General features: G+C 60.1%; 100 protein-coding genes, 1 tRNA gene and 3 pseudogenes (2 of these 104 only partly in view). 42 read left to right on the forward strand and 62 right to left on the reverse strand.

What is annotated here, in order from left to right; translation table 11 throughout:
• The 3 genes from CVS48_RS08035 to CVS48_RS08045 form a co-directional block, all read left to right on the forward strand.
• A protein-coding gene (locus tag CVS48_RS08035) for a GGDEF domain-containing protein (protein WP_242001342.1) crosses the window boundary here: on the forward strand, positions 1-837 show its 3' portion. 363 nt of this gene lie to the left of the window's left edge; the window shows 837 of its 1,200 coding nt (coding positions 364-1,200); its start codon lies off the left edge, out of view; the stop codon is at positions 835-837.
• A gap of 113 nt (positions 838-950) precedes the next feature.
• The gene (locus tag CVS48_RS08040; RefSeq protein ID WP_100853984.1) at positions 951-1,670 is read left to right on the forward strand and encodes a FadR/GntR family transcriptional regulator; all 720 of its coding nucleotides are present in this window, start codon (positions 951-953) and stop codon (positions 1,668-1,670) included.
• Positions 1,667-3,079 carry an FAD-binding oxidoreductase gene (locus CVS48_RS08045; protein ID WP_100853985.1) on the forward strand — a complete coding sequence of 471 codons (1,413 nt, stop codon included), beginning with the start codon at positions 1,667-1,669 and terminating at the stop codon, positions 3,077-3,079. Before CVS48_RS08040 ends, CVS48_RS08045 begins: the two co-directional genes overlap by 4 nt.
• 234 nt (positions 3,080-3,313) lie before the next feature.
• Here CVS48_RS08045 and thiC read toward each other — a convergent pair whose 3' ends face one another.
• Positions 3,314-5,227, reverse strand: coding sequence for a phosphomethylpyrimidine synthase ThiC (thiC, locus tag CVS48_RS08050; RefSeq protein ID WP_100853986.1), 1,914 nt, complete (start codon positions 5,225-5,227; stop codon positions 3,314-3,316).
• A gap of 403 nt (positions 5,228-5,630) precedes the next feature.
• Here thiC and CVS48_RS08055 point away from each other — a divergent pair, with 403 nt between their 5' ends.
• A complete protein-coding gene (locus CVS48_RS08055; RefSeq protein ID WP_100853987.1) occupies positions 5,631-6,200 on the forward strand; it encodes a SecDF P1 head subdomain-containing protein in 570 nt (189 codons plus the stop codon).
• 98 nt (positions 6,201-6,298) lie between these two features.
• Here CVS48_RS08055 and CVS48_RS08060 read toward each other — a convergent pair whose 3' ends face one another.
• Positions 6,299-6,727: a helix-turn-helix domain-containing protein gene (locus tag CVS48_RS08060; RefSeq protein WP_100853988.1), complete on the reverse strand. Its 429-nt coding sequence runs from the start codon at positions 6,725-6,727 to the stop codon at positions 6,299-6,301.
• A gap of 41 nt (positions 6,728-6,768) precedes the next feature.
• On the opposite strand from CVS48_RS08060, the gene CVS48_RS08065 reads away from it, so the two are divergent.
• Complete coding sequence (locus tag CVS48_RS08065) at positions 6,769-7,506, forward strand: response regulator transcription factor (RefSeq protein ID WP_242001402.1); 738 nt, start codon at positions 6,769-6,771, stop codon at positions 7,504-7,506.
• Here the strand turns inward: CVS48_RS08065 and proB are convergent.
• From proB to CVS48_RS08090, 5 genes are all read right to left on the reverse strand, one after another.
• Complete coding sequence (gene proB / locus CVS48_RS08070; RefSeq protein WP_100853990.1) at positions 7,503-8,639, reverse strand: glutamate 5-kinase; 1,137 nt, start codon at positions 8,637-8,639, stop codon at positions 7,503-7,505. The genes CVS48_RS08065 and proB overlap by 4 nt on opposite strands.
• Before the next feature lie 55 nt (positions 8,640-8,694).
• On the reverse strand, positions 8,695-9,831 hold the full coding sequence (gene obgE / locus CVS48_RS08075; protein ID WP_100853991.1) for a GTPase ObgE: 1,137 nt from the start codon (positions 9,829-9,831) through the stop codon (positions 8,695-8,697).
• A gap of 188 nt (positions 9,832-10,019) precedes the next feature.
• The gene (gene rpmA, locus CVS48_RS08080; protein WP_050445798.1) at positions 10,020-10,280 is read right to left on the reverse strand and encodes a 50S ribosomal protein L27; all 261 of its coding nucleotides are present in this window, start codon (positions 10,278-10,280) and stop codon (positions 10,020-10,022) included.
• 34 nt (positions 10,281-10,314) lie between these two features.
• A complete protein-coding gene (gene rplU / locus CVS48_RS08085) occupies positions 10,315-10,626 on the reverse strand; it encodes a 50S ribosomal protein L21 (RefSeq protein ID WP_006216228.1) in 312 nt (103 codons plus the stop codon).
• A 280-nt stretch (positions 10,627-10,906) separates the two neighbouring features.
• A complete protein-coding gene (locus tag CVS48_RS08090) occupies positions 10,907-11,665 on the reverse strand; it encodes an IclR family transcriptional regulator (protein ID WP_100857558.1) in 759 nt (252 codons plus the stop codon).
• 134 nt (positions 11,666-11,799) lie between these two features.
• On the opposite strand from CVS48_RS08090, the gene CVS48_RS08095 reads away from it, so the two are divergent.
• From CVS48_RS08095 to CVS48_RS08180, 18 genes are all read left to right on the forward strand, one after another.
• Positions 11,800-12,960: a fumarylacetoacetate hydrolase family protein gene (locus CVS48_RS08095; protein ID WP_100853992.1), complete on the forward strand. Its 1,161-nt coding sequence runs from the start codon at positions 11,800-11,802 to the stop codon at positions 12,958-12,960.
• A 155-nt stretch (positions 12,961-13,115) separates the two neighbouring features.
• Entirely contained in the window at positions 13,116-14,081 is a 966-nt protein-coding gene (gene ispB / locus CVS48_RS08100) for an octaprenyl diphosphate synthase (RefSeq protein WP_100853993.1), read from the forward strand.
• Between the two features lie 237 nt (positions 14,082-14,318).
• Positions 14,319-14,395: transfer RNA gene (locus CVS48_RS08105), tRNA-Pro, on the forward strand.
• Positions 14,396-14,842: 447 nt separating this feature from the next.
• Entirely contained in the window at positions 14,843-15,694 is an 852-nt protein-coding gene (locus CVS48_RS08110; RefSeq protein ID WP_100853994.1) for a ParA family protein, read from the forward strand.
• A 3-nt stretch (positions 15,695-15,697) separates the two neighbouring features.
• Positions 15,698-16,096: a hypothetical protein gene (locus CVS48_RS08115; RefSeq protein WP_100853995.1), complete on the forward strand. Its 399-nt coding sequence runs from the start codon at positions 15,698-15,700 to the stop codon at positions 16,094-16,096.
• Complete coding sequence (locus CVS48_RS08120) at positions 16,093-16,317, forward strand: toxin-antitoxin system protein (protein ID WP_100853996.1); 225 nt, start codon at positions 16,093-16,095, stop codon at positions 16,315-16,317. Before CVS48_RS08115 ends, CVS48_RS08120 begins: the two co-directional genes overlap by 4 nt.
• Positions 16,317-17,960, forward strand: a complete 1,644-nt coding sequence (locus CVS48_RS08125; protein WP_100853997.1) for a hypothetical protein — start codon at positions 16,317-16,319, stop codon at positions 17,958-17,960. The genes CVS48_RS08120 and CVS48_RS08125 overlap by 1 nt, the downstream gene beginning before the upstream one ends.
• Positions 17,957-18,487, forward strand: a complete 531-nt coding sequence (locus CVS48_RS08130) for a hypothetical protein (RefSeq protein ID WP_088588749.1) — start codon at positions 17,957-17,959, stop codon at positions 18,485-18,487. The genes CVS48_RS08125 and CVS48_RS08130 overlap by 4 nt, the downstream gene beginning before the upstream one ends.
• 397 nt (positions 18,488-18,884) lie before the next feature.
• A complete protein-coding gene (locus CVS48_RS08135) occupies positions 18,885-19,343 on the forward strand; it encodes a hypothetical protein (RefSeq protein ID WP_100853998.1) in 459 nt (152 codons plus the stop codon).
• 7 nt (positions 19,344-19,350) lie between these two features.
• On the forward strand, positions 19,351-20,808 hold the full coding sequence (locus CVS48_RS08140; protein WP_100853999.1) for a hypothetical protein: 1,458 nt from the start codon (positions 19,351-19,353) through the stop codon (positions 20,806-20,808).
• Positions 20,809-20,938: 130 nt separating this feature from the next.
• Entirely contained in the window at positions 20,939-21,991 is a 1,053-nt protein-coding gene (locus CVS48_RS08145; RefSeq protein ID WP_100854000.1) for a PFL_4669 family integrating conjugative element protein, read from the forward strand.
• Between the two features lie 12 nt (positions 21,992-22,003).
• Positions 22,004-22,579 (forward strand): hypothetical protein, encoded by a 576-nt coding sequence (locus CVS48_RS29165; protein WP_126376224.1) that lies wholly within the window; start codon positions 22,004-22,006, stop codon positions 22,577-22,579.
• A gap of 371 nt (positions 22,580-22,950) precedes the next feature.
• A complete protein-coding gene (locus tag CVS48_RS08155) occupies positions 22,951-23,358 on the forward strand; it encodes a single-stranded DNA-binding protein (protein ID WP_223264746.1) in 408 nt (135 codons plus the stop codon).
• A 523-nt stretch (positions 23,359-23,881) separates the two neighbouring features.
• The gene (locus CVS48_RS29170) at positions 23,882-24,076 is read left to right on the forward strand and encodes a hypothetical protein (protein ID WP_126376222.1); all 195 of its coding nucleotides are present in this window, start codon (positions 23,882-23,884) and stop codon (positions 24,074-24,076) included.
• Positions 24,054-26,597: a DNA topoisomerase gene (locus CVS48_RS08165; protein WP_100854004.1), complete on the forward strand. Its 2,544-nt coding sequence runs from the start codon at positions 24,054-24,056 to the stop codon at positions 26,595-26,597. The genes CVS48_RS29170 and CVS48_RS08165 overlap by 23 nt, the downstream gene beginning before the upstream one ends.
• Positions 26,584-26,892 (forward strand): hypothetical protein, encoded by a 309-nt coding sequence (locus CVS48_RS08170; RefSeq protein ID WP_126376219.1) that lies wholly within the window; start codon positions 26,584-26,586, stop codon positions 26,890-26,892. Before CVS48_RS08165 ends, CVS48_RS08170 begins: the two co-directional genes overlap by 14 nt.
• A 204-nt stretch (positions 26,893-27,096) precedes the next feature.
• Positions 27,097-27,780: a hypothetical protein gene (locus CVS48_RS08175; protein WP_223264747.1), complete on the forward strand. Its 684-nt coding sequence runs from the start codon at positions 27,097-27,099 to the stop codon at positions 27,778-27,780.
• 149 nt (positions 27,781-27,929) lie between these two features.
• Positions 27,930-28,976: a tyrosine-type recombinase/integrase gene (locus CVS48_RS08180; RefSeq protein WP_223264748.1), complete on the forward strand. Its 1,047-nt coding sequence runs from the start codon at positions 27,930-27,932 to the stop codon at positions 28,974-28,976.
• Positions 28,977-29,296: 320 nt separating this feature from the next.
• Here CVS48_RS08180 and CVS48_RS08185 read toward each other — a convergent pair whose 3' ends face one another.
• Both CVS48_RS08185 and CVS48_RS08190 read right to left on the reverse strand, forming a co-directional pair.
• Positions 29,297-30,457, reverse strand: coding sequence for a nickel/cobalt efflux transporter (locus CVS48_RS08185; RefSeq protein WP_100854007.1), 1,161 nt, complete (start codon positions 30,455-30,457; stop codon positions 29,297-29,299).
• Between the two features lie 11 nt (positions 30,458-30,468).
• Entirely contained in the window at positions 30,469-30,747 is a 279-nt protein-coding gene (locus CVS48_RS08190; RefSeq protein WP_100854008.1) for a metal-sensing transcriptional repressor, read from the reverse strand.
• Positions 30,748-30,877: 130 nt separating this feature from the next.
• Between CVS48_RS08190 and CVS48_RS08195 the strand changes: the two are divergent.
• A pseudogene (locus CVS48_RS08195) lies at positions 30,878-31,119 on the forward strand (Chromate resistance protein ChrB); the annotation flags it as partial.
• Between the two features lie 169 nt (positions 31,120-31,288).
• Here the strand turns inward: CVS48_RS08195 and CVS48_RS08200 are convergent.
• The 4 genes and pseudogenes from CVS48_RS08200 to CVS48_RS08220 all read right to left on the reverse strand — a co-directional run.
• On the reverse strand, positions 31,289-31,948 hold the full coding sequence (locus CVS48_RS08200; RefSeq protein ID WP_100854009.1) for a DsbA family protein: 660 nt from the start codon (positions 31,946-31,948) through the stop codon (positions 31,289-31,291).
• Complete coding sequence (locus CVS48_RS08205; protein ID WP_223264749.1) at positions 31,945-32,394, reverse strand: disulfide bond formation protein B; 450 nt, start codon at positions 32,392-32,394, stop codon at positions 31,945-31,947. Before CVS48_RS08205 ends, CVS48_RS08200 begins: the two co-directional genes overlap by 4 nt.
• Before the next feature lie 355 nt (positions 32,395-32,749).
• Positions 32,750-33,382: a cation efflux transmembrane domain-containing protein gene (locus CVS48_RS08215; protein ID WP_100854010.1), complete on the reverse strand. Its 633-nt coding sequence runs from the start codon at positions 33,380-33,382 to the stop codon at positions 32,750-32,752.
• Positions 33,383-33,636: 254 nt separating this feature from the next.
• A pseudogene (locus CVS48_RS08220) lies at positions 33,637-35,637 on the reverse strand (heavy metal translocating P-type ATPase); the annotation flags it as partial.
• A 302-nt stretch (positions 35,638-35,939) separates the two neighbouring features.
• Here CVS48_RS08220 and CVS48_RS08225 point away from each other — a divergent pair.
• Both CVS48_RS08225 and CVS48_RS08230 read left to right on the forward strand, forming a co-directional pair.
• Positions 35,940-36,275 (forward strand): DUF4148 domain-containing protein, encoded by a 336-nt coding sequence (locus CVS48_RS08225; protein ID WP_100854011.1) that lies wholly within the window; start codon positions 35,940-35,942, stop codon positions 36,273-36,275.
• 106 nt (positions 36,276-36,381) lie between these two features.
• Positions 36,382-36,663 (forward strand): DUF4148 domain-containing protein, encoded by a 282-nt coding sequence (locus tag CVS48_RS08230; protein WP_172616204.1) that lies wholly within the window; start codon positions 36,382-36,384, stop codon positions 36,661-36,663.
• Positions 36,664-37,368: 705 nt separating this feature from the next.
• On the opposite strand, the gene CVS48_RS08235 is transcribed toward CVS48_RS08230, so the two are convergent.
• Positions 37,369-37,680: a DUF4148 domain-containing protein gene (locus tag CVS48_RS08235; protein WP_223264750.1), complete on the reverse strand. Its 312-nt coding sequence runs from the start codon at positions 37,678-37,680 to the stop codon at positions 37,369-37,371.
• Between the two features lie 497 nt (positions 37,681-38,177).
• Between CVS48_RS08235 and CVS48_RS08240 the strand changes: the two genes are divergently transcribed.
• Positions 38,178-39,335, forward strand: a complete 1,158-nt coding sequence (locus tag CVS48_RS08240) for a porin (RefSeq protein ID WP_100854013.1) — start codon at positions 38,178-38,180, stop codon at positions 39,333-39,335.
• 87 nt (positions 39,336-39,422) lie between these two features.
• Here the strand turns inward: CVS48_RS08240 and CVS48_RS08245 are convergent, their stop codons facing one another.
• The 3 genes from CVS48_RS08245 to CVS48_RS08255 form a co-directional block, all read right to left on the reverse strand.
• Positions 39,423-40,142: a heavy metal response regulator transcription factor gene (locus CVS48_RS08245; protein ID WP_100854014.1), complete on the reverse strand. Its 720-nt coding sequence runs from the start codon at positions 40,140-40,142 to the stop codon at positions 39,423-39,425.
• 356 nt (positions 40,143-40,498) lie between these two features.
• Entirely contained in the window at positions 40,499-41,833 is a 1,335-nt protein-coding gene (locus CVS48_RS08250) for a heavy metal sensor histidine kinase (RefSeq protein WP_100854015.1), read from the reverse strand.
• The gene (locus CVS48_RS08255) at positions 41,833-42,522 is read right to left on the reverse strand and encodes a heavy metal response regulator transcription factor (protein ID WP_100854016.1); all 690 of its coding nucleotides are present in this window, start codon (positions 42,520-42,522) and stop codon (positions 41,833-41,835) included. Before CVS48_RS08255 ends, CVS48_RS08250 begins: the two co-directional genes overlap by 1 nt.
• Before the next feature lie 365 nt (positions 42,523-42,887).
• On the opposite strand from CVS48_RS08255, the gene CVS48_RS08260 reads away from it, so the two are divergent.
• The 7 genes and pseudogenes from CVS48_RS08260 to CVS48_RS08290 all read left to right on the forward strand — a co-directional run.
• On the forward strand, positions 42,888-44,147 hold the full coding sequence (locus CVS48_RS08260; RefSeq protein ID WP_100854017.1) for a TolC family protein: 1,260 nt from the start codon (positions 42,888-42,890) through the stop codon (positions 44,145-44,147).
• 12 nt (positions 44,148-44,159) lie between these two features.
• Positions 44,160-45,632: an efflux RND transporter periplasmic adaptor subunit gene (locus tag CVS48_RS08265; RefSeq protein ID WP_223264751.1), complete on the forward strand. Its 1,473-nt coding sequence runs from the start codon at positions 44,160-44,162 to the stop codon at positions 45,630-45,632.
• A 13-nt stretch (positions 45,633-45,645) separates the two neighbouring features.
• The gene (locus CVS48_RS08270; RefSeq protein ID WP_100854019.1) at positions 45,646-48,804 is read left to right on the forward strand and encodes a CusA/CzcA family heavy metal efflux RND transporter; all 3,159 of its coding nucleotides are present in this window, start codon (positions 45,646-45,648) and stop codon (positions 48,802-48,804) included.
• Positions 48,805-48,926: 122 nt separating this feature from the next.
• Positions 48,927-49,955, forward strand: a complete 1,029-nt coding sequence (locus tag CVS48_RS08275) for a glycosyltransferase family 2 protein (protein WP_100854020.1) — start codon at positions 48,927-48,929, stop codon at positions 49,953-49,955.
• A complete protein-coding gene (locus CVS48_RS08280) occupies positions 49,946-51,391 on the forward strand; it encodes an ArnT family glycosyltransferase (protein ID WP_100854021.1) in 1,446 nt (481 codons plus the stop codon). The genes CVS48_RS08275 and CVS48_RS08280 overlap by 10 nt, the downstream gene beginning before the upstream one ends.
• Positions 51,392-51,474: 83 nt before the next feature.
• Positions 51,475-52,608 carry a glycosyltransferase family 4 protein gene (locus CVS48_RS08285; RefSeq protein ID WP_100854022.1) on the forward strand — a complete coding sequence of 378 codons (1,134 nt, stop codon included), beginning with the start codon at positions 51,475-51,477 and terminating at the stop codon, positions 52,606-52,608.
• A gap of 371 nt (positions 52,609-52,979) precedes the next feature.
• Positions 52,980-53,240: pseudogene (locus tag CVS48_RS08290) on the forward strand (ATP-binding protein); the annotation flags it as partial.
• A gap of 968 nt (positions 53,241-54,208) precedes the next feature.
• On the opposite strand, the gene CVS48_RS08295 reads toward CVS48_RS08290, so the two are convergent.
• The 8 genes from CVS48_RS08295 to CVS48_RS08330 all read right to left on the reverse strand — a co-directional run bounded on the left by CVS48_RS08295 (position 54,209) and on the right by CVS48_RS08330 (position 61,227).
• Positions 54,209-56,485 carry an SNF2-related protein gene (locus tag CVS48_RS08295; protein WP_100854024.1) on the reverse strand — a complete coding sequence of 759 codons (2,277 nt, stop codon included), beginning with the start codon at positions 56,483-56,485 and terminating at the stop codon, positions 54,209-54,211.
• 72 nt (positions 56,486-56,557) lie between these two features.
• Entirely contained in the window at positions 56,558-57,172 is a 615-nt protein-coding gene (locus CVS48_RS08300; RefSeq protein ID WP_100854025.1) for a hypothetical protein, read from the reverse strand.
• Positions 57,173-57,217: 45 nt separating this feature from the next.
• Positions 57,218-57,649, reverse strand: coding sequence for a patatin (locus CVS48_RS08305; RefSeq protein WP_100854026.1), 432 nt, complete (start codon positions 57,647-57,649; stop codon positions 57,218-57,220).
• Between the two features lie 261 nt (positions 57,650-57,910).
• Positions 57,911-59,014, reverse strand: a complete 1,104-nt coding sequence (locus CVS48_RS08310; protein WP_100854027.1) for a DUF6094 domain-containing protein — start codon at positions 59,012-59,014, stop codon at positions 57,911-57,913.
• 69 nt (positions 59,015-59,083) lie between these two features.
• On the reverse strand, positions 59,084-59,704 hold the full coding sequence (locus CVS48_RS08315) for a DUF3275 family protein (protein ID WP_100854028.1): 621 nt from the start codon (positions 59,702-59,704) through the stop codon (positions 59,084-59,086).
• Between the two features lie 152 nt (positions 59,705-59,856).
• Positions 59,857-60,120: a hypothetical protein gene (locus CVS48_RS08320; protein WP_223264752.1), complete on the reverse strand. Its 264-nt coding sequence runs from the start codon at positions 60,118-60,120 to the stop codon at positions 59,857-59,859.
• Between the two features lie 66 nt (positions 60,121-60,186).
• Positions 60,187-60,528 (reverse strand): hypothetical protein, encoded by a 342-nt coding sequence (locus CVS48_RS08325; protein ID WP_100854029.1) that lies wholly within the window; start codon positions 60,526-60,528, stop codon positions 60,187-60,189.
• Positions 60,529-60,618: 90 nt separating this feature from the next.
• The gene (locus tag CVS48_RS08330; RefSeq protein WP_100854030.1) at positions 60,619-61,227 is read right to left on the reverse strand and encodes an outer membrane lipoprotein; all 609 of its coding nucleotides are present in this window, start codon (positions 61,225-61,227) and stop codon (positions 60,619-60,621) included.
• A 922-nt stretch (positions 61,228-62,149) separates the two neighbouring features.
• Here CVS48_RS08330 and CVS48_RS08340 point away from each other — a divergent pair.
• Both CVS48_RS08340 and CVS48_RS08345 read left to right on the forward strand, forming a co-directional pair.
• Positions 62,150-62,425 carry a hypothetical protein gene (locus CVS48_RS08340; RefSeq protein ID WP_100854032.1) on the forward strand — a complete coding sequence of 92 codons (276 nt, stop codon included), beginning with the start codon at positions 62,150-62,152 and terminating at the stop codon, positions 62,423-62,425.
• A gap of 249 nt (positions 62,426-62,674) precedes the next feature.
• The gene (locus CVS48_RS08345; RefSeq protein ID WP_100854033.1) at positions 62,675-63,136 is read left to right on the forward strand and encodes a DUF3577 domain-containing protein; all 462 of its coding nucleotides are present in this window, start codon (positions 62,675-62,677) and stop codon (positions 63,134-63,136) included.
• Positions 63,137-63,616: 480 nt separating this feature from the next.
• Here CVS48_RS08345 and pilM read toward each other — a convergent pair whose 3' ends face one another.
• From pilM to CVS48_RS08410, 13 genes are all read right to left on the reverse strand, one after another.
• Positions 63,617-64,069, reverse strand: coding sequence for a type IV pilus biogenesis protein PilM (pilM, locus tag CVS48_RS08350; protein WP_088588769.1), 453 nt, complete (start codon positions 64,067-64,069; stop codon positions 63,617-63,619).
• Between the two features lie 41 nt (positions 64,070-64,110).
• Positions 64,111-65,352, reverse strand: coding sequence for a shufflon system plasmid conjugative transfer pilus tip adhesin PilV (pilV, locus tag CVS48_RS08355; protein WP_100854034.1), 1,242 nt, complete (start codon positions 65,350-65,352; stop codon positions 64,111-64,113).
• Complete coding sequence (locus CVS48_RS08360) at positions 65,349-66,335, reverse strand: ATPase, T2SS/T4P/T4SS family (RefSeq protein WP_223264754.1); 987 nt, start codon at positions 66,333-66,335, stop codon at positions 65,349-65,351. Before CVS48_RS08360 ends, pilV begins: the two co-directional genes overlap by 4 nt.
• A gap of 8 nt (positions 66,336-66,343) precedes the next feature.
• Positions 66,344-66,910, reverse strand: a complete 567-nt coding sequence (locus CVS48_RS08365; protein WP_242001341.1) for a type 4 pilus major pilin — start codon at positions 66,908-66,910, stop codon at positions 66,344-66,346.
• A gap of 50 nt (positions 66,911-66,960) precedes the next feature.
• Positions 66,961-68,010, reverse strand: coding sequence for a type II secretion system F family protein (locus CVS48_RS08370; RefSeq protein ID WP_158218662.1), 1,050 nt, complete (start codon positions 68,008-68,010; stop codon positions 66,961-66,963).
• The gene (locus CVS48_RS08375) at positions 67,997-69,703 is read right to left on the reverse strand and encodes a GspE/PulE family protein (protein ID WP_100854035.1); all 1,707 of its coding nucleotides are present in this window, start codon (positions 69,701-69,703) and stop codon (positions 67,997-67,999) included. Before CVS48_RS08375 ends, CVS48_RS08370 begins: the two co-directional genes overlap by 14 nt.
• 6 nt (positions 69,704-69,709) lie before the next feature.
• Positions 69,710-70,225, reverse strand: coding sequence for a type IV pilus biogenesis protein PilP (gene pilP, locus CVS48_RS08380; protein WP_100854036.1), 516 nt, complete (start codon positions 70,223-70,225; stop codon positions 69,710-69,712).
• Complete coding sequence (gene pilO2 / locus CVS48_RS08385; RefSeq protein ID WP_100857565.1) at positions 70,215-71,543, reverse strand: type 4b pilus protein PilO2; 1,329 nt, start codon at positions 71,541-71,543, stop codon at positions 70,215-70,217. The genes pilP and pilO2 overlap by 11 nt, the downstream gene beginning before the upstream one ends.
• Before the next feature lie 10 nt (positions 71,544-71,553).
• A complete protein-coding gene (pilN, locus tag CVS48_RS08390; protein ID WP_100854037.1) occupies positions 71,554-73,311 on the reverse strand; it encodes a PilN family type IVB pilus formation outer membrane protein in 1,758 nt (585 codons plus the stop codon).
• Positions 73,311-74,309, reverse strand: a complete 999-nt coding sequence (locus CVS48_RS08395; RefSeq protein ID WP_100854038.1) for a TcpQ domain-containing protein — start codon at positions 74,307-74,309, stop codon at positions 73,311-73,313. Before CVS48_RS08395 ends, pilN begins: the two co-directional genes overlap by 1 nt.
• Complete coding sequence (locus CVS48_RS08400) at positions 74,310-75,557, reverse strand: TraB/TrbI/VirB10 family type IV secretion system protein (RefSeq protein WP_157814456.1); 1,248 nt, start codon at positions 75,555-75,557, stop codon at positions 74,310-74,312.
• A 74-nt stretch (positions 75,558-75,631) separates the two neighbouring features.
• The gene (locus CVS48_RS08405; protein WP_100854040.1) at positions 75,632-76,600 is read right to left on the reverse strand and encodes a TrbG/VirB9 family P-type conjugative transfer protein; all 969 of its coding nucleotides are present in this window, start codon (positions 76,598-76,600) and stop codon (positions 75,632-75,634) included.
• Entirely contained in the window at positions 76,600-77,409 is an 810-nt protein-coding gene (locus CVS48_RS08410) for a VirB8/TrbF family protein (protein ID WP_088588779.1), read from the reverse strand. Before CVS48_RS08410 ends, CVS48_RS08405 begins: the two co-directional genes overlap by 1 nt.
• Positions 77,410-77,655: 246 nt before the next feature.
• On the opposite strand from CVS48_RS08410, the gene CVS48_RS08415 reads away from it, so the two are divergent.
• Complete coding sequence (locus CVS48_RS08415) at positions 77,656-77,868, forward strand: hypothetical protein (protein ID WP_100854041.1); 213 nt, start codon at positions 77,656-77,658, stop codon at positions 77,866-77,868.
• Positions 77,865-78,026, forward strand: a complete 162-nt coding sequence (locus CVS48_RS29175) for a hypothetical protein (protein ID WP_157814457.1) — start codon at positions 77,865-77,867, stop codon at positions 78,024-78,026. Before CVS48_RS08415 ends, CVS48_RS29175 begins: the two co-directional genes overlap by 4 nt.
• A 5-nt stretch (positions 78,027-78,031) precedes the next feature.
• Here CVS48_RS29175 and CVS48_RS08420 read toward each other — a convergent pair whose 3' ends face one another.
• The 8 genes from CVS48_RS08420 to CVS48_RS08455 form a co-directional block, all read right to left on the reverse strand.
• The gene (locus tag CVS48_RS08420; protein ID WP_100854042.1) at positions 78,032-79,051 is read right to left on the reverse strand and encodes a type IV secretion system protein; all 1,020 of its coding nucleotides are present in this window, start codon (positions 79,049-79,051) and stop codon (positions 78,032-78,034) included.
• A 1-nt stretch (position 79,052) separates the two neighbouring features.
• Positions 79,053-79,190: a hypothetical protein gene (locus CVS48_RS29180; RefSeq protein WP_157814458.1), complete on the reverse strand. Its 138-nt coding sequence runs from the start codon at positions 79,188-79,190 to the stop codon at positions 79,053-79,055.
• A 167-nt stretch (positions 79,191-79,357) separates the two neighbouring features.
• Complete coding sequence (locus CVS48_RS08430) at positions 79,358-80,119, reverse strand: TrbJ/VirB5 family protein (RefSeq protein ID WP_088588783.1); 762 nt, start codon at positions 80,117-80,119, stop codon at positions 79,358-79,360.
• 638 nt (positions 80,120-80,757) lie between these two features.
• Entirely contained in the window at positions 80,758-83,391 is a 2,634-nt protein-coding gene (locus CVS48_RS08435) for a VirB4 family type IV secretion system protein (protein ID WP_100854044.1), read from the reverse strand.
• Complete coding sequence (locus tag CVS48_RS08440; RefSeq protein ID WP_088588785.1) at positions 83,382-83,714, reverse strand: VirB3 family type IV secretion system protein; 333 nt, start codon at positions 83,712-83,714, stop codon at positions 83,382-83,384. The genes CVS48_RS08435 and CVS48_RS08440 overlap by 10 nt, the downstream gene beginning before the upstream one ends.
• Before the next feature lie 4 nt (positions 83,715-83,718).
• Positions 83,719-84,090 carry a hypothetical protein gene (locus CVS48_RS08445; protein ID WP_088588786.1) on the reverse strand — a complete coding sequence of 124 codons (372 nt, stop codon included), beginning with the start codon at positions 84,088-84,090 and terminating at the stop codon, positions 83,719-83,721.
• Positions 84,083-85,138: a TadA family conjugal transfer-associated ATPase gene (locus CVS48_RS08450; RefSeq protein WP_100854045.1), complete on the reverse strand. Its 1,056-nt coding sequence runs from the start codon at positions 85,136-85,138 to the stop codon at positions 84,083-84,085. The genes CVS48_RS08445 and CVS48_RS08450 overlap by 8 nt, the downstream gene beginning before the upstream one ends.
• Positions 85,138-85,704, reverse strand: coding sequence for a lytic transglycosylase domain-containing protein (locus tag CVS48_RS08455; protein ID WP_167390064.1), 567 nt, complete (start codon positions 85,702-85,704; stop codon positions 85,138-85,140). The genes CVS48_RS08450 and CVS48_RS08455 overlap by 1 nt, the downstream gene beginning before the upstream one ends.
• A 1,121-nt stretch (positions 85,705-86,825) precedes the next feature.
• Between CVS48_RS08455 and mobH the strand changes: the two genes are divergently transcribed.
• From mobH to CVS48_RS08480, 4 genes are read left to right on the forward strand one after another with little or no spacing between them, the layout of a single operon-like run.
• A complete protein-coding gene (gene mobH / locus CVS48_RS08465; protein WP_100854047.1) occupies positions 86,826-88,919 on the forward strand; it encodes a MobH family relaxase in 2,094 nt (697 codons plus the stop codon).
• 3 nt (positions 88,920-88,922) lie between these two features.
• Positions 88,923-91,037, forward strand: a complete 2,115-nt coding sequence (gene traD / locus CVS48_RS08470) for a type IV conjugative transfer system coupling protein TraD (protein WP_100854048.1) — start codon at positions 88,923-88,925, stop codon at positions 91,035-91,037.
• The gene (locus tag CVS48_RS08475) at positions 91,027-91,722 is read left to right on the forward strand and encodes an IncC plasmid conjugative DNA transfer DtrJ family protein (protein WP_126376216.1); all 696 of its coding nucleotides are present in this window, start codon (positions 91,027-91,029) and stop codon (positions 91,720-91,722) included. The genes traD and CVS48_RS08475 overlap by 11 nt, the downstream gene beginning before the upstream one ends.
• 41 nt (positions 91,723-91,763) lie before the next feature.
• On the forward strand, positions 91,764-92,318 hold the full coding sequence (locus tag CVS48_RS08480; RefSeq protein WP_100854050.1) for a hypothetical protein: 555 nt from the start codon (positions 91,764-91,766) through the stop codon (positions 92,316-92,318).
• Here CVS48_RS08480 and CVS48_RS08485 read toward each other — a convergent pair.
• The 16 genes from CVS48_RS08485 to tssC form a co-directional block, all read right to left on the reverse strand.
• Complete coding sequence (locus CVS48_RS08485) at positions 92,308-93,315, reverse strand: site-specific integrase (RefSeq protein ID WP_223264757.1); 1,008 nt, start codon at positions 93,313-93,315, stop codon at positions 92,308-92,310. The genes CVS48_RS08480 and CVS48_RS08485 overlap by 11 nt on opposite strands.
• A gap of 491 nt (positions 93,316-93,806) precedes the next feature.
• Positions 93,807-97,733 (reverse strand): type VI secretion protein IcmF/TssM N-terminal domain-containing protein, encoded by a 3,927-nt coding sequence (locus tag CVS48_RS08490; protein WP_100854051.1) that lies wholly within the window; start codon positions 97,731-97,733, stop codon positions 93,807-93,809.
• Between the two features lie 79 nt (positions 97,734-97,812).
• The gene (locus CVS48_RS08495; protein WP_100854052.1) at positions 97,813-98,496 is read right to left on the reverse strand and encodes a DotU family type IV/VI secretion system protein; all 684 of its coding nucleotides are present in this window, start codon (positions 98,494-98,496) and stop codon (positions 97,813-97,815) included.
• Positions 98,497-98,500: 4 nt separating this feature from the next.
• Complete coding sequence (gene tssK / locus CVS48_RS08500; RefSeq protein WP_100854053.1) at positions 98,501-99,895, reverse strand: type VI secretion system baseplate subunit TssK; 1,395 nt, start codon at positions 99,893-99,895, stop codon at positions 98,501-98,503.
• Between the two features lie 16 nt (positions 99,896-99,911).
• Complete coding sequence (gene tssJ, locus CVS48_RS08505; protein ID WP_100854054.1) at positions 99,912-100,586, reverse strand: type VI secretion system lipoprotein TssJ; 675 nt, start codon at positions 100,584-100,586, stop codon at positions 99,912-99,914.
• A gap of 11 nt (positions 100,587-100,597) precedes the next feature.
• A complete protein-coding gene (locus CVS48_RS08510) occupies positions 100,598-101,002 on the reverse strand; it encodes a DUF4150 domain-containing protein (protein WP_100854055.1) in 405 nt (134 codons plus the stop codon).
• Between the two features lie 12 nt (positions 101,003-101,014).
• Complete coding sequence (locus tag CVS48_RS08515) at positions 101,015-101,707, reverse strand: DUF3540 domain-containing protein (RefSeq protein WP_100854056.1); 693 nt, start codon at positions 101,705-101,707, stop codon at positions 101,015-101,017.
• A 21-nt stretch (positions 101,708-101,728) separates the two neighbouring features.
• Complete coding sequence (locus CVS48_RS08520; RefSeq protein ID WP_100854057.1) at positions 101,729-102,679, reverse strand: pentapeptide repeat-containing protein; 951 nt, start codon at positions 102,677-102,679, stop codon at positions 101,729-101,731.
• Positions 102,672-105,311 carry a DUF2169 family type VI secretion system accessory protein gene (locus CVS48_RS08525; RefSeq protein WP_100854058.1) on the reverse strand — a complete coding sequence of 880 codons (2,640 nt, stop codon included), beginning with the start codon at positions 105,309-105,311 and terminating at the stop codon, positions 102,672-102,674. The genes CVS48_RS08520 and CVS48_RS08525 overlap by 8 nt, the downstream gene beginning before the upstream one ends.
• 4 nt (positions 105,312-105,315) lie before the next feature.
• Positions 105,316-107,772, reverse strand: a complete 2,457-nt coding sequence (locus CVS48_RS08530; RefSeq protein WP_100854059.1) for a type VI secretion system Vgr family protein — start codon at positions 107,770-107,772, stop codon at positions 105,316-105,318.
• Positions 107,772-110,480, reverse strand: coding sequence for a type VI secretion system ATPase TssH (gene tssH / locus CVS48_RS08535; protein WP_100854060.1), 2,709 nt, complete (start codon positions 110,478-110,480; stop codon positions 107,772-107,774). Before tssH ends, CVS48_RS08530 begins: the two co-directional genes overlap by 1 nt.
• Complete coding sequence (gene tssG, locus CVS48_RS08540) at positions 110,477-111,520, reverse strand: type VI secretion system baseplate subunit TssG (RefSeq protein ID WP_100854061.1); 1,044 nt, start codon at positions 111,518-111,520, stop codon at positions 110,477-110,479. Before tssG ends, tssH begins: the two co-directional genes overlap by 4 nt.
• A complete protein-coding gene (gene tssF / locus CVS48_RS08545; protein ID WP_100854062.1) occupies positions 111,484-113,208 on the reverse strand; it encodes a type VI secretion system baseplate subunit TssF in 1,725 nt (574 codons plus the stop codon). The genes tssG and tssF overlap by 37 nt, the downstream gene beginning before the upstream one ends.
• A gap of 3 nt (positions 113,209-113,211) precedes the next feature.
• A complete protein-coding gene (gene tssE / locus CVS48_RS08550; RefSeq protein WP_100854063.1) occupies positions 113,212-113,631 on the reverse strand; it encodes a type VI secretion system baseplate subunit TssE in 420 nt (139 codons plus the stop codon).
• Positions 113,632-113,673: 42 nt separating this feature from the next.
• Positions 113,674-114,162 carry an Hcp family type VI secretion system effector gene (locus CVS48_RS08555; protein WP_050445814.1) on the reverse strand — a complete coding sequence of 163 codons (489 nt, stop codon included), beginning with the start codon at positions 114,160-114,162 and terminating at the stop codon, positions 113,674-113,676.
• 101 nt (positions 114,163-114,263) lie between these two features.
• Positions 114,264-115,343, reverse strand: the 3' portion of a protein-coding gene (gene tssC / locus CVS48_RS08560) for a type VI secretion system contractile sheath large subunit (protein ID WP_100854064.1). 408 nt of this gene lie beyond the right edge of the window; 1,080 of the gene's 1,488 nt are visible here — the last part of the coding sequence; the start codon falls outside the window, past its right edge; the stop codon is at positions 114,264-114,266.

Below are 115,343 nucleotides of genomic sequence, written 5' to 3' on the forward strand. Positions count from 1 at the left end.
TTCCTCAACGGCGATTGGCTGGCGGCAACCCTGGCGGGGGTCTCCTGCGGGGCCATGGCCGGCGGTATCTGCTTTCGCAACTACGGCGCGCCGCGCCTGGTTGCGGTCATGATCTTCCTGAGCCTGGGCCCCATGTGCCTGGGCGCCTTGTTCACGGGCGAATACGTCACCGCCATCGTCTTCATCCAGATCCCGTTCTACCTGGCCAGCATGACCATCGCTTCGCACCGGTTGAACCGCATCCTGGTGTCGACCATGGTGGCCGAGCGGGCCAGCAAGCGCCGCGCCAACGAAGACGCGCTGACCGGGCTGGCCAACCGTACCGGCTTGCAGGTGGCGCTTGAGCGCGTCTGCGCCAGCGCGCGCGGGCAGGATAGCGATGCCGCGCTGCTTTACATGGACATGGATGATTTCAAGCGCATCAACGACACCTACGGCCATGCTGCGGGCGACCAGGTATTGGTGACGATTGCCCAGCGCATGCGCGCCATGTTGCGGGTGGACGACGTGGCGGCGCGGATCGGGGGCGATGAATTCATCGTGCTGGTGACGGGTATCGATGCCACGTCCGCCCGGCGCCTGGGCGAACATCTGCTGCTGGACGCCTTGCAGCCCATTGCGCTGGCGGATGGCACGCGGGTAATTGTCGGGCTGTCGATCGGCATTTCGATTATTTCGGCCACCAACCGCAGCCCCCAGGCGGCCCTCGATTCCGCCGACGCCGCGCTGTATCGCGCCAAGGCAAGAGGAGGGCGCTGCTGCGAAGTGGATAACGGTGAGGCGGAGGGGCAGCCGGAGCCAGTCGCGGGCAGCAGCAGCGAACCCGCCACGGCCTGAGAACGCTATGGCTTGAGCACGCTATGCGCTGCGGCCCCGCGTGGACCCTGATCAGCTGGGAATTTTTTTCTCAAACTTATCAGATAACCTGAAAAGTTATCTATAATCCGCCCATGTTGACCAAAAGCCTGACCCTGACCGAACAAGTCGCGCACCGGATCGCCGCGGATATTGCCGACGGCGTACACGCCGTGGGCGCCAAGCTTCCCCCTGGCCGTGTGCTGGCCGAGCAATATGGCGTGAGCGCCGCCGTGATCCGCGAGGTCACCGAGCGCCTGCGCGCGCAAGGGCTGATCCAAAGCCGCCAGGGCTCGGGCAGCACCGTCGTGTCACGCACGGGGGGCCAAGGTTTCCAGGTGTCGAGCGGGGTCGCGGTCAACCGCGAACTGCTGGCCAACCTCTATGAATTGCGGATGGAACTGGAAGGGGGCGCGGCGGCGCTGGCGGCCTTGCGGCGCAATGCCGCCGACCTGAATGCCATGGCGCAAGCCCTGGCGTTGCTGGAAACCCATCTTGAACATCCCGAGCAAGGCGTAGAGCACGACGTCTCGTTTCACGTCGCGATTGCCGCCGCCACGCACAACCGCAGCTATCAGGACCTGCTGCAGTACCTGAACCGGCAGCTGCGCCTGGCCGTCAGCACCGCTCGCGCGAACAGCCGCCTGCACGACGGCCTGAGCGCCGCCGTGCATCAGGAACATGTGGCGGTGTTTGAAGCCATCCGCGCCCGTAATCCCGACCGCGCCCGCCAGGCGGCGGTGCGCCATCTGCAGCAGGCGGCCAACCGCCTGCAACTCGATCACCTTTTTCCCGCAGGCACGCCCACATCATGACCGCATCCGACTTCACGCAACGCCTGGTTCAAGCCCTGGGTCCCGACACCGTCTACACCGCCGAGGCGGACATCGCGCCCTGGTTGTCTGACTGGCGCGGCTTGTACAACGGCCACGCGCAGGCGGTCGTGCGTCCGCGCACCACGGCGGACGTCGCCGCCTGCCTGGCGTTGTGCCAGCAAGAGGGCGTGCCCGTGGTGCCGCGCGGCGGCAATACCGGGCTGTGCGGCGGCGCAACGCCCGACGCCGGGTCCCGAAACGTGGTGTTGAGCCTGGACCGCATGAACGCCGTGCGCTCGATTGATACGGTGGCCAACACCATGGTCGCCGAGGCGGGCGCCATCCTGGGCAACCTGCGCCGCGCCGCGCAGGATGCGGGGCGCTTGCTGCCGCTGAGCCTGGCAGCGGAAGACTCCAGCCAGATCGGCGGCAACGTCGCCACCAATGCCGGCGGCGTGAACGTGGTGCGTTACGGCATGGCGCGCGAGCTGGTGCTGGGCCTGGAAGCCGTGCTGCCCACCGGCGAAATCTTCAACGGCTTGCGCACGCTGCGCAAAGACAACACGGGCTACGACCTGAAGCAGTTGCTGATCGGTTCGGAAGGCACTTTGGGCGTGATCACGGCGGTGGCCTTGCGCCTCTTTCCGCGCACGGACGTGCGTTCGGTGGTGCTGACGGCTGTTGAATCGCCCGCGCAGGCCTTGCAGTTGTTTGAGATTCTGTTCGAGCAGTGCGGCGCGCGCCTGCAGGCGTTTGAGTACTTCTCGGGTGATTGTCTGGACTTGGTGCTGACGCATGCCGAAGGCGTGCAAGAGCCGTTCGACCAACGCTATCCCGCGTATGTGCTAGTGGAGCTTGCCGACACGGCGGACGAGGCCGGCCTGACGACGCTGCTGGAAAATGTGATCGGCACGGCGCTGGAACGCGGTCTGTGCCTGGACGCCGCGGTGTCTACGTCGATGGCGCAGTTGCAGACCTTGTGGAAGCTGCGCGAGGAAATCTCCGAGGCGCAGCGCGCCGACGGTCCGCATTTGAAGCACGACGTGTCGCTGCCTATTGAGCGCATCCCGGAATTCATGGTGTCCGCCGAGGCGCGCGTGCGGGCGCTATACCCCGATATCCGGCCGTTCATCTTCGGGCATTTCGGAGATGGCAATTTGCACTACAACCTGTCCCGCCCGGCAGGCGCTGCGCGCGACTGGGTGGCGGTGAACGGGGCGGCCATCACCGATGCGGTGCTGGACGAGGTGAACCGCTATGGCGGAAGTATTTCTGCTGAACACGGCATCGGGCAGCTCAAGCGCGACCATTTTTTACACAGCAAGGACGCGGTGGAGCTGCGGTTGATGCGAGAGATCAAGAAGGTGATGGACCCGGCGGGGATCATGAATCCGGGGAAGTTGCTGTAGTGGGTGATGGGCCTGCGCGTTCTGCTTGATGGGTTTCGCGCGGCGTGGGGTGGTGTTTTTATGCGGATTGTGGCGCGCTGCACCCATCCTACGGGTGATGAATGTGATGGGTTTCGCGCGGCGTGGGGTGGTGTTTTTATGCGGATTGTGACGCGCTGCACCCATCCTACGTAGGATGGGTGGAGCGCGGCAGGGCGCTGGCTGGAACGATGGTGCCCTACGCGCGCAACCCATCTACTGCCGGTGATAAACCTCGGCGCCCTTCTTGACGAATTCCACCGACTTCTCCTGCATGCCCTTCTGCAAGGCGTCTTTCTCGCTGACGCCTTGTGCCGCCGCGTAATCGCGCACATCCTGCGTGATCTTCATGCTGCAGAAATGCGGGCCGCACATCGAACAAAAATGCGCGACCTTCATCGAATCCTTCGGCAGCGTTTCGTCGTGGAATTCCTTCGCGGTGTCCGGGTCCAGGCCCAGGTTGAACTGATCGTCCCAGCGGAACTCGAACCGCGCCTTTGACAAGGCGTTGTCGCGAATCGCCGCGCCCGGGTGTCCCTTGGCCAAATCCGCCGCATGTGCCGCGATCTTGTACGTGATGATGCCGTCCTTCACGTCCTTCTTGTTCGGCAAGCCCAAGTGCTCTTTGGGCGTCACGTAGCAAAGCATCGCGGTGCCGTACCAGCCGATCAGCGCCGCGCCGATGCCGGATGTGATGTGGTCATAGCCGGGCGCGATGTCGGTGGTCAGCGGCCCCAGCGTGTAGAACGGCGCCTCGTGGCAGTGTTCAAGCTGCAGCTCCATGTTTTCCTTGATCATCTGCATCGGCACATGGCCCGGGCCTTCGATCATGACCTGCACATCGTGCTTCCATGCCACCTGTGTCAGCTCGCCCAGCGTCTTCAATTCCGCGAACTGCGCTTCATCGTTGGCGTCGTAGCCCGAACCCGGACGCAGCCCGTCGCCCAGCGAGAAGCTCACGTCATAGGCCTTCATGATGTCGCAGATGTCTTCGAAGCGCTCGTACAGGAAGCTCTCCTTGTGATGCGCCAGACACCATTTGGCCATGATCGAACCGCCGCGCGACACGATGCCCGTCATGCGGTCGGCAGTCATCGGAATGAACGGCAGGCGCACGCCCGCATGGATCGTGAAATAGTCCACGCCTTGCTCGGCCTGCTCGATCAGCGTGTCGCGGAAAATTTCCCACGTCAGGTCTTCGGCCTTGCCATCCACTTTTTCCAGCGCCTGGTATATCGGCACCGTGCCAATCGGCACGGGCGAATTGCGGATGATCCACTCGCGCGTTTCGTGGATGTGCTTGCCGGTGGACAGATCCATCACCGTGTCGCCACCCCAGCGGATCGCCCAGGTCATCTTTTCCACTTCTTCGCCAATGCCCGAACTCACGGCCGAGTTGCCGATGTTGGCGTTGATCTTCACCAGGAAGTTGCGCCCGATCGCCATGGGCTCGACTTCGGGGTGATTGATGTTGGCCGGGATGATGGCGCGGCCGCGCGCGATTTCATCACGCACGAATTCCGGCGTGATCGCCGCCGGAATGGACGCGCCGAACGACTGGCCCGGGTGCTGGCGCAGCAGGCGCTTGACCATCTTTTCGCCATCGGGACCGCTGTCGCGCAGCGTTTGCAGATAGTGCTCGCGACGCAGGCTTTCGCGGATGGCCACGTATTCCATTTCGGGCGTGATGATGCCGCGGCGCGCATAGTGCATCTGCGACACGTTGGCGCCCGCCTTGGCGCGGCGCGGCGGGCGTTGCAGGTCAAAGCGCATCGCCGTCAGCTTGGGGTCGGTCAGGCGTTCTTTGCCGTATTCACTGGTGGGTCCGGCCAACACTTCCGTGTCGCCGCGTTCTTCAATCCAGGCGCGGCGCAGCGCGGGCAAGCCGCGGCGGATATCGATCTTGACGTCGGGGTCGGTGTAGGGACCGCTGCAGTCGTAGACCGTCAACGGGGGGTTCTTTTCCCCGCCGAACATGGTCGGCGTGTCGTCCTGCTCGATCTCGCGAAACGGTACGCGGATGTCGGGGCGCGAGCCCGTCTCATACACGCGGCGCGATTTGGGCAACGGTGCGACGGCCGCCGCGTCGACTTCGGCGGTAGCGGCCAGGAATTTGGGATTGGCGTTCATGGAAAGCTCCAAGCGAGTGGTTGGAGCCGATCGGGAATGGACTTCCCCCAGGCGTGCAGCGACGCAAGGCGGAAATACGGCTCCCAGCATCGGCATTATCCGTACTGGTACGAAGGGACTCTCTCAACACGTTCCACCCCAAAAGGCGGAACGAGTACCCCTGCGCGAAAGCGAAGTATAGAGCGCGCCCAGCCCGTGCACGTCGCGACGCGGTGCAACTAATGCTTGGTCTGCATAAGATCATTCGTACAACGCTCGTCTTAGAGAGCTGGTATTACTGCTTTACATTTGGATTCAGTCTGCGGCGACACCGTCATTCAGGTTCTGTACACTTTTTCCAACCAAACGCCCGGCGGGCCTTATTGTTCGCTGGGCATAGCTAACTTAGAAGAAGGAATCGAGCATGCAACTGACCCTACGCAAATTGGCGCCCGCCCTGGTTGTCGTGACGTTGGCGCTGGCGGGTTGCAAAACCGCTCCGACCAAATCGCCTGGCGCGGCAACCACGCCCGATGCCGGCCAACAAACGACCCAACCCGCCGCCGCCTCGTCGGTGGACTTCTATCTGGCTCACCAGCAACCTGGCCCGGGCCTGCGTGAAATCGCGCTGCCCGACGGCAAACTCTATCTGCAGGAAGTCCCCGTGCTGACGCGCGCCGATCTCACCGACGCCGCTGCCTTGGTCGACCGCCAGGGCCAGAATTTCGTGGGCCTGCGCTTCTCGGAAGCCGGCGCTCGCAAGCTGACCGAAATCAGCACGAAGAACGTCGGCAATCGTTTGGCTTTGGTGATTGACCAGGAACTCGTTGCCGCCCCGAGCATCGCCGAACCGCTCAACCGTGGCGTGCTGGCCTTCGGTGTGGCATCGGCCCAAGCGGCTTCCGCCATTGCCGCCAAGATTCGTGGCGATGCTCCGCCTGCACCGGCGTCGGCCCCGGCCACGGGTGGTACGGCGCCCGCGCCCAAGCCCTGATCTTTCAGCGCATAAGCAAAAAAAATCCGCACCCTAGGGTGCGGATATTTTTTTGCCTGCCGGTAATGGGTTGAGCGACTAGTGTTGCGCTAAAGCGGTCAGCCTATCTTGCGGCCGCGCGGTTTGACGGTGCGGCGCGCCTGCGCTGTTTCAATGAAGGTCAGCGTCAGCGCTTCGAGCATGGCGCGGTCGTCGATGGTCAGGCCGTCGAACTGCGACGGGGCAATGTTGGGAAATGGCCAGGGCGCTTGTGGACGCGGCCGTCGCGCCACGCGGGGCATGGTTTCGGCCACGCCCACGGGCGGCAAGGTGTCGGACAGGTCGTAGCCTTCCATGGGCATTTCCATGGGACCCTTGCCGGTCTCCAGCCATTCCAGCTCAATCTTCAGAATCTGCGCAAGCTTACGGACGGAGCGGCTGGAATGCCGCAGCCCGCTTTCGTAACTGGCGATTGCACTTTGCGAGATTCGCGCAAGACGAGCGAGCGTCTTCTGCGTGTGACCACGCAGAAGACGGGCTTGCTTCAATCGGTCTGAAAATGTCTTCACGCGTCGATTGAAGCTTGCTCATGATTTACTTTGGTGGTTATAAGCATTACCTGGGTGATAGTTTTAGGAGGCGAGCGCACATGCATGAACGAGGCAACGTGTTCGTCGTGCAACTTGATGAAATGGCGAGCAATCATTTTGTCGCTGCATTGCAGGATTTTCAATGGCAAGTCAGCGCGTGTGAGTCAGTCGATGAGCTTCTGGAACGGCTGCGCACGGATCATGTCGACGCAATGGTGTTGCGTGGGCAGGGCGCCGAGGTCCCGAAGCTGATTGCGGCGTTGCGCCGAGCGGCGCCGGATGCGGCGGTGGTGTGGCAGTCGGCGGCGGCATCGGCGCGCGAACGGGTCGAGGCCCTTGAGGCCGGTGTGCATTTCTATAGTTCGGCCCGCATGGAACCCGAGGAATGGGATGCGCTGCTGCGCAACGTGCGGCGCCGGCTGTTGCCGCCGTCCACCGATGGGCCAGCCTGGCGCCTGGACAAACGGGTGCTGTCAGGACCCGCAGGCGAACGGCTGCCATTGACGCTGACCGAACGGGACTTTTTTATCCGTTTGTTGAGAGCGCCCGGGCAATGCCTGCGGCGCGACCGCTTTTTCCCTTGCAACCCCAGGGAGGGGGCTCGCAGCGTGGATGTGCTGGTATCGCGGCTGCGCACCAAGGCGCGCCGCTTTGACATTGACCTGCCGGTGCTGGCCGTGCGCGGCTGGGGCTACATCCTGCTGCAGCACAGCCCGCCCCAGGAACCGCGCGACTAGAGCACCACCAGGTTGTCCCGATGCATGAGCTCGGGTTCGGTCATGCTGCCCAGGATGCGGGCGATTTGCGACGAGGGCTGGCGCAGGATGCGCCGGGTATCCACCGACGAATAGTTGATCAGGCCACGGGCGCATTCGCGGCCCTGGCTGTCTACGCAGGCCACCACATCGCCACGGCCGAACTCGCCTTCCACGTCGGTCACGCCGATGGGCAAGAGGCTCTTGCCTTCGCGCATCAGTGCTTGCACGGCGCCGTCGTCCAGCACCACGCGCCCACGCAGCCGCAGGTGGTCGGCCAGCCATTGCTTGCGGGCGGACCACACGGGCAGCACCGCGCGCAGCTCGCTGCCGATGCATTCGCCATGCGCCAGCCGCGTCAGCACGTTGCGCTCGTGGCCCGAGGCGATGATGGTGTGCGCGCCGCTGTGCGCCGCGCGCTTGGCCGCCAGCACCTTGGTCAGCATGCCGCCCGTGCCGATGCCGCTGCCCGCGCCGCCCGCCATGGCTTCCAGGGCAGGGTCGCCCGCTTGCGCATGCGACATGAAGGTGGCGCCGGGGTTCTTGCGAGGGTCGGAGTCGTACAGGCCGCGCTGATCGGTCAGGATGATCAGCGTGTCGGCTTCGATCAGGTTGGTGACGAGCGCGCCCAGCGTGTCGTTGTCGCCCAGGCGGATTTCGTCGGTGACGACCGTGTCGTTCTCGTTCACGATCGGCACCACGCCCAGCCGCAGCAGCGCAAACAGCGTGCTGCGGGCGTTCAGGTAGCGGTGGCGGTCGGCCAGGTCTTCGTGGGTCAGCAGAATCTGCGCGGTGCGCAGGCCGTATTCGGCGAAGGCCGCTTCGTAGGCTTGGCACAGGCCCATCTGGCCCACGGCGGCCGCGGCTTGCAGTTCGTGCATGACGGAAGGGCGCTTGCGCCAGCCCAGCCGCGCCATGCCTTCGGCAATGGCGCCGCTGGAGACCAGCACGATCTGCTTGCCCTGCTTGTGCAGGGCGGCGATCTGCGAGGCCCAATGCGCCACGGCGGCGCGGTCCAGGCCTCGGCCTTCGTTGGTGACCAGCGACGAGCCGACTTTGGCGACCAGGCGCTGGGCGTGGGTGACGACGGAAACGGCGGGTGTTTCAGCAGACATGGTAGGCGCCGGCTGCGGCGAAAAAAGACGTAATCGAAAGGACTGCGATTATGGCTTATTCGTCACCGCCGCGCGGCGCGGCCGGCTTGTCGGCGTCGGATCGCGTGTCGTCAAAGCGGGGGTCCGGCGCCACATAGGTGCCGTCCGCCTGGTCGCTCGACAGGTGTTCCTTTTCGCGCTCGGCGTCCAGGTAGTCTTGCAGCGCGTACAGCAAGTCTTGCGTGCCTTCGCCCGTCAGGCCGGAAATGGCGAACACAGGGCCCTTCCAGTCATACAGTTCCAGGAAGCGGCGCTTGGTGTCTTCGGGGTCGGGCACCATGTCCAGCTTGTTCAGGACCAGCCAGCGCGGCTTGTCGGCCAGTTCCTGGTCGTAGCGGCGCAGTTCTTCAACAATGGCGCGCGCGTCGATCACGGCTTGCTCGACCGGATCCGCGTCGGGATCGGGCGTGGACACGTCCACCAGATGCAGCAGCACGCGGGTACGCGCCAGGTGGCGCAGGAACAGGTGGCCCAGGCCGGCGCCTTCGGACGCGCCTTCGATCAGGCCGGGAATGTCGGCCACGACGAAGCTGCGCGACGGCGACGTACGCACGACGCCCAGGTTGGGGTGCAGCGTGGTGAACGGGTAGTCGGCGATCTTCGGCTTCGCATTCGAGATGCGGGTGATCAGCGTCGACTTGCCGGCGTTGGGCAGGCCCAGCAGGCCCACGTCCGCCAGCACCTTCAGTTCCATGCGCAGGTAGCGGTGTTCGCCTTCCTTGCCGGGCGTCCACTGGCGCGGCGCGCGGTTCAAGCTGGACTTGAAGTGGATGTTGCCCATGCCGCCCTGGCCGCCGGCGGCCAGCACGACTTTCTGCTCATGCGTGTCCATGTCGAACAGGACTTCGCCGGTTTCGGCGTCATGGATGACCGTGCCCACGGGCACGCGCAAGGTGATGTCCGGGGCGGCTGCGCCGTACTGGTCCGAGCCGCGGCCGTTTTCGCCGCCCTTGGCGCGATGCAGGCGCGCGTAGCGGAAGTCGATCAGCGTGTTGATGTTGCGATCGGCAACGGCATAGATGGTGCCGCCGCGGCCGCCGTCGCCGCCGTCCGGGCCCCCTTTGGGGATGAACTTTTCGCGGCGAAAGCTCGCCACGCCATTGCCGCCTTTGCCGGCGACCACTTCAATGGTGGCTTCGTCTACGAATTTCATGGTGTTTGCGCGTGTAGTGGGTAATAAGGACAGCCGCCCGCCATGGGGTGCTGCCAGGTGGCATTGGAAACTTTACTCGCCAATTGCCTGAGAACAAAAAAGCTTAAAACAAAAAAGCCCTGCCGCATGCGACAGGGCTTTTGCCGTTCGAGAACGCGGCGAACCGCGTTACTGACGTGCTTGTCCGATTACTCGGCAGCGACGATCGAAACGGTTTGCTTGTTCAATGCGCCCTTGAAGCCGAATTGAACCTTGCCGTCGATCAGCGCGTACAGGGTGTGGTCCTTGCCCATGCCGACGTTCACGCCAGCGTGGAAGCGCGTACCGCGCTGACGCACGATGATCGAACCAGCGGGAATCAGTTCACCGCCGAAAGTCTTGACGCCCAGACGCTTTGATTCTGAGTCGCGTCCGTTTCGCGTAGAGCCGCCGCCCTTTTTCTGTGCCATGTTTAGCTCCTGCTAAGTGGTACCGAGTCGCGTCTTAAGCCGTGATGGCTTCGATGCGGATTTCGGTGTAGTTCTGACGGTGGCCCTGACGCTTCTGATAGTGCTTGCGACGGCGCATCTTGAAGATCTTGACCTTGTCGTGGCGGCCTTGCGCAAGAACCGTTGCCTTGACCACAGCGCCGGAGACGAGGGGCGTGCCAACTTTGAGTTGGTCGCCTTCGCCCACGGACAGCACTTGGTCCAGGGTGATTTCTTGCCCAATGTCTGCCGGTATCTGTTCTATCTTGAGTTTTTCGCCAGCGGCAACGCGATACTGCTTGCCACCGGTTTTTACGACCGCGTACATGGGGTGTTCCTTAAATAGGTAAATGGGTTCATTCGCGCGGGCCGCCCTGCTGGGCGGGGTGCCACTTCGGAAAGGCTGGATTCCTGTCTAGGCGCCAGAATCTGGCAAGAAGGAAGTGGGCCCAAGTATCTGGCTGATGCTTTAGCCAAATGTCCAAAGGGTTTACGCGAACAACCGACGTAATTCGGGCATTGCTGACCGAATCTGCAATATTAGCGTGGGGCTTTTCAAAAGTCAAAAAGCCGTTGTGGGCTAAGGGCTTAGGTGTGGCGCGCGCGCTTCAGGCCGGCGGAAGCACCCGCAGCGCGACGTGGCGAGCCACCTGGCGAATGCCTTCCATCACGTCGCGCCGGTGGGCGTCGTCCAGCCGGTCGGTAGGGATAGACGTGCTGACCGCCACCCGCTTGCCCAGCGGCGTCACGCCCACATAGGCGGCGTAGCAGATCAGGCCCGTGGCCACTTCTTCCTGGTCCTGGCCCAGGCCCGTTTGGCGGACCCGTTCCAGTTCTTCGTACAGCGCCTGGCGCGTGGCCAAGGTGCGCTCGGTCACGCGCGACAGCGTATCGGGCACGCACGCGGCCAAGGCGTCTGGGTCAAGGCTGGCCAGCAGGGCCTTGCCCAAGGCGCAGGCGTGGGCCGGCAGCCGCATGCCCAGTTCCGAGACCAGCCGCACCGGGCGCCGGGCGTCTTCGCGCGCAATGTAGACCACGTCGAACCCGTCCAGCGCCGCCAGTTGCACGACCTCGTTGCAGCGGGACACGAAGGCGCTGGCCGCCTCGTGGAAGGCCGCTTGCAAACCGTCGTGGCGCAGGTAGGCGAAGCCCAGCGACATCAATTCAATGCCGATGATGTAGCCGCCGTCCTTGCGTTCGATCCAGCGGCGGTGCTCCAGGCAGTCCAGCAGCAGGTACAGCGTGCTCTTGGCAAGCTGACACGACTGCGCCAATTCGGCCGCCTTGACCGGCGTGCGGCGGCTGGCCAGCACGCGCAGGATGTCGTGGGTGCGCCGGATGGCGGGCACATCGTATTCCTTGGTCACCGAGTTTGTTTCCAATGCGCTTGTTTCCAATATATTGGACGATTATTCACTATGTTGGACATCATAACGGCCTTCTTCTAGACTCATGACTCCCAATTGGAATGCCGCCGACAAGGCATAAGGCGTGGAGACTCATGAACCAAGAAAACTCATTGCCCGTCGATCTGGCGGGTGCGCTGCTGGTTGGCCGGGTGTGGCGCCCGGCGCCCATCGATGGTCCCAGCGTGGTGGTGGTGCGCAACGGCGAGGTCATCGACATCACGGCCGTGGCCCCCACCGTTTCAGACCTGCTTGACCGCCCTGACCGCGTGGCGCTGGCGAAAAGCGCCAAGGGGGAATCGTTGGGCGACGTGCGCGCCTTGATGGACGCCACCTTGCAAAACCAGGGTGGGGTACGCCTCTTGGCCCCTTGCGACCTGCAACCCATCAAGGCCGCCGGCGTCACCTTCGCCATCAGCCTGCTGGAGCGGATGATCGAAGAAGAGGCGGGTGGTGACGCCAGCCGCGCCGACGAGATCCGCGTGCGGATGCAGGCCTTGATCGGCTCGGATCTGTCGCGCTTGCGGCCGGGTTCGGACCAGGCGGCCAAGCTGAAAGCGGAATTGGTCGAACGCGGCCAGTGGTCGCAATACCTGGAAGTGGGCATCGGGCCCGACGCCGAGATCTTCTCCAAGACGCCGCCGATGGCTTCCGTGGGATTCGGCGCGCAGATCGGCGTGCTGCCCGAATCGCAATGGAACAACCCGGAGCCCGAGATCGTGCTGGCCGTGGACAGCCGTGGCGAAATCGTGGGCGCCACGCTGGGCAACGACGTCAACCTGCGCGACATCGAAGGCCGCAGCGCCTTGCTGTTGACCAAGGCCAAGGACAACAACGGCTCTTGCGCCATCGGCCCCTTCATACGCCTGTTCGACGGCGACTTCGATCTGGACAGCGTGCGCCAGGCCGACGTCTCGCTGCGCATCGACGGCACCGACGGCTTCCAATTGGATGGCGTGAGCTACATGCGCGAAATCAGCCGCGACCCGCAAGACCTGGTGCGCCAGGCGTTTGGCGCGCATCACCAGTATCCCGACGGCTTCATGCTGTTTTTGGGCACGATGTTCTCGCCCAGCCAGGACCGCAAGGGTCCGGGCACGGGCTTCACGCACAAACTGGGTGACCGCGTGCAGATCGCCTCCGAGCGCATCGGGGCGTTGGTCAACGAGGTGCGCTTGTCCACCGAGATCACGCCGTGGACGTTCGGCGTGCGTGCCTTGTACGCCAACCTGGCCAAGCGCGGCCTGGTCAGCTAGGGCGGCGGCCTGCGCCGTTTGCGCTGACAAGAGGGGCGGCAGCGGGCCGCCCCGCCTGTCACACCCCGTATAATCGCTGGTCGAATCCCCCGCCATCCCTGGTGGGCCCAGCGGTAAGAGCCCCCTTGCGGCTCGTTTCACTTGTCGGATACGTCTTGAATCTCCCCGCGCTTATTGCCCCCATTGCTGACGATATGAAGGCTGTCGATGCAGTCATTCGCGATCGGCTGAATTCGGACGTCGTTCTGATCCGCACGATTGGCGACTACATCATTGGCGCGGGCGGCAAGCGCATGCGCCCGGCCATGGTGCTGATGGTGGCGCGCGCCCTGGGCTACGAAGGCACGCATCATCAACTGCTGGCCGCCGTCGTGGAATTCATTCACACCGCGACGCTGCTGCACGATGACGTGGTGGACGAGTCCGACCTGCGCCGTGGCCGCGAAACCGCCAACGCCGTATTCGGCAACGCCGCCAGCGTGTTGGTGGGCGATTACCTGTATTCCCGTTCGTTCGAAATGATGGTCGAGGCCGACTCGATGCGCATCATGAGCATCCTGTCCGAAGCTACGACCGTGATCGCCGAAGGCGAGGTGTTGCAGCTTCTGAACGTGCACGACCCCGATGTCTCGCAGGAACGCTACCTGCAAGTGGTGCGCTACAAGACCGCCAAGCTGTTTGAAGCCGCCGCGCAGGTTGGCGCTGTGCTGGCGGGCGCCACGCCCGAACAAGAAGCCGCCGCCGCTGCCTACGGCCGCCACGTCGGCACCGCGTTCCAACTGGTTGACGACGTGCTGGACTACAGCGGCGATGCGGCGGCCTTGGGCAAGAACGTGGGCGACGACTTGCGCGAAGGCAAGCCGACGCTGCCGCTGATCCGCGTAATGGAAGTAGGCACGCCGGAACAGCAACAGTTGATCCGCGACGCCATCAAAACCGGCGACGCGGATTTCGCCGCGGTGGCCGCCGCGATTCAAGCGACTGACGCGCTGGAACACGCCCGCCTGGCCGCCGTGGCCGAGGCGGATCGGGCTCGCGACGCGCTGTCGATCTACCCCGTTTCGCCTTTTCTGGATTCTCTGCTAGAATTCTGCGCTTTCGCGGTGAATAGAGATCGCTGAGCGGCGAACTGCATATTCCGGATTGAAAGTCGGTAGCAGAGCACTTGAAGTAGCTAAGCCCCAAACCTGATTTTCAAAAAAACGGAATATAGGTTCTAATAGCGGTCGCTGTTTAAGTCACAGCGGAAAAAGTAGTAGAAAAAAAGCAGTAGTAGAAAAAAAGCAGTAGAAACTTGGTAGCACTGAGCGCCGCTAAGTTGGTAGTACGAGTTTGGTAAGTTGTCCAACTCACACACTCGGGGCGTAGCTCAGCCTGGTAGAGTACTGCGTTCGGGACGCAGGAGTCGGAGGTTCGAATCCTCTCGCCCCGACCACTCATTTGTGGTCGAATTTTTGGTGGTGTTCTCGACACCAGCAGCAATAGCCGGAATCGCGAAAGCGACGCCGGCTTTTTTGCGTTTGCTCTCTTCCTGCGCCAGCAGGATGAACGTCGTGTCGATCGCGACACCGGCTTCCTGAGCCATCAGCATAGCAGTCCGGTAATCCGGCAAGTGCGTGCCTTTCACATAGCGATCCAGGGTCTGTTGTTTCAGACCCCACGCCTTCGCCATGCTGTTCACGCTGCGCCCCTTGAGCGCGGCTTCCACAAATTCCTGATATTCCATCGCAGTCCTATCTTGCCGAATTACACGGATTCGGGTAACGTCGCTCTGAATTACACAAAATCGTGTAACACAGAACTGTGTTTTAGCTAACGATAACCGCCCTTGAACGGGTATGCAACTGGGCCGAAGGGCCCCACGCCGAAATAGAGGAACGCCATGCCACACGTGATCGCTGTCGCGTCCACCAAAGGTGGAGTCACGAAAACGACAACCTGCGCCAATCTCGCGGGAATATTCGCCGATTTTGGAATGCAGGTCTTGCTGTTCGATGCTGATGAACAGAACAGCTTGACCAAGTACTACCCCATCGAGCACAGGGCCGAGCATGGCCTGACGCGCGTCGTCACGCGTGGCGGCCTCGTCACTGAAGATTGCATCAGCAAAACGTCAATCCAAGGTATCGACATCGTTTGCTCGGACGCGGTATCAGGCAATCTGCAGACATGGTTGAAGGACCGCGAAGACCGGCTTTTAATTTTGCGCCGAGCGGTCCGGCGCTCCGCAGCCGTCGACAAGTACCACGTGATCATCATCGACACGCAGGGCGCGGCGGGTGAGCTGCAGAAGACTGCTGCTATGGCGGCGGACGTGATCCTGTCGCCCATCAAACCCGACGTGCTGTCGGCGGCTGAATTCGCCGACGGCACGCTAAGGATGATGGACTCGTTAAACAGCCTGTCCGACTTCGGTACCGACTTCCGCAGCGGAGACTTGTACGTGGTGATTAGCGCCTTGGAGCGCAATAACAATGCACGTCAGGTCGCGGATCAGATCCGTCGTAGCTTCGCAGGCCATAAGCAGGTCAAAGGAATTCTGAACACTGTGGTGCCGCATGCCGCTGCCTATACCGCAGCGGCGACCGCACGGGTCCCTGTTCACCAGTACGACCGCCGAAAAGTCGATAAGGCGCCGTGGGACGTGATGCACCGCCTTGCCTGGGAACTATTCCCGGCATTGAGCGGCATTTATGTGGACGGTCAAGGCCAGGCTGAAGAAGTGGAGGCCTGAGCTATGAAAACCGCCACTCGAATGCTCGACCTGCCCGATATCGGTGAGCTGTTTCGGGCAACCGCTCCCGCCGCAGGGGAGCAGCCGCCGCTCACTTTTTACGTAGCGGTGTCACCAGATCACGCACCGCTGGAAATGCGCCGCGCGCGCGCCGCTGCGGTGGTTCAAACTGCCCTCCTCGCTATGCGACCCATCGGCCTAGAACCCGCAGCAACGGCCCCGGCCGAAGTCGTCAGCTTCAGCGAAATGCGCCGCATGGGCGTGTCGAAGAGTGAAGCAGCTCGCATATTCGAGGACCCCGTCCTCCACCGCTGCGTCCCCCATCCCATATTCATCGTGCCCGACCCTGTGCCGTATCTGAACGCGTGGTCGGCCATCAGCTCCGGGAGGATCGAGCCGTGACTACAAACAAGGAATTAGCGCTCCAGCACTTGGATACCGAACTAGGTCTGCTGCACCGTGCAACGCCCGAATCATCCGAGCGCGCCCTGCACCTTGGGATCGTTCTGGGCGCGGTAAGTGCGTATAGGAACCTGGGCGTGCTTGGCGAAGATGATCTGGTCTTCATGGCCACTGCGCTTGCCGGCGAAGACGACAAGCTTCCGATCCTGAGGGGCCACTGATGAAGCCGGCCTCAAAGAGAATCGACCTCACCCAGATGATCGCTTCGCGGTTGAGCGAGAGGTCGCCCGAACCCGCAGCCATCGACTCGGCCCTGACGAACGTCATAACCCTGAACGTTCGGGACGATTGTCGGCTGTACGAGCGCAACCCGCGTACGGTCCGCAATGAGAAATACGACGAAATTAAGGAGTCCGTGCGCAAGCGTGGCCTCGATCAGCTGATCTCCGTGACGCAGAGGCCAGGAGAGAAGCACTACATCCCGGCGAAGGGCGGAAATACCCGCCTGGAGATCTTGCAGGAACTGGTCGCCGAGGGCGAAAGCCAATTCCTGCACATGGACTTCGTTATGGTTCCTTACCGTAGCGAAGCCGCCTTGCTCGCCGCGCACATGGTTGAAAACGACCAACGTTCTGGCCTTCTGTTTTGGGACGCTGCTCGCTCGACTTTTGACCTCAAGCAGGAATGGGAACGCGAGCGAGGATCGCCACTTTCCCTGCGGGATTTCTCTGAGCTGCTTAAAGCCGAGGAGGGTATACAGGCGTCGCCGGCGCTTCTTAGCCACTACGGCTTCACCATGAAGCACCTTTCGGAGCTGGCGTGCGCCGCAACGCATCTCTCTAGGCGTGATGTACAGGACCGCTTCATCCCGGCGCGCAGCCGTCTGGCGACCGTTGCGGCCAAGCTCGGCGCCGACGCTAATCTGGAACAGGCATGGACGCTAGCAGTCGACCACATGCGCGATCGCTACGTCGCCACAAGAGCTCTGGACTTTGCGGCATTCAATGCACGCCTCGAAGAGAACTTCGGGCAGCGTACCCAACTCGCGACGGACGAGATCCAACGCGCGGTTTTACTCATCCAGGCTGACTCGGACATCGACGCGATCACCCTCATGCGCGAAGCGAAGCGGCCAAGTTCGACCATTCCTGGCTCAGCCATCGGGGATGGCACTACGCAAGGCGAAAGCGTTTCATCGCTAGGGGCGTCGCTCAGCACCGATGTGGATACCGCCCCGCCGATACCGCGCGTTGAGGTAAAGACACCGTCCGCCGACCGACCACGCGACCGTCGTAGTGCGTCCTCCGAATCCCCCACGCAGCCGACAGAACGACGCGCAGATAGCCGCGAAGCGGCCGAGCGCGAGCTCTGGCACTCCCTGGAGGACCTTGTCGCAGCCAGCCATCTTCAAGGGTGCCTCATGGCCATCGAGGAACTTCCCTTGCGTTTCATGGTGGAAGTCCCCGCAGACGTAGGGCATGGCCGTGGCTCCCTGCAAGAGCAGGCTCTGCAGGGGGGGGAGAAGGCAGAACGCTACTACGCGTGGTGGTGGCTTGTGCTCTTGTCGCAACAGAACACGCCAGCAGGACTGCTGGTCATTCCGGAAACGGACTTCAAACGGCATGCCGATAGTACCGACGCCTGGCAGGAAGCCTGCGAGGCGCTGCTCGGCGATCCCGTCTACGCGGATGGGTCCTATCACGTCGTGAGGCGTATGACCGATCCAAGCGACGCCACGGGCCCGTTGTACCTCCGGGTGATCCAGGCCGTGCGCATGTTCAACGAAGCCTTTCCCGAGCGATCCAGCGATGCATTTTGGCATTCGGTTGGCGTGCCTCTGGAGCTGATTGGAGGTGTGTCTTGAATTTCTTGGAGCTGACCCATCCGACGCTAAAGCGCAAAGCGTTGCGCGAGCTGAATCAGCAAATTCGTCGGCGTGCGTATGCCGACGGCGCAATACCCGAGCAAACGGCCGAGCTTCTCATGGCCGGCCTTCGCGACCGCGGGCTCGACGCCATGCTGCCGGCAGTGACTGTGCGGATCTACGTCGACCAGGAGGCGCTGGTGGCGCAGCAAAGCGAACACCAGCAACGCCAGCAGCATATGGAGCAGCTTCGGAAGTTCGTCCGCGCCCAAGCAAGCGGGTCGCTGATCCGAGCGCTATTTCCCTCGATACCAGCTGCGGAGGTGGAGCAGATCCGCACGCAAATGCGTTTGAGTCAGCCCGGACCAGCCGTGGAGCTAGATCCTGGCGAGTATCTGCGCGTCCATAGCATCTGGAAAGAACTGCACAGCACCACTGTAGACGTCCGTGAACGATATCTCGCGCTTCACGATGCGTTCCCTCAGCACACGCTGCTGACGCTGTTTGCCGCACTTAACCAACGCTAACCGGAGGTGGTCGATGAGTTCGGAAAAAACTGCGGTTTCCACGGTCTCTCAAGCCTCTGGCTATGAAGGCGCCGCGCCTGTCACTGTGCTCAAAGGCACGCCGGCGCTGCGTCCTCTTACGTACACGCTCGCAATGCGGCGGGTCGTGGAGCGGGCAGCGGATCAACCGCCCATGAAAGCCATGGCGGGCCGAGTGGGCTTGGGTAGGAGCGGTCGTGGATAAGCACTTCTTGCTACCTGCCTGCTATGTGATGCCGGCGAAAGGCGCTGCCGACCAGTATGTCGGCACGACGCTCGATTGGTTTCCTCTCGGTCACTATGGACTGCGCACTAGTTCGGCGAACGACCCGCAGTACGGTGCAGGCGAGTGGAGTGAATCGCCCACAGGGAGCCCGCAATGACTAGCTGGGACTTCGCGCTTGACCCATTCGGCAGACAGTTCGTCGCTAGAGCGGAGGCTGCCCCCTCGCCTCATCGGGACCAGGCCAATGAGCACTACCTTCTCAAGGTCTTGGACGCACCAATTACCATTCATCGGGCGTTTGTGGAGCTCGCCGGCAGTCTAAACGCCGCAGCGATCCTCAGCGACCTTGCCGCGCGCGGTGACCTCTCGGAATTAGCGGGAGACTGGGTCTATCTCGACCCGCTCGACTGGCATACACGCCTTGGGCTGTCCTACAAAGAGCAGCTCACTGCCAGAAAGTTGCTGGAGCGAAAGGGACTCCTTGAGACCCTTCGGACAGGAATGCCTCCACGTACCGCCGTGCGCGTCAATTGGCTCGCCGTAGACAAGGAATTGCGCATCCAGGCGAATAATGCCGCCTCGGCTCAGCCCTTGCCCGTCTTGAGCAGCTGACAGTCGTATGTCGACAAATATTGCCTACGACCGCCTGTGGCTGGCATTGAAGCAAAGCCGGCCGATCGCCTTTGGTCTGTTTCTAGCACGCATGACCGGGAATCCAAAGGCGGCGATCGTACTGTCCCAACTCGCGCACTGGACGCGAACGGGGCGCGACGTTGCCCAGACCAACGGCTGGATCTTCAAAACTCAGCAGCAGTGGTGGATGGAGACGGGGCTATCCCGCGCTGAGCTGGACACGGCGCGGCGCCGTCTTCGCACCTTAGGTTTTGTTGAGGAAACGCTTGCCGGCCGGCCGGCGACACTCTGGTACCGAATGAACCTGCCGAACATCGCACGGGCTCTAGAAGTCTGCAGAAAGGAGGCTCTACCAGTCGAGCTGACATTCGAATTCATGCGCGCACCGGAACGTGCCGTACGCGATTTGCTTGGCCCCACCACTGCATACCATCGGATCCTTGCCGATTTGACTGGTGGAGTGAACGCGGGCCTGTTGCTGTCTCGATTGCTGCAGCTGCAACGTCGATCGATCGAATCGGGATATCCCTGGTTCAGTCTGACCGCGCTCAACTGGCAGGAAGACTTGGCCTTGAATCGACGTTCCCTGGAAAACGCGAAAGCTCGGTTGAAAGAGCTTGGGCTGGTCCAGGAATTCCACCTTAATAGAGGCGCTAAACGCGTCTACACGCAGGTGGATCCGGCGTTGTTATGTGAGCTGCTGCAGGAGCAGTTCGCTTCCCAAGCGACGGCCGCTAAAAGGGCTGAGGTGGCAGGTATCGCGACAACCCGTCGCCACCAAGCATTTCAAATGTCCACGGGTGTTGGGGCGCAACTCCAACAAAATCAAAGATCTCCGCAGGCCAATGTACGAATCGAGCAAGCTGGAAATTCCCATTCGGGAAAGCCAGACTGCGCGAAAGATCCATTGCAGATAGACGGAAAAGTACGTAGCAGTTTGCGGGATTCGTCCACTTCTATAAGGGGTACGAATACATCTTCGAAAACAGATACGACCACAACCCACGCACGCGCGCCAGAAGCTGTTTTGCTGCAAAACGCGTCCGTGGTGGTTGATGTGGACATCCTACTGTGGCCCGACGTTCTCCCCGCTGGAAGCCGAGAGGGTGCGACGTCGATCCTTGGCTATGCCCCGGCCGCTGTCCGGCAGACGTTGTTGGACGAGTACGGTGCCAGGGCGCGGAGACAGGCTGTCGCTAACCCTCTCGGGTACCTACGGCGACTTGTGCTCCTGGCCCAACAAGGGCGTTTCGTACCCGAACTTGCGCACCTTGAAGCTCAACGCCGGCGCAACCTTGCAGCCGTCTCCGCCTCGGTAAGGGAAGCGGAGGCCGCTGTGACGGGTGACGTCGCGCCGGCTTTGCAGCCATCGTCGAAAGAAGAAGGCCGCGCCCGCCTGGCAGAGCTGCGAGCGGCGATGGCAGAGCGGAGGGCACGAGCATGAGTGTTTTGCAACAAAACAAGCCGATCCAAGGAATCCGCTCCCCAGTTGACCGCGGTCAGGTGGAGCAGAGTTCTTTTGGAGTGGGCCAGCATCACCCAAATAAACATATTCAACAACGGAGAAGCGCCTGATGGCACCCAAAAAAATGGCGGTTGATTCGTCCCTGTCTGCGTTCGCGACGGCCGACACCTCCCCTTTTCCTGACCGCTATGACCTGGATGGCGAACGTCGCATCCTGGGCCCCTTGCTGGACGAGGATGACCCCGACCCTTCTAACCCGTTCTTCGGGCGCTTGCAGCTCTTCTACGAGCGAGAAGCGGAGTTCAAGCGGATGAGGCAATCTCATGAAGCTCGCGCAGGAGCCGATCCCCTGGTAGGGAACTCCGAGGCGCGACAGATCCGAACGCTGCCATCCCTTGTCGCGGAAAGCCAAGACGTGATGTCCCTTCATACGTTGGAGGCGCTCCGGCTGTTTATGGGCAAAGCAGTTGAGCCGGGCAAGCAAGGGGCTCCCATCGCGGGCGGAAAGCGGGTCGCGGCTGCGTTGCGCTCTCTTTGGTCTCTGTCGTCTAACGATAATCCCTATGCTGATTGGGCATTGGTTGAAACGAAGGCTCGCATCGAAGACGTGCGTGCTTACATCAAGGCGGAGCAAGCGCAGCTTCTTCAGAGGCTGGAAGAGATGAAGAGCAAGGGCCTGACCTATTCGGTCCTCCAGTCGCGCGAGCCAGCGCAGATGCAGCTTGGGTTTGCGTCTCCTTACGGCTACATGGTGGCGCTGCTCATCGTGGAGGTCGACTATTTCACCCGCGTACTCAAGAGCGCCCAGCGCCGCGATCTAGTATCAGGCCGCCAAGGACATGCGTTGCTGCAATCCGTAAAGCACAAGTGCCGGAGCGTATTCGAGCGTGTTCTGTACTGGCAGAAGTACCTGATGAAGGATGAGCTCGTAGCGCTTAGCCGCGTCGATTTTGTAGCCGGGGCCGATGTCGTGGCTCAGCAGCGAGTGCAGGCAGTCAAGAAAATCTTCGGAGACGTGCCCAAGGCGGTGTTCATGGGCGAAGACGCGCCTCGACACACGAAGCGTCGGCTGAACCTCTCGCCGGCAGAGCTGCGCCTATTGGATGCTGTGCCGTTGACGGACGAGGTCACGGCAGGCGTGGATAAGAACTTGCTGGCCTAGGTGGAGGCGATCATGTCATCACCCTCTGTAAATGCTGCGCGGGACCCCAAAGCCGGCTATTCGGCACGTCACGAGTTGCTGGTGTCGAGAACGGGTGCCGGCCTGCCGTCTTATTCGTGCTCATCCGTATCTGTGGACATAAAAGCCTTTAAGGGTAAGGGAGCGTTCCGCTCCCTGTCGCGGCAGTTTGCGAACTCGGTGGCGCAGACAAGGGATGCCATGGACGCTCTCGCGCTGGACACGACCCGTTTCGAGGCAGGGTGTTACCTACGTTTGGTCGAGGAGCGCGGACGTGGAGCGCTGGGTCGCACCCGACTGCGCTGGTGCATCCGAGGGCAAGCTCGGTACGTGCGCTTCGAAGCACTGCGCGACGTTCTGACCGGCCTACCCCCGTCGGTCGTAGAGCACTTTCGGAACTGCGAAGTCCGGGCGGCGGAGCTAAATGTGTTGGAAAACATATTGCGCCATGCGGTCGACCAGGTGGAGTCGTACTTACGAAATGGAGCGCTGCGCCAAAGAACCGGCTTTGGAGAGCCCTCTGCCGTTTTGCTGCAAAACAGCTCGGGCAATGGTGAAGGCGATGCTTAATCGGACGCTCGGTGGCGGGGCGGCAATGGATCGGCTGGTCCGGCCTCTGCTCGCAGCGGCAATGTTCGCGAACGGTCTAGCTGCGATCGGCTCGCTCGTATGGGGAATCTTCCTTTTCCTGGTGGACGCGGAAATATGGGGCATACCTTTTGTCGGATTGTGCCTCTGCCTTGTTCTCGCGGCATGGGCCCACACCGCTTTCGATGATCGGATCGCGCACGCGACTGTTTTGCGGCAAAACGCGAAACCCTATGAACGAAACCAGCAACCTTGATGCCGCTTAAACGGGGCGACTGACCCTGTCCCAGCGTCTCACAAACCCAACGAGGACCAACTTTTTTTGGAGCAGTGATATGGCAATGAGAAGCGAAATGAGCGGCAACGTTCTGATGAACCCCGTTTTGAAGACCGTCAAAGTGAAGGGCGAAGACCGTCAGGTTTGCGAACTTCGCGTGATGTGCTCCGAATACAAATCCGACGGACAAGGCGGGTACGTGCAGGATGATGCGCGGACGTTTCCTGTTCAGGCGACGATTTGGCACGAGGGAACGGCCAAGCGCGTTTATGAAGTCGTGCGGGTCGGCGCCGCAGTCACGGTTGTCGGGGCTACTTACGTGCGGCCCTGGGTCAATGAGCAAACTAATCAAGCTGAAGCCGGTATGTGCATGGACGCCGAACGCGTGACGTTGGGGCTTCAACGGGTGGAGTCTGTGTTGTATCGCTCCAAGGCACAGGTTGATGCACAAAAGGCCCCCGATACAGCGCCGGCCGCGGTCTAACCATATTTCATATTCCCAGGGGTGGCGAGGCCACCTCTGGCGTGGAGAAAGAAGAGATGCGTATCAGCACGAGAAGGCCGAAGTGGGAGCAGTTCCGGGAATCGCACGTCCTGCGCGTTGGCAAAGAGCAACGGGTTCTGGGCAGAGTGGACCTTGTCGGGTCTGTCGGGTACTGGTGGCAGACGGCCGATAAAACGGATGTGGCCTACACGCTCCAGGACGCGAAGCGACGGGTCGAGGATTTTCTTAGGCTCAGCGGTGGTGTGGTCGTACTCAAGGGCGTGGGGGCAGGCCCTGTGGCTCGCGCAGCATAGGGGGCATCATGACTAAACGCGTTTTCGGAGGCTTGGGCTGGGTGCGGAGGCCCGCTGTTGAGCTCGTCGTGGGGATTGCGGTCGTGTTAAGGAGGGCGCGCAATGCGACGATGAGACCTCCGCACATCATGTGGATGGTTTGTGCCCTCGTATGGTCTTGCGGTGTCCTGGGTGCCTTGGCCGCCCATCCCTCGACGGCAGGAGGGACCGTGTATGAACGACTGGCCAAATACCTCATCGGATGTGCGGCCTTGTTGCTCGCCGGGCGCGCGCTTGCGTCGGTCCGGCGGCTCGGCCGCGAGGAGATGACCAGAGCCCACTTTCAGGGCAACGTCGGAACGCGCCCCGGCTGGCCGCGTCAAATTCTTCAGGAGGGTAAAAATGAAGACGCTGATAATTGCTGAGAAGCCCTCAGTCGCGCGCGACATTGCTGCGGCGATTGGTGGATGCCGGCAGGCGGGGAGTTGGTTGGAGGGGGAGCAGTTCGTCGTGAGCTCTGGGATCGGTCACTTGGTGCAGCTCGGCGATCCAGAAGCTGGCCCAATGGTGGCGGGATTCGCTGGGCTCCCACGGATCCCGGAACGGTTTGCCCTCAGCCCAATCCCTGGAACTATCGACCAACTCAAGCTCCTGGGGAAGTTGATCGCTCGCCCGGACGTAGCGCGGGTGGTCAACGCTTGCGACGCTGGCCGGGAAGGCGAGCTGATATTCAACTTGATTTACGAGTTTCACAACGGGCAAAAGCCAGTCTTTCGGATGTGGATCCAATCCATGACTGCGACCGCGATTCGCGAGGCCTACAAAGGCCTGCGGCCGGCCTCCGCCTACGCCAGGCTGAGCGATGCAGCACGTAGCCGGTCGGAGGCTGACTGGCTTGTTGGCATCAATGGGACGAGGGCTGTTTCTGCATTGTCCGAGGCGCTCACAGAGCGGCGGGAACGTAGTTCTGTCGGACGGGTCCAGACGCCTACACTCGCGATTGTTGTTCACCAAGAGCTCGCCATCCGGGCCTTCGTGGCGCGGCCATACTGGGAAGTGCATGGCACGTTCGCCGTGCAAGGCGGCGAGTATGTTGCGCGCTGGCGGGGAGCCTCCGTAGAAGGGGCGGACGGAGCGGATATATCGCACCGCATATGGGATAAATCTAAGGCTGATGCCCTCCCTACCCGATGCCGGGGCGTGGTGCCCACATCGGTGCGCGACGAGTTCAAGGAGGTGTCGAGCGCACCGCCCAAGCTGTTCGACTTGACGACGCTCCAACGGGAGGCGAATAAGCGCTTCAAGTTCTCCGCCAAAAAGACGTTGGACCTGACTCAGGCCCTGTACGAGAAGCATAAGGTCCTTACCTATCCGCGCACGGATTCCAACGCGCTGCCGGAAGACTACCTTGGCAAAGCACAAGCTGTAGTGCAAGCGCTGGGCGCGAGCGCGTACGCTGAGCACGCGAAGCGCATCGTCGACAACAGTTGGGTGCGGCCGGATAAGAGAATCTTCAATAACGCGAAGATCTCGGATCACTTCGCGATCATCCCCACAGGGAAAATTCCGGAAGGGCTGAGCGATGGCGAAGCGAAAGTTTTCGACCTGGTCGTGCGCAGGTTTCTTGCGGCTTTCCATCCCTCAGCAGTCTTCGCCAACACTGAGCGAACAACTGTCGTGGCCGGCGAGGCATTCATTGCATCAGGCCGCGTGCTTCAGGAGGCGGGTTGGATGGCTGTGTACGGCAAGGAACACGATTCGGAAGATGATGGCACATCTCTTTGTCCCCTTGTGGTCGGCGAGAAGGCTTCAAACGCGGGCATGAAGCTGGTAGCGCAAAAGACGAAGCCGCCCACTCGTTTCAACGAGGCGACATTGCTTGGAGCAATGGAGACAGCGGGAAAACTGCTGGAGGACGAAGAGATGCGGGACGCGATGCGCGATCGTGGTCTCGGCACCCCCGCAACGAGGGCTTCCATTCTAGAGGCGCTTCTTGCAGATCAAGACCGCGCCAAGCGCCCGATCGAGCCGTATCTAAGACGGGAAGGCAAGGAGCAGCATCTCGTGCCTACTGAGAAGGGCATCCAGCTCGTTCAGTTCTTGGAGGCAAACGGCCTCGAAGAATTGACGTCGCCCAGGATGACCGGCGATTGGGAGTGCAAGCTTCGACTTATGGAGCGCGCAGAGTATGACCGCTCCAACTTTATGGCCGAATCTGCGTTGTTCGCACGGCGTCTCGTGGATACGCTAAAGGCGCGCGCCGCTGCGGTTCCGCCGGCGCCAAAGAAGGCCCTTGCCGCTCCCTGCCCGCAATGCGGGGCTGGTCTAGAGGCCAGCGCGCGCCAGGTGCAGTGCAGCAAGGACTGCGGATACCGACAGCCCAGGTCGATTGCTGGACGCGAGCTATCCGATGCTGAACTGACTGCGCTTTACATCGATGGCAAAACAGGCCTCCTTGAAGGCTTCGTTAGCAAGGCCAAGCGTCTGTTCAACGCCAAGCTTAAGCTGACTGCAGAACGACGGCTGGAGTTCGAGTTTGAGCCCCGTGCGGAGCCTGTCACTGGTGCGGGCGTCACTGCAGGCGGCACCCAGAAGATCTATCCGTGCCCGCTGTGCCGCAAGCCACTAAGGCTTCGGCAGGGTGCGAAGGGGGCCTTCTGGGGGTGTGCGGCTTATCCAGAGTGCAAACACACACAGCCGGACGACGACGGCAAGCCTGGAGTCCGCACCTCGGCCGTCGCAGCGTCAATGCCTCCCGGGGAGGTGGCTCAGGCATCAGCCAGGAGGACGGTGCCGGCCGGCGCGGTGGGCTCCGGGTGTCCGACCTGCGGCTCCGGCCGGCTTGTTAGCCGCGCATCTGCGACTTCCGATAAGCGGTTCCTAGGCTGCAGTAAGTTCCCGCAGTGCCGCCACTTCGAATGGGAGAAGGGCAATGGCAAACCTTGATGTGCATATCCGATTCAGATCGGCAATTGGATTGATGGGTCAGGTTTCCCTGACGTTTGACGAGGGCGATGGGCGCAATCGGGCGTTTGGCAGACTTGCGATCGATATGGGTCTAGCGAAAGCGGAAGGACCTGTCACAGCGAAGCTTGATGTCGCGTCAATGCGGCAGCTCGTCGACGGAATGATGGAGGCTATGTATGCGATTGAACGGACAGAGCGACTCGAAGGCCAAATGCCAGATCTCCAGGCACCGAGCGCTTATGAGCTGGGCGCTTTGACCGGGGGATTTCCGTGACCTTCATGGCTATCGGCCTTGCTCCCTTTACGGTCAGTTTTGGGGCAAGCGATATTGCTCGCACTACCGTACACACTGCGCGGTGTGTACGGTAGCGAAATCGGTCCGTAATAAATATGACGATTTTCATGATTGATATTCTTGGGACAGAGGAAAATGGGTAGGCCGTCATTTCAGCTAACGGATGACCATGCCAGGCGAATCATGAAGGCGATAGGCGATTTGCAGGTTTCCTTTCCGGCCGCTTCGGATAACCGGGCATTTCTTGATAGGCTGATACGAGTCATTTTGGACGTCACGGGTCGCTTGTATGGCGTGCCGACATACCAGCGGATCTTGCGCGCCTACGCTCCGTCGCGAAGACCATCCACCACGACCATTTTGTCCGTACTGGTCGGGGTGCAAGGATCTTTCGCCAGCTTGCCGGCGCCCGGCGGTGAACCGATGCCCAGCACTGCTACTGTGCCTCGCGCTGCGGCGGCAACTCCCCGGCAGGAGGAGCCGACCGCGGTTCGGCTGCTTGCAGTGGAGCTGGAGGAGCATCACCGCCAGCGTCGGCGGTTGGAAGCTGATATCGCTCGGCTCGAAGCTGCGATACTGGAACAGAGTTGTGAGCTGTCGCGCGCCCAGGGCGAAGTGGGTAGTGCCGAGCGTGCGCTAAACGCTATGGCTGATAAGTTGGCGGAGCTGGTGAACACAGTGACGCACGTCACAGAAGCGGAGAAGGGTGGGCGTGCGTTCGCCCTGCGCGCGATCGAGGCCGCACGAGCAGAAAGCCGCCTATGGCGAGAGCGCTATGAAGGTCTGCAGGCGCTCAGGAGGGAAGAGCAAGCGCTGCTCGACTCGTATCGCCGGGCCGCTTTAGGGGCCGCAGGGGCCGCGCGATGACTGTGCTAGTGGAGAGCCCTTCCCTTCCCATTGCGCGCGATCCTGGGGGCTCTCTAGGAGTTCTGGGGGTCGTTCGCGACGACTGGGACGCAGCCGAGCGTTGGATCCAGGTGCTTGCGGCGCGAAGGCCGCCCGTAAGTCACCATACTTTGGCGAACTATCGACGCGAAATTGCCCGCATCCGGTGGTACTGCGAGTTGGTGGGTTCGGATGGTCCTGGGCGCTGGTCCATTCCCGACGTGACGGGTTATCTCGATTTTCTGCGAGACAGGTCGGGTGACTATCTCTGCGGCAGACGCGCCGCGCGCGCCGGGGATATCGACTGGACACCGTTTCGAGCCAGGCTTGGGGCCTCCGCGCTGGCGAACGCGCAGAAGGTCTTGCATGCACTCCTAAAATTTTGGTTTGAGGCGGGGTACCGGCGGGCTAACCCAATGGCATCGATCGGAAGTGGCGGAGGAGTAGGGCGTGAAGCGCCGCGGCGGCATGCGGTGCCTCCCGATTTGATCGACGAAGTGGTGGATTTTATGGAACAGATTCCATGCACGTCAGTAGAGAAGAAGCTGATGTTTCTGCGGGATCGATTCGTCATTCGCTTGCTGCAATTTACCGGGATGCGCGCAAGTGAAGTCGTGTTAGCCAACATGGGCGACGTGGAGTTGTACGCGGACCCGAAGACCGGTCGTGCGCATTGGTCTTTGTTAGTGAAACATGGCAAGGGCGGAAAAGTCGGACGTGTTGCGGTCCCAGCTCGGGTAATGGACGATCTCCGCGCGTACAGATATGCGTTTGGCTTTCCGCCAGAGCCCGTGTGCGGCGACTCCACCGCGCTGGTCTTATCCACGCGGACTCGAAAGTTGCACCGGACGGACCGAGCGCCGCAATCTGTGGTGGGGCGACGAAGTCAACGGCTGTGGGCTGAGGTGCGCCGGCGCGCGACACTCTGGGACATTGTGTGTGGCGCGTTTTTTCGCTGTGCAAAATCGCTGCGTGAAGCGGGGCGCGAATCCGAGGCCGCGTTGCTGGAACGTGCGTCGACGCATTGGCTTCGACACACGTTCGGCCGCCAGCTCACATTGCGCGGAGTGGACGTCCGAGTTATCGCTAAGGCCATGCGGCATGGCGACGTTCGAACGTCCATGGCCTACACGGAGCTGGACTTTCTGGACGTCGTGAGAGAGCTCGAAAGTCTTTGACGATAGGGCGGGCTGTTGGTGTTGAAATTCATCCAACTTGAGATTTGGTTCACGGAAGTTGGCGTGGCCCGGTACAGCCTCCAATACAAGAGCGCGGTCCGATGCTCGTCCGTTCCTGGCCGATTCTGTTGAAAAACTCGATTATTCCGGCCACGCTCGCACAACCGAAAAATTCGGCCTCTCAGATCGGCTCAGGATCGACGATCGCGACCTCGGCAATGGTTGAAGCACCTCCCAAACGGCCCCAGGTTGATGATCATCGAGTTTTTCAACAGAATCGGCCGGTAGCAGTCATTGAGCCTAGAGGCCTGGCTCTGACACTAGCCGCGGATGCCAAGCCATCCGTTCATCCCCACGTAAATGCCCACGGCGATGATCAGCAGGCTGGAGAGGTAAGGTGCCCGCTGGGCCACCGCGCTGAACCATGGCGCGCGCTTGTTGACCTGGCGCACGCTGAGCGCCGCAACCGTTCCAACCGTCACCAACGTAATGGCCAGCCCGATCGAGAAGCACAGCACCAGCACGGCGCCCAGCGTGAACTCCTTCAACTGAAGGCACAACAAGAGCACGGTAATCGCCGCCGGGCAAGGAATAAGCCCGCCGGTCAGGCCGAACAAAGCGATCTGCCAGTTGGTCACGTTCCGGTTCGTGAAACGCCGGCGGATGTCATTGGCATGCGCCAACTGGTGCGCATCCTGGTATCCCTCGCCCGCCACATCCAGCCCTCGCAGCTCCTCATGGAGGTGGTCATGCTGGTGCACATCCGGCTCCATGAACGCGATGTCATAGCTGTGGACGTGCCCGCCGTGGCCCATGGCCAGGCGCGCCATGAACTCGTGCGGTTCGGGAATTTCCTCGAGCGATTCCAGATAGCCGTCCTTCTGGGCGAAACGGAATTCATGGCGCGCCCCGTCGACCCTCTCGGTCGTCACGGAAACATCTTGCGGCTGCCAGTTTCCGCCCCGAAGGCTGGTCAGCCTCCAGCGCGGCGGAACGCCGTCCTCGAATACCTCCAGCGCGACCAGACCGTGCCCGGTATCGATTTCGTGCCGCTCCAATCCATGGGAATGGCCCTCATGCCCATGGCTGTGTCCGTGCTCATGGTCGTGGTGATGGTGGACATGACTCGCGCCATGCTGGTCTCGCCAGGTGCGCCAGAACATCCATGCCGCGATCAGCACGATGATCATCCCGGACGCCAGCTGGAAATACGGCTCCAGCTCCTCCGCCGCGACTCCGCGCCACAGATACATGCCGCCCAGGCCGATCCCCCACACTATCAGGGTGTGCGAAATGGTCGCGGTGATGCCCAGCAGCACAGCCTGCCACACCGATCCGCGGATCGCGACGATGAACGCCGCCATCATCGTCTTGGAATGGCCGGGCTCCAGTCCGTGCAGAGCACCCAACAGAATGGCGCTGGGAATAAACAGCCAGGCGTGCGACGCACCCTGGGCGATCAGATCGGAGAATGGCAACATGGATAGCGTTCTTAGAGGTACTTGGTGATTTCTTTGAACTCGTCGATCGCGCGCTGCTTGTCCTCGTCCAGCTCGCCCACCGCATCCTGCAGGCAGTGGTCGATATGGTCTTGAATGAGGATCTTCTTGGCCTGGGAAATGGCACGCTCGACGGCATGCAACTGTTGGGCCAGCTCAAGGCAGGGACGGTGTTCTTCTATCATCGACAGAATGCTGCGCAAATGCCCTTCCGCCCGCTTGAGACGTTTGGCCACGGCGTCGTGATGATGATGAGGATCGGGTGTGTTCATGCCGAAATCATATCCTCCCCGGGGGGATGCCACGCGAGAAACCACGTCGCCATTCGGGGAACGAAAAAAAGCTGATGTAGCGATCTCTACATGATTGCAGAGATCGAAACACCTTCTTATTCTGCTCCCTATGGACACCCCGCTCGCCTCCTCCTGGTTTCTGCTTATCGTCAGCCTGCCCACCGGCGGTGCCACGGCGCGCCGCGCATGCGCATCTGGCGCAAGCTCAAGGCCCTGGGCTGCGCCGCGTTGCGCGATGGCGCCTATCTGCTGCCGGCGCAGGCCGAGCAGGTCTCCCAATTGGCCGATCTGGCCGCCGAAACAAACGAGGAAGGCGGCCAAGCCTGGCTGCTGCGGGTCCAGCCCCAGGACGATGACTGGGCGATCTCGAAGCTTAAGCATGGCAGAATGCAGTGAGAGTGAAATTTGCGGCCGTGTGAAAGACTTCACGACACTGCACGCAGTGTCCGTTTATCTCGATATAGCCTGAGATATTGAAGTCGTTATGAATGCCCCGGATGGGCACCCAGCTTCACAATGACTATTTCTTGCTTCCTTGTCGCGCATGCTCAATCGCGGCTGAAAGGTCTTGCGGCGTTAGCTTGCCCAAGCGAGTTCCATTCACAAAGAACGTCGGCGTACCTTTGATGCCCGCCGCATTGGCGTCTGCCTCGTCTGCCCTGATGAGCGCGCTGATGGCAGGATCATGCATGTCTCCCCGCGCCTTTTTCTGATCGAGGCCCGCCTGCGCCGCGGCGCGCCAAGCGGCGGCGACCTCGGGATCATCGTGCCACTCGGGCTGAGCTTCAAGTATCGCTTCCAATACGGGTTCGAATAGGCCCTGCCGACGTGCAGCTTCGAGCATCCGGACGGTTTCCTCAGATCCCTTGTGAAACAGCACATAACGCATGACGACCCGGACCTCGTTCGGATACTTGCTCAAGATCTGTTTGACGTAAGGGTAGAAAGCACGGCATCCCTCGCAAGAGGGATCGAAGAACTCCACGACAGTGACCGGAGCATCGAATTTTCCAATTACCGGGGAATGAAATCGCACCAGCGTCTCAGCTCTCGGCGAATCCGTTCCGGACTGGGCGGCCTCGCGCGCGGGCACGTCCGCCGGCCGCGTGTAAAAAGCGGCGAAGGCAAAGATAGCGATCGAGACAACACTGATGGATATGACAAGAAGGCGTCGATTCATTTGTTGGTGTGATGACGGACAAGGAAGAGGGAAATGACAATCAAAGCGAAAGCGAGCAGCGACACAAAGGGTAGGGGTATGGAACCGAGGATTGCCATCTCTGCCCCCGAGCAAGAAGTCTCTGCCGAGCAGGAGACGATCTCGGGTTCAATCACTCTCCAGTACAACAAGGTGTGATAGCCGGCGAATCCCGCGCCGACTACGGCCAGCGGCATGGCGTAGCGCCAACCGTCATGGTCACCTCTATAGCTAGCGACCCCTAGCACTAGTGCTAGGGGGAACATGAATATCCGCTGGTACCAGCACAACACGCACGGCGTCCTGCCCATTACCTCGCCGATGAATATTGCCGACAGCGTCGCAACCAGGGCTGTTATCCACCCTGTGGCCAGCCAGATGGTGGCGACCTCAACATGACGCTCGGTTCGTGTTGAAACGCTTTTCACCGAAAGCTCCTATCTATACACAGAGAGGGCCGTTGCCCGGGTTCTTCAACGTGCGTCAGCCGTCGTACTTGTGACATGAGGGCTCATACTCGCATTAATGGTAATCCAAAGGCGAGATACCAACCGCCGTCGTCACCAGGAAAATGGCCTATGAGCGGTATGCTTCTTGCAAACCGCAAACCGCAAACCGCAAACCGCAAACCGCAAACCGCAAACCGCAAACCGCAAACCGCAAACCGCAAACCGCAAACCGCAAACTGCAAACAGGCAATGGATCCGATAGCAGATTCAAAGTCCTAGATTCGCAAGTGGTCTCCGTTGAACAAGCGCTCGCAAAGCACAGGCAGTTCTCGGATCAAGGCGTATTCGAGCGGGCTTTTTCTGTCGCTTCTGCTGCGTCGCGGAGAATTTCCCGCCCGCCTTGAGCAGCAACTGCCGACACCACCAACCCGAGGATCAAGTCAGGCACATTTGATTCCGACCACATCACGAGCGCTCCGGACAAGACGATTGCCAAATTCACGATTGAGTCGTTGTTGGTGAAGATGGCCGAAGCCTTGAAATTCACGTCGCCCCCCCGATGACGTTTCAACAGGCGTAGACATATGACGTTTAAAGCGGCGTTGACTGCCGCCATTACCATCATGGCGGGGCCCACCGGCGGTTCCCCGCCAAAAAAACGGCGTAGCACCTCCACAAGCAACATCACCGCGAGGCCGATCAACAACCAACCTGAAAGACGGGCCGCCCGGACCTTGATTTCCCGCGCCCGTCCTACTGCATAGAGGCTAACTCCGTAAACCGATGCGTCTGCCAAGTTGTCCAGTGCGGCGCCTATCAGCGCAGTCGAGGACGCCCATAGGCCCACGCCTAAGCCGGCCACACTCTGTCCGAGATTAATTAGTAGTACCAACGTCAGGGTACGGCGGTCCTCTGAATCGTTGGAGTCGGAACTTTGTATCCTGTCTTTGGCGCAATTTTCTCTCATAGATTTGTCCTTCTTGATGCCGCCAGGTCGCTTGGACTTATTGGGTAGTGTCGATGTTCCGTCCAAACAGATTTCACCTGTCGCCGACTGTGGCCGTCAGCAATCAAAGCTTGTCCTGCAGTAAATCAAAGTTCTCAGCGGAAATGCCAGCATGTGCCCTTTGCGCGCCGGTTGCATCGCCGGACTTAGGTACGTTTACACAGCCGGCTCGATCAGCGGCTTAGCTCCGCTTTTGTATTGGCGCTACAGACGATTTAAGACACCCGGTCGATTCGGTACGTCAGCAAGCGCAAGGCGTTGATCACCACAAGTAAGGTCGATCCTTCATGGAGGGCCACCGCTGCCCCCATGCTTAGCCCCATAATCGTGGCTGGTACCAGAACCGCGACGATCCCGAGACTCACGTAAAGATTCTGGCGAATGACTCGTCGTGTTTGCCGACTTAGGCCGACCACAAAAGGCAAGTGGCGTAGATCGTCAGCCATAAGAGCGACATCCGCGGTCTCGAGCGCGACATCGGAGCCCGCGGCGCCCATGGCGATACCCACAGTCGCGTTCGCCATAGCAGGGGCATCGTTCACTCCATCACCGACCATCGCGATTCGAGATTTTTCCCTGAGTTCGAGAATGACCTTTACTTTGTCGTCCGGCATCAAATCTCCGCGAGCGTCCTCGATGCCGACGTCGGAAGCGATGGTTTTGGCCACTTTCACATGATCGCCGGATATCATCACCATGTTTGAAATGCCGAGCCGCCTTAGCTCCTGCACAGTTTCACGAGCCCCCTGCCGTGGAGTGTCCATCAGTCCTATGGCACCTAGATCGCGATCTCCGAGTCTCACGACCATTGTGGTTCGGCCGTCTTCACGTAGACCGGTCGCCGAAGCCAACGAGTATTGACTAAGCTCGGGGATGCCTGGCGTGCCAAACATCTCGACCTTGCCGATCCAAACTCGCTGGTCCCCTAACTTTGCCGTGATTCCCTGACCGACCAGAGTCTCTACCTCGTTAACCTCTGGAATTGGATACGCTCCGAGCATCTTTTGGCCGTCGCGTGCAATTGCTATAGCGAGAGGATGATCGCTCAGCGACTCAACCGCAACAGCAATCGACATCAATTCTTGGTCGGAGGCGTTAGGGGCGGCCAAGACGTCGGTGACGCGCGGCCGCCCTTCGGTTAGCGTACCAGTCTTGTCAAAAGCAAGTGCATTTAGACGTCCAAGTTCTTCCAGGGGCGCCCCCCCTTTGATCAGGACACCGCCGCGCGCTGCACGAGCTATTCCGGACAAAACCGCACTAGGCGTTGCAATAGCGAGGGCGCACGGGCTGGCAGCGACGAGTACGGCCATTGCTCGATAGAAACTGTCGCGAAACGGTTCGTCAATGACGACCCACGCGAATAGCAAGAGGATCGCGATGCCCAGCACCGTCGGTACAAAAATGTGTTCGAACCTGACAGTAAATCTCTGTGTGGGCGATTTGCTCACTTCAGCCTGCGCAACCATAGCGACGACTCGCGCGAGCGTGGAGTCGCTAGACTTGCGCGTGACCTCTATCTCGAGCAAACCCGACCCATTTATCGTGCCCGCGAATACCAGGGACCTGGATTCGATGAGCGTGGGACGGCTGCGCGCGAGGTTTGCGTCTGCCACCGGAGATTTGTCTACCGGAATGCTCTCACCCGTCACGGGCGCTTGGTCGACGGTTGAGGTTCCCTTGATGACAAAACCGTCGGCAGGAAGCCGCGCGTTTGGCTTAACGAGTACCTCGTCGCCTACGGCGAGTTCTAACACCGCAATTTCAATCACTTCACCCTTGCGTCGAACCCACGCTGTCTTAGGCGCCAGGTCAGCTAAAGCCTCAATTGCGCGCTTTGCGCGGCCCATTGCGAAATGTTCGAGCGCATGACCGATACTGAACAGAAAGAGCAGGAGAGCGCCTTCGGCCCATGCGCCCAATGCGGCCGCTCCCGCGGCAGCTACGAGCATTAAACTATCAATCTCGAGACGCCTTTCGCGCAAATTCTTGATGGCGTCTCCCATGGTAAACGTCCCGCCAAAGGCATACGCTAAGACGTACATGGCAAGAGGAACGCCACCCGGAGCGGAAGTCCACCAGCGTTCGACCACAACACCGATTCCCAGTAACGCACCGCATGTTAATGCAAAGTACAGCTCTGTCGAAGGAGATGGAATTCGCAGAGTAGTTCGGATATTCATGTCGGGACCGTTGTCGTGGTGACGCGCAGCACTTTTAATGAGCCGCTGCACCAAATTCCTGTAAGGGATATTAATCGTGATCGACGCGAGGCAGGTCGAAAAAATTTTTAGTTGCCACCAGCCTAGGCCTGGATCCACTAGGCGGCCTCAGATTTTCCCCTGCAAATGACACGACGTGCGAAAAGAGTTGTCACAATTAAAATTACAATGACAAATATCGGCCTCGTCTGATTACCGATTTGTAATTGTAGTGACTGCAAATTGTCGAGTCGAGATCTTTACATTATTAAGTCAGTCGCACTCTCATGCGACGTTTTATCTGATTAAGGATCATCGATATGAAAGCAATTATCTCTGGCGCTGCCGTCGCACTCGCACTGGCCACCACTGGTACCTCCGCCCAGGCTGACACATTCCATGGCACCAACACGGAAATCGGTTACGAAGTCCATGTTGGCGACAACCCTGTTGGCAAAACCTCGGAGCAAGTGCGGGAGGAGTTACTCGCGGCAAAGGCTAATAAGAAAGAATGGGTTTTCACCAACCTCAATGCTGCCAAGCCGGGGTGGATGGTGAAAACTGAAAAAACGCGTGAACAAGTGGCGCAAGAGCGAGATTCCGTCACGCCTGAAGAGCAAGCACGCATCGATGAGATCTACAACACAGGTGCATAAATGCGGCAATTAGTGTGAGCACGCTGACGCCTAAACGCGTAATAAGGCCGGCGTCGGGTGCTCTTCTAAGCATACGTGGTCGATTGACCGCAAAGAGGTGCTACACATGAAAATTCTACCTGCCGTAATCGTCTCGGTGGCTTTGCTTTCCGGCTGCGCGATAGCCGGTGACCCAGCACCAACGTCAAACGGCGCATTATCACGCGCAGAGGTGCGTGCAGATCTGGCAATGTGGAAACGTGCCGGATTGGACAAGTTTTATCGAGGTAGGAAGTCGCCAGATATCTATAGCGCAGATTACCGAGAGCGGTACGCGACTTATGTAAAACTCCGCAATGGGCCAGAATATAAAAGCGAAGTGACTCGGCTTAATACCGGCGAAAAATAGTCCTACACGCTGTCGGGACTTCCCAATGGGATACGGATTTTTTCCTCATTTCGGCAGCTCTCGATAAGTTGTTCGGCCGGGACGGTCATCACTTGCGTCGTCCCCAGCGACCGGATGCTCCGTTATGAACCGGCAAAAGGTGGCATGAGCCGCGTTCGCGGTGCTTCCTGCGACCTGGGCGAGGCGGTCGTGCCGACCTACAGTTGACCAACGGGTTCCGGATTCCACATGCGTCGGCGTACCCAGCTACGCTCTTCACTTCTCCATAGGTGGTTTACCGGTATAGCCAACCTTATTGGGGGACGCGGGCAAGGAACTATGCGAAAAAGCAGGCTGGCAAGGGGTTCGGACCCGAGACTAGCAACTTGGGCTAGTTAATCACGTCGGCATTCTCTGGGGTATATCGTAGTGGGCCTGCCGTGATGCTATTGAGCTTCGTTCGGTTGGGTGAGGCAGTGCGCAACGGGCGGAAGCCTTGGCTAAGCGCGGAGATGCCAATATTTCTAGCAACCGACGGCGAGGTTTGCGAACTTTGACTTCAATCCAAAGAACGCCCAGCGCTGAACCAAAGCGCTTACCTCGGTGCGCCGGCATTGCAGACCCGCTCCGAAAAAAAGGTGCGCACCGTGACAGCGGTGCGCACCCACAACGACCTCTTCCCTTCGCGGTGGGGGAGGCCGCTCATCAGGCCGGCTGAGGAGCCTTCTAGCGCTTCAAACGGTCCAACTCTTGTTGGTATTCGCCGCCTTTTCGCAGGCGGACATACTCTGCGTATGCCCTCTTGTATTCGCGGCTGTAAAAGTCAGGAGTCTCGCTCTTGTTCCAGAACTCGTCCATTCCCGCCCGCTTCCACATTGCCAGATCTGCGCGGACTTCGGCGCGTGTAAGTCCGCGCTCGGCGCTAGTCGAGTCTGCCGTTCCTATAGCACCCACCGGCGTGGTTGGCTGGGCACTCAAGTAAGAGAGGGGCGCTGCAACCAAGACAGCGGCAGACAGCATTTTGAGAGATATTTTCATCGCCAACTCCATTTGTTTACCGGTCTCGCGCATTGAGGCCGGTATTAATAAAGAATCGTCATTTAACGACGTGTAGAAATTATAGCGAGCTCAGTCGATCCAAACTCCGACGATAAAATTACTTTTTCGTCGCTATTCTGCAATCTGTTTTTCGGTGCGGAATAACGCGTTTAATGAATCTGTTGGCACTGCACAACATCTGGTCGCGCTGCAAGCCGACTTGTATTATTCCTGTTTGAAATTCGGCGTCCGGCATTTTTACATTAGTCTATGTAAAACATGAGGTTGCGTCAGCATTGGGTGACGATATTTAGCTGATTACTCGTAGCTCTCACATTTGTAATCATGCGGTTCGCTTTCTGTCGGTGGGTCCTATCCAGACTTGTCTTCGTGCTCGCAGATAGGAGCTAGCGCATAGCAATGCGCGATGCGAAATAAACATCGTCTTTTCCTATCTGCGAGGCCGTTTAGTCCGCCTTTGTGAATAGGAGAAATTTGTGAAGAAAACTTTACTGCTGACGGTTTGTGCAGCGACTCTGTCTACCGCCGCTTATGCTGAAACGTCGGTCACGCTTTATGGCATCATCGATACCGGGATTGGCTACGCCAAGGTCGATGGTTCTTACGTTGATCCTCAGACGGGCGCGCGATCAGACTTCAAGGCAAGCCGTATTGGGATGACTTCTGGCCAGACGGCCGGGTCGCGGTGGGGCTTGCGCGGGAAGGAGGACCTCGGTGACGGACTGTACGCGACGTTCCGGCTTGAATCGGGATATGACTCCACAGGCGGGACGTCGAGCCAAAACGGACGCCTGTTTGGGCGTGAAGCCACGGTTGGGCTCGGCAGCGATCAGTGGGGCGAATTCCGCATTGGGCGGCAGTACAACATTGCATCGCGCCTGATGGCGTCAATGTACGGCACCGGCTTCGGCGGCGGTTTTACCCAGTTGAACACCGGTGGCGGCCTTGGGTTCAGTGGTTCGAATTTCGTGCGATACGACAACCTAGCGCTGTATGAAACCCCTTCGATCGGCGGTTTCCGTTTGTCTGCCGGCTATGCGTTTAACGCAGATGATCGCAGTGCTGCCCAAACGGGCTTTAAGACGGCCGATAACACTCGAGCGATCACCAGCGGCATCAGCTATGTCAACGGGCCGGTGATGGCCTTTTTTGCGTATGAGCAATTGAACGCGTCAAACAAGCTCTCGTCGGGGCAGACTGCTGCGACGCCGCGCTCTTTTACTGTCGGCGGGTCCTATGACTTCGAGGTGTTCAAGCTGGCATTGGCCTATGAGCGCGCGACGGACGGTTGGTTTGCGGGTAAAAGTCTGCCGTCGAGCGCCACTATCGGATCATTGCGCGGCACTCCTTCCAACGCATTCGTTGACGGCTTCAGCACGAACTCCTATCTGCTGGCTGCGTCCGTGCCTTTGGGCGGAGCCAGCAGCATGTTCGGCTCGTGGCAGCGCGTAGATCCGAACAACAAAGATCTGACTGGCGGCGATTCGACTAGCAACACGTTTGCGTTAGGCTATTCCTACACGCTGTCGAAGCGTACGACGATGTATACGCTTGCGTCGTACACCCAAAACTTTGCGTTCCAGAATGATGCCAAAGCGACGGAAGCTATGGTTGGGTTGCGCCATTCCTTCTAATACTTAACAGGGTAGCGACATAGAGGAAAAAACGAGCTTATCTATGTCGCGCTTCCGCTGTTTCTGAAGCCATGAGCGCGTGATGCACTAAGCAGAGTCCTGTCCCTTGTCGGACTGGTCGCCTTCGCGATGCTCGATGGTGTAGCCCATCCCTCTAACGGTGTGGAGTAGCTTGGTATCGAACGGATCGTCAACCTTTGCGCGAAGCCGTCGAATTGCGACTTCCACGACATTTGTGTTGCTGTTAAAGTTCATATCCCACACTTGCTCGGCGAGCACGAGACGAGACAGCACCTCTCCCGGTCTCCGCATTAGGTATGTCAGTAAGCCGAACTCTTTGGCCGTGAGGTCAATACGGGACGCGCCGCGAACCACGCGTCGCCGGAGGAGGTCAAGCTCCAGGTCCGCTACGCGGAGGACATTTCGCCCCGCCGTGCCATCGCCCGATCCGAGTCCTCGCCTCTTGAGCGCAAAGACTCTCGCCAGGAGCTCGGGCATTGCAAATGGTTTCACCAAATAATCATCGGCTCCCCGCTCCAAGCCGCGAACTCTGTCCTCAAGGCTAGTTCGCGAACTGAGCATCATGACCGGTACGTTGTCGTGCTGGCGAATGCGCTGCAGTACTTCAAACCCATCTAACCCCGGTAAGCCGATGTCCAAGATAACTAGGTCATATTGAGTCACATAGGCGAGTTGAAGTCCGCTAACACCGTCCAATGCGATATCAACGATATAGCTATTCTCTGTGAGACTACGGCGTAGCGTTTCAGCAAGTTTCCGCTCGTCTTCGATAACCAATATTTTCATTTGTCGTTCGGGCACGTCATGGAGAAAAATGACGTTGTGAAAAAAGCGAAGGGCATGAATCGTTATTGGATAGTGCAGGGAAACATAACTTGTTACGCTGTGTTTCGGCTCTTCGCGTCGCTTTATGTGATGGGATACTTTAGCGGTAGAGCTTCGTCAGAATCCGAACTTGTCGATTACGAATCTGCAATCAAAATGAAGGACTGTCGTCGAATTTTGGTCGCGCTCCCGATGGGCGATATTAATAGAGCAAGGCGCTCGTAGCGCGAGGGTTGGGGACGCGTTCTGCACTCTCTGGTCAATAAAAAGCGCCCGCTTTTACAGCGCGCGCCATTTACTAAGGAGTTGGTTTCAACTTAAGAGTCTGCGTACATTGTGAATCCAATAGTTGTGCCCGATCTATCTGATTTTACAAAGGGCATCCCACCGTGCATTCGTGCAATCGCCGCAACAATGGCTAAACCTAGACCATGGTGATTTGCGTCGCTTACACGAGCAGAGTCTGACCGGTAAAAGCGGTAGAAAAGGCGCGGGATATGCTGTTCCTCAATTTGCTCGCCAAAATTGTGAACACTGACACGGACTAGACCGCTCATATCTTTATCGAGCATTACGGTGACGGCCGAACTAGGGTGAGTGTATCGGATCGCGTTAGTAACTAGGTTGGAAACCGCCCGTTGATACAGTGATTTGTCGACCTTACCTGCTTGGTCCCCAATTAGGGTCAGACTGACCCCCGCATCAAGTGCCTCGGCCTCATGATACTCAAGAACCTCTGCAGTAATCGCGCGGAGGCTCAATACGTGGGCTGCCCTTGCCTTGGCACCGCGGTCTGCTTGTGAGAGAAATAGCATATCGTTAACAATTGCCGACATACGCTGTAATTCCTCAAGGTTTGATCCAAGTATGTCTCGCAGTTCGAACGTCGATCGTTTCCCCGCCAACGCAAATTCAGTCTCCCCTATCAGTGTGGCGAGAGGGGTACGCAGTTCATGCGCAACGTCTGCGTTGAAACCTTCCATTTGTACATATGCCCGCTCCAAGCGCTGAAGGACGGCGTTGAATTGCAGCACCAATGGCTTGATTTCCCGTGCTAGTCCTTCTTCACCCAGCCGTTCTCCGATGCGGTCAGGCGAAATCAATGCGGCTTGTCTCGCAACTTCGTGCAGAGGATGAAGGGCTCGTCGCACCAGCACGTTGGCGATAACGGAAACAACAATCGCGCCAACTACTGCGCACGCAAAGAGCGTCCATGCCAGCATTACCCGTAGGCGCACATCGGGGGTTGTATCAAGAAATAGCTCTGCGGTCATTCTTCTGTCCGGCTCACTAGGCGCAGGTAGAGAAAAAATGACATGTATTCGAGATGCGTCGGTCCCCGTGACCTTGGGTTCGCCGTATACGCTTATTTTTCCGTTGATGACGAGCCTCAGCGAAAACTCCGATCTCCCATAGAAGAAATCGTTTAGTTTATGTTCAAGAGCAGGCAGGTCACCTTTGATTGCAAACTCTTCAGCCAAATGTTCGATCACCTCTCGCTTTTGCTCTAGAAGCGCCTGTTGGCGGTGAGAAAGGTTGAGGTTTGTCGCCACATAAACAACAACACAAACAAGCCCGAGGGCCACAAATGTTTGTATTGCGAGCCAGCGCGATAGCCATTGGCGCAGTGAGTTGATCGCGCGAAAGCGCATTACTCGTTCCTCACTTCAAGCACGTATCCCATTCCACGGACAGTGTGGAGCAGCTTAACCTCAAAGGGATCGTCCACCTTTCCACGTAGGCGACGTACCGCGACCTCCACCACATTTGTGTTGCTATTGAAATTGATGTCCCAGACTTGTTCCGCGAGAGCCAGGCGAGATAGGACTTCGCCGTGCTTGCGCATCAGCAGCGCCAGAAGCGTAAATTCTTTTGCTGTCAAGTCGAGACGTGTTCCGCCGCGGTGGGCCTTGCGTCGAAGAAGGTCTAATTCGAGATCGCCCACTCTCATCACGTTCTGCCTGCTGGCCTCTGTGACCACATGGCCGCGTCGACGGCCCAGGGCGAGGACACGAGCCAGTAGTTCGGACAGCGCAAACGGCTTGACCAGGTAATCGTCGGCGCCGTCCTGCAACCCGCGGACTCGGTCCTCAATTTTGTCCCGCGCTGTGAGCATAAGCACCGGCACACGGTCCCTCTTGCGAAGCTCGTGCAGGACTGAAAAGCCGTCCATGCCGGGGAGCATAACGTCCAGAAGTATCAGGTCGTATTGTGTCTCGCGGGCCAGATGCAGTCCGCTTACGCCATCCGATGCGACGTCCACTACGTAATTGTGTTCCGAGAGCGCGCGCTTTAAATATTCAGCCAGTTTGCGCTCATCTTCAACGACCAGGATCTTCATGTTTTCAACCGTTCGAAGTGTAATCGGCACGACCTACGCGGAATCGGGTGCCACTAGATAAAGGAGCGAATTCGGCACGCCATGCCCGTAAAGGCACTTCTGTTGCGGGGATAGGGCTCCCAGCGTTAGACCTGTCTGTGCCACAGGGCATTTTAGGGAGGCCTCGCCGTCAATCTACCCTCCCAAGGATTACAAAACCGTAATCCACCGAAACATTACAAATTTGTCATCTTCGGGTTCGGATTCTGACGAAGGCGCTTGGATACAGTACGGACGGTCATGCGTCCGGGTCGATCTTGCAGAGAGCCTAAGTGGTATGGATCGAGCCAAGGGCCGACATCTTTCCAAGAATTCACCAAGGTTGAATGATGCGCTTCAAGCCAATTCCATTGTTAGTGATGGCCGCTACGCTGTGCGGCCAACCAGTATGGGCACAGACTACGCCAGAAGAGGCCATCACGGAAGCAGCACCCTATTCGTCGGGGGCAATTCTCACGTTGTCTGAGGCAATGGACGCTGCGTTCAAATTGAACCCACAGGTCTCGGCAGCGAAGAATAATTTTGCGGCGTCGAAAGGCCTGGTAGACCAGGCGGGCCGCCTGCCGAACCCATCCTTGGACGTCAGCGTCGACGATCATCAGCGTGCGACACGGACCACGACCACAATGCTCAGCATGCCCATCGAGTTGGGCGGAAAAAGAAGTGCGCGCACGCAGGCCGCCCAGTTGAGTAGTGAACTGGCCGGTAGGGAGTATGAGGTCGTGACGGCAGAGATTAAGACGCTCGTGGTGTCTCGTTTTTTTTCAGTTGCAATTGCCCAAGAGACGCTACGCGTAAACCGTGATATGGCCGACATCGCGGAGGGGGCACTTCGTGTGGCGCAGAAGCGAGTCGACGCTGGAAAGGCCCCGCCGTTAGAGCGAAATAGGGCTGAAATCGAGTTGACAAAGGCACAGATCGACGTGAGGCAGGCCGAGAACGACCTCCGGGTTGCGCGCAGGGAGCTATCTCTGCTATGGGGAGACCCAGTCCCGAAATTCGAACTCGTGCAAGCGAAAATTGATGATCTGCCAGCACGTCGGACACTCGACGATTTACGCGCTGCATTGTTGAATTCCCCTAGGTTGGCCGCGGGGCGCCTTGCCATGGAAGTGAGCAAGGCTGAATTGAATGTCGAAAAGAGCAAACGATATCCCGACATCACATTGAGCGGAGGTGTCGCTCGCGACAATGAGGTTGGGCGCAACAAAGCTCAGTTCGGTGTGTCCTTGCCGTTGCCAATTTTTGATCGAAATCAGGGCAACGTTTACGCCGCTACCATGCAGACGTACAAGGCGCAGGATATTTATCGGGAGATGGAGGCGCGTTTGAGCGCTGACTTGCTGATAGCTGCCTCAACTTATGACCTCGCACTCGCATCTGCGAAGGATTATCGCGAGTCTGTCATCCCGACGTCGCAGAAGGCTTATGAGGGGGCCCGAAAGGGTTTTGAGGCCGGGAAGGTAGGCTATTTGGAAGTGCTTGACGCCCAGCGCACCTTGTCGCAAGGGAATATTTCCTACTTGACGACGTTGTTGCGAGCTGCGTCGGCCCGAGCCGAAATTGATCGAATTCTTGGCCAATAAATAGAGATGAAAATGAGTCAGTACTTCACGCTACTTGGACGTCGCGCTGTGATCGCCATCGCGTTGTCGCTACAATTTCTGATCCCCGCCCCGGTTTTCGCGGGTCCTTCAGATCATGGCAATGACAGTCATACCGAGGCCAGCACGGGGCCAAACGGAGGCGAAATTACAGAGGACGGAAGCGATGCGATTGAGGTGAGTCTGGTCGAAGAGGGAGAGTCCGCTCGGCTAAAGGTCTGGGCGGCCACAGGAGGCAAGCCTGTAAGGCCTGCTGACTTGAAGGCGACGGCAACTCTGAAAAGGCCGAACGGCGAGGAGGTAACGCTCACGCTGAAGCCCTCGTCGGCCGCGCTGATCAGCGATCAGGTTATTCCCGAGCCGCATTTCTTCGAAGTAACCATCAACGTGTCATTACCGGGGCGAGACGGCCCAGTGCATGCAGAGTTTCACAAAGCGGAGGGCCTGTTGGCGCTCACCCCCGAACAAGTTTCTGCGGCTGGGATCATCACAAGCGAAGCTAAGTCCGAGCGCCTTGAGTCGAGCACACGATTTCCCGGCGAGATTCGATTTAACGCCGACCGCACCGCCCACGTCGTGCCGAAAGCCGCAGGGACCGTCCAGCAAGTTTCTGCGGATCTTGGTCAAGAAGTGAAGAAGGGCCAACTGTTGGCCGTAATATCCAGCGCCTCGCTTTCCGAACTCAGGAGCGAGTGGCTGGCCGCCACGAAACGCCGAAACTTGGCGGCGGCGACTCATGCTAGAGAGCTGAAGCTGTGGCGTGAGCAAGTATCTGCGCAACAAGACTATCAGCAGGCGCAGACAGTACTTCAAGAGGCAGACATTGCAGTCCAAAATGCCGTTCAAAAGCTCCGAGCAGTTGGCGCGGAGCCATCGGCGAAAGATTTGAGTCTGCTTGAAATACGAGCGCCTTTTGACGGCGTCATTGTGGAAAAGCACATCGCATTAGGTGAGGCTTTAACTGATGCATCTAGCATCTTCACGATATCCGACCTGAGTACCGTCTGGGCAGAATTCGTCATAGCACCTAAAGACCTGCAGACTGTACGAGTGGGTGAGGACGCAAAGGTCACATCCACTTCCTTTGCCGAAGAAGCTTCTGGGACTGTGTCTTACATCGGTGCTTTACTCGGCCAGCAAACGCGCACCGCCACCGCGCGGGTGACGCTGAAGAATCCGGACATGGCCTGGCGACCGGGACTCTTTGTTTCCGTAAACGTGGTGGTCGAGCGCAATGAGGTTGGGGTCGCCGTGGAGAGCGATGCGATTCAGGATGTGAACGGACAGCCAACGGTCTTCGTCGAAGTGCCTGGTGGATTCCTGCCGCAGCCTGTCAAGATAGGAGCAACGACGGAAAAGAGCTCCGAGGTTATCTCCGGTCTAAGGGCAGGGACGCGGTATGTCAGTTCCAATGCTTTCGTGCTGAAGTCCGAACTGGGCAAGGCAACGGCTGACCACGCGCATTGAGTCGGAGCCGCATATGTTTGAACGCTTAATTCGCTTTGCCATCGAGCAACGTTGGCTAGTTCTATTAATTTCTCTCGGGGTGGCCGCCGTTGGGGTCTACAACTACTCGCGCTTGGCTATTGACGCTGTTCCGGATATCACGAACGTCCAAGTCCAAATCAACGCCAGCGCTCCAGGATATTCGCCCTTGGAGACCGAGCAGCGCGTCACCTATCCGATCGAGACTGTCATGGCGGGCCTGCCCGGCTTGCAGCAGACGCGTTCGCTGTCTCGCTACGGGCTTTCGCAAACAACGGTGATCTTCGACGATGGAACGGACATCTATTTTGCCCGCCAACTCGTAAATCAGCGCCTGCAAGAGGCAAAAGAGAGCCTGCCGGAGGGCATCACTCCTGTCATGGGCCCTATATCAACGGGTCTCGGAGAGATTTTTCTTTGGACTGTTGAGGCCACGCCCGAAGCGCGGAAAGAAGACGGCTCACCTTACACCTCAACGGACCTTCGAGAGATTCAAGATTGGGTAATCAAACCCCAATTGCGAAATGTGCGGGGGGTGACAGAGGTCAACTCAATCGGTGGCTACGCGAAGGAATACCAAGTCGCTCCTGACACGGAGCGCTTGGCGTCCTATGGACTTTCGCTGACTGACATCATCACTGCTCTAGAACGAAACAACGCCAATGTTGGAGCAGGATACATTGAAAGAAAAGGGGAGCAATACCTGATTCGAGCGCCCGGTCAGGTTAAATCCATGAACGATATCAAAGATATCGTTTTAACGGCGGTGAATGGGCAAGCCATCAAGATTCGAGACGTCGCCGAAGTGGCGATAGGCAAAGAGCTGCGTACAGGCGCAGCTACGGACAACGGTAAGGAGGTAGTGCTCGGCACAGTTTTCATGCTGATCGGGGAAAACAGCCGTGCTGTGTCTCAAGCGGTCTCACAAAAGCTTGTCGAAATTAACAAGACTCTGCCAAAGGGCGTGGAGGCGATCACAGTCTATGACCGCACCAACCTTGTGGACAAAGCGATCGCGACGGTAAAGAAGAACCTGCTGGAAGGTGCGATCTTGGTGATCGTGATCCTTTTCGTTTTCCTTGGAAATATCCGCGCGGCCATCATTACGGCTATGGTGATTCCTCTGTCGATGTTGTTCACGTTCACGGGCATGGTGACTTACAAAGTGAGCGCCAACCTTATGAGCCTCGGCGCATTGGACTTCGGGATTATCGTCGATGGGGCAGTGGTGATTGTGGAAAACTGCGTAAGGCGATTGAGCCATGCGCAGCAACATCACGGACGCCCACTGACACGCTCTGAACGATTCCACGAGGTGTTTGCCGCAGCGCGCGAAGCTCGACGCCCGCTCCTATACGGGCAACTCATCATCATGGTGGTCTACCTTCCGATATTTGCACTCAGTGGCGTCGAAGGCCGCATGTTCCACCCGATGGCGCTTACCGTCGTCATGGCTCTGCTCGGTGCGATGATCCTGTCGGTGACATTTGTGCCGGCGGCAGTAGCGATGTTCATCGGAAACAAAGTGTCGGAAAAGGAGATTCGGGTGATGTCGTGGGCTCGTAAGCGCTACGAGCCACTACTCGATCTGGCTCTTCGCCGCACTCCTATGATGCTCGCAGGCGCACTGGGATTCGTGCTTGTGTGCGGCTTCATCGCTTCGCGGCTGGGCAGTGAATTTATACCGAACCTCAACGAAGGAGATATGGCAATTCAGGCGCTGCGCATTCCAGGAACTAGTTTGACGCAATCGGTCGCCATGCAGATTCAGCTTGAGAAGAGGCTTAAAGAGAAATTCCCGGAAATCGAACGGGTATTCGCTCGGACTGGGACAGCGGAAATCGCTTCAGATGCGATGCCTCCCAATATCTCGGACGGATACATCATGCTCAAGCCGGAGGAGGATTGGCCTAGTCCGAAAAAATCCCATGCGGAGTTGCGAGAAGCTATTCAACGCGAGGCGCAGAACATCCCGGGGAACAACTATGAATTCTCGCAGCCGATTCAGCTTCGCTTTAACGAGCTGATATCCGGAGTTCGGAGTGATGTCGCGGTGAAGATTTTTGGCGATGATAACGATGTGTTGAACAGTACGGCGACCGAGGTGGCGGAAGTTCTTCAAAAGATCCCGGGAGCCTCCGAAGTCAAAGTGGAACAAACCACCGGCCTTCCCATGTTGACCGTGTCGATTGATCGTGCGAAAGCTGCACGCTACGGTCTAAGCCTGTCGGACGTCCAGGATACCCTGACGATCGCTGCGGGCGGTCGCGAGGCGGGCACGTTTTTCCAAGGCGACCGCAGATTCGAGATCGTCGTGCGACTGCCAGAAAAGGTGCGGGAGAACATCACTTCACTGAAGAATCTACCAATCGCGCTCCCGAGGGCAGACGGCCAACTTCAGACGGCTTATATACCCCTGTCCGAGATTGCGACGTTTGATTTGGCGCCCGGCCCTAATCAGGTCTCTCGCGAAGATGGAAAACGTAGGATCGTCGTCAGCGCCAACGTTCGCGGCAGAGATTTGGGGTCTTTTGTCGGTGAAGCACAGACGGCTATCGACGAGCGGATCAAGGTTCCGACTGGATACTGGACGGCCTGGGGGGGGACTTTCGAACAACTTGCGTCGGCCACTAAGCGTCTACAAATCGTAGTGCCCGTCGCGCTGCTTCTGGTCTTTGTGCTGCTGTTTGCGATGTTCGGAAATGTCAAAGACGGGCTACTTGTTTTTACCGGCATCCCCTTCGCGTTGACGGGCGGCATTCTTGCTTTGTGGTTGCGAGGGATTCCTTTGTCCATTACGGCGGCCGTTGGATTCATTGCCCTTTGTGGCGTCGCCGTGCTCAATGGCTTGGTGCTGTTGTCGTTTATCCGATCTCTCCGGGAAGAGGGCAGGCCACTGGACGTTGCGGTTAGAGAAGGAGCTCTAACGCGTTTGCGGCCAGTCTTGATGACCGCATTGGTCGCTTCCCTCGGATTCGTCCCAATGGCTATCGCTACAGGCACGGGTGCGGAGGTGCAGCGACCGCTGGCCACAGTGGTTATTGGCGGCATTGTCTCCTCGACATTTCTGACCCTTCTGGTGCTCCCCGCGCTGTATCGCCTAGTTCATAGGCGAGATCCTGAGGAAATTGAGCTTTCTGAAGCGAAGGCTTGAGCCGTCGCAAGCTTGGAGGGATTTCGGCCTCTCCAAGCTTGCTGAAATGTAATTCTTCCGTATGAAGATTGTCGTGCGGTTTTACGTAAATTGGCAGCCGTCTACATTTTTGGTCCTATTCCATGGCCACGATCCCGTCGAATCCTGCTACGGCAGTTGTTGGAACGGAGGACGACGTCCAGATCTCCGTTGTCGTCCCGTTCTTGAACGAGCAGGAAGTCTTGCCGATCTGTCATGCAAGGCTCGAGCCAATCCTGAGAAAGCTTGCGCTGCCTTATGAGATTGTATTTGTTGACGACGGAAGCACCGATGAAAGCGTACCCCTACTTACGGCGTTAATGCGTCGAAACCCCAGGGTTCGCGTGGTGCGGCTAAGCCGGAACTTCGGGAAAGAGGCGGCCATGAGCGCCGGTCTCGCGCACACTCGGGGCGCGGCGGTGATCATGTTGGACGCTGACTTGCAGGACCCCCCAGAGTTGATCCCAGAGATGGTCCAGGCGTGGCAAGAAGGGGTCGATGTGGTTTCGATGCGCAGGCGAAAGCGTGAGGGAGAAGGGATAGCAAAGCGGCTTTCCGCATTCGCCTTCTATCGGATTCTCAGCCGCCTAAGTCGGTCCCGCATCCCCGCAGACACTGGGGACTTTCGGCTAATGAGCCGTCGAACGGTGAATGCGCTACTTCAATTGCCAGAGCGATGCCGCTATATGAAGGGCATGTACGCCTGGATTGGTTTCCCGACCAAGGTTATAGATTATGACCGCGCTAATCGGGCTGCGGGAAAAACCAAGTGGAACTACTTCGCTTTGTTTGGGCTCGCGCTTGAGGGCATCACCTCCTTCTCCACGGCCCCATTGCGATGGGCAACCGGTGTTGGCGCAATCGTAGCGTTAGCGGGCGGCTCGTTCGGCCTTTGGATAATTTTCAAGACTATTGTTTTCGGTCATGACGTGCCGGGCTACCCGTCTCTAACAGCGATGATTACGCTCCTAAGCGGAATTCAGCTTTTAACAATCGGTCTGCTGGGCGAGTATGTAGGCAAGGGTTATATGGAGACGAAACAACGCCCGATATACATAGTACGGGACGTGCTGGATCAGAATGCCGGAACTCCTTTTAGCCCAGCGAAGGTTAAGACCGAAAAATGCAGTTGAAGGATAAGTGGTTCTTCGGGGGCCTGGCGGGGATTGTGCTTGCGCGCCTCTATTCAATGGCGGTTATGCCGTTGGTTGACACGTCGGAACCGAGATATGCAGAGATAGCACGTCTAATGGCCGAGTCTGGCGACTGGATAACTCCCTGGTTTGAACCCGGGGTTCCATTCTGGGGGAAGCCTCCCCTGTCGTTCTGGAGTCAAGCGCTCGGAATACTAATGCTCGGGGGATCGGAATTTGCAGTTCGATTCCCCTCCTTTGTCGCTATGGCTGCACTGGCGGCATTGCTGTATCGCGCGGCTGACATCCTGGCCGGTCGTGCTTCCGCGCGCTTGGCGACGCTAGTTCTGGCTTCTATGCTTCTTCCGCTTGCCGCAGCTGGCGCGGTTTTGACGGATTCGTTCTTTGCGCTAGGGGTCTCCTATTCAATGTTGGCGTTCCTGGTTGCGCCGACAAGGTCGACGCTGTTCTGGCGCTACGGCTTCTTTGTAGGCTTGGCTATTGGGCTGCTTTCCAAAGGGCCTCTCACATTCGTCCTTATTGGTATCGCTATTGTTCCATGGATCGCGGTCCATCGACAGCGTTTGCTCTATGTGACGGCCCTCCCTTGGTTCAAGGGAATGCTGGTAACTCTTGCTCTGACCGTGCCATGGTACGTCTACGCAGAGGCGAAGACCCCTGGCTTCCTGCAGTACTTTTTGGTGGGTGAGCACTTTCTAAGGTTTTTAGACGCCGGCTGGAAGGGCGATTTGTATGGCACCGCTCATGAAAGACCGCTTGGCAGCATCTGGGCCGAGTGGTTATTGGCGTCTTTCCCGTGGGGATGGGTTGGAGTTCTCCTCGCGGGCTGGCTGATTGCTCGGCCATCACGCCGAGAAAGAGCTCTTCAGGTTTGGAGATTGCCGCTCGTCGGCTATCTGGCTATGTGGACTCTGGCCTCCCCTGTCTTCTTCACTTTCTCCGGAAACATACTATGGACGTATGTGCTGCCAGGCTTGCCCGCGTTCGCTTTGCTGTTCTCAATTTATGCGAAAGAAATTTTTCTTGTGGGCCAAACACCGACTCTGAAGCGTGCATTGATAGGTGTCGGGGCTCTAGTGCCGGCCGCAGCGATCATTCTCGGTCTTGTTTCCTTGACCGCTCCGACCAGGTTTAAGACTGAGAAGCAACTTGTAGCTGCAGCAACTGCGCAGATGACTGCCGGCCAGAAACTCTACTTTGTGCATAGTCGTCCATTCTCGGCGCGCTTCTATTCAGGCGGAAAGGCAGAACTCATTGATTTGGTCGGGTTGAATAAGCTTGTTTTCGAGCAATGCGAGTCTGCATTTGTGGCAATTCCAAAGGGGATGGAAGCGTCCATCAACGGGGGCTTGCGGTCCAGGCTCGCGGCAATCTATAAAAGTCGTCGGTACTCGCTCTACAAGGTAGAGCACTGAGTCCGTGCTGTGCGTAGGGGATCCCAACTGCTGTCAACTCTGTTAACCGGCGTCAATATTATTTCACGTAAGCACCTCGACCAATGATTCCGCGCCTGAAGATCCTGCACGTAAGTTTGAATCCCGGCTTTGGTGGCAGGGAGCTGCGAATTTTGAATGAAATGCTGGCTATGCGTGAGCGTGGACACCAACTGCAAATCGTTTGCCCCACAAGATCCGAGTTAGGGCATCAAGCGAAAATTAGGGGCTTCACTACGCATGATATTGAGACGGGCGGGGTGCTTAATTCAGTTTCAGCACCGTTGAAAATCGGAGCGTTGCTTCGCTCTGGCGCATTTGACGTTGTGAACACTCATTCTGTCAGGGACCAGCTGCGAACTCGACTTTTTGCTCCGTTTGCAAGAACGCGTCTAGTCGTAAGAACTCATCACCGAGAGTGCCGGCAGCGGCTGCCACAAGTCTACGAGGGCGCAAGCGAATATGTCATCACGGTTAGCGAATACCTGAGGCGGCAGTATCTTGACAGAGGCATTTCGGCGCGTCGCGTACGGACAGTGCCTACCGGCTTAGATGTCCGCAGTGCAAGTGAGAACGCTTGTGCTGGCCGTAGGCTTGGCGTTTGTGAAAGTGCCATCGTCGTGGGTAGTGTGGCCGATCATCCGGATGTCCAGAGTCTCTACCATCTCGTCGACGCCCTTGTTCCGCTGATGGAGGCAAATAAATTGGTACATCTGGTTCTGGTCGGATTTGACGAACATTTGCGAACCCAGTTGAACGTGCGCGCTCTGAACGCTGGCTTGGAAAACAGATTTCATTTCTCGGATCGTCCCCCGCATGTTGCTCAGCGGCTCTTTGCGTTTGACATATACGCGACTACACCAGAGGGCAGGGTGCCGGGCTCTACATTTGTTGAGGCTTCCGCATCCGGGATTCCGGTGGTCGCAACTGCAGTCGGGTGCATACCGGAGGTCATCGAGAATGGCGTTTCGGGATATGTTGTAAAACCTGCGGACAGGCTAATTCTCCGTTCAGTACTTGGAAAATTGATTGCGGACAGCGCTCTACGCAAGTGTCTTGCAAACGCTGCTCGCCAAAACTTTCAGAGCTTGGGGAGATTTGCCCCAGCCAGAATGGCTGAAGAGTTGGAAGGCGCGTATCTGGAATGGTTGCACACGCAGGAGAAAGAGGTCGGCGCATGCCGCTGGTATCGCGTTTGAATTCTTGCATCGGTAATTCCTCCGTAAAAGCGCGACCATTAGCAGATCGAAGATCTGGACCCTGTCGGCCGACCGAACTGGCATTGTGGTTCGCTGTATGCGCTGCGTAAGCTGTCCTGGACGACGAACTGATAGACAAGTATCCACGCGCAGCGCGACTTCAGGACCCTTCAGAGCTGAGCGCTATATTCGCCGTCATCGACGTAGCGAAGCCTGCCCCGCCGTGGACGGGTATTTGCTTTCCCTGCGCCGGCGGTGGTTTGTTGAGATGCGCGTACTAGGGAACGTCGGCCCCCGGGCAAGGATCTCGAGGATGGACCGTTGAAAGCCACAGAGCTTGGCGGTGGGGTTTGCATTCCCGGCGAATATGGGTGGCGTTCGACAGCGTGCAGCGCATAGGCGAACATTTTTTCCGCTTCGGCAGCGCGTTCATCGAGCGCTATGTAGACAACGCGCGGCACGTGGAAAAGCAGATCTTCGGCGACGGCGCGGGCCGCGTGTTGATGCTTGGCGAACGCGATTGCTCGGTGCAGCGGCGGAATCAGAAAGTGATCGGAGAAACGCCAGCGCCGATGCTGCCGGCGGCAACGCGCGCGGCGCTGCTGGCCGCCGCCGTGCAGCTGGGCGAATCGAGCTGAATTTTTATGGCCTTCACTACAGCCTTGACGCTTGAATTCCAAACGGGGGACATGTGAACAGGCTGGCGGTCGTATTTGACTACGCAGAACAATGACGCTGGCACTCAACCCATGCGGCAAACCATTCTGGATTGCCTTCAATCTTGGCGGCAGGAACGCAAGGCATTGTGGGACGTCCCGTAGTCAAGATTGCGACAAGTCGTGATGGAACTCATGACATCTCTCTGCTGATACAAAACTAGAACGGTTCGCGTTCTTCAAGAGAGCGCTGTCATGGCAGCAAACGCGGATTTCTGAAAAAGGGTTTATCGCCGACTTCCGGAGCAGGCCGCTCGGCTCTGGAGAAAGAAGTAGTAGCCCCGCGAAATTCACACGACCTACCTGCCGAATCGGCAATTCCAACCCGAGCTAACCGCCGTTTCGTCCTCGCGAAGCAAAACAAAAACGGCGGCTTTAGCCCGTGCTATGCATCGATGCTCGGACCGCCACACTACCCGCAAGTGATCGACGGCTTCGATGGTGTGCTGCAATCGCAACGGTTGTTTCCATTTGGACAGGACTTAGATGTTGAATAGGTCCTGCCGCCATCGTAGCAGGTGCAGGTGTAAGTTGTGGAAAGTGTGCCGTCCGCAGCCGTGAATTTCTGCGTTAGGCCCACCCCGGAACCTGGCGATGCAGGAGCAACCTCTCGGCTATGCCACCATGGCCCAAATCAACCTTTACTGAGCTCATATAACACCTCCCCTGTGGTCGGAGTCCAAAGCTTACTCTCAAGCCTGTGGCGCACAACGAAAAAATGAGAAGCAGACGAAATAATCGCTCCTTAGATCGGTTGGCCGCATGTAGCTTCGGGCCATGTGTGTGCGAAAGCCCCGGTATAAAAAACCTACGCGATCCGCAATTGGGTGCACAAAAAAAAAGGCCACCCGGTTGGGTGGCCTGTCCTGCAAAGAGAATTGAAGTCAGCTTACCAACTGCTTCGCAAGAGCGACTTCAATGCTGTCGCCTCCCTGGTTGAGAATGTCGAGACCGGAATCAGGCATGTCGCCAGACGTGGACTGCGATACTGCAATCTTCAGTGCCATGAGTTGAAGGCAGCGCATTTGTGCCGACCCCTGATAGCCAAGAAAATCAACGTCAACGTCGCGCGTTTGCCCGATCCGCCAACTACGCCTTGCAGCTTGCTGCAGCGTGTAGACGTTGTAGCCAGTCTGCATAAACAAGATGGTCGGGAACTCCAGCATATCCAGACCAGTCTTCACCAGCTCGGGATTGCAAACAAGCGCATCAATGCCGCGATCCACCTGCTCCATCACCCAGTCCTCCCGCTTTTCGGCGGACACGCTGGAACGAAGCACGGCACTGCGCAAGCCAGCCTGGTCAAGCAAAGCCTTTAGCCTGGCCGAAGTGTCGCGCGTGCCGGTATACGTGGTGTAGACCAGCGTGCGCCGACCATGCGCGGCCTCCCGCTTTACACGTTCCACTAGCGCGCCTTCTTTGGGCGTCATCTCCTGGTTTCCGTATAGAGCCGGCAAGTTCACCAGCACCGACTTGGTATGCGGGTGCCGCACAGTCTCCGGCCGAAAACAACATTCCGGCCATGCCAGAAGGGCGTTTAGAACAACCCCCATGAGAGACTTGTCGCCGGCGCGAAGCGCGCGACGAAGTTCCTCAACCAAAGTACGCTCAAGGTACTGATAGGCAGACTCCATGTCCGGTGACATAGCGACCTCCACCATGCTCTCGCGATAAGGTGGAAGGACATCTTGCCCCAGTTGCGACAGTTTCAAGAACGCCGTGTAGGGGACCACATATCGCATGATTCCCTTCGGACCAAAACCCGGTCCTTTCACGGTCGAAACTGTCTTCTTGTCCCCCTTCGCCGTCCGATGGGATCCGGAATTGGATTCCTTATGGATGTCGATCAGGACGCCGTGCTCGCGCATGAAGGCCATTGTGGCCGAGGCCATTGAGCCCTTGGAATTGAAGTTGAACCCGTCCTCAATCATCATCCGCGGATGCAGGCGATAAAGAAGGTGGTAGAGATCGTCGGCATAGCCACCCATCAACGTACCAGTCAGTGCGAGTGCCTTTGAGCACTTGCGTGCCAACACCCCCATTGCCTGGCCTTGAGCTGAGCCTTCGTTCTTGTACTCATGGCCTTCGTCTGCGATAAGCAACCCGAAGTACCCCTGGGGCAGATAGCGTTTGATGAACTCAGTGGGCTGAAACCCCCCTTGTCCAAAAGATACCTCCGTATAGGCAAGTGCCCGTTCCATGCGTTTAGCCTGGCGGTCCGAGAACACCAAGTCACCTTCTTCATCCATCAGATTGATGAACTCGTAGACGTTGTCCTGCAGCATGTCACCAAGCATGTCCTCGCCAAAGCGAGTCAGGAGATTGTCCGCAGTGCGGGGACCCACCGTTGGCATTTGAACGAGCGCCTTCTTGACCATATCGCGATAGGTCGTCGGGGTTGCGCGCTTTGGGATCAAGGTCCAAAGCCGCTCGCCACAATTGCACGCTCCACGACGTTCGTTTAAGGCCGAAGTCGCGAGCGCAGGGGTAAGCGGCACGCCATCTTCATTGCACACAAACTGACCGCAGCGCGGGCAGCAAGCGGCGCTTCTGCAAACCCGTCCCAATTCGGAATCGAACAGTACCGGCCGTGTTGCAAACGCAGGACGCCAATCGAACCCCATACGCATCCGGACACGCCCCAAGATGAAGAACTGAGGCGAAGTCGGCCGGTCGCGCATTGTCCGCAATTGAAGGAGCTTTCGAAGGGTGTCCGGACCGTTGAGGATCCAAACTTGCGCACCGGGCACAGTTGCCCGGATTTCCCGTCGCCATTTGTAAACCAAATGAGGCGGTGCGAGCACGAGCGTTCTAGGGAGACCAGCGTGATGGAGAAGTGTGGCTACGAGAATGCCCATAAGGGTCTTTCCCGTCCCCATCTCCGCATTGATAATTCCAGCAGGCGAATGCTGGGTCAACAAGGTGGTGATCGCGTGAACGACACGACGCTGTGCAGGAAAAGGTGTCCTCAACAAGGAGTCGATGATGACATCCCAGTCGGCACGCTCAAGGTCATCAAAGATGGGAGGATTTTGTTTGCGTACAGCTTGCAGCAGGCCAGACCCGAATTTGCTAATAAAGTCCGATAGCGGAATCCGACGAGTTTGATCCGGTTCAGCCTCGTTCAAGGCGGCGGCTTCTTCATGGAAGGTTGCATTCATTGTGGTGCTCCAAAAAAGAGAGACACCAAGCCCGGCCGGGATGGTGTCCCGGAAGGGTAGGGAAAGCGGTATTTACGCCTCGACGGCGAGCTTCAATTGGCCGTTGCGGACGTATGACGAAATGCGCGCTGAGAAGTCGATAGGTATGCGCACAAAGTTCGGGTGAATTCTCCCGGCCGGCCGGCACATCTCGTCAGTAAGATCGACGAGCAGCTCTGTGCTCAGCTCGCCCAAGATAAATTCACGCCAGTGGTCCATTAGAGGCACTTCGGAGACCTGTTTAACCAGGTTCCATACGCGATCATCCGCCGCGTCGGCCTCCGATGTGTGGACGCAGTCTTGTAGAACCCAACCACTGCGCGTTGCCCGTGATGGCTTCAATAGGGATGGGTCATAGATCCAGCAGTGTAGAAGTCCGCCAAAAAGGGTCTGTTTCGGCAGTCTGCCAGTGTGCTTATCCAACCTTTTGACGTCGCCGATCGAAATGACGGTTTCCACTGAAGATGAAGCCGTAACCAGTGTCAATTGCCGTAGCCCGCCCTCCTGTGTACCGAGCTGCAGCGATGCGAAAAGTTGTTGTACGGAACCATCTCGGCCGTAGAAGGAAAGGAAGGCGAGATCGCCATTGGGAAACCGGACGCAAGCGTCCACGAACAAGTCTTGCAGTTCGCGAATGCGGAAAATCATAGAAGCGCTCCTGTAAACATAAGCCGGTCGCGCCGGCCAGAAGAACTAGACCGCTGTAAGGTGCGGCAGCAGGTCGCGGATGTGTTGAATGGATCGAGCGGAAAGGCGTACCTCGAACAACCGATCAAGGTCTACGATTTGCTCCTCCAGCGACGGGGCTGCGTCGCACACAATGCGGCAGAAGTCCAAGAGGCTTCGCGCACGAGTTTGTAGTTCCAGCTCGTGGACGGTGGCGTCAGGAAGCGGAAACGGCGCGCCGTCCAACTGCTCAACGTACCGTTCCATAGCTTCGCCATCGTCGTGGAAGTCGTCGTGGAGGAGCTTGTGGGAACTGCGTGTCTCCCATAGAGAACCGGAGTTGAACGCCGATTCCGCCAATTGGAGGGCAGTACCAACGTTCGATGCTTCCACGCCGATCTTGATGCTATGTATATGAGGAATTTCGAAAGTGACGATGAATTTGGAAAGCGTTGTCATTGGGCGAATCCAAGCGACAGCGGGAGCCCCCTGCGGGGTTACCCGCAGGGGTTAGAAGGACACTCCAGGTCAGAGAGACCACGGTCAGGGCGTAAACCCATGGAGCCAAACCGAAAGGATGCCGGTTACGCCGGCGGCGGCCCGAGAACGTCGGGCTACGTAAAACGCTGTCATAAGCGCACCGAATATGCGTTTATGGCAGCACCCTCGCCAAGGCGAGGGGCTGGACAGACGTGGCGCTTGCCACAGTCATCAAGTCATTCAACGGATATTGACGAGCTGGCCCAAATCCGGACCCGGTGTGAAGTTGATTCCAACGATCGTGGGAACGAACTTGTCGCGCATCACTATCGTGGTTCGCACATCGCCGTTACTGGCCTCCTCAAGCTGCACCTCTTGGTCCTTGACCTTGATGGTGTCGCCGCGGATCAATAGCTTTGTGCCGTCGTCTCCTTCAACAACACCGCTTATCTGGCCGGCCGCCAGCGCGAGCGCCAAATGCCAGTCAGAGAGGTTGCATAGAGGTCGCCTGTGTGCGACTTGGCCAGTATTGAAGATACGGCCAAACTGCGGCCACAAGGTCGCAGTTTCAACACGTTGAAGCTCGTCGTGCAGCTGCTCTGGGTCGATCTTCGTGGAGAAAAAAGCAAGCTCGCCAGCAACGTTTGGGATCAGGTAGGGCGCAGTTCTCCATTCCTTGGGAAGCTCTGGCGGCAGCTCGCCCTGACCAATCGTGCTGAGCCGCTTAACCACTTCCGGATCTGGTGCCTCAGAACGCCTTTTGACTCCTAGCACGACAAGCTGGCGAAATTCCTGCTCTGGCGCAAGGAAGGCTTGTATGCCCTCGAAGTTACGGGAGATCATCGTCGCGAACTGCTTGTCCATGACGTAGTGCGGGACTATCAAGACCAGCACACCGCCAAACGCTAGCGCCGGAACGGAGGCCTGATAGAAGACTTTCTCTAGGCGGTCATAATGCCTATCACCGGTGTGGCCCTTGTCGGCCACCACGGCGCCGTAGGGAGGATTCAGAAACAGAAGTCCCATCGATCGAGCAGATACGAATGCGTCGTGTATATCCGCGTGCAGTGCGGTGCGCAAAAGATTCTTCGCGTGCCAGGCACGACCCTTGTCGAATTCGACGCCATACGTCTCCGTAGTTGGCGACCCATGAAGCGTGTCTACAGTCGACGCAATCCAGTGAAGTGCTGCGCCTTCACCGCAGCAGGGGTCATATAGTCTGGCGCCGGCATCGGGCTCCAAAAGTTCAAGTGCTGATGAAACCCGCGTAAGTGTTTCTTCGTCCGTTGGGAAATAGCCGTTTCGAACGAAGTTCTGAGCTAGCCTGGGGAAGATAAGTGCCATAGTGAGCTACTAGGAAGAGTTGATAGGGCAGGCCGGCAGATGCCGGCCCAGGATGTAGGGCAAAAGTTCCTACTTGGAATGCCACATTTGAGAGGCCGCACGGAAGCTGTAGTCGAGCCGCTTACCGAGCCAGTCCCGCTGAGACCGAAATAGCGCGCGGTCGACAGAAGGATCAAGCTTCACTGGCTGACGGGCTCTGATTAGCTCGCTGAGCTCTGCGCCGAAGATTTCCTGCAGCTCGCTGTCTTCAATATCGCCAATCGAGGCCACGGGCTCGTCGGGTGCGATCGCTTCAATAGTGGCCGGCGCTGGCAGAGATACAGACACCGGCGCAGGCATGGTGTCTGCTTCTGATTGAGCCGTGACAGGCGGGGACGTACGTTCCTCGTCGGCTGGATCAGGCTCGCTAGCTTGAGTCGGCATTTCGGCGTTGTCTGGTTCATCGCTTTCAAGCATGACTTCGGCCAGCGCAGCCCGTATCTCAATCGTGATCTTTCCGTACCACGTGTAGGAGTGCGGATAGATTTTTGAGATCAAGAATTCACCTGGATAGGTGCCGGATTGGAACTGCTCCAGGATCTTGTCTTTGATCTTGAACTCACCGATCGCTGTTTGCAGCTCGCCGACGTTGAAGTCGCCATTGCCGCCTCGAATCGTCTTGACCTCCAGCGTGCCGGAAATCTTAATCATGGTGTTGCTCCAGAAATAAAAGCGGCCCCCGGAGGGGCCAAGATGAAAGTGAGGGGCTGCGGGCTAAAAGCCCGCACGGGGGATTGAAAACTATGCGTCAGGATCTAAGAGGTTCGAAGGTCCTGGTGCGGCTGGGTGAATTGCTGTTCACTTTACGAAGAAGCTGGATGATCAAGATGTCGTTCAAGCTTCGCCCTAATTTCCTTTGCTACGCCCCGCCATGAATGCGCGTGAAACAGCGGATTCTCGGGCCACTCTTCGAGCGCTTCGTCGCTGAGCTGTGACACGGTTGTTGCGTGCTTGAGCAAGGCGTCGACGACGAACATCTGGGCAAGCGGTCCGAAAGAGGAATACTCCATCAGGTCCGCGACGCATTCGACATTCGTCATTCGTTCGCTGGGGGAAGGGTGGGTCATAACAAGGCCTTCAAGAATATGAGGCCCCCGATCGGGAAGCCCCGATGGGTGAGAGAACGACAAGCCCTACTTAGAGCTTTCAGTGAAGGAGCCGTCCGCCTGGTGCGTGCCGACACGGTTTCCGACGTTGTTGAGACTGTCGTGCAACGTCTCGATGAACATGCTTTCCGGCACGACTATCCCAAAGTTATTGAGGACGGTGCGGTAATAATCGAGATTTTTGCCGAAGGCATTCGATTCGAGAAGATTAGAGTAGAGATAGAAATCCGCCTCATCTGCCTGGGTGGCATCAAGAAGCTCGACCGGCCTGAGAATGACCATGAAAAAGTAGCTCAATTGGCGGTCCCAACCGAGATTCACGGTAATGGGGTGATCTTTGTGAACGGTGTCAAAGTAATGGTTGCTCATTGCAGACCTCGAAAGAGAACCCTATCGCCCCACGGGCGTGGGCCCGGATTGGGAAGAGGCAGGGCGCCGAGTGGACGCCGCTGCCTGGGTTTAAATCGGGACGACGCGTGTCGCGCCGGCACCGCTCAGAACATTTACCCGTTGACCGGGCTTTAACGGAACGTCCGCCTCTTGCGCGACCGCCTGCATCTGGCCGCTATCGAGCCTCACTACGACTTCGATACCTGCGGCTTGAGATGCCTTGCGCTCGACGGAATTACCTGCAATTCCGCCAATCAAAGCGCCCAGGGCCGCTGCGACATAGGACCCCTTATGGTTTCCAATGAAGCTGCCTGCCAAGCTACCGAGTGTGGAGCCCGCAGCCATGCCTGCACCAGAGTTGTAGCTGGCCTGTATGGTGATAGGTCGTGCCGAAAGGACCGTCCCCGATTGGACCTGCTGCACCTGCTGGGCTTGCTGGTAGCTGTACACGCCACCTGATGCGCTTTGGTTCGCACATCCGGCGAGTAGGCCGGCCACCACTACCGTAGTAACGACGGCCGTGCGGCGTGTTTTTTTCGAGCTGATCACTATGCTGTCCACGCGAGCGCGGGCAGCAACAGTGAGCCTTGAGCCGAGCGCAAATGCGCCCCAGATAAGCGAGCCAACGCAAATGCCAAAAGCGATGGAAAGGGCTGCAACGCTGAGGGTTGAACTCATGTCGGTTCTCCAAAATGAAAATGGGGAACCGCCGCCCCAGTCGGGGAGGAAAGTTCCCCGACGGGCTGAAAAAGACACTCCTGGTCGCTAGACCTGCGGTCACCGAATGGTGGAGCCAAACCGCGCACTGCAAAGGATGTCAGATGAGCTCTGACGGGCGTACTGGGCGGAATCCTACACACAACATGCACGGTTTGGCAAGAGCGCTACAGAGCTTTTTAGCTCCCGCGGAGCGTTCTATCATGTGCCCGTTGTGCTGCGCGGTGGCCCGCAATCTGGGCGCAACATAGGATAGAAATTGAACCTCGAACTGTCATCCCCGAAACGCATGAAGCAAAAGGCTTCAGCGGCAGTCTTCCTTGTCGCAGCTATCGGTATATCTGGTTGCGCTGGGAAAGTCCAAGGTCTCCAAGTAGCGCCCGATGGCTTAGACTTTGACTACACGGTAGACACTGGCGCGGCGCTTGGGGTTGTACGTGCGTTCGGGGATCAGGGCAAGACAGTTGTGGTGCTTGATAGGCCGTTGCCAGCCGATATCCGGTCGGTACCCATCTATCTGCAAGGAGGCGTACAGGGGTCGGCAGATGTGCAGGGGAACTACATTATTCTGGCGGGAAAGCCCGATCGGTTTACCGTGCTGCTGCCAGCAGGGAAGGTCGACATCGTCCGATCTACTGCGCCTGCACAGCCGCCGCGGGAATCCGGTGGCGAGTTAGAGGATAGCCCTCAAGCGGAGGCAGCAACGCATCCGGACGATGGGGAGGAAATCGAATCCAACCTCGACTGGGGCGCGGTCGATGGCCAGCGTGCCGGTGCCGCTACATATCACGGGGGGCAGGTGCCCGCGAGGCCAGCCGGCCCTAGCGATGGACGGCAAGGCCCCCTACCCACAAGCATTGAATAACTTGAAAAGGAATTTGCGATGAACATTCTCTCTCCCTGGATCAATAAACTGGCAGTGGGTTCGAAAGCAATGCACGCGCGCCTTGGTGACGTGACAGTGCTTGCCGTGTGCGGTGAGGAGCGGGAAGATCGAGAGGTTGAGTCAGTGTTCCTGGACGCGGACGGCAACACGCTAATGGTTATCGAAGTTGTATCCGCAGCAGAGCTGAGCGAGATAGACCCTTGCCGGGACCTGGCGCCCCGTCGCACTGCGACCGCGACGATATTGCCATTCAAGGCCGCAAGTCCACAGTAAAGGACTCGTGGGGGTCTGGAATTTCCCCACTGCGGTGCGCAAATCTCGTTGATTTCTCGGCCTCGCAAACGTAAGATATCGGCTAGAAAGCGCTCCGACTGCTTATGTCGGAATCTTTTGTAGCAAAGCGGTTTGGCTCCACCATTCGGTGACCGCAGGTCTAGCGACCAGGAGTGTCTTTTTCAGCCCATCGGGGAACTTTCCTCCCCGACTGGGGCGGCGGTTCCCCTTTTCTTTAGGAGATCCGTCATGGCTCAAGCAAACACCCCCAAGTACTTCGACGCCCACCTTCGTGGCCTCGGCTATGTCCGTCGCGTCCGCGAAGTTAAGCCCAAGAAAGGCGCGCCATTCCTGTCGTGCAGTATCAGCATCTTTCACGGTGAAGCGCAGGAAGGCAATGCGGATTCACTCACCTGGCTGAATTGCGACGTCAAGATTGTCGGCAAAGAGGCCATCAAGGTCATGACCGAAAAGCTTCAAGAAGCTGCGAACGACTCCAGCCGAAAGGTCTTGGCGTCCGTGACCATCGGCGATCCGTACATCGATACCTATAAGATCACGACCGGCACTCGTGCAGGTCAAACAGGAGTAGTCCTTAAGGGCCGCTTGCTGAAGATCCACATGGCGAAAGTCGATGGCGTGTTGGTCTATCAGTACGTTGAACCCGAAGCTTCGGCTGAAGGTGTTCGAACTGGCACGGACGGCAACTAAGTCCAAGCCAAACCCCAAAACTCCACTTACGTGGAGTTTTCTTCAATGGACGCCGCCAGCGCCTATTGAAGAGAACTTCGCAGGTTGTTCAGTGCGCGCCGCACTCAAAATGGCGCATCCCGAGTATCTGGTTAGGCTGCTGAACAGGCCAGATGAAAAAAGCAGTGTCCTTCACCCTCATTCGATTCGGCGAATTGGCGTTCCTCGATCGAGACTGAGCTACCCGTCGCGGCCCTGAACCGGCCGCGGCTTTCTCTACGATTCTCCGCTCTGCTAAGGCAGGGCACTTATAGCCCGAGTAGGCTTGCCAGAGGCGATCACGTCGCTTCTGGCAAGCCTACAATTGAGCTTACTCGGGCGCCAACCCCCACCCTACATCCCAGGCCTGCAGCGGCCCATAACGTCTGCAACCTTAGCGCAAGAGCGCATCAACCCCCGCACGGCACTGCCTGGCGGGGGTTTTTTGTTGGAGACGTGCGGTCAGAGGACGTACACCACCGCACCTTCCGGGATAGCACCAGGCAGCACAGCTACTGCCGCCCCTGCCGATGGCGAGTAGAGGTGGCCGCTTCGGGCTATGCCCACCAGGTAGGGCAGCCCCGTCTCCTCTTCTGGGAACATCAGATACAGGTCGGGCTGGGCATCGCCGGGAACGAAGAAGACATATGCCCTGCCGGCGTCGATGTGATTGGCAGTCCCGGCCTGCGGCTTGAACCAGGTCGGTAGATCAAGCGAGCTGTTGGGCGCAGGCCCGGAAAAGGCGGGGTTTACACGGGAAAACTGCGCGACTGCATTCGCATAGATCCGCAAGCTTCCGCCCGCGGAGCTCGCCTCCTGGTGAAGCAGCACATCGACCATGGTTTGGTCGGAACTTGACGCCCAAGCCGCTAAGAGCGTCAGCAGGGCGAATAGGGGAAGCATAAGCAGGCCCATAGAGTCGGCGTCCTGTTAGAAAGCTAGCGCGACAGAGGCGATCATGAAATACCGCAGCATGTGTATCCCTGCCCGACGTTGCCGGCATACAGGCTCTTGCCCATGACCGTATAGAAATTTTGATTGCTGCCGGAGCTCGTCACGCTCGTGACGATCATGCCGGCCGGGCACCATGAATTATCTGCAGGGAGGTTGTCGCTTGCACGGCCGGCGAAGTAATACTCGCAACGCAGCTGCCCACCGCCGGACTTGCGCCAAACGCCTGACTGGCACGCCAAGGGCTCTCCGATTCCTGTGCGGGCCACTAGACCATTTGCTTCGCAAGCCCAACCCTCGCTGGCAACACCGCCGACGTATAGATACTCGTAGGCGTTGAGCCGGCCATGCGAAAAGGTTTGTCCCATTGAACGCACGGCGCCGCCTCGAATCTCGCCATTGGTGACCACATGGTTGTCGTGCAAGACGCGAAGCCAACCGTCATTGCCGGCGGTGTACCAGCCCGTGCTGCTTGCACCGTCGCTGCTCTGGACGATAAGGGCTCCCTTGGTGCTGACATTGCCGGAGGCCTCGACCGTCTGTGTTCGAACAGTGCGGACGTTGTTGAGATCGTTGCCGTTTACGTCGATGCTTGTGTTCATCCGGTTGACCTCCGGCCGGCCGGCGACGGCATTCCGGTAGAGATAGTCGGTTACCTGTCCGGCACTGTTGAAGAACAACGCGGTGGCCAAGTTTCCGCCCGGCAATGAAAGCCCAAAGCTGGCGACCGGCACCTGCCAACTGCCCATCGACCCCTGAGCGATCGCGGGCTGCCTTGTGAGTACGAAGCCGCCGCCTTCCAGCATGGCGGCAGTTCGGCGCAGGTCCGTCTCTGGCACATCCGCCCCGCCTCCGCTAACGAGCAGCGCTTCAAGGATGGCCTGTCCGCCTTGAGTGGCCCGACGAACGGCGAGCGTGTAAGCCTGGCCATAGGGGTTGAGAAGAGGCACGGCTGCGGGCAAGTTTCCGGCGTTCCGTATTGTGTCCAGCGAGACAGTCACGGGGCCGCCCGCGGTAGAGGCCAGAAGCGCAGCGTAGTTGTTCTTGACATACGCGGCGGCGGCATTACCGACTTGCTTTTGATGGAAAGCAGCCTGCCGGCTTGTAATCGTTGCGACGTAATCGGCTTGATACCAGTTCCACAGTCCCATGACCGCTGCGAACAGAAGGGTCACGAGCAAGGCCTCAAGCACCGTGAAGCCAGCTTGCTTGCGTCTGGTCGCGCATACTCGATAGTGTCGTTTCATGTTCGATTCCCAAATATCGCTGCCGCCTTCTGGGCCGCAATTTCCGTGTTCAGCCCGGCGAAATCGCCTTTCCGGATCTTCGCGCGTATTGCGGTGTCTTCTTTGCCATCCAACACCAGCCAGTTGATCTGTAGGCGCTTCGCAATACCCGTAGCTGTCTTTACGGTTTCAAGTTGTTGATGGATCACTGCAGCGATGTTGTCGGCCAGCATTGCATTGAAGGATTCGACAGAAGCGCCGGATCCGGCGCATAGCGACTGCAGCTTGGTGAACGTTAGCTCGGGGCTGTCGGCGTGGAGCGTTGTCAGCACAGGCCATCCATTGCCGCTCACGCGGACGACCTCAATGGCTGATGGCGGGTCGCGTGTCTCGCCCAAGTAGAAGATGTTGGCGCGAGATCGAAGGCCCCGCATTAGCTGTTCCTGATAGCCACCGTGCTCGCGCGCTACCTCGATCTGGATGGCACGTCCCTTTCCGTGAATTCCGTTCAGCGCCGTCTCTGGCGGGTCGGCTAGAGCAATGCCAAGGCCACCGTGCCGTTCCAGGCGATCAATAAAGATGGCGTCGGCCGTGGAAGTTTTGCCGTGCCGCATGCCCCCCGACACCACAACTAGGCCGCTCAGTTTTGGCCGAGTTAGGTGATTGAATAGCCGCTCTGCCATGCCGAGCGACTTCAAGGGCCTTGTCTTTACGTCTGCCCTGGCGAGGATGAAGATGTCTTGAGAATCGACGTCAAAGAGCTGCGTCACTCGGAATTTCTCTTCACCCAAGGTGGCGGTAAATTCGGATTTTGTCAGCGTGCGAAGCGCCTGCCTGCATTGCTGTCGCAGCAAGTTGACGTCGGCCTGCAGATGGCCCGGCACCTTATCGGTGAGGGACTGGCTACCCTCCAGCTCACGAAGCTCCGCGTAATCAGGGCCGATGATCATGTCGACGAATCGCAGGTCAAGCAGGCTTGTAGCCTGCTCCAAGGTAACGGGCATCGTCTCCATCAGCGCGCAGTCAGTACGAGGTCGACGTTGCCGGTGGTCGGGCAATTCGTCATGCTGACGAACTGAGCCGTACGGGACAGATTGGCACGCAGCGGGATGCAGTTGCTGCTCGGGACCGCCCGATAAGTGATGACGAATTGCGTCGCTGTACCCACAACGGTGACTTCTCCGTTCCAGCTGTGATAGAGGGTGCCGGTGGTCGCGCCAATCATATTGCTAGGAATTGCGCCGGCGGCCTGCAATGCGGCGGTGGTCACATTTCCATAGCCGTTCATGTCCCGGAGAAGCTTCGCGCCCTTTACCAGCTGCGCGATGTTCTGAGCTTCTTGGTTGTTCTCGGTATCCTTGTTGAGGACGTAGTAGGCCCCGAAGATCGCCGCAGCCACCACAACCGCCAAGAGCATCCAGGCCAAGAAATTATCAACGGAAGCTCCTGCTTGGCGGGCGAGCGGTGTACCCGCATGAGGCAGGGCGTGTTGGTCGGCCACCTTCACATCGTGCTCCGGCGCGGGCTCGCATTCAGCCAAGTGGTTGTTGATGGAGGAAGGGTTAACGTAGGTCGTCATGTAATGCTCCAAGGATGAAACAGTTGATGCTCTGCGCTATTCGCGCGCGGTTAGAAAGCTCGATCGCCCATTGCGGCGGTTTGCAGTCCGAATAGGCCAAAAAAGATGAGAGCTGCAAGGGCGGTCACGCTGATCAGGCCCACGTAGAAAAAGACCTTCCCAGAGGCTTCAAGGCGCTCTGCAGCAGTCTCTGCGGAGTTGGTCGCAAATTCAGACAGGGCAAAAGCGAAGCCCTCGCGAGACGCGATCGTGGTGATGTATGCGATGGATTCTTCGTCGGGGAACTTGTGGCCAGCAAGCTCCAAGGCGACACCCAGGTTCTTGCCCATGCTCAATCCATACATGGTGTCCTGCAAGCGCTGTTGCAGCCACGGATTGGCGTGCTTGTGAATATGCACCATGGTCTGCAGAAGATCAGCGCCGGCATTGAGCAGAATTGCGAGATTGGAGAAGAAGACCGCACCCTGCATCGTCTTGTATGTCGACCACGGCGGCAGGCACTCAAACGCTGGACGTAGTCGCCCCGTCCAGTTTGGCAACGACCACCGGATTGCGTAGCCCACGCTGACAAGGCCTAGCAGAATGAAGATGCCGTAGTGCCGGACAATCTCGCTCATCCAATAAACGACGGCAGTCTGTCCGGTCCATGTTGCTGGATCGGAGCCTCTGGCGTATATCGGAACAACCTTAAAGGACACAAATGTGAGTAGGACTATCGCCATCACGACGATCACAGACGGATAGGAAACAGCGCTGACGATGGCTGATCGAACTCGCGCTTGACGCTTGATGTGCTTGATCGCGTCGTCGCAACCCGTGGCAATGTCGCCGGCCTTCTGGGCAGAAGCCAGCATAGAGATCTCGGTCGGCGGGAGCCATCCTTCGAACGCCTCTGCAAATCGGTCCCCGCTCATGCCGCTGGACAGTCTTACCAGAACCTCGTGCGCAAAAACGGCGATTACCGCCTTGGGGCGTCGCCCGTTTCGGCTGTGCGCCTTTTGAATGTCGACCAACGCGTCGTAGACCGGCACCTTGGACCGCGCCATGGAATACAGGGTGCGGTAAATGAGCATTCGCCGGCGGGAGCTAAGCTTTGCCATGGCGAGACCTCCATTGGCTAAACAGCGATCCGCTCTTACGTCCATGCAAGCGACCTGGTCGTTGCGGTCGCGCAGCTTCGTTGAGCCAGTCGTCACTATCCAGTGGCCGCACCATCAGCTCACCGAGGTCGGGGTCCACTCGGCCCGCCTCAATCAGGCGAATTAAGTGGGCGCACTGGGTGATCCCGCCCATCTTTTGGACCCAGTACTTTTGCGCGGCGAAGGTTCCCTGTTTGCGATAGACCGACATCAAGGCTGGGTTAGGCGAGACGACCTCGGCGCAGACTGTGCGTCCGACTAGGCCGCGGCGGCAACTAGGGCAACCAGGCCCTCGTACACGAACGCCTGAGACGTCGCAGAAGTGCCGTACACGGTCTCGGAGCCCCACCTCAAGCCGATCCTCTACGTCGCAAAATGGGGCGCTGCAGTGCTGGCACAGGATAGGCACCAGCGCTTGATTGATGATGCCGATGAACAGGGTGGGGTCGGTTAGCAGGTTTCTCGGGACGCCCGAGTCTTCCAGGCGGTCGAAAGAGCTCATTGCGTCTTTCACGTGGAGCGTGGCCAGTGTTGGGTGGCCTGTGAGCGCTGCGCGAATTGCCGAGCGTACGGACGCCTTGCCACGAATTTCACCAATCAGGATCGAGTCGGGGTCTGATCGAAGCATGTGATCGATCGCGTCGACCCAGGCGGCTTCAATCTCTTCTTCACTGGTGCCGGCCGGGATTATTGGCTCTTGGACAGCGACATAAACGACATCGTTGCCATCGCGCTTGGTAACCACGCGAATGGGCTGTTCGACGGGATCCTCGGCCGTGGCGATGATAAGCTCGCCCTCGGCATGTAGAAGAGCCTGCTTGAGATAGTGGTTGAGTGTGGTGGATTTTCCGGAGCCGGTCGTGCCGGTCACCAGCACAATCCCGGACGTCTTGCGCGAAAACAGGCGTATTTGCGTGCATTGTTCCGGCAGATACCCAAGTTCCTCCATCGACTTCGGGGTGTCACCCGTGTCGGGATAGAGACGGATGACGAGCTTCCTCCCGCGGGCTGCTGGGCCGGTCGCGACTCGGCATACGAATAAGCCGGACTGGCGAGCGTAGCGTTCCATCAGGCGGGCATTCTGCTTTCGTGATGGCTCGTAGTTGTCGGGCTTTTCACACATCGACGTGTAGAGCGTCGATACCAGGTCTTCGGCGACGGCTCGATCGAGCGTGAACCGAGCTTCCGGAATGCCGTTGATTCGGTATTTCACATAGGTTTTATCCACGTCCGGCAAGAAGTGGATGTCGCTTGCACCGAGGCGCGCCGCCTCGGAGATCATTCGATTTATTTGTTCTTGCTGCGCTGTCTTTGTACTTCCAGGGCCTTCGGTGATCGATAGCGAAGCGCCATCCTTGGCGGTCTGCTGCAGTCGTTTGATTTCGGAGTGGCTAACCAGCCGCGGGGAAAACGTCACACGGTTAAGGCGCAGGCGCGACATATAGGACATTACGCGCATGTCATCGCTGTGCTCCTCGTCGACGTAGAGCACACCGTCATCGGCCAATACGACGCGGTCGATGACGTACTCGGGAGCCTGCCACGCGCCGCCCACCGCGCTCAAGTTCTGAACGCGACGGAGCGGCTCGGCCGCTGAGGGGAGCTCCAGGTCCTCGGTGCCAGGGGCATTTGGGGCGTGGATCGTGGTGTCCATGGTCGCTTACCTTCCGGGTTGGAATGGCATGGCAGTGCCAGGGAACGGAGAGTTAAGCCGAACCGGGCCGTCGGATACCGCTTGAGGAGCTTCTGCGGAAAAGCCCAAGCGGAGATCTTGACCGTTGCGGGTCAAAACGACGCGGTCGACAGAAACGGCCTTCACGCGGTATCCCCCGGGCACGTCTTCGCCGGGCCGCGCAGTCGCCTGGGCGCCGCCGGCATACACGAGAACGGCGTAAAGCTGGCTGCCAACGCCTTGGACAGAGCGGACAGCGGGAACACCAGTCGCGCTGCGGTCTTCGACCCGCGAGGTCTTTTCGTAGGCCATCTTTGCTTCGTTCATGCCGGTGAGCGCTTCGTACGTAAGCCGGCGGAGTTGAATGTCGGCAAGTTCCGCAAGCGTGCCCGCCGGCGGCGGGCTGTGATCAGTCGTTCGCGCGACTTGCGCGCCGGCGTGTGGGGTCGAAGCAAAAAGCAAAGTCAGGGCCGCGCAAAGCGCGGCTGCGGTCCTACTTTCCATAGATCTCACCTTTCATCGAGTAGGAGAGCTTTCTCTCCTTGATGGTCGTAGACTGTTCCAGCAGGCGCACGCCTCGTGTGTCGAACCCCTTGAAAATGGAGTCTGCGGGCCAGTCGGAAGTTATTTCGAAGGTTGCGGTCGCCCAGTCCGGTGGTTGTGTGGTCCCTTGGCTACCTAGTTCTCCCGGACTGGGCGGAGCCTTTGGCGAGACCGTGATCGGAATAATCTGCTTTTGGAGATGCGACACCAGGCTGTCGACTCTGAAGCCGATGTCCGCCATCTCGTCGTCTCCGCCGGCCGGTGCTTTGGATATGACTCGCACGGTCGCCTGGTTGGCGTCTGCTTGGATAGAAACGGTGGCGCCTGGCGAGAAAGCGGAGGCTGCGGCCGCTCGGAAATCCAGGACAGTCGCGCGTGGTAGTCGCACGTACGCTGCCTCGAAGCCACTGGGCCTGCAGTTGAGACCTTTGAGTTCCCACGCGCTGACATAAAGTGGAGCTGATCGTGCGGCGTGCTCGCAATGTGCAATCATGGCCGGCACGGACGGCGTGGTCGTCCATGGATGCACCAGAGCTGCCGGCAGGACATTTTGGCCGCTATCCAGTTTGACGCGCGCCAGCTCTGCCTGGCGCAGCTGTTCTAGGCGTTCTTGCCGTTCACGCTCGTGCTCACTCCACACGTAAAAGGCGATGGCGGATGAAATTAGCGCCAGCACCGTAGCTGCAACAAGCACCCATTCCCGCCGGCTTAGGCCAAAGCGAAGGGGCTTCAGCTTATGTTCCCTTGCTGCAGCTTTCTCAAGAGCCGCCAATGTGACGGACGCATCCCCCCCAAATTCGAGCTCTGGGGGTGCGTAGACCGTAACTTCCTTGCCCTTGGATGAGAGAAGGGCGTAGAGGGCTCGCACCGCCTCTTGAGCTTGCTCCAGGGTTTGAAAAACAACGTCGGAATCCGGTACTACGCCGCCGTCCTTAAACGCGACAATCGCGAACCGGCCATCTCCTACGGCGAAGGCTGCAATAAGGGGGTCCAGAGTGGACTGCCCTTCTTTGCGTAGGAGCAGGTCGGCCACGATCGAAGCCAGGCTGAACATGCCTTTCTGAACGCCCGCTTGTTTGCGGACGAAGCCGGCCTGAATGATCGTGGGGAGTCGCCGGATAGCGACGATGTCCATCCCGTCCCGCTTTCCGATCTCCCGAGCCTCCTTCATCACCTTTTGAGGCTGCGATAGCGTCTGCCAGTAAAGCCCGGACACGAGCGACTTCGAGCCAGCAGAGATGACCGTCACGCTGCCAGCGTGTGCTTGGGTTTGAGCCATAGTAGCCACCTCAGCTAGACCTCGCGCCGTACTGGCCAGAGGTATCCGTCATTTCTTGAATCTCGGAATCGTCCTCTAGCACAATCGGGGTGATCAGAATGACGACCACTTCACGCCTGTTGTTGGTGGAGCCGCCGCCACCGGTAAGCCAATTCGACGCGCTGAACATGCCGCTGCGATTGCCCCGATCGACGTTCTGCTCGAAGCCGGAGAGAATCAGCGTCTGGCCAGATCTCAGTCGCACGCGCTGCGAAAAGATTCGGCTATCAACCTCCGGAACCTCGATTGAGTTATCGCCACTGGTGACGGTTCGCAAGCGCGGGTCTGTGGAGAGGTTCATCGTGAACTGCAGGAGCATTTGATCGCTGTCGATCATGAACGGCAGCAGGTCCATCGAGAATCCCGTCGTGACGGTGCCGGGCGTTAGGGCCGAAGTTGATCCGACCTGCGCGGTTGCGGTGTTAGACACGGCGGCTAGGTAGCTCGTCTGCTTGGCAACCTGGACGGGCACGGGTTGATAGTTGAGTGTGGTGACAGAGGGCTGTGTCACGATTGACACGCGGCCTTGGCTCGACAGCGCGCGGAGAATGGCCTTTGAACCGGCGAACTGGCCAGCGGTGCCGGTTGCGGTGTCCAAGATCCCTATCGATGCAGACCCAGCACTCGATGCAGCAGTAAATGCATTCGCGACTGTGATCCCATAATTACCATTCAACGATTTATAGACCGCTGTCAGGTCCAACCCCTGGTCGTCGGTCTCCGTCCGCTGTACGACCGCGACGGTGATGTTGAATAGCGCCTGACGCGTGATATTGCGATTCTCCGTCTTGAGATATGCAGCGATCCGGCTGAGCACGTCCGGTGTGTCTGTGACGGCGACGGTCCCCGTGCTGACAGACAGACTGGACTGCCCTAATCCGGGCGTCAGCATGCTCTTTATCATGCGATCGACGTCTTCGGCCAAGTTCGACTCAATCGAGACCATAGTGGTCTGCGTCGAGCCCCCTGAGACCGTGCTTCCGCCCGACCCGGAGGACGAAGTGGCGCCGGACGCGCCTTGGCCGCCAGCGCCCGATGACGAGAGCTGGGTGCCGGACTGGACGACCGACTGCATATTGGTTTTCGACTGGATCGCGTATATGCGGAAGACTTTGGTGTCTAAGTAGTGGATCTGCACGGCGCCGTCGCGAAAGCTCCAGCTCAGCCCGAGGCGCGCGGTGACCGCGTCAAGAAGGCCAGGCAGAGGCTTGCCGTCCCAACGAATCCCTGAAATCGTCGTGTCACGAGCAGACATGGAGAGGGGCGCGGAGGCGGATCCGCCAGCGCCCAGCGCGCCTACACCCCCTGGCGGCATGGGTCCGCTTGAGCCGCTTGGTGGTGTCATATCGGGCGTCCGCGATCCCACGCGGCTCCCGCCGCTCAGCGCCGCGATAGCGTCTGCCGTGATTCGGACGGGAACGCCGCATAGAGCCGTTACCGTCTGCCCGAATTCAAAGACGCTGATCGGCGCGGCTGGAACAAAGGTGATTGGACATTGAAGCGGTGCTGGATACGCCGCGGTCGATGGCCGTAGGATCGGGGTTTTGGACACCCAGGGACGATCGATTACCTCGACAGCGCGATCGCGAACTTTGCGCATACTGGCCGCGGAGGCGGCGTGTTCGCCATAGGAATCATCAACGCGCGCCTCTGTGTCTTTTATCCGCTGCAGGGCGCAGCCTGAGAGTGTCGTCGCTACAGCCACAGCCAGTACGATTGCCCTTTTCATTACTTCTTCTCCCAGACTTCCAATACCTTGTTGTCTCGATATGCGAGACCTCGAAACTTCCTTTTCGCGACGTCGTACGCGGACAAGAGATCGTTTGCCGCATCCCAGAACTCGCCACGAAACGTGGCCGGAGCTTCAATTGCGTAGTCGAAGTCAGGTTGCCATTTCACGGACTGCCAGCCAGCCGTCTGCGCCCATTCGTCGAGCGTTTGCTGAACGGTCTTTCCGACATCGGCATGCCACTCCTGGACGGGTGCTGGCCCGACCGCATTGCCGGTGATGGGAACGTCGGTGCTGGATACGTCGACGGTAGCTACGACCGGGCCGCCGCCCTTGGTGTCTACGGGCTCCGTCTCGGCAGGGTTGGAGGAACGACCGGGTGCAACCTCAGGCGCAGATCCTCCGATTGCGACTCCCATGAATGCCGCGAGACTCGCCCCGTCAGGCACAGACGGGGTCAGAGGCTGTACGGCTGCCTGGACGGGCGGGGCCGTCACGACGATCGGCTTGTAGGACGGATCCGGGCCTGCCGCTGCATCAGCGGCCGTGCGGCGAAATGCCAACTGTTCCCTGGTGGCGGGCGTCGACGCGCTACCGGTCTGCCTAGAAGGCGTCGCCATGCCGGTATAGCTACCCTCCGGTGGTAGGCCAGCCCGCCAAGCAAGTGCCTCCCGTCGCCCCAGCCTGAAGGCGAGGCGGGCTTCCATATGAGGAATGACGATATAGGGGGACTGGGCTTCCCATGCCAGCAAGATACGACCGCCTGGCGCATCGGCAAATATGGCGGGAATTTCGGTGCCTGGCGCGAATTGCAGATAAACCCTTTGGCCGTTGTCGAAGACCTGAACAGGAGAAATGCCACTGTCTCCCGATTGCTTCCAGTTGAATTCATAGAATGCGGGCCGCGCAACGGCAAACTCAGGCTGCGCGGCGACGGAGATCGGCGCGAGCAGCGCGAGGCAGACGCCCGCGAATAGGGAGGAAAGGCGATGCTCCATTTAGTAGCTCCTGACGATGTTCGGGTCGAGCACGAGGTCTCGCGCGACGACGATGTTGATCTTGTCGGCCGGTTCGAGCGTGAGCGTTCGCTTGATCGATTGATTCCGCTGCAGGATTTGCCTGACCGTATCGCTGAGGGCCTGGCCAGCAGTGCCCGTCAGCGTCGACGTGGAGCTGCCGTTGTTTGACCCACTGCTGCCGACGTTGATTGTCACGTTCTGGCTGTTGTCATAGCGGCCCGCCAATGCCGCCACAGCAGCCACGCCAAATGCACTGCCAAACCGCTCCCAGAAGTGGTCGTCGACTTTCGCGGCAATGCCGGCAGCTCCTGTGCGATCAGATATGTCCCAACCGCCCAGGGCCACTCTGGCGCCGCTCGGAAAGTCCATTCTGTTGACCGACATAAGCATGCGGCTTTGGCCTTCGGCTATATCCGTGCTTACCTCCCCGGTAAGGGCTGTACCCTTTTCAATCAGAAGGTGCGTGCCATGAACGCTGTCGTAGATATCCGATGTCACCAATGCTCGGAAAGTGCCTGGGGCGTCAGTGTTTAACGACTGTTGAATCACTGCTGGAATGATCCAGCCTTCTCGGATGTAGTACGGGGATGGGGCAGCGGACGCGAAAAGGGGGGATTTGATACCGGCAGAGTTACCGACCTGTCCTCCAGGGGCGGCCTGCGGCCCGACACCTTGCCCGACCGTGTTGGCCGACTGGCCTCCTGGCGGGACCGGAGGCACATTCGGTCGCGCGAATCCGCTGGTATCAATGCCGGCCGCGGCGGCGATCGCCGTGACATCGCGAAGGGCGGATTCGGGTGTAGCCATTGCGCGCGGTGATGGGCCGGAAGCGCCCGCCACAGGTTCATCCTGCTCTTGGGATTCCCAGAAGCCAATTTCGATACCAGAGAGATCCTCTTGCTGTGCCAGTCTCGTATTGCCGCGGTGCTCTTCGATCCGTTTGGCATCGGCTTCTGTACGTGTGGGCTGAGATGGCGCCGCATGCTCTGCCGGCTGACTCGGATCCTTCGCGGGCGCATGGACTGTCTCTTCCTCGTTGCGAGCCAGGCGGTCCCGAAGCTGGTCTGCAATCAGTCGTTGGACCGCAAACGGGTTACCAGCTTCCTTCGCTGCGCGATCTTGCTCTTCTTTTTTGGCGCGAGCTTCCGCGGCAGACTCGGGTGCCACGCCGGCGATTCGTCGAATCACGACAAAGCCGAGAACGACCGCAATGAACGTGATCAGCACGATCTTGACCAGTCCACGGGACACAGCTGTGCGACGCTGCGGAGACGCCCCGGCAGGAGGATTTGTGACGGCGCTCATTGGTACGACGCATTGTTGAGGTTTTTGACACCCGACACGCCGCAACCGAACAGGCCGCAGGCCTTACCTCGGCGGTTGAATACACGGACTTCGTCCTTACGCAGCTTGAGGAGCGCGCCGTCGGGAAACAGGCGCTGAACGACAAAGTAGTTGCGGCGTACCGTAAAGTTGACGAGCTCAGCAGTTCCATCGGCACCCAGCGCGAAGATGGCGGGAATCTCCTGTACATCGGAAGGAAGCTGGATCCAGGTGAACTTGCCGTCATCGAACACCATGGCCGGCTTGAAAGGTGCATCCCCGTCAATGCGATAGTCAAAGTTCGCCTTGGAGATGTCGACAATATCGGCCGGCCGTGCGTCGTGGTCTGACCGGCCACTAGGAGCGGGGCGGCGGGCGGCAGGCCCGGGAGCATCCCACTCTGAGCCGGCCATCGGCCCATTCTGCTTGCTCGGCATGGCGCCGTTGCCGCCGAACGTGTCCAGGCCGGCCGAGGCCAGATCTTGGTCGGCGTCTCCGGTCCAATTCACGCGCTTGTAATACGAACCTTTCGAGGCAGAGACGAACGTGACCTGGTAGGTGCGCAGGTTCGTGATAATCGTGGCGGTATTGAGCAGGTTGTCGCCTTTCGACATCACAAACAAGTCGCGCTTCGTGCGCGCCGGCTTGAACGTCCAGCGGCTCGCGCTAGTGTCCGACGCGTAATAGCCCTTGAGGGTCTCCCCTGGCGCGAACTCCAGGTGGACCATCGTGAATGGGCGCATCAGCACGGGATAGTCGTAGTCGCGGTCAAAATTGAACGTGACCAGTCTCGCGTCTAGGGGCATAGGGACGGCCGCGTTGGGACCAGCGTTGGCCCGCTTTTGAGCAAGTGCCACCTCTGCTCTGACGTCGCTCTCTTGTGCTGCGATGGTGCCCGAGCACAGCAGGCAGACGACAGCGGTAAGAATGCAAGTGACTCTGCGCATTACTGTGCTCCCAGAGGTCGGACGCTGCTGGGGCCGAAGTAATCGGTGAGCGTCCACCACTCGACCTTGACGCCCAGTGGATTGGATCGTTGCTCTTCGATGCCCTGTTTGTCTGTGGATAGCAAAAACCGGACGGTCAAGAGCTTGGTCTTGGGGTCGCCAAACTCCTTCCCGTTGACGCGCTCCTGAAGCGTCAAGAGCATGTAGGCTTGTTTGCCGTCTACGCTGTACGTAGTGGAATTCTCGGTGACCTCGCGTGTAAGGCCCTGCTGGTCTGCGATGCGAGCCCCAATGGGATCTACCTTGGCGAAGTAGTTCGTGACCTGGTCTGTGGCTGCGCCGATGGTCCAGCTGGTCGCCTTGGGAATGTCTACGTCGATTGAGTCGGACGGATTGGGCTTAATCGTCAGCAGCCAGGTCGCCCATTGGCGCAAAAAGAACGTCTTGTTAGCCGTTTCCGGGGTAAAGCGCTCTGCCACGCGATCAGAGATCCAGACGGCACCTGACCGCGCATCCCACTCGACAAAGTAGGGCGTCTGCTGCTTAAGCGGAACCAGTTGGAATAACGCAATTCCCTCAATGGTCGCAACGAGGAAAAATCCAAACGCGACGATTGCTGATCGATCGGCTTGTTGTAGGGGACGCTGAAAAACGGCGTAGTACAGTCGATGGGCGCGCTCGGTCAAGGGCAGCACATGTGCATCGAATTCTGGTGTGGCGGGTGCTTGACCAGCGGGGCCTGTAGTGTCCGCAGGGCGAAGATCGGGACGGCGGCGGCTCATGAAGCGGCTCATGAATTTGAGGGGCATGATTAGGCTCTGCGATGTTGGATGAGTGATGGCGCCGTGCGGTGAGCAAGGCCAATGCACTTATCTCTTGAAGAAAGTCCGTAGGAAGGGGTAAACTGGGCCTGAAAGTTCGATCCGTGGCCTCGATTTATCTTGGCCAAACCAGCGGGCAGGGCGCCCATGCGGAGGCCCTCCATACCAGAATGATCCGAATTGCCGTTTGGTAGACTCGGATCCGTCGAACAAGAAACGTATGGGGTACTTTCCATGTCCAGAGCAAAACTCGTGTTGCTGCTCACAGTCGTCGCGATCGCCGGCGGCGCGACGGTATTTGCGCTACAGAAGCCGCAAGAGCGCGCTGCAACTATGTCGATTGAGCAATCCAGCGTGGCGAAGCGCGAGTCCTTCAAGCAGATGACACCGCTTTGCCTGGCGGGCATGGACTGCCCTGCAAACGCAGCTGCTGGAGAGAAAAAATGAGCGGACTTGTTGGCTTCGTTGTTCTCGGGCTCTTGGCGCGCGCCTTCCTGAAGGGGTTCGCCTCGGCCGGCCGCGAGGAAGGCGGCGGCGAGACTTACGCGACCCGCTTCGACAAAGAATGGGAAGAAGACTGGGACCGCGAAGCGCGGGAAGGCTGATCGCATTACCGCTTGCCTCCGCTACGCAGGATTTTCGCGGCCACACCTCGGCCTACCATTCCGCGCCCGAAGCTCTGTGCGTTCGAGCTGCCGCCCGACACGAGCCCTTGAGCAAGACCTGGAACTTGCCACATCATGAAGGCTGCGATAAAGCCAAGAAGCGCGATAGCGATCATCGCGATCTCATTCGAAGCGAAATAGAGATCAGCTTCTTTTCGACTGTCGATCTTGTCGTAGAAACCGACCAAAGTCGGGACGATCCCTTTCGTTACCAGAACAGCGACGAACCACGCGACTAACTGCTGCAGCGACGCGGCGATCATGAAACGCAGCCAGCCATCGAACAAAAATGAGACGGCCGGAATGATGGAGAGGCCCACGAGCAATGGACCAAGGGCCAGGCCGAGCTGCAACATGACATACGACATTTGCAAGACGACGATGAATGCGATCGACATCAGCACCATCGCGATGATGGCAAGTACTTGGCACAGGAAGATCACCAAGATAATCGGCAGGTTCTTCAGGATCTCGAAGAAGCCAATCTGATCCTTGCTGACACATTCTGAAGGACGGGAGTCGACGATCCAGTCCAGAGGGTTCAGCGACCATCCACCGTGGATCTTGCAATAGAGCGACTTTTCAGATTCCTTCCGCTTGCCGTCGGCAATTAGCGAAATGGTATCCATCGTCAGCTTCAGTATTTCGACGGGATTCGCCGAGCCCTTTGTAATCTTGGTCGCGGCCTCTTGAGTGGCCGTAACGAACATATCGCGCGGCACCCCGTTCATGCTCTGGACGATTACCATGACAACCCCCATCCTCAAGATCAGGTTGAACAGGCTCACCAGAAACTTGACGGTGTCGCTGGCTAAAAAGTAGTCGCGTAACAGGAACCACACGGCTGTGCCGGACGCTCCAACGGACAGGATGATCAGGCCTTCTTCTTTGAAGATATCGGCCATGGCAAAGCCTGCCGTGTTGACCGCCGAGAACGCTTGATTGAATAGGCTTGCGACGTCCACATCAGCCTCCGAATTGCCAGCCGAGCGCTCGCACGCCGGCGTCGAGCGCGTAAAGCGCCGTCAACGCAATCGCGACGGCAATAAAGCCGGCGAGCGCATTGGGTGATGTGCAGTCGATCTGCACGATGGCGAGGGCCACCGAAAGGCGCAGGGATTTCGCTGCGGCACGTAGCGGTTTGTGCTCAAGTCGCCCGCGCGCGGCTATTTCAACGCGATACCTACGCCGCTCCCTGCACACGATTCTGAGCTCGTGACGACTACGGCAAAGGACCAAGAGCACCCGCCGGAGAGGCTTTCCAGTCATGTCTATAGACCGAATTCGAGTGCCGGCATCTTTCCGATGGCGGAGCGCTTGCTGGCAGCTTCCTTCGCGACCGCGTCGTAACGCAGTTGGGCACCTTCCACGGATAGCTTGTTGAGGTCTTCTTTCGTCGCTCGGTCTTGTAGATCGAGGACGACCTGACGCTGCATAAGGCTGCGCATTTCAAGAAGCTCCCCGGCCAAGACACTCGACTGCTGGTTCAGCAGCTGCAGGCCTTGGACGTTTCCCTCAATGCCCGGTATCTGTCGGGACAACTGCCGGAGATTCGCGGCGCGAGACGCGAAGGCCTCCATCGTTGCAAAGTCCTGGTCAAGCTGCTTGCGGTAGACCCCGCCTTTAGTTTGTGCGAGGTGAACATAGGCCGTCCCCCAGCGCTCAGGCGTCATGTCTAGCGACTTCATCTCAGCGCTGGCGCTGTCGTACATGCGCTGAAGCTGCGACCCCGCCTGGTACAGGTCGGAGACACTCGAAACGAGATCGCGCATGGACAGGCCTTGGCCCCCATAAGCCTGATCCGCCAGGTTCAGCACGTTGCCGCCCAGGCGCTGTAGGTTCGTGATGTTCTGTTGCACCATCATCGTCTGTTGAGTCAGCTGCTGGGTTTGGTTCATAACGCTCAGCAGTTGTTGCGCGAAGTTGGCGCCGTCAAAGGTCGGAATCCCCGATGCCCTCGGCGCCGCGGTGATGCAACTTAGGGCGACCGCCGTGGCAGCGCGGATGAACGTCCTTCGGGTTGGTGATTGCATGCTCGGCTCCTCAATAATGAACACGGTTGTAGATTGCACCGTCGATGATTACGTCGATCGCGCGTGGCCCCTTGTATGGCAACCACACGACGCTGCTGTACACGTTTACGGTCGTCGGTACGCCGCCGCCTGCGTCGCCACCGAGACCGCAGTTATCGCAGACGTCCAACTGACCCACATACCCGCTCACGCACGCACGTGCACCGGCCGAGCCACCGTCGTCGCTGCTCGACTCCGAAGGGGCATAGCTTCCCTGAAGGAGGTACTTAGGCCGCAAGGGCCTTGTCTCGCCAGTCGCCGCACCTTGAGCGACGAATTGGCCGCGGCGAGCCGGCGTATAGCCTGTTGGGCAAAGGTCATAGGGCTCCCGCGATTTTTTGGCGTAATTGTTGTTTCCCGCGATCGCGCATGTCGGAAACGGGCCCGGGGGAACCGCGTTCAAGACGCGCCATAGGCGATTGAGATAGCCATTGCATTGGCTGGGAGGCTTCATCCCTGCAAGGCACAGCAACACACCGCATCCCCATTCAGATCCGCCAGGCTCGTACTCCGATGTGTCTGGAAGCTGGGGCAGGGCCCCTGCCGCGTGCGTGGCCAATGAGGCCAGCAGCAACGTAGCTGCGACTCCGACAACGAACTTACGGATTTGGGACACGTGACACCTCCTGGAAATATGCCTCACGCCAGTCCTGACGGCCGGATGCTCGGTGATGGTCAAACAGGGCCTGCGCATCAAGCTCGCTTCTGAGCACAGCCAAAGATCGCGGGTCCAGGCGGAGAGCTACCTTGCGCATGAACCCATCCTTCTGCGTGAGGAAGTAGTCTTGTTTCGGCGTACCTTCCGCCAATTGGTCTATTTGCTGCGGATTCAGGCCGAGTTCGGTGAAGGCCTTGCGCAGCGAAGGTGACGTCTTGGCTGCCGGGTACGGCAGAACGATTCGGTTCGGGACGTTGTCGCGGATCGAGGCGTAGATTGGGGAGTTGATGTAGCGCTCAGGCGATTGAGCGTCCATCCATACGCAGCCGAGGAGCTTGCGTAACGTGTCGATCCATTCCGCCAGTTTTCGTGCAAATATCGGCTCCTCCAGGTACCCCCACACCTCGGGCAACCCGATGAAGGTGGGCGCAACAAGGCCTGAGTTTCTGCGACTCTCGATCCTGTCCTGAATGCGATAGAAGCAATACAGAAGATAGGGAACGAGGACGTCTGGCTGAGCCAGGAGCTTTCCCATTTCAATGCCCAACACAGCGGCTGCCCGGCCAGTGGCGATCTCGTCAAAGATATCGAGTTCGTTATCGAACCAGCGTGCGTTTAAGCTATCTCCAACCCATTCCGAAAGTGCATTGCGGAATGAACCGACGGGGAGTTGGACGTAGACCGCGTGGAGCTTCCAGTCTTTGCGCCGCAGCTTTATGGTTCCAAGGAGGGCCTTTTCCAGCTCTTCGCGATCGGCGCTGGTTGCCGAGTAGCCGCGTCGTTCGGACAGCGTGCAGATCCAGTCTTTAACGAACTTAAGGTGTCGTACTTCGCCGATCAACGACAGTGGATTGACCGTCAGCCGGTCTGCGCTGGTGTCCTCAGGATCGCAGTAGACGCCGCCCTGCATCATGATTGGAATGCGGCTCGAAAATGTGCGGTCGAAGATGAATACGTCCGATCCGGTGTACTTGCGGAACAAAGTCCAGCCTAAGTTCACAATCGTTGTCTTGCCTAGGCCGGTCTCGCCGCAGACGAGCGTGTGCCCGATGTCATGGTAGAAGCCAGTCCAGAAATACGGGGTGCCGTAATCTGTGGGAAGCCCTGCAAGAGCCGGGGATGGGCGCTTCATCGTGGTGCTCAAGTGCCGATTCTCTTTCGACCCTTGCGACACGGTGCGCAGCGGTACTGCACGCGCCACAACTTCAGATCGAAGCGGTGCCCAGCGCGCGATGTCTCGCCAGGCGCCGGGGATGGACGCAGACCATGTGGATAGGGTGCCAAGCGTCTCGACGAGGGGCAAGAACTTCGCACTTATCAATGCGTCTCCGACTTTTCCCGCTGTAGCTCTGGCCTGTTTCATGGCCTCGTCCCAATCCTCGACGCGCTCGCCCTGGAACGGCGCGGAAAACGAGGTCACGCTGAGGGTGTACTGGCCGTAAGCGATCTTTCCCCGGTTCACGTCTTTCTTCAGGTCTTCCGTTTCGTCGGCTGCTTCAACGCGACCTCTGTCCTCGCGCGGCGAGTAATTTGGATCGCCGGAGTTCGCTGCTACAGAAGCCAAAGCCCGCAAGTTCAAAGCGCTGGTGCGGTGGTATGACCCCATCTTCTCGATCATTCGGGTGCTGGCGCTGGCATCTTGGATTCGATAGACGTGGCTGATCGTCACTTCGCCGGGCACCTTAAGAAGGTCGTCCAGCGCATGAGGACGGAGACGCGAAGGATAAAACTGGTGTGCGGCTGGCACGCCCGTGACCACACCAATGCGCTTGTAGCTCTCGGCTTTGAACAGGGCGTAGTCCTCAGCGGGTATAACTTCCCCATTAGCCATCGATTCATCGAGGAAATCGACCATGGCCACCTCCGCACGACGTGGCGCCGCTGGAGCTGCGCACGACGCCAAGAAGGCGCCCAACGTGTCGCCGATGAGCCTTGTCAGCGTCAGCCCCGGCAGGCTGGCTCGCATCCGGGATAGGTGATTTTCAAACTCCTTGACTGCAGCACTGAGCTCCACCGATGTATAGGCGAAGTCGGCTTGGTCGGACCATATGCCACGAAGCGCGTGAACGATCGCTTGGACAGGGCCAGCCTTTTCATGGGCCATCGCGTGGAAGAACCTGCCCGCGATGCGATCCAAGCCGGCGGAAGCGCTTAACGCGATGGCGACATAGTGCCGGTTTATGAAGTTGGATTTAGTCTTGAACGCGTTGCTGCGCTCGTCTTCGACGATCTGAGAGTACGGATCCGGCATGACCGCGGCGGTGTACGGATCACACTTTCGACGATGCGTGATGAACCAGAATGTCAACGGGTAGCGGCTGGCGACCTGAAATGCGTGTTCAGCTTGCTGCATGAGACCAAGCAGTTGCGCAGATGATTGACTATCGGTGTCTGGACCCGTGTACTCGAAGCAGGCCATCAACGAGGAATCCTTGTTGACGACGATTTGGTCGTTGTATCGGAACATCCACGGCAACAGTTCAGCCGTGGGCGCAAGGCCGCTTGCCCGGGCTGCTTCCAGTTCGCCCAACGTGCCGGCGTCGAGGCGGTAGCCCTCTTTCTCTGTCAATAGCATGGGAAATCTCTGCCGAAGCCGAAGGGGCGCTTGTTCCGCTTTTGGGTCCCAATAGCGCGAGGTGCGTAGTGGTCGTGCTGAGTCTTGTACGCCTGGTACACATCGATCTTGTCGGGATCCTTGCTCATCACGTACCGCAGACCGAAATAAATAGGTATGCCTATGAGTGCCAGCCAGAAGCTACGGCTTATGACTGCAAAGAGCGGCACGAGCAATAGGAACGCGCCAGCAGCTCGACGGTCGAGGCCGATGATGCGGCGCTTCTCGATGAGGGCTTTGTCGATCTCGACTTCGAGCTCGTCGACCAGGTCGCGTTCGTCCATCGCCTTAGGCCCCGATGGTGCACATCAGGTTTCGCCCGGATATCAGTGCCACGACGGTCGCAATACCGAATATCGAAGCTATGCCTCCGGCAAGGCGAAGAGCGAAGACCTTAACTTTCGACTGACCATCGTCGAGCAACCACAGCAGAATTGCGCCTACGCAGGCGACTAGGACCACAACAGAAATCAGCTCGTTGTTGACCACGGCTTGGAAGCCGCTGCACAGTCGCCCGCCAAAAATGCTCTGCGCAGACGCAGGTGCTGGCATGAGCAAGGAAACTACTGCATAGCTCATTAGCAGTAGTCGATCTGCAGGCTTGGCGAGGGAGCGACCACGGGCCCATACTTGGAGCTGGTTCAGGCGGGGACTATTCATAGTGTTGGTCCTGGAGTTGGATTTTCGAAAACAACAGTCGGGTTTGGTACGAGCCGTTCGCGTCCACTCCCAAGATCTCTCTGATCTCGCGCGGGCCCCTGGATGGCCCGACGCGCTGGGCGTGGACGACGAATCTGAATGTGGATGCGATCTGGCGGCGGAGGTCGTGCAAGGGCCAGTTCTGGGTCTCTGGGGCCATCCGCAACATTGATTCCAGCCGCGGCAGTGCCATCGCGCTGGAGTCAGCATGTAGAGATACCTGGCTTCCCGGATGCCCGGTATTCAATGCATCCAATAGGTCGAAGGCTTCGGCACCGCGTACTTCGCCGAGAACAATGCGGTCAGGCCGACAACGAAGGCTGAGCCTCACGAGGTCGCGGACGCTGATTCCCAGCGCTTGGTTTGCCTCAAGCGCGACATGGTTGGGAACGTTCAAGCGTAGTTCGGCCGTATCCTCGACCGTAATGACCCGATCCGAGCTAGGAACGAGGTCCAGCAATGCGTTGAGTAGTGTCGTCTTGCCTGCTGACGTGGACCCGCTTAGAACAATGTTGTGACGCCGGTCCACAACCCACTGAAAGAAGTCCCGGATTGTTGAGCCACCACGTCGCATTGCGGCTTTTAGCGAATCGAGCTCACGCTGCTCGCTGGCGGCTTCCGAAGGATCCACCGCGACGACGTCGAAAGCGCCGTTTTCGACGTAGCTGTCCAGCGAAATCCGCCGGGCAGCAAAGCGGCGGACGCAGAGCATGGATCCGCGAAGTGCTGTGGGTTTACGCGCCGCCGCGATTCGGAGACCTGGCAGGCGCGCATCGAGCAGCGGGGCGTTGGGTTTTCCGTTCTTGCTGGCAATCAACGTGATCGCTCGATCGACCTGTTCTTCGCTCAACGTGGCGTCGACCCGGCGCATGACGCCCCGCTCCTCCACCCATATGTCGTCAGCAGCGTTGACCATCACTTCATTGATATCTTCGGAAGCGAGGTAGGGTTCAATCGCGCTCAAATGCTGGCGGAGGATGTCTTCGGCATAGGAGGTGGAAATATCCATCAACGGCGCCCCTCGGAATCTTGTGCCTGGGACTGCGGCTGATGTTGGGCCGACGTGGCGGCGAGCGTCGGGCCAGCCGCGGCAGCCTGCTGTGTTGCTGGCATCCGGCCTACTTGCAGGCCCCGTTCGCCTCGGGGCACAAAAGGAACGTGGACAGGGATCAAGGTTCCCGCGCGAATCGCACTGAGCTTTGCCTGGATCTTGTTCGCATACGCCACACGCTTGTTGGGGCTTGCGGCGTTGTAGGCGCCTACGGCATCCCAGGTGACGCCTAGACGTTCAAAATTCTCGGCAAGGATCCACGCGCCTACGTACGCGGATACGCAGGGGTTGAAGAGGTCCTGTTTGGACACGCCAAACCGCTGCAACCGTTCGAGGTGCATGCTGTTTATCTGAGTCAGGCCGTAGTCGCATGAAGCGTTTGCATTGGCGCAATTGACAGCGTCTGCTTTGCCCGAAGATTCCTGCATAACAATGGCTTGCAAGAGCTGGACGTCTATTCGGTGATAGGCGGCTGCTGCTGCGATGCAATCAGCGTGCGCCGGCGAGGGAAGGAAGGCCCACATCGCTATGGTTGCGGCGAATCGATACCTGGTTGGGAACTGCACGGCGCACCTTGAAGGAAAAAGCCCCGCCAGGCACCGAGCCCGGCGGGTAAGCCAGCGGATCGGCAACGAGGGAAGCCGACGTGAGCACTTTCGCCGCGCGTCGGATATTTGGCACCTAGTGAATTAAAGAGCGTCGAAACGTTACTTTGCGACTGCGCTTGTCAGCCACTAAACGGTGTGATATCGGCTGGTGTCTATAGAGCGGCGGGAGGCGTATGTTTCCAACGCCGCACCACTGGACGGAAACGTTTGGATGCAAAGTGCCTCGAAGTAGTTGTTTCTTGGTGCGTGACAAAGGAAACTAAATGCTTCGAAGGGGAAGGGGCCTAACCAAAGGCCGGGCACTTAAATCTGTGCCCTCAAAAGGCGCAAACGCTTAAGGGCTAAGGGCGAAACCCAAGGGGGAAGGGCAACCGCAAGGGCCAAAAAGGTCGACAAAGGTTTTTGGGCGCCTCGATCTTGGGGCGGTGAAGATCACCGAGGCTCCCCCTTTTGTCAACATGTCGCAAGAGGTTACCTGTTGGAGAGGCCTGGTTTTCGCATTGACCCGTAAGCACGCTGGCGGCGAGGCTTGTCGCATTTTCCTCGCTGCCCACGCCCCATGACATACCTTCGGCATTCCACCTTTCGCCCGATTCGGCCGCCCGGGGCAATGCCGTTGCCGGACAAGGCCAAAGCGGAGATGCACCGCGAGCTAGGGCGTGTCTGCAACGGGGCTCAGCTCGCAGTTGCCCTTATTTGGCTTGGTCGATTTGATGGCTGGCAGACGGCCACTAGCGGCGAAGGTGGTGCGGAACTCTACGACGTTGCGTGCCAACAGCTGAGGCGCCTGCGTGGCCCGTTCAGCAGTCCTATTAGCTTCGTGGAATGGCTGGTCGACCTGCCGTGTACTCGTTGGCGAGCAGCCACAATCGACTCCACCAGCCAATGGGACCCCCTCGCCGAGCGCTTTACAGACTTTCAAGCCGCTTCGGGCAAGCTTGTGGTGGTTTACGCCTCGGACGTGGGCGCAGACGCATGGCGCAGTTATGTTAGAGGCTACCTGGCAGCGGCGTTGGTGCAGCTTGAGAGTACGAATCATGCTGGCAATCGAGTCTGACGTTGTATTGCTCGCCTGTGCGGGCGCAGCCGCCGGCGCGCTGTATTGGTTGCGGAGGCCGATGCCGGGCACGTCAAGTCAATCGCAGGTGGGGCCTGGCCCAGTCCAACAATCGGCTCCGAGCGCGCGGCACCTGGAAGTGTTGCCGGCACAACGCCTCTTTGACATCACAGGGACCTCGCCTCTCGTAGAGTTGATTCGCCAGCGCATGGGATTCACTCCCGAGAATTTCGAGCGTGACGTGCGTCCGCTGCTAGCGGCATTTGCGGAATTCGTTCAGCTACTTCCAGCGTCTGAGTCGCATCATCACGCGCAACCAGGTGGGCTCCTGGTGCATCTGCTTGAGGTCGCTGCGCACGCGCTGCACTTCCGGGATGCCTACAAACTCCCACTGGGTGTGGCGCCGGAAGAGCAAACGCGGCTGGCTGCGCGGTACACGTATGCCGTGCTCGTCGCGGGCCTGCTGCACGACATTGGGAAGCCTGTTACCGACGTGGTGGTGCAGCTCCAAGGCGCATCTGGAGAATCAAAACCTTGGGTGCCTTTGGGCGGAACAATGCAAGAGCAAGGGGCTGACTGGTACACCGTCGATTTCCCGGCTCAAAGAGAGTACCGGAAGCACGAACGGTTGGGGTTGCCCTTGTTGCGCACCCTTGTTCCAGGTAAAGCGCTTGCTTGGATTGGCGAACATAGTCCCCTTATGGACGAGCTCTTCGACTACTTGGGCGGAGAACAGAGAAAGGGAGTGATCGCCGAGCTCGTGGGTCGGGCCGACAGGGAATCGGTAGCGAGCAACTTAGCCACTGGTCCGAGAACGCGCTTTGCATCGGCGCGCGCCGTTCCTCTCATCGAACGGTTGATGGGCGGGCTGCGCCGCGTTCTGGCAGAAGGGTCTGTTTCGATCAATCGGGCTGGGGCAGTCGGATTTTGTGATGGTGAGTCGCTATGGTGCGTTTCCGGGTCAATTGCCAAGCTTGTCAGAGACCATCTGGCGCAGACTGAGCAGCGTAGGCCTGGCGCAGCGGGCATTCCCGACGATAACTCGCGGCTATTCGACACCTGGCAGGAATATGGCGCAGCGATATCAAATGAAGCTGGTGCAGCCATCTGGACCGTAAAAATCGCGATTGGGACGTGGTCCCAACGCCTTACCGTCCTTCGATTTCCCTTGTCGATACTGTTCCAGGATCCAGCCCAATATCCGGCGGCCCTGCCGCCTGGTGCAGTCTCTGTAGTTGATGTAAAAGCCCCGCGCGGCGCGGCAGGCGGACACGCCGACGACCACTGTCCGCCCGCCTCGCCTGTGGCGCCATCGGCGCCGGCAGAGCAGATGCCGCCTGCGCACGAAGAGCCGATCATAGAAGCTACCGATGTTGGTGCAGGCGATGACAAGCCTGTTGCTGGCACGAGCCCCGGCGTTGAAGACCTTCCCGAGATGGATGATCTCGATCCAGATGTTGTTGGCGTGGTGCAGGACAGCAATTCGTTATCTGCCTCGATCGAATTAGAAGCGGATGATCAGTATCTCGACGATATCGATAGCGCGATTCCGGAGCTGGTCCAATCCCCAGAGGTTGAAGCGCCCGAATTGATGAGTGCGCCAGTTGCCCCACGTGTGAGGGCTGCGCCAGCTCCGGCGGCGCTGCCTGCCATGCCGGCTCGCAAGGCGAACGTAGAGCGCTTCATGGCCTGGATTCAATCCGGTGTCAGTTCTGGATCAATTGCATACAACGAGGCCAACGCCGCAGTGCATTTCTGTGAAGAAGGCGTGCTTCTGGTGTCGCCAAAGATCTTCAAGGACTACGCGGACAACTTCGAGGCGCGGATCGACATGCCCACGTCTACAGATGGCGCGCCATCCAAGGAGCCGTGGCGGGTTCTGCAACAGCAGTTTCAAAAGTCGGAGTACCCGCAGAAGAGCGGAAGCGGCTCTTTTCTCCACCGATACAACGTCAGTGGTCCAGGCGGCAAACAGTTGACGGGGATCTTGATCCCCGGACCGGAACGCTTCTTTCAGCCCGTCCCTGCGGCCAACCAGTTATTGAAGCCGGCGTCCGCCGGTGCGAGCGCCTGATCTATGTCCCACCCTTACGAGAACCTCTTTCGGCGCCCATATGAAGTAGTTTCGTCGATGGCCGCACTTGCATCGGTCGGTGCGCTTTGGACCTATCAAGGGTTGTTTTTGGTTACCCCTGCGACAGGGGGAGTTTTAAGTGTAGGACTGCTCTCGCTGGCCGCCATTCGAGCTCGGCAAGCGAGACGCCTCATCCGATTCCAACGCAACCTCCGGAGTCTACCCACCTATTCGCTTGCCGCTGACGAGATCCCGTGCTCGTCAACAGAGTTGTTCCTTGGTAAAGGCTTCTATTGGACGCAAGAACACACGCAGCGTCTGTACACCGCCCGCCTTCCACAATACAAGCACTTGACGGCCCGCAATGAGCTGTATCAGTGGGCCCGTCGGATGGAGCGACAGCACCCTGGTTGGATCGCAAATCAGCTCAAGAGGGACGCGTGGTGGAACTCGGTCAAGCCGCTGCCGCCAGTGGGCGGAGACCCCGTTATTCATGGCGTCGAGCCCGACGAGCGCGATATATGGTCCAGCCTGGGGGAGCGTGTCGGGCATACGCTTGTACTGGGAACTACGCGCGTCGGCAAGACTCGCCTTTGCGAATTGCTGGTGACGCAGGACATTCGCCGCGGCGACGTTGTAATTGTTTTTGATCCCAAGGGAGACGTTGAGCTGCTGCTCCGAATGTATGCGGAAGCATGCCGCGCGGGCCGCGAGAAGGACTTCCACTTTTTCCACCTCGGATATCCGGATGCCTCGTCCAGATATTCACCAATTGCGACTTTCTCGCGTATTACGGAAGTCGCAACGCGGCTCGCCGGTCAGCTACCGTCCGAGGGGCAAGCCGCTGCGTTCAGAGAGTTCGTTTGGCGCTACATCAACGTGATGGCGCGCGCGATGGTGGCGCTGGGGATGAAGCCCAGTTATGAGGTCATCTATCAAAACGCGGTAAACATCGACGACCTGTGCTTGAAGTATTTCGAATACTGGCTCGACCGCGATCACATGGGCTGGCGTGACGAGATGTCGGAGCCGGACAAGCAACTCCAGGCACAAGCGCAAAAGACAGGTCGAGCGATGTATCCGCTCCAGATCCTCAAGCTAATCCGGGACAAGGGCTGGCATGACCAGATCGCGGACGGTCTCGCGAGCGTTCTCACAAACGACCGATCGTATTTTGAGAAGCTGGTCTCGTCTCTCTATCCACTGCTGGAAAAGCTAACCACTGGACCAGTATCCAAGCTCCTGTCTCCAGATTATTCGGATCCCTCAGATCCGCGCACTGTATTCGACTGGCAGAAGATCATCGACACAGGCGGAATCGTCTATGTGGGACTGGACGCGCTCAGCGATTTCGAAGTCGCCGGCGCAGTCGGAAATTCAATGTTTGCCGACCTTACCTCTACTGCCGGGCGTCTATACAAATTCGGCTCCGGTTATGGACAGGCAATTCCCGGTAAAAAGCGAAACGTGTGTATCCATGCGGACGAGTTCAATGAGCTTGTCGGGGACGAGTTCATTCCGATGGTAAACAAGGCCGGCGGCGCGGGCTATCAGGTCACGGCGTACACCCAGACAGGCTCGGATGTGGAATCCAGGATCGGGTCGAAAGCGAAGGCGGATCAGATCTTCGGCAATTTCAACACGCTCGTGATGCTCCGAGTGAAGAACCTGCCAACAGCTGAAATTCTCACAGACCAACTCCCGAAGGTACAGATCTACACGCGCCAGTTGGACTCTGCGACTGGGGATGGAACAGATGATGGAGTAACCGATTTCACATCCCGAACGCAGGACAAGTATTCGCCGCGGGAGGTGCCGTTAGTAGACCCGTCAGACCTGGTGCAGTTGCCAAAGGGGCAGGCCTTCGCCCTTATAGAGGGCGGTCAGCTCGTAAAGCTGCGGCTTCCTTTGGCAAGTAAGGATTCTGATCACCTCATGCCTGCCGGCTTAGCCGACGTCGTTAAGAGCATGCGTTCGACCTATAAGGCGTATTCGGACGCAGTTGATGCCGGCCTATCCGTCGACATGCACGACTTCGACAGCACGGTTTCAGCCTCTGAGCGTGCGGGCGAGGTCTCGTCCAATGTGACCGTGGAGGGTAGCGGCCGTGGCTTCTAAGGACAGAGCTTCCGGCGAGGATGCGGTGCGTGCCTTCTTTTGGCCTATTCACGCCGTTCTGCATCTATCAGTTTGGCTAATCGTGGTGATGTTCCTGTCCATCGTGGTGTCTCTCACGGTCGCGGTGGCCTTGCAGACCGACAAAGCCCCATCCAGGTACATGAGCGACCTGGTCGACTACTACCTGGAGCAAGCTCCAAATAAGAAGGCCGCCAATGACGCTGCCGGAATTTCTCGGGCATTGGTATTCGGTTGGCCTGGTGTGGCCGCTGCCCTGTCCGACGAGGCGAAGCCGGGTCCGAGCCTCCTTGGCGGGGCGATGCAAAGGTCCACACAGGGGCAGGGCCGCGAGCTGATACTGGTGACCATGCACGCCGTTGAACTGCTGGGTGTCCGACTGCTATTGCTGTTTAGCGCGTTGCCGACGCTCGGGTTGTTATTGACGATTGCGCTAACGGACGGCCTGGTCGCGCGGTACGTCCGGCGAGAGTGCGGGGGGCATGAATCCGCAACCCGACACACGCGCGCCAAACGTCTGTTGAATCGGGGCATCGTGCCAATGGTAGCCGTGGTATGGCTCATCGTGCCAGCCCGGATGTCTCTGGCGCTGTTCTTCTTACCCGTTGCAGTGGGTGGCGCGGTCCTCGTGTGGGTCATGGCCAAGTACTTCAAGAAATACTTATAACAACGAACTGAACGCCGTCCTAGGACGGTCAGGATGAACGAATGAAAGAGATCATGCGCTTTGCAGTTGGGGACGTCTTTCTGTGTGTTGAGGAACAACCCAGTGCGGAGTACGTAGTGCTGCGCGTTCGCGAAAGGAAGGGCAATGGCCGCCCTGGTCGTACATTGGGTGCGGAGACACAGCGGCGCTCAGAGCTGTTCGCGATCGGGATGGGGCTGCACGCCGTCGCGAGTACGCTGATTCCTGAGCAGACGTTCGATCAAAGCAAAACTATGGGAGCTGCACGAAGAAAGATGAATCAGATTCCCCTGCGTGAGCAAGAACGGCAAGCCTTGAATCGAATTCTGGCTGGGGACCCGACGGAGCCTCAACGCAGCATCCAGATTGTCAATGCGATGTATCGCAAGCTGCAACGCCGAATGCACGTCGTTCAGCGGTGCGTGCAACTAATGGAGGTGCTGAGCGACCAGGATGCGCATCAGATTGACCTGCTGCTTGCGCTCGCGGCAACGGGGCGTCCGTTGCCGTTTTCGATCCACGTCGGTCTGGAGCCGTCCGCGGAGTTAGATGGAGCGCGCAACGGTGTCACGCATTGACAGTACGCATCGGCTGTTGAAGCCACGCGTCTTCCAGTCGTCGCATGGCGTCATGGACCTGGTTCGGAGCCAGATGCGCGTATCGCTCCGTCATTTCGATAGACGAGTGACCGAGAAGGTCGCGCACGACCAGCAATGGTACGCCGGCCATGACCAGCCACGACGCGCATGTGTGGCGAAGATCGTGGATCCGGAAGTCTTCGATGTTTGCCTTGGTGCAGACGGTGCGAAAGCCCTTCTGAACGGTGCCCAAAGGCTTGGTGTGGTCTCGGGGAGAGGGAAAGACCCAGGGCGATGTGGGGCAGTGTTCCGCGCGCCATGCGGCCATGGTGTCGAGCGCCTCAAGCGCCGGTGCGTTAAGCGGGATGATGCGGTGCTTTTTTGTTTTTGTGTCTTCGCTCTCGAGCGTTATAAGACCCTCTTCGGTGCGCACGCGCTGCAGACGCAGCCTGAGCAGTTCATTCCGGCGGCAGCCGGTGTGCAAAGCCAATTGGATAAACGAGGGAAGGTGCGGCCGCACCGCCATCGCTTGAGCTACAGAGATCAGGCGCTGCGCTTCGGCCCGTGTGATCCATCGTGTTCTGCCTTCGGGCACCGGCAATGCCATGCCGACAAGGGCATTTGGCAAGTTGAGCTCGTGCAGGAAGTTGTACCAATTGATCGCCGCGCTCATGTCGTCCAACTCGCGGTTGATCGTAGCAGGGCTGACGCCAGCAGTTTTCCGAAGGGTGATGTACCGATTGACGGTGGCACGTCTCAAACTGCGTACCGTACGCCCCTTGAAGAAGCGGTCGAGCTGCAATTGGCTGTACCGAAATCGCTCCGTATCTTTGCCGGACGCCTGGTACACCTGCATCACAGCATCGTAGGTCGGATTCTCGTCGACCACGCCTTCGTCGTGGATGTTCTGCGCGGAGTCCTTCACGCCATCGATCGGCGGACGCGCTGGGGCCAGTTGGCCGGGAACGTGGTGGGCTGATGCGAGAGTAGGGTCCATGTCAGTGGCCGGCCGTTACGCGCGGAAAGCGCTCGGGGAGGAGGTCACGAACGACCGACATTCGCAAATATCTGGCAAATGATGATAACATATTGACATGAATCGATATTTTCGCATAACCGCGACATCCTTTGCCCGTAAGCGCTCAGAGTGCTTGCGGGATTTCGTCCTGGAATCGGGCCAGGGCGGAACCAAAGACGTATCGATTCAAAAGCTCGGCGATTTTGCTCGGGCCTCGAAGACCACTGCGTTCGGGACGCAGGAGTCGGAGGTTCGAATCCTCTCGCCCCGACCACTGATTGGTGGTCGAATTCTTGAAAGTGTTTCCCGACACTTTTAGCTGAAAGCCGGTATCGCGAAAGCGGGCCGGCTTTTTTGCGTTTGGGGCTTTGTGAGTCCTCAGCAGTGCCGCCCGGTAACCCGGCAGGTCACGCATCTTTCGAGCGCGGTGCGTGGCCTGTTGCTTCAGGCCACGCACCTTCGCCACCCACCTAGCGCTCGGCCTCCTGCCGCAGGACCTCCGGCTTCAGCTTGAGCAGGGCGCCTATCTTGCTCGCCGCCGTCTGGGCGGCTTCCCGGGTGGCGTAGCCGTCTACCCAGATCTTGCGGTATTTCACGCCTCGGAGCGTGATGTCGGATTCCTGGGCGGTATAGCCGTTCTTTTTCAGCGTGGCGCGCACGGATTCCGGATGGGAGAAGATGCCGACCTGTACCGCGTAGGGCCCTGCCGCGCGGCTCGCGGGCTTTGCCGGCACCGCTGCGGGCGCCCGTTTGGTGGCAGGCGGTTTGGCGACGGGCGCCGGGCTGGGCTCGGGCGCCGCTTGCGGTTCCGGCAGATGGAGAGCCGCGCTGTCGATGGGGCCCATGCAATAGGACACGATACGCTGCGGCACCGGGCTTGCGGGGGCCGGCGTCGGCATGGCCGATCCGGGGGCGGTGCCGGGTTGCAGTTCAGCAAGCCGTGTCTTGATCTCTTGCAGCTGGGCCGCCAGGCGGTCAGCCTCGGCGAATGCGCTCTGCAGCGGCGCCTGGCCCTGCTGACGGTAGGTGACCACGATCCATTGGACGTCGGCAACCGACAGCAGCGTCTTCTGGTCCGGGAAGTCGGCGGGCGTATAGCGGTGGCGGCCGCTGGCGAATTCCTTGAGGAAGTCGATGAAGCCGCGTGCGCCGGTCCATTGGCGAGTCAGCTCGAAATCCGAATAGCGGATACGCAGCGTGGTGTCGCCGCAGGTGGCCAGGGACCAGGGGAAAACCGCGCTGTTGGGAAAGTTGAGGTTTTCCAGCGTGATCGCGCCGCTGGCGCATTGCAGGGTCAGGTTTACGCTTTCCGGCAGCGCGCGGGCATCGGCGTTGGTTTGCGGAGGGACCGTATTCAACGTCACCGTGCCGGTCGTGGTCTCCAGCTTGGTGATCTGCTTCTCCAACTCGGCCTGTTGCTGCGTCAGCGCCTGGACTTCAGTGGACGAGCGCTTGGAGTGCAGTTGCTGGGTTGCCAGCGTCACCTGGCGCAACTGCGTCATGCTGGCAAAGGCATAAAACTGGCCATTCAGGGGAATCTTGCTGTCCATCGCCGGGCGGGCTTCGTAACGGACGCTATCGTGATCCACGAAGTTCTTGATGTCGCCATCCAGGAAGGATTTGACCTGGCCACGGTCGCCATAGAGCAGTTGATCGGCCAGCTCGCCGTCGGTGACGCCCTGGATGGCGCTAAGCACCGTGTTCTCCCATTGTTGCTGCAAGCGGCAACCGGCGTTGCGGCCGGCGTAATCCAGGACGAAATTCATCGGCCCTTCGGCGACGTCCCAGATGACGCTGGTGCGCGGGCCCGTCGTGCCCTGTTGTTGGCGCAGCGTGCCAATCGCCGTGCGTGCATTGACCAGGGGCACGCTTTTCACATTGGGGTCGTGCCCGAACGACCAGATCTCGATGGCGGCCTTCATTGCCGTGCCATCGCCCTGTTGCAGCGGAACGATGGTGTCGCGCACGCCCTGGCGATAGGCTTGCAGCAATTGCAGCGAGCTGCCTTCATTGCGCAGGCGGGAAATGCCCTGTCCCAGCGAACCGCCTTGCGGCAGGTTCTTGATGACGTCGCCGCCAAAGCGCTGCACAACGTCGATCTTCTGCAGCGCGCTGGTTGCCGTGTTTTGCTGGCTGGAATGCGCAAGTCCGTCCAGCGCGTCCAGGCGACCGGCCTGCACGATCCAGTCCGGCCGGGATGCCTCGGGGAGGCGCTCGCCGACGGCCGCCAGCATGTGTATCAGGCGTTGGTAGGGGTCGTCAGCCGTCAACAGCGACGACAGCACGGCGCGCCGGGCCGTGCCGTCGGCCAGCAGGTCGGGCACGTGCGGGAAGATGTCGGTGAATTGGTACCACGCATCCAGTCCGTCGCTTTGGTAATGCTGCTGGAACTCACTGCGCCGCGCTGACCATTCCTGCGTGTTGTCCGTGGCGCGTCCCAGTTCGTCGAGGAAGCCAATCGCGGCACGCTCGCCGTCGGGAGTCAGCCCGGCGGGAATAAACGGCAGGTTCGGCTTGTCCGGAATGTTCCAGAAGTCCGTCAGGCGCACCGGCTTGATGGTGCCCTGCAGGTCCACCCAGGAGTAAAGCCAGGGGATGGGGCGGTTGGTCAGGTTGAGCCCCGCCAGAACCTGGCGCAGCGCGCGCCGCTCGTCATCAAGCGTCGTGTGGTCGTCTTGCCATGTCAGGTAATCCCGGTACATGTCGCCGAGCAGGATGGCATCCATGGAGTCGCGCAGCGTCTGGTGGACGCTGGCAAGCAGCAGGGGCAGCTCGCTGCCGGGCGCGGGCAGCGCATACACGCTACGGCCCGCGGTGGCGGCATCGATCAGGTTGATGCGCCTCACCAGGGTCTGCGCCCAGGCGGCAAGCAGCATGTCGTTGTTGCCCTTGGCCAACTGCGGCAGGCTGCTGATAAGCAGGGGATCCAGATTGGCGGCGATGACCTCGCGATGGAATTCACGCGTGTAGTGGTCCATCATGCGGCGCTCGACCTGATTTACACGGCGCTGAAACGGCATCCAGTGGCGCTGCCATGTCGGCCGCTTCAGCAGCGTGTGGATTGCGTTGCGTTCGTCTTGCAGGGCGTGCAGATCCGTGGACATCGGCCCCGAGAAGTCAGGCTTGTCCGACGTGCCGGCCGCGGCGGCGCGCAGTTCGTCCTGCGCGGTATTGCTCGAGTGCACCAGCAGCAATCCGATACCCACACACAGGCCCAGCCACGCCACCACGGCGGCATGGCGCAGGAAGCGGCGCCAGTGGCGCCACCGCTCAACGGGCTTCCACGCGTGCCGCTGCGCGGGCAAGGCATGGTTGAACAGGCCGGCGCTGAACCAGTCGGGCTGGCTGCGGTCGTTGCCGGCCGGCTGGCCGGTCAGGAACAAGCCCTGCATCAACGGCGTTTCGGCATAGGGCGTTGCCTGGAACGCCGGCCGCATCACCTTGGCAAGCTGCCGTGCCAACGGCACCAGCCGCTCCGGCAGGCCGAAGACTTCTGGCGCGGGCCGGCCGTGCACGCCTTGCAGCACACGCAGATCGAACATCCGGTGCACGATGTTGTTGAAGGCATCGTTGATGAACTGTCCGACGCTGGCGGCAGGCACGGGGTTCACGAAGCCCATCGCCTGGTTGGTCAGGTCGGGCCCCAGGCTTTTTGCCCAGGCGGCGAAGCCCGGCAGCAGCTGGCAGTCGGTCAAGACGACATACACGGGAATGCGCGCATCGTAGATGCGGGTCAGCTCATCAAGGCGCTTGCGCAGTCCCTGGCCCGTCTCGTTCAGATCGGCATCGCTGCCGCTGGTCAGCCACGCCGCGTTGAAGGCCAGGATCAGGCCGTTCAAGGGTTCGCGGCGGCGCGTGCGCATCATCCAGTGCAGCAAACGGCGCCATTTCGGCGAATCAGGCGCCTTGTGCTCTTCGCCTATCGTTTCGGTGGGATCCAGCACGACGCCGTTGCGCAGCAGCCACCATTGCAGTTCGGCCGGGTCGTCGCCTCGGGCCTGTACCGGTGCCGCGCCCGCCGCGCGGCGCAGCAGTTCGGTTCTGGCTGCGTCGTGGGGGCCCAGCACCATGTACCAGGGCAGCACATACAGCGGCGATCCGAAGCGCGACAGGCGCGATTGCTTCAGCGCGCTCAAGCCCGCGCGCCAGTCCATGTCCAGCCGTTCGGTGTTGACGGTGACGCTGCCGACGGGGCGCGCCAGGCGCCGCCTTAGCCGCCAGGCCAGCCATAGGCCGCGCAGCCAGCGCAGCAGCACAAGGCCGATCAGTACGCCCAGGAACAGGGCGATGGAGCGCCAGAGAGGCCAGCCCAGGTACAGGCCCAGCACCCAGCACCCCAGTGCCAGCAGTAGCAGCCCCAACAGCCAGGCGATCGCGACAAGCAGTTTTTTGATCATTGCACAGACAGCAGCGTTAGCATTTCGAGTCAGGTCAGGTCAGGTCAGGTCAGGTCAGGTCAGGTCAGGTCAGGTCAGGTCAGGAGCGGGTGGCGGTGGGCACGGCTACCTGCGCCGCCTCGCCCGCAACGCGATAGTCCAGGTACAGGTACAAGCCCAGCAGCAGGCACAAGGGCACGACCACCAGGAAAAAGGTCGCCAGCGACGGCCCGATACCGCGGCGGTAGGGCGCCACTTTTCGCGCGCGGCCGCTCGCCTGCGGGAACAGCGGCAGGCTGGGATCCAGCGGCGACATGCGGCGTTCTTCGGCGATGCGTGCCAGCAGGGCCGCGCGGTACTCAGCGAGTTCGGCGGGCGGACGATGCGTGTAGCGGCCGCTGAAGCCGGCCAGCAAAGCCAGGCCGTAGACCTCGCGCACTTCGACGGCGTCATCGGGCAGGGCCTCGAGCTTTTCGAAGAACGCCACACCCGCTCGTGTCGTCGAGAAGTAATGGCGCTGCAGGGGCGCCAGCCGCCAGGACGAACTGGCCGCCCAGTCGCGCGACATCGCCAGTTCGTCGATCCAGGCAACCACGGCGAACAGGCTGGCCTGCGCGTCGGCGGCGGTGAAACCATGGGCCTGCACGCGCTCGACCGCGGCGTCCAACGACGCCTTCAGTTGCCCGCGCACCACTTCGGCGTCAGGCGTTGCGTCGGTGCCCGCGCCGGTGATTGCCGTGCGGGCCAACTCCATGGAGGCAATCCAGATATTGCTCAGGCGCACGTTGCTATCCTTTGATCACGATCAGTTCAAGCCGCAGGTCCGGCGGCGGCTCCGGCAGCGACAGGGACAGGCGGCCATCACGAACGACGGCATCCCAGCCGTCCGACAGGCTTTCGATACGGAAATACGCGCTGCCGGCACGGCGGGGCATGCCCAGCGGCAGCGTCTGCAGCGGAATGATCTCGATGCCGGGCAGCGACCGCGTTACCAGTGTTTCGATCTCGTCGGGGATTCCCAGCTTGGCTTCCAGCACCATGTGTTCGGCCAATTCCTTAGGCTCCAGGCCGCTGCGCGCCATCAGGTAATAGCGATGGCGGGGGCCGAAGAACGCGGCCGGCATGTCGGCGCGGTAGAGATTGCCCGCGGCGCCGTCCTGCTCGAAATGCACCAGCATCTCGGGCCCGATCGTGATTTCGTTCAGCAGGCGGCGCACCAGGTCCAGCACGCCCATGAACACGGATCCGATATCGGTGTGCTTGTAGGGCGCCACCAATTGGCGGTTGTCCCGCGTTTCGCCCAGCAGGTCGCAATAGTCCGAGAACGTGCTCAGCTCGCCCGCCAACTGGCGCAGCACGCCATAGACGGCCCAGGGATGGGTCTGCGCAGCTTCGACCAGGTGCGTAATCTGCGGTCCGTAGCGGTTCAGGACGGACAGGGCCAGCACCGGGCCGAACTGGCCATCCTCGCCGGAGCGGTTGGCAATGGGCTGCTTGAAGACTTCAAGCTGCCGGGCGCGTCCGATGACTTCGTCGCGCAATTCCATCAGCATGTGTTGCAGCGACGTGGACGCGGCCAGGTTCAGGCAGGGCGGCACGAAGCGGGGTGCCAGCCTGACGACCTCGCCATCCTGTTCCAGGCGCGCCAGGGGCATCAGGTCGTAATCGCCCAGCGCGCCGATCTCTTCTTCCCAGAACAGGCGCAGCACATACGTCATCAGCGTCACGCGTCCCGACGGGCCGCTCGCATAACGGTCGGGCACCTGTTGCGGATCGGCCGGCGCCACCAGCCGCGCTTCGGCCCGCGCCGCGTCGTCCAGGTTCTCGTATTTCTGTACGCTGGGCTGGTCCACCACATGACGGCGCAGGCCCACGTACAGCGTGCGCGGGCCTTGCGAGAATTCGGCCAGCTCGAAGCGCCGCGATTCGATGCGGGCATTGCCGGGGATTTCGGTCAGCGTTCCGTCCTGCCAGCGCAGGGCCATGTGGTCCACCACCACCTGCCGCGCGGCCAGGGCGGCTTCATTGATTTCCAGCGCGCCAAAACCCCAGCACCACGGCGCGGTCAGCTCGACCTGCCGTGCCAGGAGTCGTTCGGTCCAGGCGTCCTGGTACTGGAAATGATGGGGCTGCAGGAACAGGCCCTGATGCCAGAACAGTGGTTGTTTCAGATGCGTGCTCATGCTTTGCGGGGGCGGTTCATTGTTTGGCCGGCGTATTGCCGGAGGCGGGCGTCGTCGCGGGGGGCGTCACCAGTCCGCCGACGGGGCGGGTGGGCGTGACGGGCGGCGTACGGGTGCCGACTGCTTGGAGAATGCCGTCGGCGCCCAGGAGTAGTTCGATCTTCAAGGGCTCGGGCGACGCGTTGCGTGTCTTGACCACGATGCCGCTGGAATCCACTTCGACGCCGATGCGGTACAGCCGTGCGCTGCGCGTCGGGTCCAGGTGGAAGTAACCGGCCACCAGCCCCACGTACTTGGCCTTTTCGACACGCGGTAGCGTGACCGTGCGGTTTTCGCCGGGCGACACGAACACGCGGTCGAGCGACAGCAGGCCCTTGGGCGGGGTGTCGGCCAGCAGCAGCGTGGACATCTTGGCGGAATTGGCGGCGTAGGGGGCGAACGCGCTGGGATCTTCCATCTGCACCACCGACAGCGCCAGCGTATGCGGCTGGTCGGTCGACTGGTTCAACTTCGGGTCCGCTTCAATGGCAAGCTGCACGCCGTCGGCCGCATACGTCCACTTCAGCGCCTTGAGCGCATCCTCTTCCGACGTGCCGCCCATCATGCTGTTCAAGGAACTGCACGATGCCAGCGCAGCGCTGCACAGCACGATGGACAACAAACGCGGAATCGAAGCCTGGAGCTTGAGCATGGCGGCTTTCCTCAACTTACCAGCATCACGATCACCTGGCTGGGCGCAGCCACGATACCGACCGTGTTGTTGGCATTCTGCGTGGTCATGCAGGTCAGGCGCACGCCCGGCGGCCCGCCCACCATGACCTTCATGCTGCCGGTCACGAACGCGGCCTCGCCCATGATTTCGCCGCAGGCCACCCCGCCGCCCGCCACGCCGCCCTGGTCGCCGTTGCTGAGCATGATGGTGCTGGCCTGGTTCAGCGCCGGCATGCCGCCAACCAGCACGTTCTCGACGATGCCTCCCGGGTCGGCCATGTCGCTCATGGCGATGTTGGGGTAGGGCATCGGAATCGGCGAAGGCACCGCGGGCGTCAGACAAACGTCGGGCACGGTTGCCGTGGTCATCGCGCCGGCGTTATTCAGCATGAACATGGCTTTCTCCTTTCAACCTATCTGTACCGAGTCGGCATCCACCGCCACCCGGTCGCGTGCTTTCAGGTCGGCCGTTGCGGCATGCACCGACCAGTCCTCGTTGACGACGGTGCGCTGCGACCCGGTCGTGACGTCATCATGTCCGGCGACGCGGCGTACGCTCTGCCCCAGATGCACTTCGGCGCGGCCAGAGATTTCCATGCGCTCGACGCTGACGTCATTGCGTGTGTTCCAGTGCGTGTGCGCGTTGTCGCCCGCGACGCGCAGGGTGTGGCAACGGAGATCGGCTTCGTCCAAGGTCACCGTGGCGTGCGCCGCATTGACTTCCAGGGCGGGGCCGGCGTCCAGCGCCATGCCGTCGGCCGCCTGGATCGACAACTTTCCTTCGGGCAGCGACAACTGCAAATCGCCCGGCACTTCCACTCGGGCGGCGGATGCCGGCGCGCCGCGTTCGAGTACGGTCAGGATGTAGCCCTGGCCCGCGGCCAGGCTGACCAGCGCGATGTCGCCGACTTCGGGTTGCAGCAGGCAGCCGGCGGCAGGGGTGACCCAGATGGCGCCGGCACCGGTCAGCGCGGCGTAGCGGCGACCGTCGCGCATGACTAGCCGCGCGTGGTGCAGACGGGCGCCCTGGTCCGGCGAATAGGCAGGCGCGGCGTCAGGCTGGCTAACGGCCGGGTCCGACGCGGGATTAGGATGGTTCATCGAGTGTCCAATGGCATCGGGTTAGACGGGGGGGCGCCACAATTCGGCGGCCCGCAATTCGGGGTCATCGCGACGGACGTTTTCAAGCACGGTTTCGCGCCATGAGGCATCGGGCAGTTCGACGGCGTGCAGGCGCGCGCCCGTCAGGTCGGCGCGCGCAAAATCCGCATGCGCGACCCGCAGGTGCGACAGGTCGGCGTCCATCAACTTCGATTCGCCGAACGATATTCCCGTGGAATTGGCGGCCTGAAAGCGGGCGCCCTGCAACGACGCTCGCGCGAAGCTGGCTTTGTCCAGACGTGCCTGGTCGAAGATGGCGCCATCCAGCATCGCGCCATCAAAGCGGGCGTTCTGCAGCGCGGCTTGGTAGAAAGACACACCCGGCGCCACCAGCCCGCTGAAATCGACATCGGCGGCCTGGACGCGGTTGAAGGAGCATTGCGCCAACACGGCGCCAGCCAGCGTGGAGCCCGTCAGTTTGCTGTCCGGCAGGTGGCTTTGCCGCCAGACCGCGCCCGAAAGATCCAGGCCGGACAGGTCGCAGCGCGACAGCCATGCCTTGTCCACCTTGGCCGTTCTCATCCGGGCGCCCGGGAATGCCGTGTTCTGGGCGGCCAAGCGGGTCAGTTCAGCAAGGTGGAAATCCGCGTCCTGCCACACGCAGTCCATCATCCAGACCTTGATGGCCTTGGTCTCGCGCCACGACACCGCATGGCCGCTGCAGGCGGTGAAGGACGCCCCATCCAGCGCCACGCCGTCCAGGCTCACCTCGTCAAGCCGGCAACGGTTCCAGACCGTCTTGCGCATGTCGGCGCTATCGAAGCGAGCGCCACGCGCGTCCAGGTTGGCCAGGCGCAGACCGGACAGGTCAGCATTGCGGAAATCGACGCCGGCCAGCGCGTCGGGCGCCAGCCGTTCGCCCGCGCGCAGCGCTTGCAGCAGCGACTCGCGATTCTGGGTCGCGTCACTCACGGCCGTAATCCTCCAGCAGGCGGCAGCGCGTCAGCAGGGCCTGGTCCAGTTGCACGCCTTGCGCGGTCGCAGTGCGGGTGTCGGCCGCGTGCAGGTTGGCGCCGGTCAGGTCCACGTCCTGCAGCACCACCTGGCGCAGCCGGGCCTTCATCAGGTTCGCTCCGCGCCAGCTGGCCTGCTCGATGCGGCTGCCCGTGAAGTCGCAGACGCGCGCCACCAGATGCCAGGCGTCGGTGCCCGACAGGTCGCAATTCTTCAGGAATCCGCGGTCCATGTGCGTCTCGCGCAGCGTGGCCTTGCCCAGGTTCGTATCCTGCAGGCTGGCCCTGTCCAACAGCGCGCGGTTCAGGTTGGCGCGGCGTAGATCGGTGCCCTTCAGCGTGCGCAGTTGAGCCATGCTGGCGCCGTCGTAACGCGAACCCGCGGCCTGGCAGGTCATCAGGGTCGCGCCTTGCAGGTCGGCGCCATCCAGGGTGGCGTCCTCCAGCATGCACTTGCTGAACATGGCCTTGGGGAAGCGGCTTGATGCCGCGTCGATGCCAGCAAACCCGCACGCCGTAAAGCGCGCCTCCTGACCCTGGGCCTGGCGCAGAACCGCCTTGTTGAAGTCGCATTCCTTGGCCTGCGCCGCTGCCCATTCGGTGGCCGACAGATCGGCCTGGGTGAACACGCATTTCTCCAGGCGGGCTTGTGAAAAGTCCGCGCCGGGCAGCTTCGCCCCAGCCGCCTGGCACCCCTTCAGCAGGGCGCGGGGGAAACGGGCGCGGCCTAGTTGGGTGTCCCCAAGGTCGCAGTCCTCTAATTGGCAGTCGGTGAAATTGACGCCCTCCAGATTGGCGCCGCGCAGCACGCAACTCCGCAGCAGCGAGGTGCTGAGGTCCAAGCCGGCCAAGTCCACCCCGCTCAGGTCCAGCCCTTGCAGTTCGCACCATTGCGCCGAGGCGCGCCGCGCGTGGCGCCCAAGCAGGGCCTCGCGGTCCAGCGCGGTGCGCGGGCCGCGCGGCAGGGCTTCATCCGGCAAGGGCAGTGACGGCGGTTCCTGGGCCTGTAGCGCTTCCGCCTGCTTGGAGATTTTCTTGGCGTTCAGTTGCAGCGCGTCCATCTTGATCTGGAATGCCTGGTACCGTTCCATCAGCGCGGCCTTGGCGTCGGGCGGCAGCTTCATTTTTGCGACCGCATCGGCCGGGTCCAGCACGACGGGCGGCCGGGCACGCGAACGCGCCAGCGCAGCGTCGTAATCCAACCCGTGGGCGCGCCATTGTTCGCGCGTCTCGGCTTCGCCAGCGGCCAATGCGTCGGCCACGTACTGGCGCACGGCAGCCTTGAACGCCGTCGGTTCCTTGGGCCATTCGGGGGTCGGCAGCGCCAGCGTGTTGGGCGGGGCATCGCTTTGCGCCATCTTGGCTTGCAGTGACCCCAGGCCGTAGCGCTGCATGGTCTGGTCGGTTTCGGCAATGGCCGATTGGCGGGTGTCGGCCAGGGTCTTGGCAACCGTCGCGCGATGCGCGGCCGCCGCCTTGCCCATCTCTTCGATCGCCTTGCCTGCCGCGGCCGTTTTCGCGGCGGCCTCGGGACCGGGCTCGGGCGCGGCCAGCGTTTGTGCTTGCGCCGGCGTAGCGGCTTCGCCGGCCTCTTGCCATATCAGCGCCCAATGCTGGGTGGGTTGCGGCGCTTCGCTCATGCGTTCGGTGAAGATGCCCAGGCCGAGCACGTCCTCCGCATCCTCGCGCCGCGTGGCGAATTCGCCCCGGTACAGCACCAGCACGCGCTCGTCGTTCGGCAGCAGCCAGACGGTGTCCAGGTCCAGCGGCAATTCCACGCGCCGCTCGGGCGCCGCATCGGTGCGCACCAGCACACGCGGCCGCAAGCCGGGCAGGGTGCCGCGTTGCAGCGGATGATCGGCGTGCATGTTCTCGGCGAACCAGCTTTCGTCGCCGCGCCAATAGCCTTCCTGGCATTGGTCTTGCGCGAAACGGTCGAACCAACGCGGGTCGGTATCGTCGGGCAACCAGGGCAGCCGTGCGCGCTGCCAGCGCTTGTCCAGCGTGCCTAGCCAGCGGATCTGTTCAGGCGCGCCCTGGGTCAGCACGCCCAGACTGGCCGGGCGCGGCACATCGCCTGGCCGCAACACCGGCGCGGCGGGGTCTTCGATATTGGGCAGGGCAACGCCGTCGGCCTGGTCCGCCTGGGCACAATGGCCACGGCCGTGCGGATTGGCCGCCCAGCCCTTGGCGCCGTAGGCGCGTGCCAGGCCGATGGGCATGTCGGTGTAAGGCTGCGGCGCGCTGGGCTGCCAGCCGGCAATGCCGCGCGACCAGTAGCGGTCGCCCAGCACCAGCACCGATTTTTGCAGCTCGCCCACGCCGGCGCGCACGGTCAGCCCGGTAACGGGCCGGCCTTGCGGCGCCTTGGCCGCGCCGGCCACGCCAAAGCCGCCGCGCGTTTTTTTCTGCGCCAGGTCGAAGGGTTCGTCGGTGAAGAGCGCCGTCAGCGTTTTCCAGGCGTCCTGTTCCGACACGCGCGTGCCGTCCGCGCCGCAACAGTAGCCTACCGTGACGGTCAGGGACGACTGGCCCCCCCGGGATTGATATCCCAGCAGCAGCATGGCGTCGGCGGGTTTGTGCACGTGCATGGCGTTACCCGAGCATGACGACAGTGCCGTTGATCGTGACGTCGCCGCCTGTCGTCACCGCCACGTCCGCGGTGGCGGTGAGCTCGATCGAAGGGCTGGTGATGGACGCGCTTGCACTGGTCAGGTTGACAGTCGAGATGCCGCCTTCGACCAGCGTTTCCGTCAGGCTGGTCACCGTGGCCTTGGTCCAGCCGTCAAGCGTGGCGATCGAGCTGCTGAGTGTGGCGCCCGCAGGTTCCAGCGACAGCGACGACGCCACCGAGCCCATCCAGGCGTCGGGCGTGAAGAGCTTGTAGGTCTCCAATGCCGTGGTCTTCATCATGCCGACTTCCTCGGTCTTCTCCGCCAGGATGCCGTTCCATTTCCCGGCGACCCACTTGGTGAAGGCGTTGGCGTAATTGGCGTTGTCGCGCACGATGTTCTTTTCCAGGAGGTTGATCTCCTTGGCGGCCACGCACTCCATGCTGAGCTTCACGCCCAGCGTCGATTCGAAGGTGGCGGCTTCGTTGAATTCCACTTTGCCGCCGAAGAAGTGCCCCAGCGTCAGGGCTTCCACGCTTTCGATTTTCATGCCCATGAAATTCTCGACGACAATCCCGCCACTCTGGCCCACCGTAATGCCGGACGGCATGTCCTGCGCCTCCGATCCCAGGAAGTTGGCCTGGGTTTCATCGGAGTCGGACCCCGCGCATACGCGGTAGTGGCCCGGCACTTCAATCAGCATGCTGCTGCCGGCATACAGTTCGCCGTGCAAGTTCGTCTTCAAGTGGAACCCGTCGTTCACACCTTCCTCGTCCGACTGGCCCAGATTCATCGAGGAATCCTGCGTGGGGCTGTACAGCCGGATGGCCGGTGCGCCGTCGCCGCCCGGCTGCGCGTCGGCCAGCACCATGGTGTTGCCGCCGGGCGTGCCGATTCTGTGGTGCGCTGAATTCTGCGCGTTGACCACGCTGGGCGCCTCGGTATTGGGCAGCGACGAGACGATCACAGGGCGATCCGGATTGCCGTTCAGGAACGCGATCAGGACTTCCGTGCCCTCGCGCAACGGAAAATGCATGCCTGCATCCGACAGGCCTTGCGACGACGCCCCGCCCGCATAGGGCGTGGCCATGCGCACGAAGGCGGAATTCTGTTCACCGTCGTAACGCTGCTTGGTGAACAGGAAGCGGATCTTGTACAGGCCGTTGGTGTCCGGTTGGGCGAACCGCCGGGGTTGTCCAGGCGTGGCAACGTCGACGAAACCGTTGACCAGGCGGGTGACCTGCGGCACGGGAGTAATGCGCGGTGCGCGGTACTGCAGGGGAGGCGACGAGGGATCGTCAACGTCCAGCCAGCGTGGCAGCGCCACAAAGGTCGCCCGGTAGGCCGGAATATCGGTTTGAGGCGAGGTCTCGACCGTTTGCGTGCCTTCGTGCTTGACCTCGATCACGTAGTACTGCCGCGCGTCCACACCGCGCAGATATTCCGAGACGGCAAGCAGCCTGGCCGCGCGGATGCCGGGCGTGTGCGCTTCGCCCTCCAGGCGCACGCGCTGGCAGGAAAGTTCCTGGGCGCGCCAGGAGGCAAGCGCCGAGCCCGAGATGGCCGAGGTGCTTTCCAGCTGTTCGAAATGATCGTCCGACTGATGGACCTCGCCCAGGCCCAGGACCGTGGCGGGCTTCGGCACGCTGGCCTGGCTCGACAGGGTAATGGTGGTGTTGCCCTGTTCTTGCGAGTCGTGCAGCACCACCATGTTCGGCGTCAGGCCGACACGCCGGTTCAATTGCATGATGGCGATTTCGCGCACGTCGGGGTCGATCATGCCCCGGGGGTAATACACGGCGGTGTCCGGGTCGGCAGGCTGCTGCTCGACGCTGTTGGCAAACACCACGGACTCCTGTTCCGAACCCTGCTCGAACCAGAAATAGACGCCGTAGTATTCCAGCTTGCGCATCAGGAAATCCAGGCAGGTTTCCTCGAACTGGCAGGTGAAATCGGCCTGCGTCTGCGTCAGCTGCGTCGCGGCGATCCGGTAGTCGTAGGCGGTGTCGTCGTTGCTGTAAGGCTCTGTCAGGCCGGCATACCCGAGTAGCTGCTTGATCAGATCGGCCAGGTCGCGCTTCAGGTAGATGTCCGACCAGCGCATTGAACGCAGGCGCGCAAGCCGTGGCTCCAGCGCCACCTGGTAGTAGTAATGGGTCTCGTCGCGCCCTTGCTCCGCGCCTTGGGTAATGATGCCGTGCCATTGGCGCACCGTGCCGTCCGGCGCCTTCGCGGTCAGCGTCGCGGGCTGGTCCAGCAGTTTCTCCAGCGCCAGGTCGCCTTGCGCGACCGCGAAGGTGATATCAAAACGATACGGCCGCGACACTGCCTCGGTGCCCTGCCAATGCGTCACGATGACGTTGGCGGCGGGCACCGCCTGACCGTGCAGCATTGAACTCAGCGCGGCGCAATCGAAGGCATAGTCGTAGGCGTTGGACATTATGCCGTGGCCTCCGTCGGCGTGATCTTCCAGCCGCCGTCCGTGCCTGCCTCGACATGCAGCGCGCTAAGCGAGCGGCCCTCGGCCAAGGCGGACAGGACCGTGTCGGACAGCACCGGTGTCAGGCTCTTGCGCAGGATGAAGTCAATGTTGCGCGCGCCGCTGTCGACTTCCGTGCAACGCGCGGCGATGGTGTCGGCCACGGTCGCCTCGAACGTCAGCGCGATCCGGTTGGCGGCGGCAAGCCGCTGCTGCAGCTTGGCCAGCTTCAGCTTGACGATGCCCGCCAGTTCGGACGCGGGCAGCGTGTAGTAGGGCACGACGGTCATGCGGGCCAGCAAGGCCGGCTTGAAGTGCCGCGCCAGCACCGGGTGTATCGCGCTTGCCAGCGTATCCGGATCCGGACGCCCGTCCTGCGCCAGGCGCGTGATTTCCTCGGTGGCCAGGTTGCTGGTCAGGAACACCACCGTGTTGCTGAAGTCGATGATGCGGCCTTCGCCATCGGCCAGTGTGCCCTTGTCGAAGACCTGATAGAACAGGTTGACGACGTCCAGGTGCGCCTTTTCCACTTCGTCGAGCAGCACGACCGAGTAGGGCCGTTTGCGCACGGCCTCGGTCAGCACGCCGCCTTCGCCGTAGCCGACGTAGCCCGGGGGCGACCCCACCAGCCGGCTGACCGTGTGCTTTTCCTGGAACTCGCTCATGTTGATCGAGACCAGGGCCTGGTCGCCGCCGAACAGTTGGTCGGCAATGGCCAGCGCGGTTTCGGTTTTACCGACCCCGGAAGGGCCGACCAGCAGGAACACGCCCATGGGTTGCTGCGGATCGCGCAGGCCCGATTGCGCGGCCTTCACGGTGGCGGCGATCTGGTCCACGGCGTGGTCCTGCCCGCGAATGCGATCCTTGATGTGGTCCGCCAGGGCCAGCACGCCGTTGACCGCGTCGCGCTGCATCTTGCCTAGCGGCACGCCGGTCCAATCGGAAACCACCCGCGCCACGGCGTCGGGGTCGGTCTCGATGAACACCAGAGGCTCGTGGCGTTGCAGTGCTTTCAATTTGGCACGCGCCGCTTCGAGCTGCGCGTTGAGGGAGGCGGCATCCGCGGCATCCACGCCCGCGGCAGCCTGCGCGGCGTCATCGGTCGCCGCGCTGTCGTTTTGCTGAGCCTTTGCCTCGGCGGCTGCCTCGGCCTCGCCCACCTGCCGGCGCAGGTCGAGTACGGCTTGCGCGGCGTCGCGCTCTTCGGTCCAGCGCGCGTGCAGCGCGTCACGGCTGCTTTCCAGTTCGGCGCGCTCGGCGGTAATGGCTTCCAGCCGCTCGCTGTGGCTGCCGGGTTCGTAGCGAACATCGCGCGCCAGCGCCTGGCGCTCGCGCTCCAGCCCCGCCAGGCGGCTTTCCAGGTTTTCGAGTTCGGCGGGCTTGATGCCCAAGCCAATGCGCACGCGCGCGGCCGCCGTGTCCAGCAGGTCGACCGCCTTGTCGGGCAACAGGCGGCCGGTGATATAGCGGTTGGAAAGTTCGGCCGCGGCCACGATGGCGTCGTCGCGCACCGTGACGCCGTGTGCCGCCTCGTAACGGTCTTTCAGGCCACGCAGGATCTGCACGGCGGTCGGCACGTCCGGCTCATCCAGCTTGACGACCTGGAAGCGGCGCGCTAACGCCGGATCTTTCTCGAAGTACTTTTTGTATTCGCTCCAGGTGGTGGCGGCAATGGTGCGCAACTCGCCGCGCGCCAGCGCCGGCTTGAGCAGGTTGGCGGCATCGGAGCCACCGGTCTGGCCGCCCGCGCCGATCAGCATGTGGGCTTCGTCGATGAACAGGATGGTTGGGCGCGACGCACCCTTGATCTCGTCGATGACGCCGCGCAGGCGATTCTCGAATTCGCCCTTGACGCTGGCGCCCGCTTCCAGCAAGCCCAGGTCCAGGCCCAGCAGGCGCGTGTCGCGCAGGAACTCGGGCACGTCACCATTGATGATGCGCAGCGCCAGGCCTTCCACCACCGCGGTCTTGCCCACGCCCGGTTCACCGACGCAGATGGGGTTGTTCTTGCGGCGGCGCGCCAGGATGTCGATCATCTGGCGGATTTCGCTGTCGCGCCCGAACACCGGGTCGATCTTGCCGGCGGCGGCCTTGGCCGTGAAGTCTTCGCAGAAGCGGTTGATGGCGGCATCGCCCGCGGCGGCGGGCCGGGCGGAGCCACCCGAGGCCGAGTCCGCGATCTGCGTGCTGGCCTCGTTCGAGCCGTTGACTATCGTGTCGAAGTCGCTGGTCAGCTTGTCGCGCGAGATGGCGCGCAGCGTTTCGGCGTAGCGGGTGCCGGCGCCGTAGTAGCTAAGGCGCGAGACCAGCGCCAGCAGCATCGCGCCACTGCGCACGCGGCTTTCACCCAGGGTGATCGAGGCGGTCAACCAGGACTCTTGCGCCCACTCGGTGAGCAGGCCCGCGAACACCGGCCGGCCAGGGTTGCCGTTCTTCAACTGGGCCAGGCTTTCGTCGAGTTGCGCGGTCAGGCGCAAGGGGTCGATATCAAAGTGGGCCAGGATGCAATGCACGTCGCCGCCGGGCTCTTCAACCAGCCTGCGCAGCATGTGTTCAACGGCAATTTCGTAATGGTTGCGGGCCAGCGTCAAGCCGGCGGCGCCTTCAAGCGCGGCCGAGCAAGTGGGGTTCAGGCGTGCGAACAGGGGTTTCAGTTCCACCAGCATCATTGCAAAGGCCTCTCGGAGATTCGTGTTGATTCGGTTTCAATCGGCAGGAAGATCTGGTCGTAGCGCGGCCACGGCCCCGTGGTGTCGCCGGGTACCTGCTCCGGCAACCACGTGTTCAGTCCCAACGTGTGCCAGCCTTCGCCCAGGCTTGCGCCGGGCCGCTGGGGGTCTACATTCAACGCCAGCTCGCAGCGCAAAGGCGTTTTCAGATACAGCGCGATCGCATTCACCAGTTCGGTGTAACGCTCCGTGCCTGGCAGCAGACCGGCCAGGCGCTCGGCCGATATGGGGCCGACATGCACCCGCAGGGCGCCCGCGCGTTCGTCGATGCGGCTGCCCAGCAGGGTGTCTTCTCCCAGGCGGCATGCCTGTTCGCCCAGCAGGCACTGCGCGGCCTCGGGGATGGACACCGTTTCCGTTACGCAGGGCTCGACTTCCACCGGCAGGTTGTCCAGCAGGCCCGACACGAGCGACTGCAGGCCCAGCGCGGAACGCGGGAACTGGTTGAAGTTTCCCGCATGCGGAAGCAGGGCGCGCGCGGCCTGCCAGCGCGTACCGCGTTTGCCGCCCAGGCCGACCAGCGCGAACAACTGGTCCAGGCGCGAGGAGTCGCGCCTTTCGGCGACGGCCAGCCACAGCCGGTTCTTTTCCCATGCGCGGAACAGCAACGGATACAGCGCGGCGTGAAAAATATCGAGAAAGTCGCGCGCGGTGGAGTTGCCCTGCAGGTATTGGTCGATCAGGTCTTCGGTATAAAACGTGGGCAGCGGCGAGGTCACCCCATACAGCCCGAAGAAATTTGCCGTGATGCGGTACTTGCCCGCGTCGTCGCGTTCGATCGTCTCGATATCGCGGTCGGGAAAAGACAGGGAAACCGACGGGCGCACGCGCACATCGCGGTTGAACACCGCCTCGTCGGGGTTGCGCAAACGCAGCAGACGCAACGCCTGGAAGAAGGCGTAGCGATGGCCTTCTTCCAGCAGTGGGTCGGTGCCCGACACCGCTACAGCAGGCGATAGCGGCCGATCTTGGCGGGCCATGTCAGGGTCTCTCCGTTGACGGTATCCACCAGCGTCAAGGCGCTGAAGGTGTTCAGGGCGATGGTGCCGGCCAGGAATTCGTCCAGCACGGTGCCGAACAGGAACAGGCTGCCCGGCCCGGGGAAATGGTCCCCCCGGCATTCGATGCGCACTTCGCTGCCTTGCACCGGCATGCCGCGCACGATGCGGCGTGCCGACTCGACATTTACGCTGGTAATGGATTCGATACTGCGGCGCGCCGCCGCGTTGCGCTGCGCGTCCACCTGGCGTGGCGGCACGTAGAGCGACAGCAGATCGCGCAGTTGTCCTTCACTGGCCAGCGCCAGATGGTTGGCGTTCAGGTGCGACAGCACGCGCCATAGCAGGGCGCTGTCAATGACGGGGGGGCAATGCGGCGTCACGCCATGGATGTTGCGAAACCCCACGCGGGGCGGCGAGTTGTCCGTGGGCTCACAGATATCGCCCAGACGCAGACCTTCTGGCAGATCGCCGTGGGTGCAGGTGAGCCGCGTGGACAGCGTTTGCATCTGCGGCATGCCGCCCTCGGTGTAGGGCAGGCTCAGGTAGTGGTCGTAGCCGCGATGCAGGGCGGAAGGCCGGATGCTGATGTTGTACGAGGCCTGGTCGCCGCCGCGAAACGCGGAGAAAGGATGGTATTCACGCTCGACCCCATCGGCGCCGCGCGCGCTGACGGCATCGACGGAAAAAATCCGCTCGGCGGCCTTGCTGGTGCGGGCAACGGGATGGATGCGGTAGTCCGGCTGCAGGTGGTCCACCCTGATCGGGTGCGCGTCCTGGCTGAACAGGTTGGCGGCCGGCGTCGCGTTCATGATGAAGCTGGACGGGCCGACCGCGGGCGCCCAGTCCGGCACCTGGTCGAACACAAGCTGTATCGAAAAACCCTTCGCGGCGCCGCGCGCGGTCCATGTCGACAGGCCGGTGAAATCCAGGAACAGCAGCTTCTCCGGCAGCGCGAAGTACTCGTGCAGGACGCGCCAGGCCGGGTGCGCGCCGGGCGGCCACGGCAGCAGTTCAAGATCGGGGCGCAGGCCCGCGGGCTCGATGCTGGACGGCGGCAGCACGGTGATGGGGCCGTTCTCGGCGCTGACGCGCACCTCGCGCACGTAGCGTTGCAGCAGCAGGAACAGCCGCGCGGCATCGGCGGGGGCGTCTCCCAGGAACATGCGTACCCGGTCGCCTTTCCAATCGGCCGCCGCGGGTCCTGACATGGTGAATTGAAGGCGCAGCGAGCGCGGCCGCGTGCCGCCGCCTTCCCACTGCGCGGACTTCAGTTCAACGGGTTCAAGCGTGACGGGAAACGAGGCGCGAAAAATCGTGCGCTGTCCGTCCACGGGCACCGAAGCGAATTCCGTACCCGCGGGAATCGTGACCGGTCCTTCCAGTGTCGAGCGCGGCTCGTAGCGCATGATCGTCATGCAGGGCAACGGCCGCAACATGTGCGGAAACAGCAATTGCGCCAGGTTCTGGATGAATTCCGGAAAGTCGTCATCCAGGCGATGCCGAATCAGGCCGGTCATGAAGGCGACGCCCTCTAGCAGACGCTCGACGTCGGGGTCGCTTGCGCTATCCGCGCCCAAGAGCGGCGCCAGCGCAGGGTTGCTCGCGGCGAATTCAGCCGCAAGCGTGCGCAAATAGCCCAGTTCCTGTTCGTAGTAGCGGTTCAACATGCCTTATTGCCTTCGCAGTGAAACTTTGCCGTTGGACGCCACGTGCGACGCCAGCCGCACGGGAATTTCGCGGTCGTCCACCGCGATGAAGCCTGAAATGGCGAAGCCCAGCGAAAGGACTTCGTCCTGCGTATTGGTGAAAGTGATCTGCGGCTGGCGCAGACGGGGTTCGTAACGCTGGATCATGCGGCCGATGTCCTCGATCATCTGCGTAGTCGTGCCGCTGCTGAACGAGCCCGCCAGATTGGTGAAGTCGGGCACGCCAAACGACAGGTCGATGGGCACGCTGCCCTGACGCGTGTTCAGGATGCGACGCAAGTGGTCCAGGATCGAGTCGACAAGAACCTCCGCCCGCGTGATGTGCGAACGTTCAACGTCCGAACCCAGGCTGGCGATGCGTTCAAGCAGGCGGTGTTCTCGCATGGGGATGCAGGCGGGGCGGGCGCATGCGCCCGCCGCTCGCCATTACGCCTTCGGCGCGAGCCAGGAGTCTTCGGACTCGATGCCGTCGGGTTCCCACGTCCAGACGATCTTCTCGTAGGTCAGCTCCACATCTTCCATGTGACCCAGTTGGCGATTGTCGGGTTGCAGGCAGTTCGGCACCCACAGGCGGGTACCGACGACCACCGCGTTGGTCAGCTGGATGGTGTAGTACTTCTCTTCCGTGCCCTTGGGGCTGATGCGGTAGAACTCCAGCGTGACGTCCTTGAGCTGTTCGCCCGAGCACAGCGCCTGGTAGATCTTCGGCGAGGACTTATCGATTTCCTTGACGAAGGTCAGGCCCAGATGCTGGCGCTTGCCCGAGGGCAGGCCGGACTGCGGGTTCTTGGGGATCTCGATCTTGTGCTCGACCGCTTGCACAAGGATCTTTCCCTGATGCCCGCTGATTTCGCAGGATCCTTCGATCTTGCCCTGGTTCTGTCCTTCAAGCGTGAGGTAGCACGGCATGGCCATGGTAAATTTCTCCTTGCAGTTGTTGAGTCTGAATGCAATTGCAGACGAAACCGGAGGCGTGCCGGTGGCAGCCGGCACGCCGGTTCCGCTGGATCAACGGGTTAGCTCTTTTCGAGTTTGCCCACCAGCGATAGCGTGAAAGACGCACCCATGTACTTGAAATGGGGACGAACCTTCAGGCCCACGCGATACCAGCCGGGATCTCCCTCCACGTCCGATACCGTGATTTCCGCCTGGCGCAGCGGACGGCGGCTACGCACGCCCGGCGCCGGGTTGTCCATATCGGCCACGTATTGGCGAATCCAGTTGTTCAACTCCGATTCCAGGTCGGTCTTTTCCTTCCAGGTACCGATGTTTTCGCGCTGGATCACCTTGATGTAGTGCGCAAGGCGGCTGACGATGAAGATGTAGGGCAGTTGCGTGCCCAGCTTGTAGTTAAGCTCCGCGTCCTTGCCTTCCTTGTTGTTGCCGAAGAACTTGGGTTTCTGCACCGAGTTGGCCGAGAAGAACGCCGCGTTGTCGGTGTTCTTGCGCATGGTCAGCGCGATGAATCCCTGCTCGGCCAGTTCGAATTCCCGGCGTTCCGATATCAGCACTTCGGTCGGGATCTTGCTCTGGGTTTCACCCATGGCCTCGTAGTTGTAGACCGGCAGATCGCCCACCGTGCCGCCACCCTGGGGCCCGATGATGTTGGCGCACCAGCGGTACTGCGCGAAGCTGTCCGACAGGCGGCTGGCGAAGGTGAACGCCGCGTTGCCCCACAGGAAATCCTTGTTCCCGCCCGACACGTCTTCGTTGTAGCGGAACTTCTTGCTGGGCACGGTATCGTCGCCGTAGGGCACGCGCAGCAGGAAGTTGGGCATCGTCAGGCCCACGAAGCGCGCGTCTTCCGTTTGGCGGAAGGCATTCCACTTGGTGTATTGCGGGCCTTCGAAAACAGCCGAAAGATCCTTCAGGTTCGGCAGGTCGGCGAACGAATCCATGCCGAAGAACTGCGGGCCGGCCGACGCAATGAACGGCGTGTGCGCCATGGCGGCGACGCTGGCGATCGATTGCAGCAGCTTGACGTCCTGGCCGCCGGGGCTGAAGGCGTAGTTGCCGATGATGGTGCCGAAAGGCTCGCCGCCGAACTGGCCGTATTCGGCGGTGTAGACCGCCTTGTACAGACCGGAACGCGTGAT

Origin of the sequence: Achromobacter spanius, from assembly GCF_002812705.1 — a bacterium.
Taxonomy (GTDB): Bacteria; Pseudomonadota; Gammaproteobacteria; order Burkholderiales; family Burkholderiaceae_B; genus Achromobacter; species Achromobacter spanius.

Coding starts and splice junctions, on each gene's coding strand:
- CVS48_RS08040 (WP_100853984.1), top strand. CDS start 951: ATGTTGACCAAAAGCCTGACCCTGACCGAACAAGTCGCGCACCGGATC.
- CVS48_RS08045 (WP_100853985.1), top strand. CDS start 1,667: ATGACCGCATCCGACTTCACGCAACGCCTGGTTCAAGCCCTGGGTCCC.
- thiC (WP_100853986.1), bottom strand. CDS start 5,227: ATGAACGCCAATCCCAAATTCCTGGCCGCTACCGCCGAAGTCGACGCG.
- CVS48_RS08055 (WP_100853987.1), top strand. CDS start 5,631: ATGCAACTGACCCTACGCAAATTGGCGCCCGCCCTGGTTGTCGTGACG.
- CVS48_RS08065 (WP_242001402.1), top strand. CDS start 6,769: ATGATTTACTTTGGTGGTTATAAGCATTACCTGGGTGATAGTTTTAGG.
- proB (WP_100853990.1), bottom strand. CDS start 8,639: ATGTCTGCTGAAACACCCGCCGTTTCCGTCGTCACCCACGCCCAGCGC.
- obgE (WP_100853991.1), bottom strand. CDS start 9,831: ATGAAATTCGTAGACGAAGCCACCATTGAAGTGGTCGCCGGCAAAGGC.
- rpmA (WP_050445798.1), bottom strand. CDS start 10,280: ATGGCACAGAAAAAGGGCGGCGGCTCTACGCGAAACGGACGCGACTCA.
- rplU (WP_006216228.1), bottom strand. CDS start 10,626: ATGTACGCGGTCGTAAAAACCGGTGGCAAGCAGTATCGCGTTGCCGCT.
- CVS48_RS08095 (WP_100853992.1), top strand. CDS start 11,800: ATGAACCAAGAAAACTCATTGCCCGTCGATCTGGCGGGTGCGCTGCTG.
- CVS48_RS08110 (WP_100853994.1), top strand. CDS start 14,843: ATGCCACACGTGATCGCTGTCGCGTCCACCAAAGGTGGAGTCACGAAA.
- CVS48_RS08115 (WP_100853995.1), top strand. CDS start 15,698: ATGAAAACCGCCACTCGAATGCTCGACCTGCCCGATATCGGTGAGCTG.
- CVS48_RS08125 (WP_100853997.1), top strand. CDS start 16,317: ATGAAGCCGGCCTCAAAGAGAATCGACCTCACCCAGATGATCGCTTCG.
- CVS48_RS08135 (WP_100853998.1), top strand. CDS start 18,885: ATGACTAGCTGGGACTTCGCGCTTGACCCATTCGGCAGACAGTTCGTC.
- CVS48_RS08140 (WP_100853999.1), top strand. CDS start 19,351: ATGTCGACAAATATTGCCTACGACCGCCTGTGGCTGGCATTGAAGCAA.
- CVS48_RS08145 (WP_100854000.1), top strand. CDS start 20,939: ATGGCACCCAAAAAAATGGCGGTTGATTCGTCCCTGTCTGCGTTCGCG.
- CVS48_RS29165 (WP_126376224.1), top strand. CDS start 22,004: ATGTCATCACCCTCTGTAAATGCTGCGCGGGACCCCAAAGCCGGCTAT.
- CVS48_RS08155 (WP_223264746.1), top strand. CDS start 22,951: ATGAGCGGCAACGTTCTGATGAACCCCGTTTTGAAGACCGTCAAAGTG.
- CVS48_RS08165 (WP_100854004.1), top strand. CDS start 24,054: ATGAAGACGCTGATAATTGCTGAGAAGCCCTCAGTCGCGCGCGACATT.
- CVS48_RS08170 (WP_126376219.1), top strand. CDS start 26,584: ATGGCAAACCTTGATGTGCATATCCGATTCAGATCGGCAATTGGATTG.
- CVS48_RS08175 (WP_223264747.1), top strand. CDS start 27,097: ATGAAGGCGATAGGCGATTTGCAGGTTTCCTTTCCGGCCGCTTCGGAT.
- CVS48_RS08185 (WP_100854007.1), bottom strand. CDS start 30,457: ATGTTGCCATTCTCCGATCTGATCGCCCAGGGTGCGTCGCACGCCTGG.
- CVS48_RS08190 (WP_100854008.1), bottom strand. CDS start 30,747: ATGAACACACCCGATCCTCATCATCATCACGACGCCGTGGCCAAACGT.
- CVS48_RS08200 (WP_100854009.1), bottom strand. CDS start 31,948: ATGAATCGACGCCTTCTTGTCATATCCATCAGTGTTGTCTCGATCGCT.
- CVS48_RS08215 (WP_100854010.1), bottom strand. CDS start 33,382: ATGAGAGAAAATTGCGCCAAAGACAGGATACAAAGTTCCGACTCCAAC.
- CVS48_RS08225 (WP_100854011.1), top strand. CDS start 35,940: ATGAAAGCAATTATCTCTGGCGCTGCCGTCGCACTCGCACTGGCCACC.
- CVS48_RS08230 (WP_172616204.1), top strand. CDS start 36,382: ATGAAAATTCTACCTGCCGTAATCGTCTCGGTGGCTTTGCTTTCCGGC.
- CVS48_RS08235 (WP_223264750.1), bottom strand. CDS start 37,680: ATGAAAATATCTCTCAAAATGCTGTCTGCCGCTGTCTTGGTTGCAGCG.
- CVS48_RS08245 (WP_100854014.1), bottom strand. CDS start 40,142: ATGAAAATATTGGTTATCGAAGACGAGCGGAAACTTGCTGAAACGCTA.
- CVS48_RS08250 (WP_100854015.1), bottom strand. CDS start 41,833: ATGCGCTTTCGCGCGATCAACTCACTGCGCCAATGGCTATCGCGCTGG.
- CVS48_RS08255 (WP_100854016.1), bottom strand. CDS start 42,522: ATGAAGATCCTGGTCGTTGAAGATGAGCGCAAACTGGCTGAATATTTA.
- CVS48_RS08260 (WP_100854017.1), top strand. CDS start 42,888: ATGATGCGCTTCAAGCCAATTCCATTGTTAGTGATGGCCGCTACGCTG.
- CVS48_RS08265 (WP_223264751.1), top strand. CDS start 44,160: ATGAGTCAGTACTTCACGCTACTTGGACGTCGCGCTGTGATCGCCATC.
- CVS48_RS08270 (WP_100854019.1), top strand. CDS start 45,646: ATGTTTGAACGCTTAATTCGCTTTGCCATCGAGCAACGTTGGCTAGTT.
- CVS48_RS08275 (WP_100854020.1), top strand. CDS start 48,927: ATGGCCACGATCCCGTCGAATCCTGCTACGGCAGTTGTTGGAACGGAG.
- CVS48_RS08280 (WP_100854021.1), top strand. CDS start 49,946: ATGCAGTTGAAGGATAAGTGGTTCTTCGGGGGCCTGGCGGGGATTGTG.
- CVS48_RS08285 (WP_100854022.1), top strand. CDS start 51,475: ATGATTCCGCGCCTGAAGATCCTGCACGTAAGTTTGAATCCCGGCTTT.
- CVS48_RS08295 (WP_100854024.1), bottom strand. CDS start 56,485: ATGAATGCAACCTTCCATGAAGAAGCCGCCGCCTTGAACGAGGCTGAA.
- CVS48_RS08300 (WP_100854025.1), bottom strand. CDS start 57,172: ATGATTTTCCGCATTCGCGAACTGCAAGACTTGTTCGTGGACGCTTGC.
- CVS48_RS08305 (WP_100854026.1), bottom strand. CDS start 57,649: ATGACAACGCTTTCCAAATTCATCGTCACTTTCGAAATTCCTCATATA.
- CVS48_RS08310 (WP_100854027.1), bottom strand. CDS start 59,014: ATGGCACTTATCTTCCCCAGGCTAGCTCAGAACTTCGTTCGAAACGGC.
- CVS48_RS08315 (WP_100854028.1), bottom strand. CDS start 59,704: ATGATTAAGATTTCCGGCACGCTGGAGGTCAAGACGATTCGAGGCGGC.
- CVS48_RS08320 (WP_223264752.1), bottom strand. CDS start 60,120: ATGACCCACCCTTCCCCCAGCGAACGAATGACGAATGTCGAATGCGTC.
- CVS48_RS08325 (WP_100854029.1), bottom strand. CDS start 60,528: ATGAGCAACCATTACTTTGACACCGTTCACAAAGATCACCCCATTACC.
- CVS48_RS08330 (WP_100854030.1), bottom strand. CDS start 61,227: ATGAGTTCAACCCTCAGCGTTGCAGCCCTTTCCATCGCTTTTGGCATT.
- CVS48_RS08340 (WP_100854032.1), top strand. CDS start 62,150: ATGAACATTCTCTCTCCCTGGATCAATAAACTGGCAGTGGGTTCGAAA.
- CVS48_RS08345 (WP_100854033.1), top strand. CDS start 62,675: ATGGCTCAAGCAAACACCCCCAAGTACTTCGACGCCCACCTTCGTGGC.
- pilM (WP_088588769.1), bottom strand. CDS start 64,069: ATGGGCCTGCTTATGCTTCCCCTATTCGCCCTGCTGACGCTCTTAGCG.
- pilV (WP_100854034.1), bottom strand. CDS start 65,352: ATGAAACGACACTATCGAGTATGCGCGACCAGACGCAAGCAAGCTGGC.
- CVS48_RS08360 (WP_223264754.1), bottom strand. CDS start 66,335: ATGCCCGTTACCTTGGAGCAGGCTACAAGCCTGCTTGACCTGCGATTC.
- CVS48_RS08365 (WP_242001341.1), bottom strand. CDS start 66,910: ATGACGACCTACGTTAACCCTTCCTCCATCAACAACCACTTGGCTGAA.
- CVS48_RS08370 (WP_158218662.1), bottom strand. CDS start 68,010: ATGGCAAAGCTTAGCTCCCGCCGGCGAATGCTCATTTACCGCACCCTG.
- CVS48_RS08375 (WP_100854035.1), bottom strand. CDS start 69,703: ATGGACACCACGATCCACGCCCCAAATGCCCCTGGCACCGAGGACCTG.
- pilP (WP_100854036.1), bottom strand. CDS start 70,225: ATGGAAAGTAGGACCGCAGCCGCGCTTTGCGCGGCCCTGACTTTGCTT.
- pilO2 (WP_100857565.1), bottom strand. CDS start 71,543: ATGGCTCAAACCCAAGCACACGCTGGCAGCGTGACGGTCATCTCTGCT.
- pilN (WP_100854037.1), bottom strand. CDS start 73,311: ATGAAAAGGGCAATCGTACTGGCTGTGGCTGTAGCGACGACACTCTCA.
- CVS48_RS08395 (WP_100854038.1), bottom strand. CDS start 74,309: ATGGAGCATCGCCTTTCCTCCCTATTCGCGGGCGTCTGCCTCGCGCTG.
- CVS48_RS08405 (WP_100854040.1), bottom strand. CDS start 76,600: ATGCGCAGAGTCACTTGCATTCTTACCGCTGTCGTCTGCCTGCTGTGC.
- CVS48_RS08410 (WP_088588779.1), bottom strand. CDS start 77,409: ATGCCCCTCAAATTCATGAGCCGCTTCATGAGCCGCCGCCGTCCCGAT.
- CVS48_RS08415 (WP_100854041.1), top strand. CDS start 77,656: ATGTCCAGAGCAAAACTCGTGTTGCTGCTCACAGTCGTCGCGATCGCC.
- CVS48_RS29175 (WP_157814457.1), top strand. CDS start 77,865: ATGAGCGGACTTGTTGGCTTCGTTGTTCTCGGGCTCTTGGCGCGCGCC.
- CVS48_RS08430 (WP_088588783.1), bottom strand. CDS start 80,119: ATGCAATCACCAACCCGAAGGACGTTCATCCGCGCTGCCACGGCGGTC.
- CVS48_RS08435 (WP_100854044.1), bottom strand. CDS start 83,391: ATGCTATTGACAGAGAAAGAGGGCTACCGCCTCGACGCCGGCACGTTG.
- CVS48_RS08440 (WP_088588785.1), bottom strand. CDS start 83,714: ATGGACGAACGCGACCTGGTCGACGAGCTCGAAGTCGAGATCGACAAA.
- CVS48_RS08445 (WP_088588786.1), bottom strand. CDS start 84,090: ATGAATAGTCCCCGCCTGAACCAGCTCCAAGTATGGGCCCGTGGTCGC.
- CVS48_RS08450 (WP_100854045.1), bottom strand. CDS start 85,138: ATGGATATTTCCACCTCCTATGCCGAAGACATCCTCCGCCAGCATTTG.
- CVS48_RS08455 (WP_167390064.1), bottom strand. CDS start 85,704: ATGTGGGCCTTCCTTCCCTCGCCGGCGCACGCTGATTGCATCGCAGCA.
- mobH (WP_100854047.1), top strand. CDS start 86,826: ATGCTGGCAATCGAGTCTGACGTTGTATTGCTCGCCTGTGCGGGCGCA.
- traD (WP_100854048.1), top strand. CDS start 88,923: ATGTCCCACCCTTACGAGAACCTCTTTCGGCGCCCATATGAAGTAGTT.
- CVS48_RS08480 (WP_100854050.1), top strand. CDS start 91,764: ATGAAAGAGATCATGCGCTTTGCAGTTGGGGACGTCTTTCTGTGTGTT.
- CVS48_RS08485 (WP_223264757.1), bottom strand. CDS start 93,315: ATGGACCCTACTCTCGCATCAGCCCACCACGTTCCCGGCCAACTGGCC.
- CVS48_RS08490 (WP_100854051.1), bottom strand. CDS start 97,733: ATGATCAAAAAACTGCTTGTCGCGATCGCCTGGCTGTTGGGGCTGCTA.
- tssK (WP_100854053.1), bottom strand. CDS start 99,895: ATGAGCACGCATCTGAAACAACCACTGTTCTGGCATCAGGGCCTGTTC.
- tssJ (WP_100854054.1), bottom strand. CDS start 100,586: ATGCTCAAGCTCCAGGCTTCGATTCCGCGTTTGTTGTCCATCGTGCTG.
- CVS48_RS08510 (WP_100854055.1), bottom strand. CDS start 101,002: ATGTTCATGCTGAATAACGCCGGCGCGATGACCACGGCAACCGTGCCC.
- CVS48_RS08515 (WP_100854056.1), bottom strand. CDS start 101,707: ATGAACCATCCTAATCCCGCGTCGGACCCGGCCGTTAGCCAGCCTGAC.
- CVS48_RS08525 (WP_100854058.1), bottom strand. CDS start 105,311: ATGCACGTGCACAAACCCGCCGACGCCATGCTGCTGCTGGGATATCAA.
- CVS48_RS08530 (WP_100854059.1), bottom strand. CDS start 107,772: ATGTCCAACGCCTACGACTATGCCTTCGATTGCGCCGCGCTGAGTTCA.
- tssH (WP_100854060.1), bottom strand. CDS start 110,480: ATGATGCTGGTGGAACTGAAACCCCTGTTCGCACGCCTGAACCCCACT.
- tssG (WP_100854061.1), bottom strand. CDS start 111,520: ATGGCCCGCCAAGATCGGCCGCTATCGCCTGCTGTAGCGGTGTCGGGC.
- tssF (WP_100854062.1), bottom strand. CDS start 113,208: ATGTTGAACCGCTACTACGAACAGGAACTGGGCTATTTGCGCACGCTT.
- tssE (WP_100854063.1), bottom strand. CDS start 113,631: ATGCGAGAACACCGCCTGCTTGAACGCATCGCCAGCCTGGGTTCGGAC.
- CVS48_RS08555 (WP_050445814.1), bottom strand. CDS start 114,162: ATGGCCATGCCGTGCTACCTCACGCTTGAAGGACAGAACCAGGGCAAG.